The sequence below is a fragment of the Stenotrophomonas sp. STEN046 genome (assembly GCF_056759755.1).
The window spans coordinates 1-97,115 of the sequence record NZ_JBRRDR010000013.1 but is presented as its reverse complement, the minus strand read 5'-3'; the positions used below and the strand labels follow the sequence as shown (position 1 = coordinate 97,115).

The following is a 97,115-nucleotide window of genomic DNA, read 5'->3' as shown; positions in this document are numbered from 1 at the left end:
GTCCGGTTGAGGGGGTGTGAGCGGCATGGATGCCGCGACCAAGCCCCCATGGATGGGTTTACGGCGTCCCCCTCAACCGGACCCACCCCGCCTACCCTCAGGAAACCAGCTTCTGCTGCTGCTTCGGCCGTTGCTGTTGCTGTTGCTTCGGCTTCGGCTTCGGCTTCGGCTTCGGCGGGTGCAGGGCGCAGCCCTGCCGACCAACCCTATACTTGCGCCGGTGACTGTGTTCCCTGCCCTCGTTCCGCTCGATGCTCCACTGCTGGTCGGTTACAGCGGCGGCCTCGACTCGACTGTGCTGCTGCATTGGCTGTGGCGCTGCGCCCAGGCATCGGGCACCGCGCTGCGGGCCGTGCACGTGCACCACGGCCTTCAGCCGGCTGCCGATGCCTGGGCGCTGCACTGTCAGCAGCAATGCGCCGCGCTCGGTGTCGATCTGGCCGTGCACCGCGTGCAGGTCGACTCCGGCAACGGCCTTGGCCTGGAAGGTGCCGCCCGGCAGGCACGCCGCGCCGCATTTGCTGCCGAACTGCGCGACGGCGAAACGCTGGCCCTGGCCCAGCACCAGGATGACCAGGCCGAGACGTTCCTGCTGCGCGCGCTGCGCGGCTCGGGCGTCGACGGCCTGTCTGCGATGAGCGCCGACAGCGTGCTCGATGGCCATCACCTGTGGCGCCCGTTGCTGTCGCTGCCACGTACGGCCCTGCACAGCTACGCCGGTGCGCAAGGGCTGGACTGGATCGAAGACCCCAGCAACGCCGATGACCACGCCGACCGCAATTTCCTGCGCCTGCAGGTGCTGCCGCTGCTGCGCCAGCGCTGGCCGCATGCGTCGGCGGCCCTGGCCGCCAGCGCCGGGCACTGCGCGCGCACGCGGGCGCTGCTGGATGAGGAAGACGCCGAACTGATCGCGCACCTGGAGGTCGCTCCGCGGGTGCTGTCGCTGGAGCTGCTGCGGCAGGTATCACCCGAGCGTGGCGCACGCGTGCTGCGCGCCTGGGTGCAGCGCCATGGTGCACCACCGCTGGCCGCCACCGTCCTGCGCCAGCTGCAGCAGGAACTGCTGGAGGTGAGCGCAGATCGGCAGGCACAGGTGCGTTGGCAGGGCCACGCCATCCGCCAGTGGCGGCTGCATGCCTACCTGCTGCCGGCCGAACTGCCGGTGCTGCCGCAGCATTGGCAGGCGGACTGGGATGGCCGTGCCGCGCTGCCCCTGCCCGACGGGGGCCAGCTGCAGCTGCAGGGCATCGACGGCTTCGAGCGGCCCCTGCAGGTGCGGGCCCGTCGCGGAGGCGAACGCATCCTGTTGCCCGGGCGCACCCATTCACATGCACTCAAGGACTGCCTGCAGCGCGAACACCTGGCGCCGTGGCGGCGTGCGCAGCTGCCCTTGCTGTTCGATGGCGGGCAACTGCTGGCAGCAGCCGACGTGGTCGTTGCTGCGCCCCTGCACGCGTGGCTGCAGCAGCACGGCGCGCAGTTGCAGTGGCGTCCGGGTGGTTGGTGAATTGACCCCTGCGCGCGCGCCGTCCACACTTGTCGCATGGCCAAGAAGTCCCCCGAAAACGCCTCCCCTGTCGCCCAGTTCGAGCAGTCGCTCGAATCGCTGGAACACCTGGTGGAGCAGATGGAAACCGGCGAGCTGAGCCTGGAAGCCTCGCTCAGTGCTTACGAGCGCGGCGTCGGCCTGTATCGCCAGTGCCAGCAGGCGCTGGAGCAGGCCGAACTGCGCGTACGCCTGCTCAGTGATCCTGCCCAGCCGGAAACCGCAGAACCGTTCGATCCGCCCAGCCATGACGGCTGAGGCGTTGTTCGCGCGCTGGCGCGACCGTATCGAAAGCCAGCTCGATGCCGCCCTGCCCTCGCCGGCGGACGCACCGCAGCGCCTGCACCAGGCCATGCGCTATTCGGTGCTCGGTGGCGGCAAGCGCATGCGCCCGCTGCTGGTCTATGCCGCCGGCCACCTGCTCGGTGCACCGCTGGAAAAGCTGGATGCGGCCGCGATGGCGGTGGAACTGATCCACGCCTACTCACTGGTCCACGACGACCTGCCGGCGATGGACGATGACGCCCTGCGCCGGGGCAAGCCCACCACCCACATCGCCTTCGACGAGGCCACCGCGATTCTTGCCGGCGACGCCCTGCAGACCCGCGCATTCGGCCTGTTGGCCGACGCGCCGCTGCCGGCGACGCTGCGCGTGGCCTGCCTGCAGACCCTGGCCCATGCCTCCGGTGCGTCCGGCATGTGTGGCGGGCAGGCGCTGGACATCGACGCCACCGGGCAGCAGCAGTCACTGGCCGCGCTGACCCGCATGCATGCGCTGAAGACCGGTGCGCTGATCCGTGCCGCGGTGCGCATGGGCGCACTGTGTGGCGAGGCGCAGCAGGTCCAGCTGGCCCAGCTGGACAGCTTCGCCGATGCACTCGGCCTGGCCTTCCAGGTACGCGATGACATCCTTGATGTCGAAGCCAGTTCCGAACAGCTCGGCAAGACCGCCGGCAAGGACCAGGCGCAGGACAAGAGCACCTTCCCTGCGCTGCTCGGCATGGATGGCGCCAAGGCGCAGCTGCGCGAGCTGGCCGCCCGCATGCAGGCCACGCTGGCCGGCTACGGCGAAGAAGCCCAAGCGCTGCGTGCGCTGGCAACGCTGGCAGTGGAGCGCGATCACTGACCCTGCCCGCTGGGCAGAGTAAAAAAAAACGCCCGGCAATGCCGGGCGTTTTCGTGTGCACGCAGCGCCGGGATTACTTGATCAGGCGCAGGGTGAACGGGTAACGGTAGGCTTCACCGTTGTTGGCCTTCACCGCAGCGATGATGCTGAAGACCAGGCTCAACAGGCCAACGATCGGCGCCAGGATCATGCCGATGAGCACGAAGCTCAGGATGATGCAGACGAACATCGCGATGGCGATGGTGATCTGGAAGTTCAGCGCTTCCTTGGCCTGGTCGACGACAAACGCCTTGCCGGCATCATCCTTGTTGATCAGCCAGATGATGAGTGCACCGATGAAGCCGGTGAAGATGCCCAGCAGGTGTGCTGCCAGGGCCATGGTGCGCTGGTCGGCAGGCACGCTGGCCGCCGCCGGGACGTTTTCGAATTCGCTCACGACAAAACTCCTTTTTATTGGGTGGTCTTGACCGATCGGCGCCAAGCCGATCGCGTCAGGCGGGCATAGCTTACGCCATCAATGGCATCAATCATTACCGGCGATCGTCATCTGCCCCACCAGGATCGAGCCGGTGCGGATATGCGAGCGCGGATCGACGTCGCTGCCCACCGCCTCGATGGCCATGAACATGTCCCGCAGGTTGCCGGCAATGGTGATGCCATCCACCGGGTACTGGATCTGGCCGTTCTCTACGCGGAAGCCACCGGCCCCCCGCGAGTAGTCGCCGGTCACCCCGTTCACGCCCTGCCCCATCAGCTCGGTCACCAGCAGGCCAGTGCCCATCTGCGCGGCGATGTCCTGCAGCGAACCGGCATTGGCCGCCAGCTGCAGGTTGTGCACACCGCCGGCGTTGGCGGTGGTCTGCAGCCCCAGCTTGCGCGCCGAATAGCTGCCCAGCACATAGCGCTGCAGCACGCCATCGCGCACCAGCGCCGATGCCCGGGTGGCCACGCCGTCGCCGTCGAAGGCGGCAGAGCGCAGGCCGCGGCGCAGGTGCGGGAGCTCATCGATCTGCATCCATGCCGGGAACAGCTGCTGGCCGGCGCTGTCCAGCAGGAAGCTGGCCTGGCGGTACAGGGCTCCGCCGGACACCGCCGACAACAGGTGGCCGACCAGGCTGCGGGCCACTTCCGGGGCGAACAGCACCGGCATGCTGCCGGTCGGCAACGAGCGCGGCTGCAGGCGGGCCACGGTGCGCTCGGCGGCCCGGCGGCCGACACTGGCCGGGTCTTCCAGGTCGCCCCGGGCCAGTGCGCCGGTGTACCAGCCGTCACGCTGCATGCCATCACCGGTACCGGCGATCAGCGCGCAGCCGATCGAATGGTGGGTGCCACGCTCGCGGCCGATGAAGCCATGCGAGTTGGCATAGACCGACACGCTCTGCATGCTGGACACCGAAGCGCCATCGGAATTACGGATCTGCGCGTCGGCCTCGCGACCTGCCGACTCGCAGGCCAGGGCCAGGTCGACGGCCTCGTCGGCCTGCAGTTCCCAGGGGTGCCAGCCGTCCAGCTCGGGGAAATCGCGGGCCATCAGCCCGGCCTCGGCCAGCCCGGCAGCCGGGTCGTCCTCGGTGTGACGGGCGATCGCGCAGGCCTGTTCGACCGTGGCGACCAGGCTGGCCTCGTGCAGGTCGGCGGTGCTGGCACTGCCCTTGCGCTGGCCGAAGTAGACGGTCACCGCGATGCCGCGGTCGCGGGTGGACTGCACGGTCTCGACCTCGCCGAGACGGACGTTGACCTCCAGCCCGCGGTCCTCGCTGCAGCTGACCTCGGCCTGGCTGGCGCCCAGCGCGCGGGCGCGCTGCAGCAGCTGCTGGGAAATATCGGCCAGCCGTTCCAGCCGGGCCGGGCTGTCGTCGCCAACGGCAACTTCAGGGGCGATCACGTTCAATGCTTTATCCTGTACGGGTTGGGCCCGGCATCACGCCGGGCGACTTTTTTTGAAATCAGGTATGGACGATGCGCGGACGCGACGAAGAAACCGGTGAATTCCACGACAAGAGCCGCAGCCAGAACCGGCGCGATGCGCTGGATGTCCTGGCCCTGGGCGAGAAACTGGTGTCGTTGACCGCGGCCCAGCTGGCCCGCCTGCCGGTGCCGGAGGACCTGCTGCCGCACATCGCCGAGTGCAAGCGGATCACCGCGCATATCGCGCACAAGCGCCAGCTGGCGTTCCTGGCCAAGCACATGCGGCGCGAAGACGACGCCACCCTCGACGCGATCCGCGATGCCCTGGACGCCAACAGCGAAACCGGGCGCCGCGAAGTGGCGATGATGCACCGTGCCGAAGACTGGCGCGAACGCCTGATGGATGAGGGTGACAAGGCGCTGGCCGCGCTGCTGGACGACTACCCGCAGGCCGACCGCCAGCAGCTGCGCACGCTGGTACGCAACGCCCAGGCCGAAAAGGCCAAGAACAAGCCGCCGCGCGCCTACCGCGAGATCTTCCAGGTGCTGCGCACGCTGATGCTGCCGGCAGCCCTTGGCCTGAAGACCGGCGACGAGGATGTCGACGCCGACGACACGGCCGGGGAAACCGACGAGGACTGAGTCCCCGTCATCGGGCAGGGCGGTGGCGGTGGCCATCGCCGTGCTCAGGCCTGGGTACCGCCCACGGTGATGCCCTCGATCAGCAGCGACGGCTGGCCCACGCCGACAGGCACGCTCTGCCCGTCCTTGCCGCAGATGCCGACACCTTCGTCCAGCGCCAGGTCGTTGCCGACCATGCGTACCTTCTGCATGGTTTCCGGGCCGTTGCCGATCAGGGTCGCGCCCTTCACCGGCGCGGTGATGCGGCCATCCTCGATCAGATACGCCTCGGTGGCCGAGAACACATACTTGCCGCTGGTGATGTCGACCTGGCCGCCGCCGAAGTTGACCGCGTACAGGCCCTTCTTCACCGAACGGATCATTTCCTGCGGATCGTGCTGGCCGGCGCGCATGTAGGTATTGGTCATGCGCGGCATGGTCATGTGCGCGAATGATTCGCGACGGCCATTGCCGGTCGGTGCCACGCCCATCAGGCGCGCGTTGAGCGAATCCTGCATGTAGCCGACCAGGATGCCGTCCTCGATCAACGTGGTGCACTGGGTCGGATGCCCTTCATCATCGATGTTGAGCGAGCCGCGGCGACCGTCCAGGGTGCCGTCATCGACAATGGTCACGCCCGGGGCTGCAACGCGCTCGCCGATGCGGCCGGCGTAGACACTGGTGCCCTTGCGGTTGAAGTCGCCCTCCAGGCCGTGGCCAACGGCTTCGTGCAGCAGCACGCCCGGCCAGCCTGGTCCCAGCACCACCGGCATCACGCCTGCCGGCGCCGGCACCGCGTCCAGGTTCACCAGTGCCTGCCGCAGTGCCTCGCGGGCAAATGCTTCCGGGCGGCCATCAGCGAACAGCTGCTGGTAGCCATAGCGGCCACCGCCACCGGAATAGCCGGACTCGCGGCGCCCGTTCTGCTCGACGATCACCTGCACGTTCAACCGGACCAGCGGGCGTACGTCGGCGCCCAGCACACCGTCGGTGCGCGCGACCAGCACGGTATCCACGCCACCGGACAGGCTGACCATCACCTGCTTCACTCGCGGGTCGGCGGCACGCAGGTAACCGTCCAGGCGCTTGAGCACCTCGACCTTGGCCTCGTTGCCGATGCCGTCGATCGGGTCCAGCGCCGGGTACAGCACGCGCGCATCACCGCGCAGCAGCGAACGCCCGGACTGCGCACCGCCTTCGCGCGAGATCGCGCGCGCCGACTGCGCGGCGGTCAGCAGCGCGTCGGCATGGATGTCATCGGAATAGGCAAAGCCGGTCTTCTCACCGGCAATCGCACGCACGCCGACGCCCTGCTCGATGGAATGGGCGCCGTCCTTGACGATGCCGTCCTCCACGCTCCAGCTTTCGCGCCGGGCATGCTGGAAGTACAGGTCGCCGAAATCCACACCGGGGCCGAGCAGTTGGCCGAAGGTGCGCTCCAGGCCGGCGGTATCCAGGCCACCGGGGCGCAACAGGCGGTCTTGGGCAAGCGTCAGGGCGTTGTCAGTCATGGTCTCGATCTGGGGGTGTGAAGGCGGTCAGGCAAGCCCGCCGTGGTGAACAGGGAACGCCGCACGCTCAGCGCGGGCGCGGCTGATCGGTGACGGTCGGTGGCGCTGCCGGCGCCGGTGGCGTGCGCGGTGCAGGCGGGGTGCGCTCGCGGCTGCGCTCGATCACCTCCACCTTGGGTTCTTTCCAAGGGCCGGTCACCCGGTAGGTCCGGGCGCCGATCTCACCCAATGGCTTGGACAATACCGCATTGGTGGCAGCGCCCAGTGCCGCGCCGACCGGCCCGCCAGCCACCGCACCGACCACCGTCAGCAGGTTGCCGGCACGCGGGTTGACGTCGATGGTCTGGTCGAACTGCTGCCTGCGCAGGTCGGCCTCGCCACGGATGGTGATGTTGGCAGCCGGCCCTTCGATCAGCACCTTGTCGGTGCGCGCCATGCCATCGGCGAACTGCACGCCGCCCTGGACCTGGTTGAAGGCGAATCCCTTGGAGAAGAAATCGCGGAAGTCGAACATCAGCCGCCGCGGCAACTGGGCCACGCTCAGCAGACCCAGCACCCGCCCGGCCCCCGGCTCCAGTTCCAGCAACTGGCCGTTGCGGGCATTCACATCCAGCTGGCCCTGCAGGTTGCCCAGCTGGAAGTCCGAAGGACCGCCAGGCCAGGACGCCTGCAGCTGGGCCTGCCCGGAACCACCACGCAGCTGGCCACCGTAGTCGAGGTTCTGCAGCAGGCCGCCAAGATCTTCACTGCGCACCTGCGCGTTGAGCGCGGTCCGCGACCCGGCGCCCTTGCCCAGCCAGCGACCACTGATGTCGATCTCCTGGTTGGGTGCACGGAACCGGAGTTCTTCCACACTCAGTCCGGAGGCGATCGGCCGTGTACGCAGGACGGCCTGGCCCAGCACCACCTTGCCGAAGGTGAGGTCAGCGATATCCAGTGCGAACGGCGGCAGCTTGGCCGGGTCCATGTCATCGGCACCGGCCTGCACCCGCGCCGGTGCGGCGGTGGCCCCGGGCACGGTCGGCAGCGATTGCCAGTGCACGCGCTCCAGCTGGCCGCTTATCGTGCCGCCGTCAGCGTTGGGAACGGTCAAACGGCCCGACAGCGACGGGCCATCCAGGCGTACGTCCAGCGCCTGCGCGCCGGGACGCAGCTGCAGCCGGGTCTGTTCAAACACCCCCCCCACCAGCATCAGCTGTCCAACCTGCACATCCACCGCGCGCAGCGGCATCGGGTCGCCGTCGCCGCCGGCGCCGCGGGCCAGGCCGATCCATTCCAGCGCATCCAGGGTCGGGCTGCGGCCGTTGATGGTCAGCCCGCTGGCCGGTGGCTCGCGATCGACATGGTCGCTGCCCAGCGTGACCTGCACGCCGGTCTGGTTGTTGTGGCTGCGCGCGGCCAGCGCCAGCCGTTGCCCGAAGGCCACGTCGATGCGCCCGTTGCCCATCGGCAGCTGCGCGGCCACGGTGGTCGGCAGCACGTCTCCGGCCGGCTTTTCCAGCGGCGCAGGAAGCTCCAGGCGAGTGCCCACCAAATCCGAACGCAGGCGCAGCTCGCTCGGCGGCGTCGGTGTGCCCGGCGCGGCCTTGGGCATGTTCACCGCGATGGTCCACGGCGAGGTACCACTGATATAGGGCTTCAGCCAGGCCATTTCCGGGGCCCGGTCCAGCAGCGTGCCGGCGTCGAGGGTGGCGGCCAGCTCCGATTCAAAGGCCAGCCTGGGATCGCGCACGAAACCGCCGGCACGCAGGCTCAAGCGGCCATCCTGGCCGAGATGACGCACGGCCAGCTCCTCGGCAGCGAAACCGCCATTGCTGTAACGCGCCTGCCCGCGCATGTTGTCGAATTCCAGCTGGAAGCGCTTGTCGACCAGCTTCAGGCCAGCCAGGTCCACCGTGCCCTGCAGGTGCCCGCCGCCCTCGTCATGGTGCAGCGGCTGCAGCAGATCGAAGTGCACCCTGGCCGGCCCGCTGGCGGTGAGGTTGTCCAGGGTGTCGCCGTATTCCTTGTGCAGCGGGCTTTGCCGCAGCATTGCCAGCAGCTTGCCGGCATCGCCCTGGCTGTCGGCACGCACGTACAGCGGTTGCTGGCCGAAATCCTTGATGCCCGCCTCGAACTGCTGCACCGCCACGCCCGCCAGGTCGCCACGGCCCTGCATGTGGAAACCCGGGCCGATGAAGGCGACATCGGCATCCACCTGGCCCATCAACGGCCAATCATGCTGGAAACGGATGTCGCCGTTGGTGATGTGGCCGGTCGCCTCGAAGCGACCATCGTTGTTGTCGAACGGCCAATCATCCAGATCACCGCTGACCAGGCCGATGCCATCACGCACCTGGCCGGCAGCCAGGGCCATGTCCAGCCAGTCGGTGGCGCCCTTGCTCATTTTGGAATGGATCCAGAAGCGCTTGGCCGCCGTCATCGGTACATCGTCCAGCTTGGCCGCCAGCTGCATCCACGGGCGGGTGCCATCGCCTTGGAACCACAGCCCGCCGCGCACGTCAGCGGCATAGTCGGTACCTTCCACGCGCATGGCCGGGGTGCCGACGCGCCAGCCGCCGGCTTCATCACGCCAGCCAACGATCTGACCGGCCAGATGCAGGTCATGGCGTACGCCGAATCCGCTGGGCCAATCGAACTGCAGCTGCCGTTGCGGCTGCAGCTGCAGGCTGAAGCCATCCGCATCGCCCTCGAAGCGCCCTGCCAGGCCACGCAGGCCCGGGGAGCCGCCGACGCTGGCAAACCCCAGCGACTGCAGTTCGCCCTGCGCCCACAGCGGGCCGTCACGCTGGCCGCGCACCTGCAGCTGTGCCACGTCCAGCTGCGGCTTTGCCAGGTACAGCCAACGGCGCAGGCCCGCATCCATCCGATCGCTGAGCGCCAGGGTGCGCACGGCAATGCCCGCCTGTGCGGCGGCAGCCTGCACCTGCAGCTGCCTGCCCATCTGCAATCGCAGCCCATCCAGCTGCTGCTGGCTGCCGTCGGCCTGCAACCGCAGGCGCGGCACCTGCAACACCCAGCCATCGGCAACCCGCTGCCAGCGCAGGCGCGCCTGCAGGCGCTGCAACTGCACTTCAGGGCGGGCAACGCCGGGCATCGGCGCACCTTCGATGCGCAGCTCGCGCAGATCCGAATCGGTGGTCACCGCCACCGGGGCGAAATCACGCAGGCTCAACCACAGGTTGAGCTCGCCCTTGCCTTCGCGCAGGCGTACGCCTCCAGCCGCCAACAACGGCGCCCAGGCATGGAAATCGACCGGATCGGCGCCGAGCCAGGCCTGGCCATCGCCACGCTGGCGGTCCAGGTCCAGCACGGCGGTCAGCGGCAGTGCATCGACCTGTGCCCAGGCCCGCACGCCCACCCGCAGGCGCTGCCCATCCACGCGCAGCCGCAGGTCGATACGCGGCAAGGTCGCATCGATTCCCAGCGCCGGTGCATGCACGCCCAGGCGGCCACCGATCACCTGCAGCTCGCCCAGCCGGCGCAGTGCATCCAGCGGATCGCCGCCGCTGCCGGACTGCGGCAGCCCACGCACCGACCAGCGGCCATCGGCGGCCTGCTGCAGGTCCAGGGCCAGTCCGCGCAGGCGCAGTTCGGTCAGCGAGCGGCCCGGCAACAAGCCGCTGTACATGGACACCAGCACTTCGGCTTCGCCGATGGCCAGGCCCTGGCCTGCGCCGATGCGCAGGCCCTTCAGTTGCAGCAGTGGGCCGCGCCGGGTCCAGGTGGTGTCCAGGCGTTCGAAGCGCACCGGTTGTCCGGCGCGCTCGCTCAACCACGCTGCGATGCGGTCCGGGTGGCGCTCAGCCAGCGGCAGCAGCTGGCTGAAGGTACCCACCAGCAGGGCAAGGCCGACCAGGCCAACCGCGCAGGCGGCGATGAAATGACGGCGGATCCTTCGCAGTCGCAGGCGCGGCGGCGCGCTCATCGGCCACCGGAAGAAGACAGTCGGCCTGGATCAGAGCAGCACAACATCGAACTGCTCCTGCAGGTACTGCTCGTCCGCCTGGAAGCGGATGCTCTTGCCGAGGAATTCCTCCAGTTCGGCCACCGCCGAGGACTCCTCGTCGGTGATCCGCGCCACCACCTTGCTGGAGGCAATCACCAGCAGGCGCGCCGCATCGAACTGGCGCACCGCACGGGTGATCTCGCGGAAGATCTCGTAGGTCACCGTTTCGGTGGTCTTGATGGTGCCGCGGCCACTGCATTGCGGGCAGGTTTCCGACAGCTGCCGCTCCAGGCTTTCGACCGTGCGCTTGCGGGTCATTTCCACCAGGCCCAGCGGCGAGAAGTCGTACACCGTGGTCTTGGCATGGTCGCGCGCCAGCGCCTTTTCCAGCGTGCGCAGCACCTGGCGGCGATGCTCGGCATCGTCCATGTCGATGAAGTCGATGATGATGATGCCGCCCAGGTTGCGCAGCCGCAGCTGCCTGGCCACCGCCTGCGCGGCCTCCAGGTTGGTGCGGAACACCGTTTCTTCCAGGTTGCGCTGGCCGAGGAACGAGCCGGTGTTGACGTCGATGGTGGTCATCGCCTCGGTCTGGTCGATCACCAGGTAGCCACCGGACTTCAGCGGCACCTGCTTGTCCAGCGCGCGGCCGATCTCGTCCTCCACGCCGAACATGTCGAATATCGGGCGATCGCCGCTGTAGAGCTCGATCTTCTCGGCCAGCACCGGCATGTACTTGGCCACGAAGGCCTGCAGCTGGGCGAAGGTCTCCTTGGAGTCCACCTTCACCTTGTCCACGTCCTTGCGGATCAGGTCGCGCACCGAACGCAGCGGCAGGCTCAGGTCTTCATAGATGTTGCTGCACGAGGCCGCTTCACGGCCGCGGCGCTCGACCACGTTCCATACCCGCGACAGGTAGGCGATGTCCTCGGCGATGGCCTCGGCCGGCTGGCCCTCCGCATTGGTACGCACGATGTAGCCGTACCCCCCATGCTGGGCCGACAGCTCGGTCACCAGCGCCTTCAGCCGCGCGCGCTCGCCTTCGTCCTCGATGCGCGCCGACACCCCCACCACCTTCGACTGCGGCAGCAGCACCATGTAGCGCGAAGGAATGCTGATCTGGGTGGTCAGGCGTGCGCCCTTGGTTCCGATCGGATCCTTGACCACCTGCACGACGATGTCCTGGCCGTCGCGCAGCAGCTCAACGATCGGCACGCTGGACGGCGGTGGCAGCGTGGTGTTCTCGGTATCGGCACTGGCCACCGGCGCCGGCCGCACCACGTCGTTGGCGTGCAGGAACGCGGCGCGCTCCAGCCCGACCTCGACGAAGGCCGCCTGCATGCCCGGCATCACCCGCTGCACCTTGCCCTTGTAGATGTTGCCGACCACACCCCGGCGCCAACCGCGCTCGATATGCAGTTCCTGCAGCATGCCGTTCTCGATCACCGCGACCCGGGTCTCGCGCGGGGTCACATTGACCAGGATTTCCTCAGACATCGGCAGCCTCCCTGGCGGCATCAGCAGTTGGGGCCGGCACGCCGCAGCGCGCCAGCAGACGATCGGTATGCAGCAGCGGCAACCCCATGACACCGGAGTAGCTGCCGGAAAGATGTTCGATCCAGCGCTCGGCACCGCCCTGGATGGCATAGGCACCGGCCTTGTCCAGCGGTTCGCCGGTGGCCACGTAGGCGGCGATGTCGGCGCTGTCGATCGGGGCGAAGGTCACCTCGGAAACGACCAGCTCGCTGTCCAGCGCATCGGCGCCGACCACAACCACCGCCGTCATCACCTGGTGGGTGCGACCGGCCAACCGCGCCAGCATCGCCCGTGCGTCGGCCGCATCGGCCGGCTTGCCGAAGACCTCGCCATCAAGCACCACTTCGGTATCCGAACCCAGCACCCGCGCCTGCGGGTCATCGACCAGCACCCGGGCCAGGCCGGCCCGTGCCTTGTCGGCGGCGACCCGGCAGACATACTGTTGTGCGCTTTCAGCGGCCGCGCGCTGCTCGACCACCTCCAGGTCCAGGGCCTGGAAAGGGCGTCCGAGTCGGGCCAGCAGCTGGTTGCGTCGGGGGGAGCGGGAAGCAAGATAGAGCATCGGCACAGCATACCCTGAGGCTGGCACCTGAATCGTCGGCAACCTCGCCCGGCACGCGTGCAACCCCGATTGGACTCACAGCGCGTTCATCGCTACGACACCACCCTCACCGCCACAACAAGGAGATCCCATGCGCCGCACCGCCACCCCGCTGCTGCTTGCCCTGTCCCTCGCTCTTGGAGCTTCGATGACCGCCCATGCCGACCCGTCGTCGCCGTCGATCGCCGCCCCGGCCGAAGGCACCCTGCTGAACATTTCGGCCAATGCCGAAGCCACCCGCGTGCCGGACGTGGCCACCCTGTCGGCCGGCGTGGTCACCCAGGCCGCCGACGGCAACAGCGCCATGCGCCAGAACGCCCAGCAGATGGACAAGGTGCTGGCCGCGATCAAGGCCGCCGGCATTGCCGAGCGCGACGTGCAGACCAGCGGCGTCAGCCTCAACCCGCAGTACCGCTATGCGGACAATGAAGCGCCGAAGATCACCGGCTACCAGGCCAGCAACACCGTCAGCCTGAAGGTGCGCGACATCGCCAAGCTCGGCAAGGTGCTCGACGCGCTGGCCGCCCAGGGTGCCAACCAGATCAACGGCCCGCAGTTCGAGATCGACCAGCCCGAGCCGGTCTATGACGAAGCCCGCCTGGCCGCACTGAAGAAGGCCCAGGCCCGCGCCCAGACCTATGCGAAGTCGCTGGGCCTGCAGGTGCGCCGGATCGTCAGCATTTCCGAGAATGCCGGTGGCGGGTTCCGCCCGATGCCGATGATGCGCGCCATGTCGGCCGGCGCCGCAATGGACAAGGCCACCCCGGTCGCTCCGGGTGAATCCACGATCTCGGTCACCCTTGACGTGGTGTTCGAACTGGGCCGCTGACGGCAGCGTCAGCCGGTAGATGCCAGCCTTGGTTGGCAGCCGTTGCCTGAAGCGCCAACCAAGGTTGGCCACCACCGGAGAGCACAGCAGGGGCCAGCCAACGCTGGCCCCTGCTTCGTATATGAAGGCCAGCTCAACGCCCAGGCCCCTGCCTCTAGGCAGTGGTGGAGGCCGCGCGCTAATGATTGGCTGCCAGCCGCGTGCGGCAACCCCGATGGCGGCCCTGGTGCGTTGAGGACTTCGACACTGGCATGGAGGTGGACCATGGTTCGTACATACCCCGTAGTACCCCTGCACTTCGATCCCGCCCGCGTTGCCGCCTGGAGTGCGGCCATCGCCCTGCATCTGCTCGCGCTGCTGTTGTTGCTGATTCCCGCGACCTATCAAGCCATCACAGCGCTGCCGCGCGATCAGACCACCATCCGGTTCATCCCCAGGGAAGAGCCCAAACCGCTCGATCCGGAGCTGGTGAAACCGAAGCCTGAAAAGGTGGAAGTGGTGAAGAAGCAGCAGGCCGTACCGGCCCCGCAGCCCCTGCCGGCGCCGACCGCGACCGTCGAAGAAGCCCAGGGCATCATCCTGCCTGCGGCAGAGCCGACCGCGGTGGAGGCGGCACCGACCCTCGCACCGTCCACGCCGCTGGCGGGCGCCCAGCTGCAGTACCGCAGCAACCCGCCGCCGGGCTACCCGATCCAGGCCCTGCGCAACCATGAGCAGGGCACGGTGCTGCTGCGGGTGGAAGTGGACACCAGCGGCCAGCCGGTGAACGTCAGCATTGAACGCAGCAGTGGTTCGCGCAGCCTGGACCAGGCCGCCCGCCAGCAGGTGCTGCGTCACTGGCGCTTCGTCCCGGCCGAACGTGACGGCATGGCGGTTCCGGCCATCGGGATGGTGCCGGTGCAGTTCTCCCTGCCCGACTGAGTGGGAAAAACCGGCCCGGCAGCCGCCGGGCCGGCCCTGCCGGGAGCGTGCAACGGGGAACGGGGCGCAACAGGGCCAATCTGCCCGATCATTTGACAGTCGTTCGAAAATCGTTACGAATTTAGTAAAACTTCACACCTCCGTCACCTGCTGGAAACCTAGATTGACGCGTCCCGGGACACACCGGAGACAGCCCTCAATGCTCGAGTTTTCCAGTCAGGAGAGAAGCTGTGAAACACCCGATCCAACGGCCCGCCAGCCGCCGCCATAACCACCTGGCATCGTCCATCACCCATATCCTTACCGGCGGCGCCCTGCTGCTGGCCGGCGCCGTGGCTTCATCCTCTGCGTTTGCACAGGAACAAGCCACCAACCTTGACCGGATCACCGTTACCGGTTCGAACATCCCGCGCACCAACACCGAGACACCGTCGCCGGTGCAGGTGGTGACCCGGCAGGAGATCGATCGCACCGGCAAGACCACACTTGCCGAGTATCTGCAGACCATCACCGCCGATGGCGCTGGCTCCATCCCCAAGACCTTCGGCAACGGCTTTGCCGGTGGCGGCGCGGGCATTTCGCTGCGCGGCCTTGGCGCCGGTTCGACGCTGGTGCTGTTGAATGGCCGCCGCATGGCGACCTACGGCCTGGCCGATGACGGCCAGAAGGTGTTCACCGACCTCAGCACCATTCCCCTCGACGCCGTCGAGCGCGTGGAAGTGCTGAAGGACGGTGCCTCGGCGATCTATGGCTCCGATGCCATCGCCGGCGTGGTCAACATCATCCTGCGCAGCGACTTCCAGGGCGGCATCCTGCGTGCCTCCTACGGCACCTCCGGTGATGGCGACGGCAATGCCAAGAAGGCCACCCTGACCGCCGGTACCGGCGATCTGGCCACCGACGGCTGGAATGCATTCTTCAGCCTGGATGTCGGCAAGACCGACGCGATCAAGATCAGCGACCGCAAGAACCGCAAGTGGATCGGCACCGGCGATACACGCCCATGGGGCTACGATGCAGCAGATTCGCAGTTCCTGGGCGGCGCCTATCTGTCCGGAGGTACATCCGGCGGTGTCGGTCCGAATGGTTCAGTGTTCGACGACCGCAATGTAACCGACGACAATCCCGCGTTCCTGGTCGCACTCCCTGGTTGTGCAAACCTCACCACCATCCCGGGCCAGACGGACGCAACCGCACAGGCGCAAGGCTGCCTGTGGGATCCAGCGCAGCAGTATCGCGACCTGACGCCGGAAGAGAAGTACATCAACGTGTTCGGTCGTGCCTCGTTCGCTTTCGGTGAAGGCGGCGAGATCTACACGGAGATCGGCTACTCGAAGAAGGAAACGATCTTCAGCAATACTCCGTCGGGTGCCGCCGGTACATGGGGCTTTCCAGGTGGTGTAGTCACTGCAAACAGCGGCGCCAAAGCCACTGTACTCGGCCCGAACCATCCTGATAATCCGATTCCCGGCCAAGCCTCCAGGCTGCGCTACTCGGCTTGGGATGTTGGCCCGCGCGTGACCAACAACACCAACGAGTTCAACCGTTTCCTGGTTGGCGTGAAGGGCAACTGGGGTGACTGGAGCTACGATACGGCCTATCTGCATTCGGCAACCGACCTGGTCAACAAGCGTACGGGTTTCCTGCGCTACAGCGCCGTGCAGTGCGCACTGGGCAATCCGAACTGCGCGGGCGGCGTGTGGCGCATCGGCGACAACGCCAATCTGAACTCCCAGGCCCTCTACGACTATATTTCACCGACCATCAGCGCCCGTGCCAAGTCCGGTCTGGACATGTTCGATTTCACCGTGTCGCGCAGCTTGATGGACCTCAAGGGTGGGCCCCTGGGCCTGGCGATCGGTACCGAATGGCGCAAGACCAGCAACAGCCTGACGCCGCAGACCTACACCGACACGGGCGATATCATCGGCTTGGGTTACTCGGCCTATGACGGCACGCAGAACGTGTACGCCGGCTATGTCGAGCTGTCCGCGCCGGTACTGGAGCAGTTGGAACTGTCCGGCGCGCTGCGCTACGACAAGTACGAAAGTGGTGAGGGCAAAGCCACTCCGAAGCTGGGCGTGAAGTGGACCCCGACCGACTGGATCGCTCTGCGAGCCAGCTATGCCGAAGGTTTCCGTGCACCGAACCCCGCCGAGAACGGTGACGGTGGTTTGGCTGCATTCTCGAACGCAACCGACCCGCTGCGCTGCGACATCGATCCCGCCGAATGCACTGCCCCTGCCCGCACGGTGGCGATCATCACCCGCCCGAACAAGGATCTGAAGCCCGAGGAGTCCAAGAGTTACTCGGTGGGCATCGTGCTGCAACCAACGTCTTCGACTTCGATGACCGTCGATGCGTGGCAGATCAAGCGCACCAATGAAATTGCTCAGGGCAGCACTACGGCAGCGATCCGGGCCGGCAACGTCGTACGTGACATCAACAACATCGGTGGCGTGCCCAACAGCGGCAACATCCTGGCGGTCAACACTGCGTATGTGAATGCCAACTCCTCGCGTGTCCGGGGCATCGATACCGATATCCGCCAGACATTCGACATCGGTCCCGGTCAGCTGGAAATGGACCTGCAGTGGAGCCACATCCTGAAATTCGAGCGCACTGAAGGCACTGAGACCGTCGACTATGCCGGCACCCACGGCAACTGCGACGTGACCAACTGCATCGGTACGCCGAAGGACAAGATCAACTTCGGTACCACCTGGCGGCAGGGTCCGTGGAGCGTCAGCGGTATTGCCAATTACATCGGCAAGATGGACAACACCGACAAGCGTGGGGGCACTTATCAGGCGTTCTATGCGGACGGCACGCCGGTAAAGAAGATTTCCTCCTTCACCACGTTCGATCTGTCGGGCCGCTGGAACATCACCGATGCCTTCGAACTCAACGCCTCGGTGGCCAATGTGTTTGATCGTATTGCTCCTCTCGATCCGACCACCTATGGCGGTGTGAATTACAACCCGATGCACTTCTCCGGTGCGCTGGGCCGTTACTTCACCGTCGGTGCCAAGTACACGTTCAAGTAATCCTGCTGCAGCGTCACCCGCAGAGGCCCGGGCCCAGTCCCGGGCCTCTGCTTTTTTCCGCAGACGACAGCGTCCATCATGGACACCTCGATACCTGCGGCGCGCGTGATGCCCTCTTCCAACCAACGCCTTGGCCTGGCTGCCCTGACCGCCCTGGTGGTCGGCTCGATGGTGGGCGCCGGCATCTTTTCACTGCCGCAGAACGTGGCCCGCAGCGCCGGCCCGGCCGCCGCGCTGATCGGCTGGGCCGTCAGCGGCGCCGGCATGCTGATGCTGGCGTTCGTGTTCCAGGCGCTGGCCAATCGCCGCCCCGACCTGGACACCGGCATCTATGCCTATGCCCGCGCCGGCTTCGGCAACTACATCGGGTTCTCAGCGGCGTGGGGCTACTGGGTTGCATCGGTGCTGGGCAACGCCAGCTTCTTCGTGCTGATCTTCAGCGGCCTCGGCCATTTCCTGCCGGTGTTCGGTGAAGGCAATACACCGGCCGCCATCGCCGCATCGTCGCTGCTGCTATGGACCGTGCACCTGCTGGTGCTGCGCGGCCTGCGCACCGCAGCCATCGTCAATGGCCTGGTCACGGTGGCCAAGCTGGTACCTATCGCGCTGTTCCTGGTGCTGGCGGCCGGCGCGTTCCGCATGGATGTGTTCCGCGCCGACTTCTTCGGCGTTCCGGCGCTCGGCGATCTTGGCCAGCAGTTGCGCGGCATGATGCTGGTCACCGTATGGGTGTTCATCGGCATCGAGGGCGCAAGCATCTACTCGCGCCGTGCCGCGCGCCGCACCGATGTCGGCCGCGCCACCGTGATCGGCTTCATCGGGGTGTGGCTGCTGCTGGTGCTGGTCAGCGTGCTGTCGATGGGCGTGCTGTCGCAGGCCGAACTGGCCGGCCTGCCCAATCCCTCGATGGCCTATGTGCTGCGCGCGATCGTTGGGGAATGGGGCGCGACGGTCATCATCATCGGCTCGATCATCTCGGTACTGGGCGCGCTGCTGGCCTGGGTACTGCTGTGCGCCGAGGTGCTGTTTGCTGCCGCTGGCGATGGCACCATGCCGGCATTTCTGGGTCGCGAGAATGCGCGCGGCGTGCCGGCCAATGCGTTGTGGCTGAGCAATGGCCTGATCCAGCTGTTCCTGCTGCTGGTGCTGTTCAACTCGGGCAGCTACACCAGCCTGGTGCTGCTGGCGGCATCGATGAGCCTGGTGCCGTACTTCCTGTCCAGCGCATTCGGCGTGAAGCTGGCCTGGCAGGGCCAGGCCTATGAAGACGCGGCCGGTGCCCGCTGGCGCGACTTCATCGTCGCGCTGCTGGCCAGTGCCTATGCGTTGTGGCTGGTGTATGCCGGTGGCCTGGACAACCTGCTGCTGTCGGTGCTGCTGTATGTGCCGGGCGTGGTGTTGTTCGCGCTGACACGGCACCAGCGTGGCGAGCGCATTTTCACGCGCTGGGAGTGGCTGTTGTTCGCCGCGATCGTGGTCGTGGCGATCGCCACGCTGGTGGCGTTCTCCCGTGGCGCGCTCGCCTTGTAGACCCGGGCCATGCCCCGCGCTAATGCTTGGTCAGCATGCCGATGTCGTACATCCAGCGTTCGGCCAAGCCCGGCCATGCCGACACCGGCGCGTCTTTCAGGCGCAGGCCGAACGCGTGGCCGCCGCGCGCGAACAGATGCATTTCAACCGGCACTCCCGCTTCGATCAGCGCGCGCTGATAGGTCAATGCATGGCGGACATCGTCCGTTGGGTCATCGACGGCCTGCACGATGAACGTCGGTGGCACCGTGGCATCGACCACGATGTCTTTTTCAAGCGAGTCATCCTTGCGCACCCAGAGATGCCCCGGATACAGCAGCATCGCAAAGTCCGGCCGGCTGGAATGCGCATCCGCGGCATCCAGTGCTGCATAGCTGCGCTGCACATGCGTGCTCAGCCCGGCCACCACATGGCCGCCGGCCGAGAAGCCGATCACGCCCAACCGTTGTGGATCGAACTTCCAGCGTGCGGCCTGCGCACGCAGCAGGCCCATTGCACGCTGCGCATCCTGCAACGCCATCGGCACTGCCGGAATGTCACGGCAGTTGCATTCGCGGTTCCAGTTCGGTCCCGAGCCCGGCACGCGATACTTCAGCAGTGCGCAGGTGATGCCCTTTGCGCTGAGCCAATCACAGATCTCACTGCCTTCCAGGTCGATCGCCAGTACGTTGTAGCCACCGCCCGGTACCACCATCACGGCGGCGCCATTGGGTGAACCTTTCGCCGGAAATACCGTAAGCGTGGGCACAGCGACGTTCTGCAGCATCATCCAGCGCTCGCCACTGGCTTTGGAGACCGTTTCGCTGACCTGCTCGGGGCCTTTCAGCTTTGGCGGTGCCATCACTCTCCCATCCGGCCAGAGAGGGAATTCGGTGGTACCGGCCGGTGGTTGCCAGGCTGCAGGCGCGGCGGCTGATGCAGCGAACGGCTGCAGGGCAAGCAGCAGTGAAACAGCGAAGCCGATGGCGCGCATCGTCAACATCCACATGATGAAGCCGCATTGTAGAGCCGGGTTCGCTGCACAGCGTGCGTGCCATGCAGCCCCGCATGGCATGGATCGCTCAGCCCACGCGATCCCACCGCACGACGCAATGAAAAAGGCCTGCATCTTGCGATGCAGGCCTCTTGAATGTGGCGCCCGAAGTTGGACTCGAACCAACGACCCCCTGATTAACAGTCAAGTGCTCTAACCGGCTGAGCTATTCGGGCAGACGGCTAGTATAACGACTCTTCACGCGCGATGGTAGGGGTGATTTGCCAGCATCGCCGCAGCGCGATACAGCTGCTCGGCCACCACCAGGCGCACCAGCATGTGCGGCAATGTCAGTGGGCCGATCGACCATTTCTCGTCGGCCAGCGCGGACACTTCCTGCGAATGCCCTTCCGGGCCGCCGATCAGGAATGCCAGGTCCCTGCCCTGCCCGCGCCAATGCTCCAGCCGCTGTGCGAGCTGTTCCGAACTGAGCTGGCGGCCCGGCACGTCCAGTGCCACCACGTAGGCATTCTTGGGCAGCGCGGCAATGACCCGCTTGCCCTCATCGTCGGTGGCGCGGCGCGCATCGCGCCCCTTGCCGCGCAGGCCCGGCTCGATCTCGACCAGCTCGAACGGCAGCCAGTGCGACAGCCGCTTCTGGTATTCGGCAAACCCCTGCGCCACCCAGCTGGGCGCGCGCTCACCGGTAGCGATCAGGCGGGCTTTCATCAACGCTTCTCCAAAACGTCGACGGCGCCATCGGCGCCGTCGAACACTGCTTCAACGTGTGGCTCAGGCCACTTCGTCGTCATCATGGGACGGCGGCTGGTCGCCGACGGTCCACAGGCGCTCAAGCGCGTAGAACTCACGCACGCGGGGCAGCATCACGTGCACGATGACATCGCCCAGGTCGACCAGCACCCACTCGGCTTCACGCTCGCCTTCAACACCCAGCGGCATGACATCGATCTTCTTGGCGAAGCGCACCACTTCATCGGCGATGGACTTCACATGGCGGGTCGAGGTACCCGAGACGACCACCATGTAGTCGGCGACGCTGGACTTGCCGCGTACGTCGATCTCTACCGGGTCCTTGGCCTTCAGGTCTTCGGTGGCTTGGCGGACGCTGGCCAGCAGTTCCGGCACGGACGGCGGCGGGCTGGGCAGATCGACCTTGATGGTCTGGGGCTGGGTCTGGTTGCTCAAAGCGGATCGACTCGATAAACGTAGCGGCGATTATACGGGCACAATGCGGCCGCGGCATTCACGGCGTGGCCGGGCGGTACAGGCCATGGCCAGCCACGTAGTCGGCCACCGCGGGGGCGAGCATCGCCCGCCAGGGGCCGCCGGCAGCGATCTGGGTACGCACGGCGCTGGCCGATTCCTCGCGCAGCGGGTGGTGCAGCCGCAGGATGCGTCCGGCCGGGCTGGCGAACAAGGCCTGTTCATTGTCGGCCCATCGTCCTTCGGTGGCCTGTCCCAGCGCGCCATCGACGCTGGCGCGCAGTAGGCTGCCTGGGCGCTCGGCAACGATGAAGTGGGCCAGCCCGAACAGCGCCTGCCAGTCATGCCAGCTGGGCAGCGCCAGCAGGCTGTCAGCCCCGACCAGCCATGCCAACGGCCGGCTGGGGCCAAGTTCGGCACGCAGTTCGCGCAGGGTATCGACGGTGTAGGACGGCCGGCCCGGAAAGTGCCTGGCGCGATCCAGTTCACGCCGGTCCAGCAGCAGCCCCGGTTCGTCACCGATGGCCAGCCCCAGCATGGTGCAGCGCTGCTCGGCGTTGGCGCCAGGGGCCGGGCGGTGTGGCGGGTCGGCTGCGGGCAACATGCGCACCGCCACCTGCAGCTCATCGCGTGCGGCGCGCGCGATGGCCATGTGGCCCAGATGCACCGGGTCGAAGGTGCCACCGTAATAGATCCGCAGGCTCATGGCTCAGGCCCGGGCGAGCAGGCGCACCGCACGTGCCTCGGCCACCGCCACCAGCAGGCGCTCCAGGGCCAGCCAGGCATCGCCATCGGCGCGGCCCTTGGCGATGCGATCGACCAGACCCGCCTCGGCCACGAAACGCTCCCAGCGCTTGCCTTCGGGATGCCGCTGCAGCGCGCGCTTGTACGGGGCCTGCCGCGACTCCCAGATGCCGCGCGACTTCATTTCCGCAGCCAGGTTGCCGCCACGCGCCTGTACCCGCGCCAGGGCGGCACCGGCCAGCAGTTCACGGATGACGATCGGCATCAGCGCGGCCACCGCCTCGCCTTCGCCACGCAGGCCAGCCAGCATCCGCAGCACGGCCTGTGGCTGGCCGGAGAACGTGGCCTCCACCAGCCGGAACACGTCGTAGCGGGCCGCATCGGCAACCAGCGACTCCATCCGCTCGACGTCCAGGGTCTGACCGTCGGCCAGCAGGGCGAGCTTGTCGATTTCCTGTGCGGCAGCCAGCAGGTTGCCTTCCACGCGTTCGGCCAACCGCTGTACCGCCGCAGGCTCTGCACGCAGGCTTCTGCTGCGCAGGCGGCGTTCAATCCAGTCCGGCAGCTCATGCGGCTTGATCGCCCAGGCCACCGACAGCACGCCGACCCGGTTGACCGCCTCGGCCCACTTGCCTTGATGGGCCTTGCTCCACTCGTTGGCGGTGATCATCAGGATCACGTCCGGGGCTGGATCGGCGCAGAAGCGGCTGATCACCTCGCCACCGTCCTTGCCCGGCTTGCCACTGGGCAGGCGCACTTCCACCAGACGGCGGGCACTGAACAGGCTGGGGGCGTTGAAACTGGCGTCGAGCTGGTTCCAGTCGAAATCGCGACCATCGGCGTCGAACACTTCACGCTCGTCGATACCGGTGGCACGGGCGCGGGCGCGCACGGCATCTGCCGCTTCGAGCACGCGCAGGGTTTCCGGCCCGGCGATCAGGTAGACCGGCGCCAGCACCGTGTCAGCACTCTGGCCGGCCAGCTGTTCCGGGCGCAGTTCCATCGGGCGTCCGGCTCAGTGCTGGACGGCGGGCGCGGGCTCGATCGGATCGGCATCGACCGGCTTGGGCGCCGACAGGCTGCCGCCCTTCTCCAGCTCCGCACGCACCACGCTGTCGATGCGGCGGATGATCGATGCAGACATTTCCCGGCGCAGTTCATCGGCCAGGATCTCGCGTTCGGTGGTGGTACCGGTGGCGTCGGTCGGCGGTGACACGTAGTCGCGCGACAGTTCGATCACCTGCTGCGGCACCAGGTCGCTGCCGTCTTCGCGACGGAAGATGAAGATCACCGCATAGCGCAGGCTGTATTCCTGGGCGCGGCCCTGCGAATCGATGGCGATCGGCAGGTCACCCCAGCGCTCGGAAAGCACCTGCAGCTGGGCGTTGGGGCCCTTGCTGTCCTCATCGGCCAGACGGGCGCCGGACGCCAGCAGGCTGCGGTTCAACAGCTTGACCAGCTCGCTGTAGGGTGCGGTGGACACCACCTTCACCGGTGCCGTATCGGTCGGCAGCATCAGCTTGTTGCGCAGGTGGAAACCACAGCCGGCGAGGCCAAGGGCAAGAACGAGGGCAAGCAGGATTCGGGTCATGTAGACAGTCTGGCGGAGCCGGGCGATCACGGCAACCGACAGGGTGCCCGAGGCCGCGTGAACGCAGGGCCATCGGCCGGGCATGCCGGGCGTGGCGACAACGCACCGGCCGCCACTACGGCGACCGGTGCGGGGTACATCAGGCAGCGACGATGTTAACGATCTTGCCCGGGACGATGATGATCTTGCGCACCGCCAGGCCTTCCAGGAACTTGGCGGCGTTCGGCTCGGCCAGCGCCAGCGCTTCGACCTGCTCGCGCGCGGCGTCGGCAGCCACCTCGATCGTGCCTCGCAGCTTGCCGTTGACCTGCACGGCCAGCGTCAGCGCATCACGCACCAGTGCGCCGCTGTCGGCCTGCGGGAACGGCTGGTCTTCCAGCAGCGTCTCGCCATGGCCCAGCACCTGCCACAGGGCGTGGCTGGCATGCGGGGTGATCGGGTTCAGCAGCAGCACGATGGCCTGCAGTGCTTCCTGCCGTACCGCACGGCCCTGGTCGCTGCCATCGTCGAACTTGGCCAGTGCGTTCATCAGCTCCATCACCGCAGCGATGGCGGTGTTGAAGCTGTGACGGCGGCCGTAGTCGTCGCCGACCTTGCCGATGGTCTCGTGGGTCTTGCGGCGCAGGGCCTTCTGGCTGGCATCCAGTACGGCCGCGTCCAGCGCCGGTGCGGCGCCGTCGGCAGCGTGCTTCTGCACCTGTGCCCACAAGCGGCGCAGGAAGCGGGCCATGCCGTCCACACCCGCTTCGTTCCACTCCAGCGACTGTTCCGGCGGCGCGGCGAACATCGAGAACAGGCGCACGGTGTCGGCGCCGTACTTGCCGACCATCGCCTGCGGGTCCACGCCGTTGTTCTTCGACTTGGACATCTTCTCGGTGCCACCGACCACCACCGGCTGGCCGTCGGCGATCAGGGTGGCGCCGGTGATGCGGCCGCGCTCGTCACGCTGCACGTCCACATCGGCCGGGTTGATCCAGTCCTTGGAACCGTCGGGGTTCGGGCGGTAATAGGTTTCGGCGATCACCATGCCCTGGCAGAGCAGGTTGCGCGCCGGTTCGTTGCTGTCCACCATCCGCGCGTCGCGCAGCAGCTTGTGGTAGAAACGGAAGTACATCAGGTGCAGGATCGCGTGCTCGATGCCGCCGATGTACTGGTCCACCGGCAGCCAGTAATTGCCGCGCTTGTCCACCGCATCACGGGCACCGGGCGAGGTGTAGCGCGCGTAGTACCAGCTCGACTCCATGAAGGTGTCGAAGGTGTCGGTCTCGCGTTCGGCCGCGCCGCCGCACTCCGGGCAGGTGGTCTTGCGCCATTCCGGATCGGTCTTGATCGGCGAACCGGTCCCGGCGAAGGCCACGTCTTCCGGCAGCACCACCGGCAGCTGTTCTTCCGGCACCGGCACCGCGCCACACTTGCCGCAGTAGATCACCGGAATCGGGCAGCCCCAGTAACGCTGGCGGCTCACGCCCCAGTCGCGCAGGCGGTAATTGACACGACGCTGGCCCTGCGCCTTGCGTTCGAAACGCTCGGCCAGTGCCTCGAAAGCGCCCTGGAAGTCCAGGCCGTCAAATTCTTCGGAATTGATCAGCTCGGTTTCGCGGGTCTTGTCGCCGTACCAGTCCTGCCAGCGGCTGCTGTCATAGCCGGCGTCGTCCTTGCGCGGGGCCTTCAACGCGATGACCTGGCGGATCGGCAGGCTGTACTTGTTGGCGAACTCGAAATCGCGCTGGTCATGCCCGGGCACGGCCATCACCGCACCGGTGCCATAGCCCATCAGCACGAAGTTGGCGACCCAGACCGGTACCTTTTCGCCGGTGACCGGATGGATGGCGCGCAGGCCGGTATCCATGCCGCGCTTTTCCTGGGTTTCCAGCTCGGCCTCGGATACGCCGCCCTGCTTCAGGTCGGCCAACATCGTGGCCAGTGCCGGGTTGCTCTTCGCCGCGTGCAGGGCCAGCGGATGTTCGCCGGCGATCGACACGAAGGTCACGCCCATCACGGTGTCCGGACGGGTGGTGAACACCCGCAGCGGGTCCAGCGCGGCGCCGTCGACATCGCGCACGTCGAACTGGATTTCCAGGCCTTCCGAACGCCCGATCCAGTTGCGCTGCATGGTCTTGACCGAATCCGGCCAGCCGTCCAGCTCATCCAGGCCGTCCAGCAGTTCCTGTGCGTAATCGGTGATACGCAGGAACCACTGCGGAATCTCGCGCTTTTCCACCAGTGCGCCGGAGCGCCAGCCACGGCCATCGATGACCTGCTCGTTGGCCAGCACGGTCTGGTCGACCGGGTCCCAGTTCACCACCGCGTTGCGGCGGTAGGCCAGGCCCTTGCGCATCAGGCGGGTGAACATGCGCTGCTCGTGGACGTAATAGTCCGGGCGGCAGGTGGCGAACTCGCGCGACCAGTCGATGGCATAGCCCAGCGACTGCAGCTGGGTGCGCATGTGGTCGATGTTCTTGTAGGTCCAGGCCGCCGGGGCGGTCTTGTTCTTGATCGCCGCGTTTTCCGCTGGCAGGCCGAATGCGTCCCAGCCCATCGGCTGCAGTACGTTGTGGCCGGTCATGCGCTTGTAGCGGCTGATCACGTCGCCGATCGTGTAATTGCGTACGTGGCCCATGTGCAGCGCACCGGACGGATACGGAAGCATCGACAGGCAGTAGTACTTCGGCTTGTCCGAGGCTTCATCGACCTCGAAGGCACGGGTGGCATCCCAGTACTGCTGGGCGGCGGATTCAACCTGCTGCGGATCGTAAACGTTGGGTTCGACGCTGGTCATGTAACACGCGGTTGCGGCGGCAAAGCGGTACAGCGTACCGCAGTGCGGCAAATGGCTCCAATCCTGCCCATCGGGCACGGTCGCCGCCGTGCCCCCGGCGCCGTCTCAGCGCAGCCGCGACAGCGGCAGCATCGTGGCCAGCCACAGCGCCCAGCAGGCGAATGCCAGGCGCTGCGCCAGCGGAGCGGGCAGTACACCCTGCAAGGCAAATGCGGCCAGCGCGGCCAGCACGCCACAGGCAACGGCCAGCCCGCCCAGGGCGCGGCCGTGGGGCTGGCGCAGCTGGGCGATGCCCAGCAGCAGGGTGCCGGCCACCAAGCCCAGCACCCAGACCATCCAGGCGCTGGCGTGCAGCTGGCTGGCACGGCCATGCAGGTCCTCGATGTCCAGCGGCAGCAGGCCCATCGCAGCGAACGCGAGCCCGGCCAGCAGCAGCATCTGGCTGCCGACCCGCGGCGCCCAGCCAGCCTGGGGCGGTAGACCGCGGCGCAGACGCTCGGCTGCCACCGCCGCCAGCAGGCCCGGCAGCACGAAGCCGAGCAGGTTGAAGGCCAACGCATGCGGGACCCCGTGCGCGCCCAGCAGTGCCACCGGGTGCAACAGCTGCGAATACCCCGGCAAGGCCACGCCAAACCCGGCCACCGACAGCACGAACAGCGCTGCGGCAAGCAATCCCACCCAACGATCCAGCCAAACCAAGGACATCACAGCAACCCGTTGCAGGAACACCCGACATTGTCGCGTCAGCCGGCACGCCCGCCAAGCCATCGGTGATTTCGTAGTTTTTGCATGTTCGTGATCGCTGCCATTGCCGATGCTGGGCCCGTGGCACTACCGCCACCCCGGGAGCCCTTCGTAATGATCAAGCGCATCATCGCCGTTACCACCCTGACCCTCGGCCTGGCCGCCGGCGCGCAGGCCGCCGATTTCAGCTGTCACGCCAAGATCGGGCCGGCCAGCGCCGCGCAGAACAGCAGCAGCATCATGGGCAGTGTCAGCGCTGCCAACCAGCAGGCCGCTGAATTGGAGTACTTCAAGCGTACGTCCGCGATCAAGACGATCAGCTCCGGCCGCTGGATGATCCACGAGCTGTATTGCCTGCCGCGTTCCTGAGCCCGCTGCGGCGGGCCTCCCGGTCCGCCGTCGGCCCCCGCGCGGGCTGGTCAATGAAGGCCCGGGTTGAGACCGGCAGTGATCGTCACCATAGAATCGGTCTCCCGTTGCCAGACGATGCATCCCCCATGACCGAGACCACCTACGTATTCGACGCCACCACTGCGACCTTCGAGGCCGAAGTGCTGCAGAAGTCGCTGCAGACCCCGGTCCTGGTGGACTTCTGGGCGACCTGGTGCGGCCCGTGCAAGACACTCGGGCCGATGCTGGAAAAGCTGGCGGCTGAATACAACGGTGCGTTTGAGCTGGCCAAGGTCGATGTCGACAAGGAGCAGCAGATCGCCGCCGCGTTCCAGATCCGTTCGGTGCCGACCGTCTTCCTGGTCAAGGGTGGACAGCTGGTTGACGGCTTCCCCGGCGCCATCCCGGAAGGCCAGCTGCGGGAATTCCTGGCCCAGCACGGGGTCGTGCCGGCCGACATCGGTGAGACCGTCAGCGAAGAAGAGGCTCCGCTGGACCCGCAGGCCCAGGTCGACGTGCTGCGTGCGCAGATCGCTGCCGAGCCGGACAAGGACGAGCTGAAGCTTGATCTGGCCCTGGCCCTGCTGCAGGTCGGCGGCGTGGACGAGGCCGGCACCCTGATCGATGCCCTGCCCGCCAACCTCGCCACCGACGACCGCGCCGTGCGTGGCCGTGCCCGCCTGAGTTTCGCCGCCGCACTGAAGGATGCGCCGGCCGCCGAGGTGCTTGATGCCCGCATCGCCGCCGACGGCAAGGACCTGCAGGCGCGCCACCTGCGTGGCGTGCAATTGCTGCTGGCAGGTGAGGACGAAGCCGCGCTGGAACAGTTCCTGGAGATGCTGCGGATCGACCGCAGCTACCAGGAAGGACTGCCGCGCAAGGCCCTGATCGATGCCTTCAACGTGATCACCGATGAAGACCTGGTGGGCCGCGCGCGCCGCCGGATGGCCTCGCTGCTGTTCTGAACGGCAGCGGTATCGTTCAGATTTCCTGCACTGAACGCGGGCAATAATGCCCGCGATGGTGGCCGCGCGACGGCCGCCACGATCCGTTCGGGGGGATGAGGTCGGGGCCATGGGGTCTTGCTGCTGCGCCCCCGCTTTGCCGGGACTGCAATCTGTGACCGTTGGCCGCTCGTCGTCTTTCATCCTGCATCTGCTGCGCACCCTGCTGTGCGCCCTGTGCCTGTTGCCGGCAGTTGCCGGCGCGCAGGACTGGAACTACCGGGTCCGTCCCGGCGATACCCTGTGGGACCTGGGCGGGGCCTATCTGAAGCCCAGCGTGCGCTGGCAACAGCTGCAGCAGCACAACCGCATCGATAACCCCTACCGGCTGCCGCCGGGCGAGCTGCTGCGCTTCCCGATCAGCTGGCTGCGCACCGAACCGGCCCCCGCACGCATCCTGGCCGTGCGCGGCCAGGTCGAACTGACCGCGGCCGATGGCAGCGCGTCCCGTGCCGTCCGCGCCGGTGAACAGCTGCACATCGGCGATGCGGTCCAGACCCAGGCCGATTCCAGCATCACCCTCGAATTCGCCGACGCCTCGCGCCTGCAGCTGCGGGAGCACTCGCGCCTGCGCCTTGACCAGCTCAGCCGCTACGGCCGCACCGGCATGGTCGACACGCGCCTGCGGCTGCAGCAGGGTCGCGCAAGCAATCGGGTCACCCCCGCGCGCGGCCCCGCCTCGCGCTACATCATCGATGCCCCCACAGCCACCAGCAGTGTGCGCGGCACGGTGTTCCGGGTCAGCGCCGGTGATGAAGCGCATGCCGGCGCCACCGAAGTGCTGGAAGGCAAGGTGCAGGTCGGCAACCCGCATGGCCAGCGCCTGGTGCAGCCGGGCCAGGCCAGCCGCAGTGGCGGGGCCGACGCCGCACCCGAGGCCGTTTCCGGCTTGCTGCCCGCCCCCCACCTGCAGGCGGACGCGCTGCGCCTGGACGCGCTGCCCGCGCGACTGGCCTGGGAGCCGGTCTCCGGCGCCGATCATTACCGGGTTGAAGTCGTACAGGCGGCCACGCCGGAAATCCTGTTGTTTGCCGCCACCACCACCGATACCCGGCTGGCGATTGCCGAACTGCCGCCGGGATCGCTGCGCGTGCTGCTGCGCGCGGTGGATGCGCAAGGCGTGGAAGGCGTGGATGCCAACGAGGATTTCGTCCTCAACGATCAGCCGCCGCCACCGCTGACGGTGTCGCCGCTGCACGGGCAGACCGTCAACAGCGACCGCCCGCGCTTCCAGTGGAGCCAGGCACCCGGCGCCAGCAGCAGCATGCTGCAGGTCGCCGAGGAACCGCAGTTCCTGCAGCCCCTGCGCGAACAGAGCACGGGCGGCACCGATCTGCGCGTGGGCAAGCCGTTGGCGCCAGGCCAGTATTACTGGCGGGTGGCCTCGCGTGATGCGCAGGGCCACCAGGGCCGTTATGGCCAGCCGGTCTCGCTGCAGCTGACCGATGCACCGGTGGACCCGGCACTGCAGCCGCCCGAAGCCGCCAACGGCGAATTGACCCTGCGCTGGCAGGCCGGCAGCGACGGGCAGCGTTACCGCGTGCAGGTCGATCGTCGCGGCGATTTCAGCACACCCGTGGTGGATGCCACCGTCGACCAGCCGCAGATCAGTTTCAAGCGGCCCTGGCGCGGCAGGCTGCACATCCGCGTGCAGTACATCGATGACGACGGCCACGCCGGCCCGTTCTCGCCCGCCCAGCAGGTCAAGCTTCCCTGTCGCCTGTGCTATGGCGCCGGCGGCGGTGCCGTGCTGCTGTGGCTGTTGCTGTGAGGCGTTCGCCACTGCCGTGGTCGCGAAGGATCCTGCTTGCAGTGCTGGCGGGGATCGCAACGGCCGTGGTCAGTCACGGTGCATGGCTGTGGCGGCAGGACGAGAGCGCGTACGACCTGATGGTCGGCAGCTGGGACTACCGTCCCGACCCGAGCGTGCTGATCGTGGCCATCGATGAAGGCAGCCTGCAGCGGCTCGGCCAGTGGCCTTGGCCGCGTTCGGTGCATGCGCGCCTGCTGGACCGGTTGACCGATGCCGGTGCCGAGCGCATCGCGCTGGATCTGATGCTGTCCGAGCCTGACCGCCGCGACGCGCGCCAGGATGCCGAACTGGCCGCTGCGATCCGTCGCAACGGCCGCGTCGTGCTGCCGGTGCTGGCCGCTCCCGCAGCCGGTGATCGCATGGCAGAGGAGATGCTGCCGATCCCGCTGATCGCCGCAAGCGCTGCCGCGCTGGGGCACAGCGATGTCGAAGTGGATGGCGACGGCGTTGCCCGTGGGGTCTACCTGCGGGCCGGTATCGGCCAGGCGCACTGGCCAGCGCTGGGACTGGCGTTGACCGGCCTGCCTGCGCAACGCGTGCAGGGCTTGCCCGACCCCGACCCGGAACTCGATTCACCCTACCAATGGCGCCGCGATGACTACGTGCGGGTGCGCTATGCAGGCCCGCCCGAGCGCCTGCCGCAGGTGTCCTACGCCGATGTGCTGGAAGGACGGGTTGACGCGTCCATGCTGCGCGGTCGCCGCATCGTGGTGGGCATGACCGCCAGTGGCATCGCCCCCCGCCTGCTGACCCCCACGACCCGCGAATACTGGATGAGCGGCAGCGAGTACCAGGCCAACATCGCCTCGATGCTGCTGCAGGAAAAGCAGATCCAGGTGTTGCCGCGGGCCTGGCAGGATGCACTTGCCGGCCTGCTGGTGGCGGCGTGCGTGATGCTGCTCGGGCTGCGCCTGCCGTGGGTGGTGGCGCTGTGCTCGCTGCCGGCCGCGCCACTGCTGAGCTGGCTGCTGCTGCGCATCGGCAGCCTGTGGTGGGCACCGGCCAGTGCGATGCTCGGCATCCTGCTGGTATTGACCGCCTGGGCGACCTGGCGGATCGCCTCCTGGCACCGCCAGGCCAATCGCGATGCGCTCACCGGCCTCGGCAATCGCCTGCGATTCGAACAGTCACTGCAGCAGGAATGCGACGCCGCACGCCGCAACGGAAAGCCGCTGAGCCTGGCCCTGATCGATGTCGATCACTTCAAGCGCCACAACGATCGCCATGGCCATCAGGTCGGCGATCGGGTGCTGTGCGAGGTGGCGCGCCTGATCCAGGCCCATGCCCGTCGCCCCCGCGACATGGCGGCACGCTACGGCGGCGACGAGTTTGCACTGGTGCTGCCGGACACGCCGGCCGAGGGCGCGCGACAGGTGATTGAAGATCTGATCAGCTGCGTGCGCGCCCTTCCAGCGCCGGGCGACGGTACCGACAGCGACACCGCTGTGACCCTCACCGTCGGCATCTACACCCGCGTGCCCGACGGCGATCTGCAGCCCCATCATTTCGTGGAAGGCGCCGACAACGCGCTCTATCGCGCCAAGGACAATGGCCGCGATGGCTATGTGATCGACAGCGGCCTGTAACGCCTCACGCCCTGGCGAAGGTCGCACCGGGGTGCAACATACGCATGCGAATGGTTAGACTGACAGCCTCGCCCCCTGCCCGGTCTTCGCATGAAAGCCAGCACCTTCCGCTTCGGCCTCAACCTGTGGCCACCGTTCCTGTTCACCGGCATCCATGTCACCCGCATCACCCCGGACTACCGGCAGATCGATGTGGAACTGCGCCTGCGTCCCTGGAACCGCAACTACGTGGGATCAATCATGGCAACTAAGATGTGATGCCACTTGCTCCATCCGTCCCGGTGACCTAGGATCGGTCGACATCCCGCGGGACCGCCGGCATGCGTGTAATAGCTCGTGATCCACATCAGCTAGAAGCTGCCGGCTATCCGTCGCTGGTCCACGTCCCATTTCTAATTCACGAAGACGGGACCTACCCTGATGAAGCGAACAGGTACATTCGCGTCCGTTCGTTATGTGAATGGCAGTTGCAAATGGGGAACGAGTCTGCGCCATCTCGATCCGGCAGGCGATTCCTGACAGCCCAAACGTCCCATGCCGTCGCCTGGCGTATCGGAGCGTTTCTAGATTGGTGTGAAGAGACCAAACGTGATTGGCGAGAAGCCAGCTATTTTGATGACCTAATACTGGCATGGCAGCCTAAACTTCTTTCTGGTGAGGCAAGCAAATCGGGCAAACCACTTAGTCACGACGCTGCAAACGTTTTGATTAGCGAGGCATGCTATTTCCTAACTTGGGCCGGCGATCCACTTCGTGGCCTGAGAGAACCATTCAACGTGGTGACCAATAGTGTTTCGGTCTCGACGTCAAGAGGAACAAGCGCCAGCGGTGACAGAAGGCGCAGCGTGGAATCGCGCGTAGGGGCCCTAGCCTCTACTAGAGGCCAGTTCCTTCTTCCGACTCCGGAGGAGGTGGGGATCTGGATGCTGGGCATGCGATCACGCTACCCTGTCAAGGCATTGATGGCTGAGCTCATCCTTGCCACTGGCATAAGGCTCAGCGAATGTTGCGAGTGGCGCATCGACACACTTCCACACAAGGAACTATGGACGATTCGCGACGGCAAGGTCACCGTAGTCCTTCGCCATGGAATCAAAGGACCCAAGGTCACCCCAGGAAGCACGCTTTCGGCTAGACCTCGAGACATTGAGATTCCCATTGAACTCGCGCTCCGAATCAATCACTACGCCACCGTCACTCGCCCAACTCAGCTGTTACGCTGGACAAAGGCAGATAAAACCCCTGACGGTCGCACAAGGCGCATCCGCGCACAAAAGCCCATCCATCTTTGGCTATCCGAATTTTCCAACCAGCCATTTGACAAGAATCAGTTATACAACGCCTGGACCACCGCTCCAGGCCGCCCCAGAGGATGGCACCCTCACCGCGGCCGACACTTCTTCGCTGTGGAAACTGTCGTCGAATGGTTGCGCAATGATCTAGCCTCCCGGCGAACATCAGACGTTCCGGAGATGTCCTGGCTCTTGGCAGTTGCAAGAGATCAGATCAGCCTGATACTCGCCCCAAAGATGGGACACGTTAGCGCAGAGACGACTCTCCTGTATCTGAAAGCAGCACATTCACGCCTGGCGCAAGAGTACGGGCACCCCGCGATTCGTTGGCAAAACTTCTGTGACCAAGCGAGCGATTAGCCAATGCACATCACTGGCCAACCGCTATTCCCAGCAAAATTCATTCAGTGCACACATCCGGATCACCTGAGCCATTCCATGGACTTTTCCGAGTTCTGGAATGGCACATCAAAGATGGGGCCTGAACGTAGATTCAACTGGAAGGGTGACATCTTGGGTCGCCCAGAGCTTGCGAATGCCCTATGGCACCCTCTACGCCACCATTTGGCAGGCAGAAAGCCAAGTGCATTTCTCAGCGCCATCTCAGCACTGAGAGACTTTTTCCGATTCTTAGACACCTATGAGGCTGCAGGGCATCAACCAATCGTCAGGCTTGACGATATCCGAATGGAGCACTCCATTCTATGGCTTACCCCCCTACCCGGAACCTGGGAGCCACCAAACCAAAAGCGCATCCACAACATAGTCGGAAGCCTCATACGTGCGGCCCGCAAAGACGTCTTTGGTCCGCAGGATACATTTGACTGGCACCCCTTTCATAAACGCAACCCAATAAATACGAAAGAGATTCCATCCGAGTCTGAGACAAGAGAGGCACTCGCCTTACTGAAAGGCAGAGCTCGAGTTATATTCGCCCGCTGGAAGCGTGCAGATGAACTGGCAAGCCAGGGACGAAACTTACTCGATATAAGGCAAGGAAAGGGAAGAAGCGGGGCTTTCGACTTTGAGGTGTCAGAGGCCGATCTGCATACGACATATCGCGAAATAATAAAGAGAAGTGGCGACGCGATTCCTAGTGTCTATCGCGTTACGGCCGCGCTAGGACATGCCGAAGGACAGCGCAACATCCCCGGATGGTGGCCCGTCCATCCTCTCGGCCATGTCAAGCGCGGAGAGCGAATCCAGATCGACGAATTGATTGCTGGACTCTATCCGTCGATCGAAGACATCCAGACGCTCCTCCTCCTATTCATTGCTAGAACCGGCTGGAACGCGAGCACGGCAGTTGCCCTGGACATTTCAGATGGAAGCTGGGCACAGCTGCACGGGGATACCAGTTCAGGCTTGTGGCGCATTGAATCAATGAAGGCGCGCGCGAACTCTTGGCAGTGGACGCTTTCCCAAGAGCGTACCACGACAGGCGCTTATCAGATCATAAGAACACTTCTTGACCGAACGCACGAGCTTAGGAACTTAGTACTCACCTCTCCCGAACGTTCGAGTCACCCATCCATTGCCGCGAGGTCGCCTTGGCTGGCGGCAGGGTCTAGCTCGAGATCCTCGCAGGTGTTCGTCCAAACAAGCGAACACGGGAATCGACCGGCCGCTCACTGGAAGAATCTAGTAAAAGAGCACAATGCATCTGCTCCGCCGCATCGACCAAAAATTCCCGAATCGATGACACCATCAGACTGGAGAGACATATACGCGGACTTCGTTTTCCGCGACTCCAGATATTCGTGGATCATGGTCCAGTGGGCTCTCGGCCACAAACACTTGCGCACAACGCGACACTACCTTCGATCACGCCTGTGGCGTCAATCCAGCGAGAAGAAGCTATCCCACCTCGTGACCACTATGATCAACGGCATTGAGGTAAACGCAAGAATCGACTTTGCGGTGATACGCGCAGAGGTCGAATTGGGACAGAAGGTCGACAAGGCCGCACTGGATAGGCTCGATCTTTACCGCTTAGCACTGACAGAACGCGACTTAAGCTACACCGGTCATTTCTGCACTTCTCCATTCACTCCTCCTCGACAAATTGACCCGACCAACTCACTCAGCGGCTTGGAGCGATGCAAACGAGGCGAACGCTGCACCAGCTGCCCTCAGGGGCTCGCGGTAGACAGCTTCTTGATGTGCAAGAGAGTTGCTGAGCTCAAATGGCTCAAAGAAAACGTTAATGACGTTATCTGGCACGAGTCTCACTATGCATGCGACTTGGACTCCCTTCTAGCCGAATTGACACAGTGGCCAGCGGACGATGTTGCTTCGCAAGTCAGGCATTGGGAGGAGAAGATCGCCAAAGGGCATCACCGAGTACTTCGGTTCGGTGGAAATTAATGATCACGCCTAAATCAAATCGAAATACGATAGCCGAGACGCAGGCTAAAATCCTAAGCGAGCTTGATCCTCGCGCCATAAAGTCCATGAGTCGCGAGCAGCTATCAGAACTGCAGAAGCGCCTAGGCTATGGTGATCAGTGGCGAATCTGGGAAGTACCCAAGGAATGGGCACCTCCATCGCATGCGTCCATGGGACATCGAATTGTTCGCCTGATTGATGACCGCCCAGAGGCTGACGTTGCTTGGACAGAGATACTGCGATTCGCACTCGTGCGATCATTGGTTCCCGGACAACGCTATGGAGTTCCAAAGCCTTTAACTGTGAGGAATGAGGTAAGGACGGCGACTCAAGTGGCCAGCACAATGATCGACCTCAAACCGGAGCCAGCCAGATGGTGGAGTCTTACGTCTGAAGACGAGCTCGTGCGACGGAAGGGCGTACGCGGGAAGACTCTTTTCCTCAGCCTGGGCTATCTGCATCGTCAAGGTTATATATGGGACTGCCCAGCATCACGGCCCCTAGATGGCAAGTACGAACGCAACCGAAAGAACGAGCCTCCACCAAAAAACCATGCAAAGGGCGGCAAACAATGGCTTCCGCTGCCAGATGAGTTCACAGGCCAATGTGGGCAAAGAGCACTTTGGATTCTCACAACACTTGGCCCTACTCTGCTGGCCCTCTTTGATGCGGTCCTTCAAACAGATCGCGAACTTGTGTCATCTGATAGCGCGGGCAAGTCGCTTTCAAGTAGGAACGCAAAGATCGTTAAGTTGATTCGTGAATGGACGTGGTCGGATCCGAACGGAGCAGCAATATCCTCAGCGCCCTTCTCTCTACACATGAAGAGAAAGGTCCGGCACTCCACCGCGGCGAAGGATGCTCAACTCCCAGCGTATGAAAACTTCACGTGGCCGCCAAACACCCTGGGAGAGGTTACTCAGTTGGTGTCCACGTTGCAGTCTTGCCATCTATGGTTACTGCTGCTCGCCTCTGGCCCGAGAGCTTCGACAGTACTCGGCTACGATACAAATTGCCTCGTGCGATCTTCGGATGGCCTTCGATTGGAGGCTAGGCTCTACAAGACAGCGGAACAAAGAACCGGACGCAATCGTGACTGGCCTGCGCCTCCGATTGTGATAAAGGCCATCGAACAGCAGATGCGTCTTGCGGAACTGATAAAATCGAGCAACAGGGCTTCGCCAGAGGCGGTTGGAAATCATCTGTGGGTGCAGACGCACCGTACTCACCAGAAGAAAGGGGGAGTCGGAGCCCCTATGAAGCATATCAACGATCCCCTAGAGGCATTGGTACGCGTATTCGGCCTAAGACATCTTCTGGATTCAGCCAACCCCAGAGTTCACTCTCACCGCTTCCGAAAGACCCTCGCACGGATCGTCGCACTCACTCTTACCAACGCGCAGATGATCCTCATGGACTGCTTCGGACATGATGATCCAGAGATGACGCTACGGCGCTACATCCTCAGCGACCCAGCGATTGTGGCCGACGTTGAACGAGTACAGCGGGAACTTGTGATCCTTATGGCGAAGGAGGCAATTGAGTCTGCGGAAGACTTGGGGGGCACTATGGGGCAAGTCGTTCGCGATGCAAGGGAAAAGTACTTGCGCGTGCATCGCAAGAGCTCACTAGATCCACAGGACGTGTACGAACTCGCCGAGGCCCTTACCATGCAGGGGAGAGACTGGGTTGCAGTTATGCCCGGCGTGATATGCACTCTTCCAGTTGGCTTCACGGGCCCCTGCGCAGCTCACCAGGGGGGCCGAAACCCCGCGAACTGTCAACCTGGTTGCAGCAACCAGCTCCTTTTGGCGTACAACAGATCAGAGTGCGACGACATGGTTCGTTACATTGTTGAGCAACTGCAGAAGGCGATTGATGAGGAGGCAGTACAGATGGTTGCGCTTTGGGCTGGCCAGCTTAATAACTGGCTCTATCGATGGAACAGCGTCTTCGAAGCTTGGGTAGACCACCCATTGATCGCTGCCTACGGGAAGGCTCAACTAGGAAGGTCCTCGGATGAGTAAGAACAGTCTTCCGGAACAGCTTAGGAACCAGGCACGCTCTCGGACTCAGAATGTAGTGAAGAAGCTGGAAGCAGCAATGTCAGCGATGGAGCGTGACATCGACGCTAACGAAGGCATCTACCCATTCAATGGGGGACGGGCGTCAAAGGCTGAGGTGTGTCGTCGCGCCGGCGTAAGCAAAGTGACACTTCAAGGTTTAGCTCATAGAGCGACTACCAGCAAACGCATCGATGCATGGCTCAAGGGTCTGCGAGACAAGATGCACGTTGGTAGGAAGTCGGTGCGCAAAGCGGTCACCTTGCGCGCAGACAACTGGAAGGAGCTCTACCTTCAAGCAGTCCGCCAGACCGACCTGTATAGAATCGAAGCGATTGCCCAACAAGACTTGCTTTCGAAAGCACAGCAGCAAATCGCGGAGCTTGAGCTACAAGTCAAAGGACTCCTGCAGGCAGCCTCCGCAGGGAAAGTGGTAAGCATCTCTCAGAGTCGACTAGATTAGCGCCGGCGAAAACATAGGCACCAGAAACACAGCTCTGCCCTCTGGGCATATGCGAGTGAAGTTGTTGTAATTGTCGGCGAATCGAAGCCACAAGCGGCACTGGACCGTTGATCGCGCCGAATTCGCACTTCGGGGCTATATCCAATATTTGCATTGCGCAGAGAGGTTGACTTGCTGTGTATCGAACGGCTCATGACGCAGAGTTAGAGCTCCCCTATCTCAACCACCGTCCATACCTAAGCCCTGCGCTGAGTTAGAAAGATACTAGCGCACACGAGAACCATTCATCCAATTGTGCTCTCCGAGATACCAGAGCACCATCATCGCGCCACAAGATACCTTGTGGCGCCCTCCCTCCAAGCCACCAGCACATTAATCACTTTAGGGGCAACGCCGACAAGCTGCCCCCCGCCCCCATGCGACGCCGAAGCTCACTTGTAGCAGTGGCGGCGCAATTGCCTTACATGCCAAGCTAAACATCAGCGGCACTCAGGTACATCCGCGAGAATCCTGGCCCCAGAATTCGCCATTGAAAAAGCAACAATTCAACCCAGCCATGATAAAAATTATTCTTTTGGCAGAAACCAAGATTTTAGCTTATCCCGACAATTGATCAGTCGTAACTCATAGTGAACGTGGCAGCCGCCTGCACGGAGCCTCCGGCTACGGACGCCCCGGTCTGCACCATTTGTCCGCGAATTGGAATGTCGAGTGTGCCATTACCCATGTCTTGAATGAAGAAACGGTTCTGTGCGCTAGCATCCGCTGAATCAGGCCCATACGAAATGACCTCCCCACCTTGGCGTCGCAAACGAACGGAAACGCCTTTAGCGGATGAGCCCGCCGACAGTGGCAGCAAGTCACTTCGATTTGTTGGATCTACAGCATCCGTCATCACCATATTCACGCCCACACTCCCCCCTTGGCCGCCAGCGCAGGTTAGCGTGATGTTTGATGCAGGACCCAGTGCAGCCTCCGCACCGACGCCAGTGAAAACATCAGATGCCACGGTACCTAGACTTAGAGGGACATTTGGCGTTTGAACAGAACATGTCGGAATAGTGGGAGTGACGATGATAGATCCATTGACGCTGATTCTCCATGCAGTAAAGCCATGGGATACGACCTGCGCAAGGCCGATGACTCCAGTGATCGCGCCTCCTGAAGAAATGTTACCAGTCTTTATGAGCTCAAATGTGATTGTATTATTGATCGCCACTGGCAGGCTACTGCCAGTATACCTAAATGACCAAGGCATCCACTCTGGGTTAGAGCTATACCGCAGTCGATATCCGACACCAGGTATTGAAGAAGCATAGACCTTACCATTAGGCGTGCCCGGCGCCCCCACAAAATTCATCACACCGATATCTGCGGTACAGATGATGTTGTATGGACCGGAATTGCTCATGGTAGTTGTGGCAGAGTGAAGCACAGCCCCCACCGGGGCACTGGGATCAATTTGAATGTCGGGCGAATTGAACAAATAATCTGCCGGCCCGCCCCCTGGGAGTGAGGTCTGGCAAGATGCATAGGCGATCGATGAGCCCGCTAGATAGAACGCCATCATGATCGAAAGAGGACCTCCACAGGCCAGCATGCGACGCCGCGACCGGACAGATTTAGACTCGACTGATCCGTTTAGAGGAAAAACGTTATGACTGCTCATTGGGCGCCTCCAGTGTGGTTCTCGAGCGTCTCGCTCAACTGCATGCTTTCAGTGACGGGCTGGGCTTGCTCCCCCACCCCAGGTCGGCAGAGTTTCTTCATTTGAATCGGAAGCCCATCGGCAGGTGATGCCGGCAGCGAATAAGAAACCCGACACTGTTGGTCTGGAGACTCACCCCACTTCACGAAGAGATCGCCTCGGTCTGCTACGCCGCGCATCCAAAGTCGGCTCGCTTGTCCGACCACCCCTACCGCATTGCCTTCGGAATCCAGAACATCCGCGCCGAATGGAATTGAGCTGCCGTCAGCCTGCGTCGCATGAATGAGAACGGAGCGTCCACCACTGCGTGCCACAAATGGAAGTGACACAACAGCACCTGCGCGTGGTGCACTACGAGCTAGAGTTGTCTCGAGTTCCACATCAAGCGGCAATCCCTTCGGGTCAAGATTTACGTCGTTCATCCGATAAGGAGTGAGGTACGGAACTACCGCATAGCCTCGTTTATCGACACGAACGCCACCGGCACTGCTGACCGATGCGCCAGCCGCACCTGGGGCGTGCACAATGCCAATGGTCTCCCCGACATCCTGCGCAAGGGTGACGCCTCCGGGATGGATAACGACGCCGCCGCGCAGGCCTGCGCCAAGCTGGCGGTAGCCGTCTCCGTCGGTGTAGTTAGCACTTACCGAAGCATTCGACCCGCGATAGCTTGCGTTGGTATTGAACGTCGTGCCGTCACCACGCTCATTGTGATCCAAGCTCGCACCGTAGTTTATGTCGTGGCTGGAAGTCCCAGTAACGCCAATCCCGCCTCCTGCACTACCGCCCGGTGCTTGGCGATAGCGAGCGGTCAGCAGCGGCTGCCTGGGCGCACGTCCCAGCGGTACCGTGAAGCTGATGTTGTATTGGGTGTCCGTGCGCTCAATACCACTATTGAACTCACTGATTCTGTTGCGCTGAGCAAAAATGCTGTAGCTCACGGTGCGCCAAGTGTTGCTGTAGCCTGCGCTGTAGGTGCGCTGACTCTCATTTCGGTTCCAGTAGCTGGTTGCGCTCCCGGTCAACCACAAACGCCCGTTGCCCTCGCCTAGGTCTTGACTCACGTTAACATCGAAGCGATGGCGTTGGCGCGCGATCTTCTGAAAGTCTTGCCCTTCGCTAAGCTGTTGGCGCATGCGCAACGCGTCCACTAGATCGAGGTAGCCGTCGGTAGAGTAACGATAGGCTGCAAGCGAGAAGTTGGTGCCGGTGTCAGCAAGAATCTTGCTGTAGCTGAAGCGCAGCGATTGGCCAATCATCTGACGACCCGACTCCGACGTCTGCAGTGGAAGCTCCGTTCGAGAGTTGGTGATATCGCCGGCAAATGCGCCCCACGGCGTGTTGAACGCAGCGCCCACCTGCACAGCTCCGTAGCCCTGCGAAGACAAGATGCCTCCGTAGGTGGTCAAGGTGTTGGTGACGCCCTGCTGCCAAGTACCCTCAACAAGGTGAGGATCTCTGCGAAGCTGCAGGTCGCGCACTCGTCCCGCCGAGACGCTGAAGCGGTGCGTGCCCGGTCGAAGAAGCTGCGGGACTGCGGCAAACGGAACGCTGAAGCGCTGCTCGCGTCCATCGGCCTCAGTGACCACGACATCCAAGTCACCGCCAAAGCCCGTAGGGTACAAATCATCAATGACGAAGAGACCTGGAGCCACAGTGATCTCATGCAGCAAGTAGCCGCGCTGGTACACGGACACCTTTGCATTGGTGGCTGCATTGCCCCGAATAGTAGGCGCGTAGCCGCGCTGGGAATCAGGGAGCATGCGATCGTCGCTGTACAGGCGTGCGCCCGTAAAGCCAATGCTATTGAAGAGAGTTCCAGCAGTGCTAGTTTGGCCAAGAATCAACTGCGAACGTAGAGAAGGCAGGTCGCGCTGAGCATAGCTCTGCGAAGCCCGATACGTGCCCTGCCGTCCAGTTCCGAACAGATAGGATCCATCGTGGCGCAGTTGCCAGCCCCCGGCGTTCAGCTTAGATCGAACCCCCAGGTAGCCGCTGGTGTTGCTTCGCCCTTGAGTAAAGTTGCGGTGGATGCTGGAGTCGTAGGCAATGCTTGCTGCGGACACGCCCGCGTCCCAGCGCGAAGGATCGACCCAACCGCGCGCCGTGCGCCGAGTGAATGCCTGCGGCACGCTGACGTTGACCTGCATCGCGCTGCTGTCGAAGTAGAGGGAGGAGTTAGGGATGAAGCTTGCGAGATCTGCACAGAAGTCGCCTTCGGGGAGAGGGAGGAGCTCCTCGGGCTTATCAGCGGAGGCCTCAAGAGCGCCCAAGTCCACTCCCCAATCCTCCAGCATCTGACGGCTCAAGCAGGCCCGCACGCTGCCATCTTCCACTTCTCGGAAGCGCAGTTGCTGACGCCCCTGCCAGGAACCGTTGAGAGCGATATCCACGCTGTACTCGCCAGGCAATACGCCGGCGCCACGCTCGAAGCGTGAGACATCTACCTCAATGCCACGGCTGCTGAAGAACGCTGTGTTGAATTCAACATCCGCGACAGCCAGCATCGCACCTGCATTGGTTGAGTTCGGCTCGGCCACAGCCACAGCACTGAACCCTCCCAACACCAGTGCAACGGCGTGGCTCAGGACGGTTCGAGATTGCCTTAAACTTTGCCGTGCGGCGTTTGGCGATGACTTGAGCATTGCGGCCTACCATAAGTGAGAAGTCGTGACGCAGCAGAAACCGGCGCGCGCAGAGTGCAGCGCGCCTGGTTGGCTAGCGTCAGAGTGAATCTGTCGAAGCGGCGGGCGCGAACACCGGCCTGCCCAGCTCAGACAGCAGGATATTTAGGGGGACAGAGTCCGTGCGAGCACGACGTTGCCACCGAAATCATTGATAGTTTTGCCCACCACCTCGACCTTGCCAGAGATGGAGCCCACGCCATCGAGCGCGAACACAGTTGAAGCAAAGGGTGCCACCATGCCACCGCGCCGGGTCTTCGGCTGCCCGTATGTTTTCTCACCGACCCGCAATCCCAGCTCGAAGAAATTAACGTGGTAAGGAGAGGGATTTTCCACCTGCAGGGCCTTACCACCACCATCGGGGTCGTCAACCAGGGACCACTTCAGCGATTCAATTGCCTGCGTCGTATCGCCTGCAAGTTTGGCTGGGCGATAGAACACTTTGATACGGGTGCGCAGCGCAATCTGAAGCATATTTTGTTCATCGCCGACCTTGCGAGACGGAATCTCGTATACATTCAGCCAGTACAGAGTCTCGCGATCCGATGGCATCGCCTCGCCCGTGTGCATCAATCGAAGGACCTGAGCGGCCTTAGGGTCCATTCGCGCCATCGGCGGGGTAAGGTTGAAGGGGACCCGGATACTCTCCGGCGACGCCGAAGCGTCCCCATTGTCAAGCCACGTCTGGACCAGCACTGGCCTCTCGCCACGATTGTTCAACTTGATCGTGACTTCGCGCTCTTGGGCCGGATACACCACACGAGTGGCTTCGATAACCACCCCTGCGTGTGCCGAGGGAGCGAGAACAAAAGTGGACGCCAAGCCCAGTGCCAACGCGGCGGTAAATATCGAACGCATGCGGTTCTCCTGCAGGAAGCAACAAATCAACTGCATCAGCCTGGCAGCGCGTCCAGTGAAGGCACGCGCGTCCAGAGGGCCGACGCGACCGGTTCTATCCGGTCGCGCCATCCAGCTACCGTTTAAGCAGTGGCTCAGTTGTAGCTCATCGTGTAGTCGACGTGGGTCTCCACCGGGCCGGCGGTGGCGGCACCGGTAGCCTCGTAGCGAGCGAAGTAGTCAAGGCGCGTTTTACCCGGCGCGGCAACGATCGGCACGGCCTGGGAGTTGCTGCTGGTGGCCAGGTCAATCTTGCTACCGTCGGCGTTGAGAATTGCAACTTCAACGTTGGTAGCGGGATTGGTGGCGGCTTCATTGGTCAGACGGCCGGTGACGAGATTGACCGGCGAGCTTGCCGACTCGAAGTGCATCTTGGCAGTACCGGCACAGCTCGGGCCGCTCAGGTTGAAGAAGAAGTTAACTTCACCGGCGGTATCACCACTTGCCGCCAGGGATGCATTCGAAACGGTCGGAAGCTTGACCGTGGCGTCCGGGGTGCCGGAGGAACCGGACTCGATGACGCAAGTGGTGGTGGTAATCGCACCATCGATGGTGATGGTGCCATCAGCGGCCATCGCCGAAGAGGTACCCAGAGCCAGCAGAGCGACTGACGCAGCAATTGCGGAGAGTTTCATTTGTATTTCCTATGGTTTCAGGGAAGAGCAACTTGAGACTCACTTTGTTGCCGTTTTGCCGCCGTTGAGGAGGTCGGTGGGCGTCGCAATTGGCTCAAGCGAGGTGGCAAACGATACTGTTGGCAAAGTTCCCGAAACATAGATATTGTTTGAAAGCCCCCACGGCACATCCGACCAAGAAAGCTGAATGAATCGTTCATCCCGCCCTAGAACCGGATCCCGCACCGCCTTAACGGCTACTCTTGTCCCGCCCACCGCCAATGAGGTACGCCAGTGACGCTTTCTACTGCTCACGCCATCAGTGTCGCGCTGGTCGACGATCACGACATCGTGCGGTTTGGTCTAGGCACACTGCTGTCTCGCGAATGCGATCTCGAGCTGGTCGGAAGCTTCGCTACGTCAACTGAGCTTCTGAATGCGCTAGAGATCCGAGTACCGGACGTACTGCTTGTTGACCTGCGCCTTGGCGAAGGCGACATCGACGGCATGGCCTTGATTTCACAAGTCGTCCAACGCCATCCGGGCTGCCGGATCTTGGTACTGTCGGTTGACGATGTTCCTGCCAATGTCGCTAGAGCACTGCAACTCGGGGGCACAGCGTTCGTAAATAAGAATGCAGCAGCTTCCGAGCTGGTGCTGGCTGTCCGTCAAGCGGCCAAGGGGCGGCGCACCCTCCCTCCCAGCCTGGGCGCGGAGTCACCACTGCTGAGGACTTCGAGTGCCGAGAAGAACTCAACCTCGGCAAAACCTGGCGAGCTCGGCGCAAGGCTTTCCTCGCGTGAGCGAGAGATTCTCGATGACTTGATTCGCGGCTTGACGATCAACGAGATTGCGCTGAAGCACGGTCGAGGTCAGTCCACCATCAGCTCTCAGAAGCGAACTGCCTTCACCAAACTCGAGATCAGGAGCATTGGCGAGTTGTTCAGGATCAAGGACCTTATAGGTCTGGGGCGCTGAACTACTCGGGGTGTGGGCCACGGTCTATGAAGAAGAACGCGGCGCTACTTGTGTACTTGTCGGCAGCCGCCCAACCCTTCGCACGGCGAACGACTCCTTAGTCACGAGTGACTTTGGCTGCAGAAAGCCATTTAGAGCAGGCGCGATGCACCTGCTGCGGGAGCTCACACTCAGAGCATTTGGCGTCACCATTCTTTGTAGATGAGACATCCGCACTGAAAATCACAAGGCTTTCTTGCTAAGTCTCGGGAGCGGAGGGCCATCCTGCGCCCTCCACGTATGGCCCCCTTGCAGAGCTTTAGCGCAAAGGTAGGCACCCTACTTTAATGGGCCGAGTCCAACTTCAACGAGCAGCCCATGCCCTGTCGAAGGCTGGCGTGCAGATGCCGTAGAGAGCCAAATCCCCGCACCATATATCTAAGAAAGAACTACGTGACGAGCGGCTACGGTCGAGTCATGCGCAATCCGGCTGACCCTCAAGCTTACGGGCCAGCGGCCGCCGCTACCGTCCGATGTAGCGCAAAGTTCTTCAGCGTATTCTCCCGCGCTTCACATCGCGCTCAGAAATCTCTCAGGCCGGCTCTAGCAACATGCAATGTCGGGTCCGAGACCGTTCGGTCAATAGCTTGCGAATGTGAAAACACTTTCACACACATTCGTCGATGCGCGGTTCACACGTAAGCACCGGCGGGCCGGTAGCGCATCAACCTTTTACGTGCAGCCACTGCAACAGGCCACCAGCACCGCTGCGCCCCCGCAGCACCGCATTGTAGCCATCGAAACGACTGCTCACTTCATTAACCTGGTTGCTGTAGTAATCGCTTTCCGCACTCAGCACATCGAGCAGAGTGCGCCGCCCCAAGTGGTACCACTGCTCGAAGAATGCCTTGCGGATCAGTTCTGATTCGGCCACCAGCTCACGATATGCATCAGCCCGCTGGTATAGCGTCTGGGCATCCTGGGTGGCGCTGCGCAACTCATATTCCAGATCCAGGCGGATCTGCTCCTCGCGCAGCTTGCTGGCTGCAGTGCGTTGCGCGGACGCCGCGCGGGCAGCACGTTGTGCGCCCCCTTGGAACACCTTCCAGCTCAGCGCGAGACGCGTTTCCCAGGGCTGCTGCGTGCCGGTCTCGCCGCGGCCCATGGTCTTGTTGATGACCCAATCCAGCTGTGGCCACGCCGAAGAACGGATCGCTTCTGTTTGCCACTGCGCCGCCTGGCTTTCGGCCTTGGCCTGAAGCAGCAGCGGATGCGCCGGCATCTGGTCCAGCAATTGCTCCAGCCCGACCGGTTGCAGCGCCCAGCTGCGTTTCAATGGTAGTACCGGCAGTTCGTCGCCCAGCAGCTTTTGCAATGCCAGTTCGGCATCGCGGCAGCGCGAAAGCGTCATATCCAGACTGGTCTGGGCCTGAAGTAACCGCGCCTTGGCTTGGGTCAACTCGCTGGCGCGGCCCGGGTCGACCTTGACGATCTCGGCAAGCATCGCCACCAGCGAACGCAGGCGGTGGATGTAACTCTGCCCCACTTCTGCCAGCAGTCGCTGTTTGGACAACTCGACGATGTACACGGTGACCTGCGCGGCATTGTTCTGCTGCTGCGCGGCGTACTGCTCGGCGGCGGCCAGGGCGGACTGCTCGCGGCTCTTGAGGGTGCCGCGGGTGCGCCCAAAATCGTAGAGCGGGGTCACCACCTTGAGGCTCAGCGCCACATCCATGCTGTTGCTGTTGCTGGTGCCACGCCCACTGTCCACGGTCAAGGCTTGGGATTGCGAGCCTATCTCCACCTGCGGCCAGCGCCACCCTTTGACCTGGTCGACGTCGGACAACGCCGCGCCCCACAAAGCTTCCGATTCACCCACTGCGGGGCTGCGCAGCATCGCGTTCCGTACCGCAGCGGACAGCAGCGTGCGCAGCTCGTCTTCGCTCAACGGAACTGGGTCAACGGCGTTTCCGGTTTGATCGGAACGGTCATCCAGCCACTGCGCAAACACTGTCGCAGCGGCGTCCGGCGGCACCTCATCGGCGGCAGCCGCACCGCCCAGAGCGGCGCCCGCCAGCCCCAGCCACGACAGCATGATCGGCGCTATCCATGCCGACAGTCTGTGACGTGCCGTGGGCATCTTCTTCATCAACGCTCCCTGAAGGCTTCTTTCGCCTTGAATACCGGCTTCAACAGATAGTCCAGCACGGTCTTTTCGCCGGTGCGGATCTCAACCGTGGCTGTCATGCCTGGAATGATCGGCAGCCTCCTTCCAGCAACCTGCAGCGCGTTGCTGTCAGTCAGTACCAGCACCCGGTAGTAGCTGTCATCCGGGCGCCCGCTGGCCGCGTTGGCCTCGTCCTTCAGGGTGTCGGCACTGACCAGCTGCAGGCGCCCCAGCAGGCCACCATAGACACCGTAGTCGTAGGCAGAGAGTTTCACCGTGGCCGGCAACCCGGGTCGCAAGAACGCGACGTCTGCGGGCTTGATCTTCGCCTCCACCAGCAGTTGGTCCTGCAGCGGGACAATTTCTAGAATGTGCTCGCCCGGCTGGATCACTCCACCGATGGTATGCACCCGAATGTTCTTCACCGTTCCGTACAACGGTGCGTTGAGCGTAGTGCGATCAACGATGTCGGCGCGTCCGACCAGGTTTGCGATGGTCTGCGACAGTTCCAGTTCCGAGCGCGCAAGCTCGGCGCTGGCTTCGGCACGGAACTTGTTGCGATGCTCGACTACCTGGATCTGCAAGTCATTGGCTTGGCGCTGCATCCGCAGTAGTTCGACCTCCGACATCAGGCCGCGCGCAACCAGCGGCCTAGCCAGATCTATCTCCTTCATGGCCAACGTATGGCTGCGATGCGATGCGGCGACCGATTGCTCTAGCGCGCGCTTGCGAGCCTGGTACGCCTGCGCTTCCTTGCCCGTGATGGCGACATCTTCCAGTACGTCCTCGGGGAATTCCAACGGCGCCTGGTAGGCTTCAGCACGCAGGCGGGCAATCGAGGCCTTCAGGCCCAGCGCCTTGGAGTACGCCTCACTGTAACTGGCCTTGGCCCGGGTCGGATCGATCTTCAGCAGCACCTGGCCTTTGTCGACAATATCGCCCTCGCGGACGTTCATCTCGACCAGGATGCCACCCTCCAGACTCTGGATGACCTGTTCACGACTCTGCGGAATGATGGTCGCCTCGCCACGGGTGATCTCCTCGACGCGGGCAAACCAAGCCCAGCATATCGCCGCCAGCAGCACCGCAAGGATCAGATACAGCATGCGCCTAGAACTAGGGGGCGACTGGCTCAGTAGCGACTGCCGGACATCGTCCATGAAGGCAGCATCAGCGGCGGACAGGGTCGGCTGCGTACGGAGGCGGACCTTTTTTTTCAGCCAAGTCATGCCGTATCCTCCAGCGAGCCGTGCTTGCCGCGAAACCGGGCCAGGATCGTTTCCTTTCGACCGTCGGCGGCAACGCTGCCGTCTTCGACGATGACCACGCGGTCGACCAGCTTCAACAGCGAGGGCCGGTGGGTCACCACCACCAGCGTCTGCCCCTGTACCGCACGGTGCAGGTGCTGCAGAAACCGCGCCTCGGTCTGCGCATCCATTGCGCTGGTGGGTTCATCCAGGAGCAGAAGGCGCGGTCGCGACAACAAGGTCCTGGCCAGCGCCACCAGTTGCCTTTGGCCGCCGGACAGGCCCTGCCCGCCCTCGCCGATCGGCAGGTTGATGCCCATGGGATGACGGCTGGCCACCACGTCAAGGCCGCACAGGCGGAGCACCCGCAGCAGCTGCTCCGGGCTCGCGTCCGGCCGCCCGATCATCACGTTCTCGCGCAGCGAACCATAGAATAGGCGTGCATCCTGGCCGACATAACCCACAGCACGGCGCCAGTCGGCAGGATCGATCTGGGTTACATCGATGCCGTCGCTGAGCAGCTGTCCCTGCACCGGCTGGAAGAGCCGTGCCATGATCCGCAGCAGGGTCGATTTGCCACTGCCGATGCGACCGAGGATGGCCAGCTTCTCGCCGGCCCCGATGTTGATGTCGATGCCCTGCAGCACCAAAGGACTGGATTGCATGCCCTGCTGCGGATAGCTGAAGCCGATGCCACGTAAAGTCAGCTGGCCGCTTAGCTGCGGGCACGCGATGTAATCTTGAGCACTGCCGCGATCGGTCGGCATCTCCATCAGCTTGTTCAACGAAACCAGCGCGGCCTTGGTCTGCTGGAAACGCACAGCCAGCCCGGTTACCTGGCCCAGCGGCGCGGTGACCCGGCCGGCCAGCATTACCGCAGCGATCAGGCTGCCCTGGGTAATCAGCCCCTCGCCGATGAGATAGACCCCGTACACCACTAGGGCTACGGTCTGCAGCTGCTGCAGCGAGGTGACCAGGTTGATCGCCAGCGTGGACAGCTGCCGCGACTTCATCGATGTATCTGCGGCCATGCCACTGAAGCGCTCCCAACGGCGCTGCATGAAGCCTTCACCGGCGACGGCCTTGAGGGTTTCCAGACCTTCCACGGATTCAATCAACACCCCCTGCTTGAGCGACGCTTCACGCAGGTTTTCCTGCATGGTCCTGGCTAGGGGCCATTGCGCCACGATGCTGACCAGCAGAATCAGCGGAATTACCAGCAACGGGATCCAGCCCAGTGGGCCGCCGATGGCGAAGATGAGAGCGGCGAATAGGATGACGAACGGCAAGTCTGAAATCACACTCAGCGTCGCCGAGGTTACGAAGTCCCTGACCGACTCGAACTCGCGCAGCTGGTTGGCGAACGATCCTGCCGATGCAGGCTTATGTTCCATGCGGATCGACATCGCCTGGCGGAACAGGATGCTGCCCATGACCAGATCGGCTTTCTTGCCGGCCATGTCGAGCAGGTGCGCGCGTGCATACCGTGCGATCGCTTCAAACACGAGCGCAACCGATACGCCGATGGCCAGCGACCACAAGGTGACATACGCCAGATTGGGCACCACGCGGTCGTAGACGTTCATGGTGAAGAAGATGGTCGCCAGCGCAAGCACGTTGATCAGCAACGCACCGAGCGCGGCGCTGAGGTAGTAACGCCGGTAGTGCCACAACGTAGAACGCAGCCAATGCCCGCTTGCCTGCGGCGCTTCCGCTCCGGCGCGTGCATCAACCCTGGCCCGGGGCTTGACCAAGATTGCATAGCCCGAATAGAGGCTGGCCATCTCCGCGGCGTCCAGCTCCACGGCCTGGCAACCGCTGTCCGGCAGCACCACGCGATAGCGCAGCTGTTCATCCTGGCCCTGGCGGCCGAGATAGACCATGCCTCCATGATCCTTGCGCAGCAGGATGAACGGTGCCAGCGAATCAAACAGCCTGGCCAGTGGACGTTGTATGATGCCGCCGATCAGACCGGCCTGCTCAAGCGCTGCGAGTGCCAACGAGGGCGTTAGCCGCCCTGCCTTGGGTAGGCCCGCCAGCAAGGCTTCGGCGGAGCGATGCTGGCCATGATGGCTGCAGATCCAAGACACGCTGTCGAGCAGCGTATCGTCGATGCGATCAGCGCCTTGGATGGCCTCCACGTATTCGCTGGACGCAGGGGCCGAGTTGGAGACATTCATTGGATCTACCTCGGATGTACCCGTAACGCACTGCCATTGCACACCCGCAGGGGTGAATCGACGCAGTAGTGAGAGCGCCTGCGTGCGGATGCGGGGAGCCTGCGGCCGGTCTGGCCTCGGCCCGCTACGGACCCTGCGTGCAGCGGCCGACGATCCCCAATCGGAGACCGCCGGCCTGAGTTGAAAAGCAGGCCGTCAACCCATCACGCCAACTCAGCTGGCCTGCACTTCCCAAGGCTGCATCGGGGTCGGCTGCACTGCCACATACGCACCGTCGCAGGTTTCGGCCGTCGGCGAGGTATCCAGCAGCAGCTCGACATCCTGCACTGCGTCGATGCCCGCCGCCTCGGCAAATAGCTCAACACCGGGCTGCAGCAGATCCTCCAGGGCCAGCCCGGCAAGACCGTCATCGGTCTGCGAGGGCATCGCAACGGGTTGATCGCTGTTGGGAAGCTGGATGTCGATCACGTAGACATCGGACGTACCGCCTTCGCCGCTGGCCATGAAGTGCTCCAAACCACCCAGCGCCCACTCCTCGGACACTTGATACTCCCAGTTCCCATCGCCGTCGACGGTGGCATAGCCCAGGTGTAGGCCACCGATGCCATCGGCATCGGTCAAAAGGATCTCCATAGCGCTGTTTGGCACACCGGTGCCACGCAGGATCGGATGGGTATCGTCGGTGCCGCCACCATTCTCGATGTTGCCGGTATCGGGCCCCACCCGATCCTCGATGCCGACAATCACCGGCTTCTCGGCAACCGGCACACCGCGGATGTCCAGCACGTACGGATCGGAAGAAACGCCACCGCTGCTGGCCACCAGCTGGTGCGCACCGGCTTCAAGCGCCGGCGTCACCGTCCACGCCCAGTGGCCACTCCCATCCACCGGCACGCTGCCGATCTTCTCTCCGTTGTCATGGATGTCGACTATGCTGCCCGGCTTGCCGGTACCACTCAGACGCGGAGTGGTGTCGTCGATACTGCCACCGTCGGCAACTACGCCTTGCTGGTAGCCGACATCATCGTAGGCGGACACAATATCCGGCTTGACTGGGACGGGCGGGGTGATCTCCAGCACGAACGGATCGGACGAAACGCCGCCGCCCTTGGCCATCAGCTGGTGCGAGCCGGCGTCCAGTGCCGGAGCAACCGTCCATGCCCAGGTGCCGTAAGGGCCGACCTGCACGCTACCGATCTTCTCTCCGTTGTCGAAGATATCCACGACGCTGCCCGGCTTACCGGTGCCGTTCAGGCGCGGCGTGGTGTCATCGCTGTTGCCACCACTGCGCACCTCTCCCCACTGCTGGCCGGCGTCATCGAAGGCGGACAGGATGCTCGGTTTGGACGCTGCCGGCGGTGTGATCTCAAGCACGAACGGACCCGAAAGAGCTCCGCCGCCGCTGACTACAAACTGGTGCGCGCCTGGCCCCAGTGCCGGCATCACGGTCCATGCCCAGCTGCCATCTGGACTTACCGGAACAGTCGCAATCCTTTGACCGTTATCGTAGATGCTGACCAACGTACCCGGCTGGGCGGTACCGTTCAGACGCGGGGTGGTGTCGTCGGTGCTGCCACCGCTGCGCACCTCGCCGCCCTGCGGGCCGGCGTCATCGAAGGCGAAAAGGATGTCCGGCTTCACTGGTGCAGGCGCTTGCGACGTGATGTCTAGCACGAACGGCCCGGAGCTGCCAGCATCACTGATGGCCACCAGTTGATGCATGCCCACCGTCAGCGCCGGGGTCACCGTCCACGACCAGGTGCCATTCTGGTCGACCGGCACACTGCCGATCTTCTGGCCGTTGTCGTAGATATCCACAGTGCCACCCGGCTGGCCGCTGCCACCCAGCCGCGGGGTGGCATCATCGATGCGGGCACCGCTGCCAACCGGCCCTTGCTGCTGCCCGACATCGTCGAAGGCAGACACGATGCTCGGCGCTATCGGACCCGGCCCGGTGACGTTCAGCACGAACGGATTGGAGTCAGCGCCCCCGCTGTTGACCACCAGTTGGTGCTCGCCCGCGCCCAACGGCTGCGCAACCGTCCAGCTCCAGCTGCCATCTAGATTGACCAGCACGGTGCCGATCGGCTGACCGTTATCGAAGATGGTCACCGTGCTGCCCGGCTCGCCAGTACCGCTCAGCTGAGGGGTGGCGTCATCGGTGCTATCACCGCTGCCGATGCGTCCCCATTGCTGGCCGGCATTGTCGAAAGCCGACTCGATGCTCGGCGGGGCAGCAGCGGTACCGGTGATCTCCAGTACAAACGGATCGGAACTCTGGCCCAGACCGGTCACCAGGAATGCGTGCTCACCTTCGCCCAGCGGCTGACGGACCGGGAAGGTCCAAGCACCGGAAGCGTCGACCCTCGCGCTTCCGATCCTGACCCCGTTGTCGAAGATGCTGACGATGCTGCCCGGCTGGCCGGTACCGCTCAACAGCGGGGTGCGGTCATCGGTGCTGCCACCGTTGCCGACCGGGCCCTGCAGTGCACCAACATCGTCGAAGGCCATGTCGATGTGCGGCGCGGCCAGGTTGACCTCAGTCTGCCCGGGCTGCTCTTCCTGCTCCAGCGGCGGCGGGTCAGTACCCGGCGCAGGGTTCGCCGTGGGAGCATCGGGCGCACTGATATTGAGTACGAAGGGATTGGACGATACGCCACCGCCGTTGGTCGTGAAGCGGTGCTCACCTAGGCTCAGCGCCGGGGTGACCATCCAGCTCCAGGTACCGTTGGCAGTGACCGCGGCGCTGCCGATCTTCACGCCATTATCGTAGATGTCGACCATGCTGCCAGGCTGGCCAACGCCGCTCAGCTCAGGAGTCGCATCATCAGTGCTACCGCCATCATTGACCCGGCCCCAGTGACCCCCCGCATTGTCAAACGCCGACAGGATGTTCGGCGGAGCCACGCTGGAACCGGTGATGTCGAGCACGAACGGATCGGAGGACTGGCCCAGCCCGCTCACCAGCAGCTCATGTTCGCCTAGGCTCAGCGGCTGCTTGACCTGGAAGATCCAACCACCGGAAGCGTCGACCCGAGCACTGCCAATCTTCACCCCGTTGTCGTAGATGCTCACGATACTACCGGGCTGTCCGCTGCCACTAAGGCGCGGGGCTCGGTCGTCGCTGCTGCCACCGTTGCCGATCGAACCCTGCTGAGCGCCGACATCGTCGATGGCCATGTCGATGTGCGGCGTGGCCAAACCAGAAATTTCGGTGGAAGGATTGTCGTTCTGGCCAATGGTGGCCTGCATCGCAGCATTGCTGAGTTCGAATCCGGACACGCCGGGTTCTTTCTTGCTGGTGGTCATACAACTCCTGAGCTCAATGGGTACGTGGGATCACAACGAAGGACGAAGGTGATGCCCCACTGTTGGGGTTCCGGGCAAACGGCTTCCCGCTTGCATGGAGTACCCAAGCAATCAGATGGGTTCGGTCGCCGGAAAAATAGTTCGCGCCCCGAACTGATTCTGTACAGGACAGCCGAATACCACCGTTGCTTCGGCGGGCGGAATGTAGCCTCTCGTCCCGCCCCATGGCTTTAGATATCGTACGAAAACGCTGCGATAGACCCATTTGCGACAAAACGGCGAGGCAACGTCTGTGCTGCCCTTCAGTGCAGCCGGAGACCGCTCTGGCGTGGATTGCGTCACGCCCTTCCCTTGCGACGGCGGCGCGCATGATCGCTGCGGCGTCAAAGCACAAGCGATGGGTGGACCGCCCTGCCGATGCGGCTCCTCCGCAGAGGGCACAAGTTGCAACAGTTTGCATGGCGATCACAGGCCCCCTTCGCTACCTTAATCGCCTCGATGAAGCTTCAACCGAAAGGCGATTGATCTGATCGATGCCAGAAAGGCCAGCCCCCACTTCAACTTGGCTCCCCCTCCCTCTTTCCCCAGGTCTACCTCTCTCATGGACACATTGCGCTACACCCAAGTTGACGTATTCGGAGAAGCGCCCATGCGCGGCAACCCCGTGGCGATAGTCCATTGCAACACCCCACCTACGGACCAACGCATGCTTGAAGTTGCTCAATGGCTTGGACTCAGTGAGACAGTGTTCCTGCTGCCACCCACCAATCCCGCAGCGGATTACCGGGTACGCATTTGGTCAACTCTGGGAGAACTCCCGTTCGCTGGCCATCCCACCCTGGGAGCGTGCCGTGCATGGATTCAATCTGGCGGCCTGCCACGTGGAGCCTCCGTTCTGCAGCAGTGCGGCGCTGGCCTCGTCGAGATTCGCCGCGGCTCCCGTCCATTCGCCGAACAGGCGGGATGCTCATCCGAGCCGGCAAGACAAGCAGCCTCAATGTCACTGGCCTTCAAGGCCCCCCCGCTTCTGAAGAACGGACCGCTGGAGCCCGAATTGCTGACCCGTGTCTGCGATGGACTGGGACTGAAGCCAAGTGACGTCTTAGACGCAGCTTGGGTAGACAATGGTGCAGGTTGGCTGGCCCTCCGGCTTCCCAGCCATAAGCACGTACTGGCTGTTGTTCCGGAATACTCCAAACTGCATGGCTTGGCGATAGGAATTATTGGTCCCGTGCACAATCAGGAAATCGCGAACGAAACATTGTTTGAATCACGCGCCTTCATTGCCGGCGATGCCGTTCCAGAGGATCCCGCAACCGGAAGCCTACAGGCGGGTATAGGAAGTTGGTTTGCACGGCTGGGCGTGGGCGCTGATACATACACGGTCCAACAAGGAACATGTCTGGGTCGCGCAGGGAGGATCACCGTCCAGCGCGAGCATGATGAAGTGTGGGTTGGAGGCAGTGCCACAACTTGCATTGATGGGACTATCTCCTTTGACACGAGCAGCGATGAACGCCACCCTTAATTCTTGCTGATTTTCAAAATTGCCCGCAGCAAATTGACTAGTCCGCGACCGGAGTGAAACACTGCGAGTTAGGCGCAAACGAGAGGATCTTCGATAGCAGAACTTTCGATAAAGAGATCCTCAAAAGATTAAAACGTATCTCCGCCCTTGCCCATTTCGCGCTGGGCCGGGCGGATAGGAAAAGTCAGCGCTGTCGGCACAAACCATGGCTGACAGCGCAACTTTAAGCAATCGCACCCCGGCCGCAATTCGGGGCACCCCCTACTCCTGAGCATAATGCGAGGGGAAAATCCGAAGATGCGCTAGCGCCCCATTCATTCAATACAGCTTTCAATCTAGCACAGGAATGAAGGGCTTTGCGACGTCGGCGCCCTCGATAACATGATGAGGAAATACTTTACATAAACTATTACGCCCTGGAGGAGCCTTCTAGATGGTGACGCATGGCTAGGATTGATTCACAAGCATCGACCATAGGGATCCAGGAGCAGATCCAGAAAGAGGCGATGAAAAGGGCAGGACGTATGCCAGCCGTCGGCTGGCGTCATCTGCTCGGGACGATCTGATCACGACTGGCCTCACTCCGTAACGAAGTCTGATCACACCGCTGGCTGACCGAACTGCCACCAACTCCGCAATGGCACGACCCACTCACCTCTGCTTCTAAGGACTCAAATAGTGGGGACGCTTCAATAGCTTTCCGGTGTGCGAAGATGCAACCTTTTGATCAGGGTATGATCTTGAAATCTCCGGGAGAGATTGCATAGAAAACGTTGCCGTCGCATCGTGCGCGAACCCGTGCGCGCGCAGTGGCCGCCACCAGGGCCGGCACCACTACAACAGCCTCGCCGATGTTTGGCACAGCCACGGCTAATGGCGCAGGGAGATAGTGATAGCCACCATCCACGGATAAATCAAGACTGACCGTACTGCAGTTTATCGGTGCGGCCGCCGTCCCAGCTACTTGCCAACGTACCCATTGCAACTCGCCCTGCGTCCAGCCTACATCGGCCAGCGGTTGTAGCACGGAGAATGGCTGACCGGTATCGACCACCCGAACAGTTGCATCAGCGCTGTCGGTGCGGCCCTGCTGGTCACGAACAGTTAGGCGGAAATGCAAGTCACGACTGGTCTGTGGATATGCCTCACCTGGTCCCAGTGACTGCTCGCCGAGGATCGCGGCCAATCGTGGAAAGCTGCGATGACTGCTCGACTGCGGTGGATAGCTGCGGAAGATCGGCCGCAGTCCGTCATCCTGCAGCTCCCCAAACTGCACGCTACCGGCGTCCATCTGCTCCCAGGCGTAGCGCAGCTTTGTACTTGGTGCGGCATGCGGAACCTTTGCATCTAGCTGGAATGGCGTACGCGCAGGAATCGTAGGCACTGACGGAACTGAGGTGGGATCGATCCACGGAGCCGGGCCTGGATCGATGCGCCTGACCGCACAATGCCCCCCGCGGGATCCCAGCCAGCTGTTGATCTGCGCCAGGTTACCCGCATGGAAATAGGCGTCGCTGAGGCTCTGCAATTGATGGCTTGGATCACGGCACAGCGTCGTGGCATAGCCCATCACCGTCGAGCCACTGCCCGGCTCAAAGGCAAACTCCTCACGAGCAGCAGGATTGTCTTCCCGCCCACATCCGTTGGCGGTATGCCAAGCACCAAACTGGTGACCAAGCTCATGCGCAACGATCAATATGGCCACAGGGTCGTTTACTGGATCCGGATGAATCGACCACGCCGCTCCCTTGTCCGTGCCTATGGACTCACCCGCAGCGGCGACCACACAGCTATTGCCAGTCACCCCGCTACCTCCGATGCCTCCCTCAGCCCAATCGGCGGCAAGCAGTAGATGCCCCACATCGTAGCCTTCCTCACCAAGCTCGCGGCGCAGAAGTTCGACATTGGCACGGAAGAAAGCCTGGTCGAAGTCGGGCGGAAACTGATCGAGAATCTTCTCGAAAGGATCGCTGCTCGGGTCAGTCAAGACCAACCGGTCACTGGCCTCAACCAGCGTGAAATGGACACCGAGATCGGTCTCATAAATCTGATTGATCTGGTTGACAGTGCGCATCACCCCGAATAGACCATCCTCGGCATTGCCTCCGAACAAGGCGGTGTAGGCGCTGCCAGCAACCACCGCAATGCGGAAATCATGACGCAGGCGGGCGGCAGAAGAAGGAGCGGGCTTCTCGCCGAGGTGACTGCCGCCTCCAGTGCCCAGCAGTTCCAGCAGTGGGCGCTGCTGCGTCAGCATTGATGATGCCGCCATCGGCCGGCGTGACACGCTGTACAGCGAGGATGACGATGTCCGAGGATCAGCTTGGATCGACCAGGAATAACCGTCGTCCCAAACCTTGGCAGTAAACTGGTCACTGGACAGATCCAGCCGGACCTGGCGCCCGGAGGCATCTTCACCGCGCAAACTGCGCAGATGCGGATACCGGCGCGCCAGCCCAGGCGGCAACGTGCCCGCGTCCTGTAACCGGAACTGGCTCCAGCCGCCCTCGGGCAGCGGCAAGGGCAGCGACACATCTGCCGAAATCATCCCATCAGGCCCTGGGACAACCTCAAGAAGTGCATGCAACCGCCCAATATCTAAGCGGTAGACCAGCGGCTCGCCGTACACCCGCCGCATACTGGGCTGTGGCCGCCAAATCTCCTTCATCTCAGCCGCCATCGGCGTCGTGCCGGCGACACGGCCAGATGCAGCCAACAGTAGCAGTATGCTGGGAATCGCGAACGCCCGCGACCTAGCCCTTCCCGCCCCATCTATTATCTTCAATGCCTTCATCAGGACATCCAGCACGTGTCGGAACGATGTACGTCCCAGTAACAATGATGCTAGCCTGCCCATGGCATCACGCGACGACTACCGACAGTCATTCACGCGCTTTCTGCGCAAAAGTTGGCAGAGGCGCTTGGAAATGACACGGAATGTCGCATTTGAACCTTGCACGCGACACAGACCTCGATGAACAAGTTCGATTTACGTGCCGAAAACGACGCGCCATCCCGATTACCTCGTTCCCATATCCAAGCGACTCAACCTTTCAACGGAAGCTCGACCGAAGCTGGAAAAGTCGATGTACTGATGCCGTCTCCAGTCGCTGACCGTAGATCCATCGAGATACAGATGTGGCACTTTTTGACGATCAAAGCGCCGCTCGCACGGTGCATTTTGATCTGCACCGAAGGGCTTTATCGCTCGTACTGACGCCGCCGCTACTGCTGCAACTGCCACCAATACCAGTACTGCAACCATCCTTACCCCTCTGTATGGTCACATGCCCCAAGCCCGACCAGCTACAGCACACGTGCAACTGGGCACCGATTCAGGCTGACAATGGTTGCAGGTTACGGCTCCACTCGTTGCTCTGCCATCGAACGAAACCAAGGCAGTGCAGAAGTTGCGATTCCAATTCGCTGTAAGGAAGGGCTGAATCGAGTCTCGCGCGGAGTTGTCGGTATGCCCGCAATGCGCGCTCCCGCAACGCGCGGCAATCCTCGATAGCATTGCACAGCGCCTGCAAGAACGGCGTCACGCGCCTCCTACAGCAACAAAGGCCACGAATTCTATCCTGAGCGTGCCTTTCGCGTTAATGTGTCGCTCGGCAGCGCGACTGCCATGAACGCTGTTTGCCCGCCACAAATGGACAATAACGATGACGCTCCCCGACCCTAGTTCCGTGGCATGGCCCTTCCTGGGTCGCACTACAGCGGCGACGCTACGTCATCTAAGCTCGTTGAGGGTGGCGGCACTGCTGTTGGGATGCGCACCTATGTTCGGAGTTGCTTCGCCAGTGCAGCTGACCCAGGCGGAACGGGACTGGATAGAGGCACACCCAGTGATCCGAGTAACCTCCGATGCACAACTGGCACCACTGGAGTACGTGCGGGACAACCAGCTTGGAGGACTTTCTTCTGATTATCTAAACCTAATCGGTGAACGCACCGGGCTGCACTTCCAGTTCACGCACGCCAGCGACTGGAACTCGGCACAAAGCGCGGTTACTTCAGGCCAGGCCGACATGCTGGTGAATGCAATGGAGGAGCGCCTCTCCCCAGCCACCGTAGAAGCCGTTCAGCTGTCGCGCCCTTATCTGACTGCATACAGCGTGGTCTTCACCAAACAGGACCATCCCAGTGTCTGGACCATGGACGACTTGGCCGGCAAGCGGGTGGCAGCCCGAGACCAAGGTCAGTACTCGGACGTGCTGCAGAGAAACTATCCTTCTATCAAGGTTGTGCCGGTACGCACGCCGCTGGATGCATTCCGGATGGTTATGGATGGAAAGGTGGATGCGGCCATGGGAACGGCAATGACTTTCGCACCGTTCATCGCCCGTCGAGATGACAGTGATTTGTACATATCACACCCACGCATCACGATGGCGATGACCGCGCACTTCGCCACCCGCAAGGACTGGCCACAGCTGCACTCAATTATTGAGAAGGCAATGTCCTCCATCTCCACAAAGGAGGAGTCAGAGTTGCGCGAGCATTGGCTTCGGAGCGAGGATTTCGGCGCCCCGACATTGAAGACGGTCCTCCAGTACAACTGGCCATGGGTTGTCGCCGTTGTCCTGTTGATCATCATGTTGGCGATCGCTACTCGGTGGGCGATGCAGGCGAGACGCACGGCAATTGAGGGCGAGCGCGTCAAGGCCCGCTTCTTGGCAACTATGAGCCATGAGATCCGCACTCCAATTAATGCCGTGTTAGGGGCCATCGAGGTGCTTGCAGATCAAGCCACGCAAGGGCGTCAGCAAGAACTCGCAGCGACCGCAGAGCAAGCGGCCGAAGCGTTGATCGGCCTACTGGATAATGTCCTAGACCTCTCCAAACTGGACGAGGGCAAAATGCAGCTGGAGAAAGTTCCAGTTGAGATCTGCGGGTTGGGCCGAAACGTGGCTTCGATCTTTGACGGGGAGCTACGGAAGCGCGGTATCGAACTGGATGTCGATCTGCCCGAACACGCTACCTGGCTGATGCTGGATCCTACCCGGCTACGCCAGGTGCTGCTGAATCTACTCGGCAACGCTCGCAAGTTTACAGAGCGCGGCAGCATCACATTGGCGATCAGCGTAGCGCTTGAAGGGACTAAGACCTGGCTGCATTGCGTGGTTAGCGACACCGGGTGCGGCATTCCCGCAGCGCTGCAGTCCCACATCTTTGATCCGTACACCCAGGCAGATGGCAGCGTTTCACGGCGGTACGGGGGAACCGGACTTGGGCTGGCAATCAGCAAGGAATTGGTAGTGCTGATGGGAGGCCGCATCGAGCTATTTAGCGAAGAAGGTGAAGGCACCACAGTCTGCTTCCAGATTCCGGCAGAGCCGGCGGAGGAAGCGCCGACGAACGCCGCGACCAATGCCATTTCCGGCATTCCCCGCCTGAGCGTGCTGATCGTAGATGACCACGCTCCCAATCGCTTGGTGCTTAGCGAGCAGCTAGCGCGACTGGGGATTGACGCTGAGGTGTCAGATAGCGCACAGGCCGCGCTCGCACGACTGCACGAAGACAGGGCGCTTCCCGACATAGTTCTGATGGACTGCTTCATGCCTGAAATCGATGGCTACGAGGCTTGCCGGCTGATCCGTCGCTCCGGAATCGCCGGTACCGATAGGCTGCCAGTAATTGCCATATCAGCTGCCACCGACGCCACTCACTTGAAGCACTGCCAAGATAGCGGCATGAACGGCGTGCTGAAGAAGCCGATTCGTTTGGTTGAGTTGCGAGGCATGCTGGCACTCTGGAGTGCAGGTGCAGTGGAACCAGGGAACGACGCCGCGAGTGACGCACTGCAGCGCCAGGTGCAAGAGGAAATGGGCGTTGATCTGTACCAGCTGCTGGCCCGCGATGTAGCCGAGCTACTCACCCACCTACAAGAAGCTGATCGGCGGCAAATAGAGCTTTATGCCCACCGCCTGCATGGCGCGGCTGGATTGATCGGCAAGCACGCCCTGGCGGCGGTGGCCGCAGAAATTGAGCGAGACCCCATGAGCAATCGCAGTGGCGCTATCGAGAAACTTTCTGCATTGCTTAAGGACCTTGAATGACCATCATCCACACGTACTTGAGCGGAAGCGGATTGACGACGCGACCTCAGTCACCAACCTCTATCCTTACCCACCGAATGCTTGCACAATGGACCTGACTACAGCGTAAGCTCGCCATTGCTGAGAAACACATGCAACTCTGCGTCCGTCTTGAGACCTAGCTTACGCATTCCACTAATTTTCTGATGGCTTATGGTGGCCACGCTTCGCATCTGCTGTACGGCGATCTCGCCAACCGTACGATGCGCCGCAATCTGCCGAAGCACATCAATCTCACGGGGGGAAAGTTGACTAACCCCTTTGACACGCTTGCCCGCCGGGCTAGCTGCAAGCACTGACTTGAGCGATTGGCCTATATAGGACTTGCCGCGAGCTGCCGCATTGATAGCGTGAGACAACTCATCCATCCCTGCATTCTTGTTCACAATGCACCTGGCACCAGAAGCAACGACCAGCTGCAGCAATCTCGAGTTGGCACTTACAGTCAATAGAACGATGCCAACTGACGGATACTTTCGGTGAACCGCATCCAGCATTGCTAGGCCATCAGGTTGTTCACCTGGCATGGTCAGATCGGTGACCAGGACATCGCACTGTTCGCGCCCCAGCATCCCGATCATCTCCTCTGGCGTTGCAGCTTCACCAACAACGATGGCCGTTACGTCGCGATTGATGATCTCTCGCGCTCCTGCGCGGACAACAGGGTGGTCATCGGCGATGATCACGCGCGTACTCACTGGTTCCACCATGGTCCTCACTACAAGAATTGTTATATATCACAGGCACCCGGCTGTGTACGGAACAGATGAGGGCTGAGCGGGCCTGAAAAAGTTCGACTCGCTTAGCATGCTTAGCCATGACCCCCAATCAGCTGGGCAATTCCGGTGACGGACTGTAACTGCAGTTGACGGAATGCACTGCAGCGCTTGAAACCAAGCACTGCTGCGGTTCCTATGCGGTATGGGAACGAGTTACTGAGCGCCCCCTAGTACTCACAAACGGCAAAATTAAGACCCTGGGTAACACGCGTTGGATAGCAATGCCACCGCGAACAATCCACCCGTGCATATGCCATTCGCCGCTCAGAATGAGCAAAGCCATCAGGCGCACTTACAGCAGCTGCCCCTACCGTTCACGGCACGACCAATGACTTGGATCGCAGTACTAGCACACTGGGCATCCAATGCACGAAAGCACCCAATCCATCACGGCGAACGTCCAATCCCAGAGGCTGACGCCTCGTGCGCCGCTGGGCAGCGCGACCCTGCTGAAGGCCGATAGAAGGGCAATCTTCGCATACTGCGGGCGACCATCATCACCCGCATGCAACGGGACCGCCCAAATGCCCTTGTTCTGAAAGCTGCGTCCAGCCTTGCCCCCTCTACTGCGGATCGTGATCGAGCTGCTACCGATGATCTCCGATCAAGGATGCGCTTGGCTACGCAACTAATTGCAAAGTCTATCCGCTCGGAGGATGTGGAATCGGATCAACGCTCGTTCTTCGACCAATCACATCGGCTGCCAGCCTTCCGGGCCACGTCCAGGGAACTTTGCAACTTTATTCATTGCCCCGCCACTTTGAACCCCTAAAAATCTCAACCAGTCCTGCAGAACAATAACGCTCTGCCCTCCCCCTACCGTTCTGCACCCCAACGAAACCACATGCTCACCATGAAACGCGCACTGGCCATCGGCGCTCACCCAGACGATATTGAACTAGGCTGCGGCGGAAGCATCGCCAAGCTCGCTAGTTCTGGAGTTGACGTTCACGCGTTGATTCTCTCCATGGGCCGCGAAGGCGCCACAGGATCGTTCGACCGTGCACAAGAATCGCATCGCGCCCTAGTTGCGCTTGGCGTCAAGCAAGTCCGGCAGTGCGACTTCCGCGATACGTCGCTACATCAGGACCTTGCAAGCATCATCAAGGAAATCGAGGAAGCCGTCCGCGCGATTCAGCCGGATCGGGTCTATACGATGTTCCAGGGTGATCGGCACCAGGATCATCGGACGACCTTCGAAGCAAGCATTGTCGCATCTCGAAATGTCCGGCAGGTGCTGTGCTACGAAACGCCCAGCTCGTGGCCAAACTTCAGTCCGACGATCTATGAGGATATTGGCCCCCAACTTGAGCCTAAGATCGACGCGCTGCGCCTGCACCGGAGTCAGTGCGACAAAAGTTATATGCAGAAGGATCAGATCCGCTGCGCCGCAGCGTTTAGGGGGCAGCAAGTTGGCTGCGGCCCCAGCGAGGGTTTCATTCCATACCGGATGGTATTCGAATGAAGACCGTCTTCTTCTTCGCCATGTGCGTGCTGATCGGGATCGTCCTGATCAAGCGCCGACGCCAGAGGCCCAGCCCGCATCTTCACAGCGTGGACGCCATTGTTGCGGCCTACAACGAAGGGCCGTGCCTGTCCGACTCGTTGAGGAATTTGCTCAGTAATCGCTACGTACGCTCGGTCATCTGCGTCAACGACGGCTCCAGCGATGACACAGGAGAGGTCTTGGATCGGCTTGCGGCCGAGTTCCCCGACCGACTCATAGCCGTCCATCAGAGCAATACCGGCAAAGGCGGCGCACTCATGCATGGCCTTAAGTATGCACGCGTAGAGCAGGTATTCCTGACAGATGCCGACACGTTGGTTCTCCCCGACGGGGACGACCTAGGCTACCTGCTGGCCGAAATTGAAGCCGGCGCGGACGCGGTCGGTGGCATTCCCTCCTCCAATCTGCGGCGCGCAGGTGTACTTCCTCACATCCGGGCGAGCCTAAAGCTGCCCATGATCGTGCTAAAGCGCTCACTCCAACAACTGCTAGGCGGTGCGCCCTTTATCATTTCCGGGGCTTGCGGCATGTTTCGGACCGAGGTGCTGCGCTCAGTGGGCTTCAGTGACCGCACAAACGTTGAGGATCTCGATCTGTCGTGGTCCCTCGTTGCGAAGGGATACCGCGTTCGGCAGTCCAACCGATGCGTAGTCTATCCACAAGAGTGTAACTCCATCGGGGAAGAATGGCGGCGATGGCGGCGATGGATCGTGGGCTACGCAGTCTGCATGCGCCTGCACCGGAGGCTGTTGCTCACCCGATTCGGCCTCTTCAGCATCCTCCCAATGGCGCTCGTGGTTGTTGCAGGGGTCGTGGCCATGGCCTTTACGTGGAGTGGTGCCCTCCAGGCCCATGGCCCCTTAGGCGTGCTCACCGCACTTCTTCCGCCGCTCTGGGTTGGGATCGCGATGGGGCTTGGAGTGCTGAGCGCCATCCACCACCGACGGCCGATGCTAGTGCTGACGTCCTCAATCGCCGTGCTCTACGTGCTATTGGCCTACACGATCTGGCTCACCCACGGGCTCAGAGGCCTGTTCTCAGGTCGCGAGCCGCTTCGCGATAAGCCGACGAGGTATCGCAATGTGGTGGAATGATGTTCAGAACATTGGCAACACACTGCTTGGACTTAGAAGCGACATAGCGCCAAGCGCAAGCGTAGCTCCCACCGCCACGATCGTTGGCGAAGTCGAGATTGCAGACGGCGCGAGGATCTGTCACGGCGCTTACATTCTCGGTCCGGTGAAGATTGGGAAAGACACCGTCATCGGCAATAACTCCCTCATTCGCGGCCCTGCAGTTCTGGGTAACGACTGCCAAATCGGCTTCTCCAGCGAAGTGAAGAACGCAATCATCGAGTCGGACTGCAAGATCGGCCCGCAGTGTTTCATCGCAGACTCAGTCGTCTGCCGCGGCTCATATCTTGGCGCTATGGTCCGCACGAGCAACCACCGATTGGATGGCAAACGAGTGTCGGTGATGGTCGGCGACGAGCTCGTTGACACGGGCATGGAGAAACTTGGCGCCAAGATTGGGAATCATGCATCCCTCGGCGTCCAAGTCGTGACTCTGCCCGGCCGGGAGGTAGCACCTCGAACCATCCTTGGGCCACGGATTACTGTCCAGCGCAACCTGCCGCCTGGACGCTACCAGCTCACCCAGCGCATCGAATCATACTAACCAAAGCTGAGCCCTTCATGCCCTATTTCAAACTGCACGGCGCAGCCGTCCTGATCGCCGCATCATTCAGCGCCCAAGCCGGCACCGAGTTGGTTTCTGCCAATACCCACATCGAGCACACCGATTACTCGGACGGCCGTGGAAAACGAGACGTGGTAACTCAGGCTGTGGTCGGTGACGTTGCCGGACACCGAGTTGTCGTGGATCTTTCGCACGGGCGCCGGGAATATGCCGACTCGACCTACAATGGCACCAAGTTCGATGCGTACCTGTATCAGCAGTGGTCCACTAGGTGGAGCGGTCGCTCCCAGATTTCCATCTCCACCGATGATCCCGTGTTTGCCAACCGCATCTTTGGTCAATCGCTCAACCTGAAGGTCGGCAGCAAGGTCCTCCTTCATGCCAGCGGCCGCTATACGGAGTACTTCGGAAACGTCCGCTCCCGTGCTTGGTCTGGTGGAGCGTCATACTATGCCGGGCAGTGGGTTGGCAGCTACCGCTACACGTATCATGATCTATCGAACCGCGACAGCGGGGGAAGCCATTTGGCTTCCTTGCGCCGACGTGACAGCGATGGCCATGGAAGCACACAGCTCTGGCTTGGCCACGGGAGGTCGGCGGCACTCTATGAAGCCATGCCGGGGATGGATGGGAGCAGTTCAACCAGCATCAGCATTCGGCGTTCGCAGCCGATCACTTCGCGCTTGAGCGCTGACCTGACGATCGGACGTGCATGGTTCGACGATGCCAACGGCGGATACCGCAGCGGCACCGCAAGGATCGGCTTCAACTACCGCTGGTAAGTGTAGGTTGCGGATCAATCCACCGGTGATCTAGCTACGGACAATGAGTTCTCAGCCGCATGATGCTGCATCATTCCGTCTCGGGAGCGATGCATTCATGAGTCTTCCTTCTTCGCCAGCAAGGAACTTCCGACCCAGGCTGGCGCCCTAGCGCCAGCCGCTGAAGATGTCTTAGCTTAACCGTGAACTCACTCAGGACCGTACTCTGATGCCACGTCTTTGCATCTCGACGGCTTGCCAACATCTTCTGAGCGGCGGCTTGATCTCCTCTGCTGCTTTGTATAGCGGCTCACTCCGGTGTCAACGGCGGAGCAAATTTGATCTACCGCCAACCCGTTCCTGGAGAGCTCGTCGACCGTAGCATGACTAGTGGGCGCTTACTTCCCGCCCCCCCCCTCTGAACACGAGGATGCTGCAATGCGAACCACAGCTCTACTCCTCTCCACGCTACTCGCTCCAGCTTCTCTGACACCGATCGAACCAATTGAAGCCGATCAGTTGTTCGAGATCGCCCCATATGTCGATTCTGTGGCTGCGGCGTTCATGGACCGGTATGCAGTACCCGGAATGGCAATTGCCGTGGTCAAACGCGGGCAACGGAGAATATTCAGCTATGGCGTCGCGTCGAAGGAGTCCGGAGCTCCCGTGACGCCCGATACGCTCTTCGAACTGGGATCCATCAGCAAGACCTTCACCGTCACTCTAGCGACGTACTCCGAGGCGCGCGGGAAGCTCTCGATGGACGGCACCGTCGGCAAACACCTGCCGGCGCTGAGCGGTCGCCCGATTGGGCAGATCCCACTGTGGCAGCTGGCCACTCATAGTGGCGGCGGCTTCCCATTGCAGTTTCCTAATGGGGTCCGGAGCGAGCGCGATGCCATGCGCTACTACCTGGATTGGAATCCCTCCTATCCGGGTGGTGTACGTCGAAGCTACGCGAATCCGTCGATTGCCCTGCTTGGAGTGATAACAGCGGAGTCCTTGGGGCTGAGCTTCGAGCACGCCATGGAGGGCGTCCTCTTTCCGAAGCTGGGCCTGACGGACACTTGGCTTCGCGTGCCCATGGAACGCCGCAAGTTCTATGCCCAGGGTTACAACCCTGCCGGCATCCCGGTCAGACTGAGCAAAGGGCCCTTAGGTGATCAAGCCTACGGCATTCGATCTACCGCACGCGACCTTCTGCGATTCGTTGAACTGAACATCAGCCCAGGTACCGATGATCCTCTGCTTGACCGTGCTTTGCTCAAAGCCCAAGTCGCACGATTCAAGGTGGGTCCCATGTTCCAGGATCTAATCTGGGAGCAGTACCCCTACCCCATCGCTGTTGAGGCTCTGGTGAAGGGCAACTCCGATGACATGGTCTACAACGTCAATCCCACTATCCCCATCACAACCGACGTTTCGCAGGGGGAGTGGCTACTGAATAAAACAGGCGGCACATCAGGATTCTCAAACTACGTTCTATTCGTTCCATCACGGCAGCTAGGGATCGTCATATTGACGAACAAATCCCATCCGAATGAGGGGCGCGTTCGTTTGGCCTACGCGCTACTCCAGCTTTTGGACCCATTACCTCCTCCCTGACCTCATCCAACTCGGATGCAACTATGCAACCTGTTGTATTCCGCAAACGCGCAATTGATGCGCACCATTGGAGCGCCAAACTCTCACATTCAGGCACCGCAATTTACCGTACTTGGAGGAATTACAATGGATAGCAAGACCGCCAGAAGCAAGCAACGTGTCGACACGCCGGCAGGCATACAGTCGGTCGACAGCGATATCCTCCTGCATGCGATGCGCGGCCACATCACCGCCCTGGATCACGCTGTCCGTCTCTTGATCGCAGCCTCCCCTGAGCGAGAAGTCCTCCAAGACGCTTGGCGCTGCGTGGTTGAAGATCTGACCAATGGCCACTCGGCAGACCCCAATCACTTTCCGAACGCTTTCAAGCTGGGCTTTGATCAATGCACGAATCGGATCAGCTGTCAGCTCCACGCCCGAGAGGAATGATTCACACAAGTCCAGCGCGAGTGCATGAGCCACTCAACATTCAGCGAACTTAGGGTGTCATTAAAGCTCACCAGACCAGGTGCCACAGAAGATTCCATTCCTGCTTTTGGTGCACCACTAGAGCTATCGGCTCGGACGGTAGCGTGCTGGCCCCAGACGAATCAGGTCGTCGATAGATGACGGCGACTCGCTATCCACGCTGACAACGTCGCCTTCGACATTGTTCATCAGCTGCAGCATGCCCTCAATCAGCAGGTCGTCGCCAAACATCGCGATGGCGCCAATAGTCGGGAGAAGCACGCCCCCGTCGAACTGGATTGCCGCCAAGTGATCTGCGCCAATGACTCACTGGTACCCCCCTACTCTCGCAGAGGGGTTACACCGACGGCTGGCCGAGCTGCCTACTCAACGATTGCCAATCGACAATCGACCTCAGTTGAGTCAATCGACCTTGATTGGGCTACTCCGCGCTGCCCTTCTTGCTCCCACTACAAGTTCGGACATCTCTTCATTTGAGAAGCCAAGAGCGGAAGTAATGAGGCAGAACTCCAATACATCCATGCGCCTGGAGCCGTTCTCGATGGACGAGATCTTCTGCTGAGGCCATCCCAGGTGAGCTGCCAGCCTCAACTGGCTAAACCCCAACGACATGCGGCGCTCACGAAGCTTACCAACCAAGCGGAGGTACGCGTTCTGGTAGATCGTCTTGGTAGCCATCCGTTCCGCCTCTGGGAGCGGAAGGCAATCTATGGCCGACAGCACTCATACAAGAAAATCATGTAGACGCCACGACTCTGTCTTGCTAGCATCCAGGCTGGCCAATTCGCCGAGGATCGAGTGATCTATGGGCATAGCCAACAGACCCTCCCTACCCCGTGGCCCGAGCTCGACGCCTTAGTCGTATCGCTGGGCCCCTTCTATACATGCGCATGGTGTGCGCTTGAGCGTTCAACGAGGGTTAGCGCTCAGATCTCGCCAGACCCGTCAGTCGTTCGGGATCTACTGACCTTCCTTGGTAGCGCTGGTGTACTTGCACAGTCCATTCCTCGAAGTGATCGGGTCAGGCGCTCGCTCTATGATTCGTTCAGTTGGTCCTATGCTGACGATTGGCACGCTCGAGGTAACCTGGAGGCCGCACTGTGCCAAACACTGGTTTCGGGCCGCTCTACACTTGAGGCGCACGCGCGCCTCTGGCTGTGGCGGCAGCTGTCTGATCGAGAGCTCTGCGCCTACCTAACCTCATTGCTCCGCAGACATCGGATCAGTGTTCGATGGGTCGACCAGATCATTGCCCAGCAGAAGGAGCATTGGCCTCATCTCAGCCTTGGGCGAAAGCGATATGTCGCCTGGTCATCCGTCCGAGGCGCGGCAAGCCATTACTTAGCCTCGGGCGGAGACGAAGAAGCCGCGATCCGAGTCATGTCCGCAGAAATGCGTAAAAGAACGCACTGGCTCGCCCTAAAGGAAACTGCAGGGGCGCTACAGAAGACAGACTTCTGCTTCATGCCTGACAGCAATTGGCGTCGTCCACTAATGCTCGAAATCGCCCTGGAGAGCATCCTACCAATAGGCCCTGACTACTGGCTTGCTCAACTTCCGCAGCTTTGCGAGTGAACTTTAAGGCTCCAGTTGATCAGTACAGCAGATGGATCTTTAGGAGAAACGAACTCATGCCCCAACTCTCTCAACGGCTTCAGCCTTCCATACTTGCACTTGATCTCGAGGGGACACTGATATCCAACGCCGTAAGTCAGATACCTAGGCCTGGCCTTCTTCGGTTCCTTGGTGAGATCAAGGAGATTTTTAGCCAGTTGGTATTGTTCACAACCGTGCCGGAGCCACAAGTCAGGAATATTCTCTCGTTCCTTGCAGAAGAAGGGGAAATACCGGACTGGTTCAAGTACTCCAATTACATCCAGTGCTTGGGGAGCACGAAGGATCTCCTCTTGGTTTCCCCCTCCCCGGCATAGCACTTCTTTTGGATGACCACCAATCCTATATTCATCCCGGGCAGGAGAAGTTCTGGATCAAGGCGCCTCTGTTCGCGTCCCCCTACTCTCCCCACGACGATGGGCTTGAAGTTGCCCTGACACGAATTCGAAGGAAAGTATCGATGCTATCTGAAGGCCGCGTCCTCGAGCGCTAGCTGTGCGAGCTCGCCGTTGCCGGACAGGGGCCGACGTATCACTTTATTGTCTCAACCCATCTTCCGCTGGACGCAGGCATGATCAAGACCAGTCAATCGCACCCCCTGCAGATCGCCGAACTTCCGATAGGGAACAATGGTGGCGCCGTGGGCATCACATTCGCGCCCGGAAAACAACAAGCGAACGCCATGACCGGTTCTTGGAACCGAGACATTGATACCGATCTAGCGACAATTTGCTCTTGGGGAGCGAGCCATCTTGTGTCACTGATTGAGCCTTGGGAGTTCGAGGAGTTGCAGATCTCAGAGCTACCAAATCGCGCCACTCTCTTCGGCCTTCAATGGCATGGTCTCCCAATTGCGGACGGCGCGGCGCCCGATGCGGGCTTTCTTCTCGCATGGTCGACCCTAGGCCCCTCGCTGTCAAAGGCCCTACTAGGTGGGAAAAAGGTGGTCATTCATTGCAAAGGCGGACTAGGTAGAGCCGGCACGGTCGCCTGCATGCTGCTCATTGACAGCGGAGCCATTACCACTCAAAACGATGTCATACGCGAAGTACGCCGCGTCCGCCCCGGAGCACTAGAGACCCTAGAGCAGGAGAACTTCGTTCTCAACTGGGGAACCAAATTTTGATGCCCGCCCCAAGTAGAAATCTTGCACATGAGGACACTGATCCACATGCAAATGCAGCCCCGCCCTCTACAGACCTAGGAGCCCACGGCTGCACGTTTTCGCACAAGCATAAAATGTCCGCCAAAGGCTTATGCAAGCCGGCGCACCTTCCATAGCTTGTCGTCCAGCAAGATGAAGGGCATTACGACGCTTCTAGTCAAACGCGCATGTGTGGCCACTACCCGCAGAGATTGGGCGGGATGGAACCCAGTCAATAGCTCAGCGCGGCCACATCCAGCCCAGCTGCCTGTTCCCTCTTCGCCTGAAGGGGAGAGTCATAAGAGATAGGGCCACGTTGCCAAAGCCTTTTTGATGCAGTCGCGTGTACCACTGACTGGAGTACCGTGCCGGTTTAGTCACACTGTCATCGAGATGCGTTGCGGCTTCTGCCGCAGCGGCCCTCCCTTCAAACTCATACTCAAACTCATCTATTGACTCTCCGAAAGCTGCTCCTTCGGGTCGATGTACCACCAATCGTTCGGATCTCTCTCCATGATCCCCGGCCAGTGAAATAGTCGCACAGACGAACTCTGGGGGCGGCGATTACCTCCGGGTTCGAACAGATGGGATCCAGCCATTGGACCTGCCGATGCGTCCACTCGAGCCAAGTCAGCGCCTCCGGGCTGCGATCTCCCGTCTGATAGAACGCCGCTCCGAATCGCCTTGGCCGCCCGCCACGCTCCAAAGCCGACAAACGATTGACCAGCTTCGCCCGCTGTAGCCTGAGCGTCTCCTCCGCACGTGCCGGCGCCATCCGAGGCCTATCGATTTCTTGAGCTTGAGCCGCTTTTTCCACCATCTCGAGACGAACTGCCAACAGCCCAGCTTCCCATAGCGGCATGGCAGCTATAACAACCCCGATGGCCGCCCATTACCGCCGATGCCACTGCCTGTCTCTACGAGCGCACGCCCTACCTGTTCATCAACCCACAGTTTAGGAAAGTGTGGCGACGCTTCAGGTAGGCGTGCCGGCCTCGTCGCCGCGGATCTCCGTCGAAGCCTACCTGGGCCGCGACGCGCCTACGGCCTCTTCCTGCGTAGTGCTGTTCATTGCAGTTGCAGCCCTCAATGAAGGGACGCCTCAGAAGATAGGAAAAATTTGCGCTGGAGCGTGTTATGAAATTTGATCTAGTTCGCGCCGACGTGATCTCTCCCCTGCCGATGCAGCACGTGATTTCCGCTTCTGGCGCCATCTTTCTGCGCTTCTAAATCAGCTGGCTGCAGCCATGCGAACTACCGGCCTGCTGGATCGAGTCGGCCGCTCAATATGACCAACTTTCGTACTATCACTATGTAACGCCACCCAACACCACGGCATCATACGGCCGCAGCTACCCGCCCCGCGTCACTGACACGGCACCCCACTGCCGACCAGCACGAGCCAGCCGACACTGGGCGTCAAGCAACATGCAGACGCCGCCATTACCTTGATCAGCCCTATGATGCCCTCCTCCCGCAAGAACATACGCCCTACTCTGTCCACTGTGCCGACTAGGCTGGGCGCGCTCGTGCTCGGCCTGTATACCCTGGCCTGCCCTGCCGTCCACGCCAATGGACTGCGCCTGGAAACCTCGGTGATCGTGGTGGAAGCGCAGGACGGTGAAGGCGTCATCGCGGTGAAAAATACCGATAGCAAGGCCGTGCTGCTACATTCAGAGGTGGTCAATGTACCCGAAGACACCGCGCCGCTGCTGCTGGTGACACCGCCGATCACCCGTGTGGATGCCGGTAATACGCAGATGGTGCGGTTCTTGCTGAAGCCCAACCAGACACTGACCACCGAGCGACTCAAGCGTGCCACCTTCGAAGGCATTCCGCAGACCGCCCCGAACAAGGTGCAGGTCAACATCCGCCAGAACATTCCTGTGATCATCCGCCCGGCCGGGCTGGCCAGAAACGGCCAGCCGTGGAAGCTGCTGCAATGGACCCACACCACGGACGGGATCGCGGTGCGCAATACCGGGCCCTACGTAGTGAGGATGTCGCAAGAGTTGAGCCTCCAACCCGGTGAAATACCCGCCAAACTGCCTCGCACCTATATCCTCCCGGGGGAATCGGTAGCCCTGTCCAGCAGCAGCAACCTGCGTGCGGCGCGCGGCGTGCGCTACACACCAGCAACGCTCAACGGCTACTTCGCCGACCCGGTCGACGCCGACGTGCAAGCCGGACCACTGCGCGTGGACCTCGCGCCGGCAGCACAATAACGCCGGTAGTCCCGGCCCCACCCAACCGCTGCTCATTATCAGACCGTGTCCGCCAACCGCCACGGCGCTGCAGGCGCTCGGCCCACGTTCGACTCTGCTCGGGCGTAAATGGATTTGAGTCCACCGCCCAAGGATCGCGCCCACCACCACGGTTTCGTGGCGGGCGTGATGCCACGGCGTTGCATTCAATGCTGTCAGCACCGCTGACAGCGCTATACGTCAGCTTTGACGTTCTTTACTAGTACCTGGAGATCAATAATGAACCGTCCCATCCGGATCCTCGCTGCATTGGCATTGAGCTGTGCATTGAGCCCCGCATTTGCAGCCGACAGCGTCACCATGAAAGTTGGCGGCACGCTGGTTGCCCCAAGCTGCAACATCGCCCTGTCCGACGCAACCGTGGATTTTGGCGACATCGCACGCGGCTCTCTCGGCAACACCAGTGCTACCGCGCTGCCGGCCAGCAAAGCAAAAACGCTGAATGCCAGTGTCGCCTGCGTTGGCAACACCGCTATCGCAATCAGCACGGTCGACAACAGTGAAGCGAGCAAGCCGACCGACATCCGTTCGTTCGACTTCGGTAACGGCCCGGTCACCCTGCCCACCGCACAGTACGCCGGCCTGGGCAGGGCCAGCAACAACGCGGCCATTGGTGCCTATGCGGTCAGGGTAGGCACAGTCACGGTCGGCACGGTAGCCGGGGGTTCCAGTGACGCAGTGAAGATGTTGAGTGGAGTCGATACCACCAGCTTGACCGAGGTGAGTGGCACGGTATACCTGGACGCCACCAAGCCGGTGATCAGTGCGGCCGACGCCACCGGAAACTCGATGTCAGGAAACAGCTTCAACTTCCCGTTGACCGTGGCCGGCAACATCTCGGCCACCGACAACCTGCCAGCCGAAGAGATTGACTTGAATGGCAGCACCACGATTGAAGTGAAATATCTTTAACCACGGATCGACTGCATCCATCTGCTCGATCCCAAGGAGAAAACAATGAACCTGCATGCCAAACTCGCCCTGGCAACTGCCCTATTGTTGGCTATCACGCCTGCATTTGCTGATACCAGCGCGACCATGAGCGTCACCGGCAAGATCCTCACCGCACCGTGCGATATCAGCGCAGTGAGCGGTTTTGATATGACCATCGATGACATCAACCTTGGTGAGGTCAGCCAAGACAACTACAACGAAGCCAGCTTTGGCGGCACCAGCATCCTGTCCAGCCTGACCGTGACCTGCGGCGCGCCGACCCAGGTAGTGGTCAAGATGAGCGACTCCTTCAGTGGCAAGAAGGGCGCCGACACCATGCCCTTCCGCGGCACCAACTTGGGACCGGCGAACTACTACGCACTGATCGACGCCAGCACCGGCAATGCCATCGGCGGCTACACCATGAAGTTCAGCAGCACTCAAGCGGGCATCAGCGCACAGGACGCCATCCTCAGCGCCGATGGCGAGAACGGCTGGGCCGTCGGCACCAATGGCTACCTAGACAACGGCAAGCCGTACCTGGCCTCGGCGGTCCAAGGCACCACTACTGTGGCGACCACGAACAGCGCCGGTACCCTTTATGGCTTCCGCGTCTACCCGACCCTGTTCAAAGGCAGCGATCTGCCCACGACCGGCAATGTCGACATCAGCGGTAGTGCGACCTTCGAGATCGTATCGCTTTAACCACTGAGCTCCACGGCTGGCACGTTGTGCCCGGGGCGCCGCTGCGATCACGCAGCGGCGCTTATCGCCAGCACACCCCTGTACTGCGTTCTGCTCCCTCCGTTTGGCCCTCCCTTCCAATGAAGCTGAAAATACTCGCAAGCCTGGTCTCGGCCGCCTGCAGCGCCAGCGTTTACGCCGATGATGCCGCGCCGACCGAAGCCGGACGCACAGCCTTATCAGGAACGGATCTGGCTTCCGGCAACGCCACCTTTAATACCAACATTCTCAAATCACGCGGTCTGCCTGCCGATGTGGCCAAGTACTTCGCATCGGCAAAGCGCTTTACCGCGGGCACCAATTACGTCACGTTGCAGGTAAATGGCGTGTCCATCGGCACGACCAGCGCGCTGTTTGACCGCGACGGGCAGCTGTGCGCCACGCCCACACTGCTGCGCTTGGCGCAGATCGGGCCGCCCGGGAAAAGCGCGGACCAATGGCCGCAAGCAGCCGCTGCCGACAGCGGCACCACGCCGCGGTGCATCAACCTTGCCGATTACTACCCGCAGGCGGTGGTTAAGCTGCGGCCCGACAATGATCAGCTGGAATTGATCGTGCCCACCGACGCGCTGCGTGCGCCCATGGCGGCCGACCGCTCGCTGGGTGACAGCTCGGAAGGAACCGCAGCGATCTTCAACTACAACCTGGTCAATTCGCGCAGCGATTATGCAGGCGGCCAGTCACGTAGCATGCAAGTACTCACCGAAACTGGACTGAACACACACGGCTGGATCCTGCGTAGCCGGCAGAGTTACAGCGATTACAATGGGCAACGGCGTTTCCGCAACCTTGACGCCTACGCGCAGAAAACCTTCGCTGCGCAGCACGTGCTGCTGCAGGCGGGCCAGATCAACCCAGCAAGCCAGCTGTTCTCGCTGCCTGCCCTGTTAGGCGCGCAGTTGCTGCCGGAAGCCGCCCTGCAACAGCCGTTGAGTGGCGGCGCCAGCGCCAGCGGGATCGCCCAAACAGAGGCTCGCGTGGAGGTCCGACAGAAAGGTAGGCTGATTCTTTCCACGCTGGTACCGCCTGGCCCGTTCGCCCTGACTCAGCTGCCAATCATCGACAGCAACGCCGACCTGCTGGTAACGGTAATCGAGGCGGACAGCTCCCAACGCAGCTTCGGAGTACCTTCGGGAAGCTTCAATGTTGGCTTCAGCCAACCCGAACCCTCCCTGTCTTTCGCCATTGGCCGGCCCGACCGCCAGGACCTGCGCGCCCCCGATGGCAGCCGTCCGCAGGATGCCTGGCTGGCCGCCGTTCACGGCAACGTGCCGCTGCGCGAATGGGTAGGGCTATCCGCTGGCGCCGTCATCACAAACAACTACCACGCGGTGGCCGCCGGTCTCAACGCAGCGCCCACACGCAACACCAATGTCTACCTGCGCCAAGTTGTCTCGCGCCGCCCCAAAGGTGGCCAGCTTGGTACCCAGCTGCAGCTCAGCGGCAGCCTGCAGCTGCTCGACCGGCTTTCACTGGCGGCCTCGGTGCAGCAGCAGACGCAACACTTCCGCCAGGCCAGCGACGTGCCGTGGGCAGAGCCGTGGCGCGTCAGCAGCGGCGAGAACTCCGGCAACGGTCCACGCTTGCAGCAGTCGTTGAACCTGTCTTATCAGGCCCGGGCGTTGGGGGCGTTCGGGCTGGGGTACTCGCGCTATCTCGGTTTCGACGATCGCAGCTCCGGCAATGTGCTCGCCAGCTGGTCGCGCAACATCGGCAGAGCCAGCATCATGCTCAGCTCTGAACGACGCATTGGAAGTAACAAGGACCGCACGATCTACCTTTCGATGAACCTGCCACTGGGGCGCCGCAGCGTCAATACCACCGTGGCCCGACAGGGCGATCGCCTGCGCACCCGCGCCAACATCAGCGAGCGGGTCAACGAGCTCGTCGCCTACAACCTGACAGCCACGGCCGACAGCGGGCGCGGCGGCAGCGCATCAGCTGGACTTAATCTATTGCCATGGTTCACCCGGATCAACCTCAATGGCAGCCGACAGAAGGGTGCCTCCTCGTTCAGCAGCAGCCTCGCCGGCGGTGTAGTGCTACATGGCCAGGGGATCACATTTACTCCCTACCCATTGCAGGACACCTTCGCCGTAATCTCGGTGCCGGGTGTCCGCAATGCCCGCATCGATACTCCCTATGGCCCTGCCTGGACCGACGCGGCCGGCCGTGCAATCGCGCCAAGTCTGCCGGCCTATGCTAAGGGTCGACTGTCGCTGAGCACGCGCAGTCTGCCGCGTACGGTGGACATCGGCAATGGCATCAAGTCGTTGCGCCTCGGCCGCGGCGCGGTCGCCACGGTCACCTTCGATGTCGTGCATAAACGGCGGGCGCTGCTGCGCCTGCTCGATGGCAACGGACAGGCGCTGGAGAAAGGCACTGCCATCTTCGACTCGCGCGGCGAATGGATCAGCTCGGTCGGCACCGACGGCGGGGTCTTTCTCAACGAGGTGCAACTACAGGTACCCCTGCTGGCTAGCGATGTCAACGGCCGTCAGTGCCACTTCCAATATCAGTTTCCGGAAGAAATCGATCCGGAGGCCTTCTACGACACCGCCGACATCACCTGCCAGTGATGCCAACTCCCCCCCTGACCCGGACACCGCAAGCATGCCCACGCAAGCTCCCAACTTTTCATATCGGCTGCGTAAGTGGGGGGTAGCACTGGCCGGGGCGGCCGGTTTGACCGCCTTTGAATCCTCCGCTATGACCGACTCCGACCCGCCACCCGCGCCGCCATGCCAGATCAGCCTGGACAATCCGGACATCGCCTTTGGACGGATCAACCCCTACGACCTCCCCAACACCGTCGCCTATACGTCGCAAAGGCCGCCATCGGTTGGCCGACAACTACGTACGTTGCAGGTGCAATGCATGCTGCCCACACGTTTCGCGCTGCGCTTCCGTGCCCCTGCCCACAGCAGTGGACAGGGCTATCCCTTGGGCGATGCGGGCGTGGTACTGGTATCAATAGCACGGGCACAAGCCGATGGCATCCCTGCCCTACTCACCTCTAACCCGTCTCCGGTAACGATACCGGTGCAACCAATAGATGCGATGGAATGGAAGCCCAACCACGTACTTCAGGTGGTCACCCAAGGTCAGGTCGGCCCGGTCACCCAGCTGACCCTGCAAGTGGAGATTGAGGCCAGAGTGCTGATCCGTACAGACCGCCTACGGCAGGACCAGCCGTTCGACAGCGAGGGCAGTTTCGAGGTGCAGCCGTTGTCGTTGTGATTCTGCCGCGGCTTGCGCAACGCGGTTCAACGCGCAATCACTGCTAGCAGCGGCATGCGATGGTTTCGTCCGAAAAGTTCTATCAGCGGAAAAGGCAATGACGTCGAGGCTAAGCCAACTTGCGGCAATGACGATGCCTCGTCCACGTCCCGATTCTTCTCACTTGACTGAGATCCTGCAGGTACTGCGGGATCACGGGCCTTTCGAGCGCGAGGTGGATGGTCTGCGTCGCACCACTGGTTGGGGCGAAGCTGAGTGGTTCCTCTCATCGAACGTGCTGCTCGACGATGCCGCCCCGGCCGATGTGCTGGCCACAGATCCAGTCCGTGTGCTGCAGGCGGCCCGTACTGAGTTCGCGAGCCAGGCCTGATGGTGCCGCCCGCGATCCGGTCAGCTGACAGCTGCTGACCCAAGTGCTTCGATTATCCAGACACAGGATGGTACCAACGGCGGGCCGATTGGAACCCCCTGCCAGGACTCCACCGGGGGAATTCTATCCATTACGCTGGCCCGGTTTTTCGGGGGTAGGTCAGGCTCAGATACGGACAATCGCGACTTGGCCGAAGTCAGGCAGTTGCATCAGTCTTCAGAGCAAAGGGGCTGGTGCGTGAGCCTCTCAGCTGCTCTTTAGAAGTAGCCTCGATCCTGAAGCAAGGATCCACGCAAGCCCCAGCGCTCTTTCATATCGCACTCGTGGATCTGAGCAACCTGACCGTCGACGATGTCGGCCAGGAAGGTGAAGCTGTAGGGCCCAAGGTCAAGCTCAGTTTCGCCTTCGACTGAGTGCAAGGGGATGAGCACCTTGTCCTCGCTGTCATAGACCGCCGAATCCCAGTCGGGATGGTTGAATTCCACTTGAGCGCGCACTTCGCACTTGCCGAACCCAATGTACTTGCCTTCTCCTCCGCCCGCTCGATAGACCGAGGTGACGTTGATGCTTATCACGTCCAAAACCTCTAGCAGCTCGACATTTGCATCTGGGACGTCATCGGCATCAATGGAGTAGCCCATTAGTTCTTCATGCAATGCAGTCAGGAACAGTTCTGGCTGGCTATCAAATAGCTCTTGGATGGCGTCATCCTCACGCTTGATACCTAGGGCATCCAATAGCTGCGGCATGGAGGCAACGCGTGTGATGTGCCCGGACTCCTCACAGGCGATGGCAAAGTCTCCATCCTGAGACCATACGATCAGAGGCTTTTCAGCGCTCACATCGCCGGAGACTGCAGCAAAGATGAACGCATCTGGGAACTGGTCTTTCTTGCCAGATGGGCCGAAGAGACCTGTCCCATGGGTGTATTGCTCAAGAACGTGAGACGGCTTCACGTTGTCGATGCTTCGCACCTCAGCTTGGAACTGAGAGAACATTGCCAACTTCACTTTTTGCAGATGGTGATTAAAGATCTGAACCCTCAGCTTGTCGCGATCAAAGCCAGGGATTTCTAGCTGGAGGTACTGACGGGCGGCATGCTTGAGGTCGGCTTTGATCAGTGGGTCCAAAGCGGCGATATCGTTGTTTCTGAAGCGCTTGGCGATCTCCATCAGGGTCAGGTCGGTGGACACCAGCTTGACCAAGCCGTGATTGATCAGCTCAGTCAGCGTCGTCGCTTCCGCCTTCGCGAAACCTTGGCCCCAAGCGATCCAGATATTGGCATCTACGAATAGACGACGAGCATTTGCGACTGCCATCTGATGAAGTCCCAGTATGTGCCCTGATCGCCCGCTTCCATGAGACGGCACCACTGTCCTGCCGCCAGAAGCCGCATCGAGGGCTAAGTCAACAAATCAACGAGGTGATCGGCAAGGGTTGGGGGACACAGTATGCATCCCGCCAGCCGCTGGGTAGCGCGTCAAGAAGGCGCGAGGCTGTGGCCGATGATGTATCTCGACAGAATGCTAAGCCGCTTCCTCAGCTCCTGCCGGCTCAGGGTTAGAGTCACGCTCCCGTGCTGCTTCGGTCCAGAAGTAATCCAGATTTACGGTCTTGGCATCGCGCATCTGAAGAACAACCTTTTCCCCCGGGATCTCGATCCAACCATAGCCGAGGGAACGGCCGCCGTCTTCCGCACCGTCCTTGCTAACAGTGGCCTCGCTTTTCTCTTGAACCGGTTGCGGCAGGCTAGCCAGAGCGAAGGACTTACGCGCCGCAATACCAAGTACCACGCGCTCAAGATCGCCTGCTTTGGATATCCGGAACTCAAATACTACGCCTTTGAAGAGGACAGTCTCTCCACCGAATGTGAAGTCCGCGGTGAGCACAACGAAGTCGACTTCATCTGGCTTCAGAAGCTGGTACCAATCCGCAGGCTCCTTTCGATCCAGCCGCTTATTGACCCGCTTTCCGATGGTCCACATCACCAGGGTGACAACCACGATGTAGATGCCGACGCAGAAGGGATGCTCACTAAGGGCTCGGGGTGCACTCGCAGCGCTCGGATTCGAATGGCCACCCAGTAGCTGGATTACGGCCATCAGATTCGGCCGATGCAATGAGGGGCAGATCCATGTTCCTATCTGAAGCATGGCCAGCATCAGCAAGTGGCCACAGATCGCTGCAATTAATGCCACAGCCAGACTCAAACTGAGCTGCTGCTCCAAGCCAGTCGATGGAGCAGTTGGGCTGTGCAGCCGTGTTACTGCAAAAACGAACGCTGCCCCGGGAAGGAGCAAGATTAAGGCAACGAGGACCGAAAGACTCAGTCCCACTCAGTTACACCTTGGGCGCTGTCTTAGCGGTCTTCGAGCTAGGCCGCTCGGTGACGAAGATGAACTTGCCGTTCTTGCTACGCAGCGGAGCACCGGCACGCTCAATCGAGACCGATCGAACCTGCGCTTCAATAACTGACCGCATCAGGTCACGCGCCCCCTCCCTCGTCTCCAAGAGAGATTTGGCGTTCTTGGAGAGCGTGGCCTTTGCGCTAACTGTCTTCATCGATGTTGCTCCTATGAACCACGGGCCTCGGCAGAGTACGACGCTCGATTGCGTATGCCTTTGCAGCCTAAACGCTCATGCGTTATTCGATGGTTTTTTGCAACATCTACAATTGCACAAGCCCATACGCTATGCAACACTCCACGGACTAGTCCAGCAACGGACTTATAAAATATGTTCTGGATCAATGCCTTATGAAATATCGAAGCCCGGCCGAAAGTTTCCGGAGCGAATTGGTCCACTTCGCGCGTCTCGGCGCTGCGGGCGACTCTGAACGAGTTAAGATTCAGGCCCTCAGGTTGATTCGCCAGCTGAGAGCACAAGGTGACGAGCTGGCAGACTTGCTGCAGCAATCCGTATTCCCCCCGTCAAGCGGGGCTGGCGAGGTGGCTGCCCGGGCCACGCGTCGGCTGGATATCACCGAACACGAACACCTTCTGCCCCCGACCGATCCAGAGTCCAATCTGGACTTGGTCCGCATTGAAGACGAGCCCAAGGCCGCTCATGCACTCATCTGGGACGCAGTGGTCGATCGCCAACTGCGCCAACTGGTGGCTGAGCGCAAGGGTTACCGTCGCCTCCGAGAGAATGGGCTTAGTGCTCCTAAGGCTGTGCTGTTTTGCGGCCCGCCCGGTGTTGGCAAGACCGAGAGTGCCCGTGAAGTGGCCGCGTCCTTGGGCCTCCCGCTGGTGATCCTGGACCTAGCCACCATCCTCAGCTCCCTGCTAGGCAAGTCAGGCACGAACCTAAGACAGGTATTTCAGTTTGCCAAGCGTACGCCCTGCGTGCTGCTACTTGATGAGATCGATGCGATTGCGAAGCGACGTGACGATGCCGGTGATATAGGTGAACTGAAGCGACTGGTCACAGTGCTGCTGCAGGAGATCGACCTATGGCCATCCACTCATCTACTCATTGCTGCCACCAACCATGTGCAACTGCTGGATACGGCTGTCATCAGACGCTTTGAGCAGACCATCACCTTCCCGCGCCCAGATGCGTCCCAGCTTGCCGCATTGGGCAAGAGTCTGGGAGCCAGCACCCCGACCAAGGTACCGCCGACTTGGACGGAATTGCTTGCCGAACTCTTGGCCGAGACTTCCTACAGCGACTTTGTCCGGGATCTGAACAGGATTCGTCGATCAACAATTCTGGGTGGTCAGAAGGAAGGCGCAAGTGCCGTCAAAGAAGTAGTGCAGGAAAAGATCGACGCCATGTCCAAGGAAGGCAGGAAGCGAGTCGCTGTTAGCTTGGTCCAAGACTTGAAGGTACCCCAGCGCGAAGCGAGTCGGATTACAAAGATCGCTCGCGACACACTCAAGAGTGCACTGCAAGGAGTGAGCAAAGATGACGGAACAGCCGAAGTTCCTATTGGGACTGGGTGAAACGCTTACCACCCAAGGTCACTATCCAAACAACAGTATGCCAGGCGAGCCGACGTACACTCTCGACTTGCAACGAAATCATCTTGCTCCTTTGCTCAAGGAGCAGTTGAAGACCTTTAATTGGCTGCCTGACGCAGCTTGCCCACAGGGAAATGTAGTGTCTATGGTGACGCTGCATCCTAGTTACTACTCACGCTCCGCGTTTCCTGATGAGCTCATCCGCTCTGCCGGACTTCGATTCGTTGGCAGCATGCCCAAATTCGTTAAGCCGCGACTAGGGCGAGGACACAATCTGCCAGGCGGTGCAGCCTCTACGATCCTGTTTCTTGCGGGCGAAAAAGCCTCCTTCCAGAAACTAGCGGAGAGGATCGTCAAGCTGGAGCCCGATGATCCCTTAGCCGAGGACATTCTGAAGATTGAGTACATCGAGGCTCAGACCAGAGAGGAGCGAATTCAGACAAAGCTTCCGAAGAGCCGGTCGACTTTGGAAGTGGTGATGCACTATGACCCGCTTAGGGACTATCGCTGGGAAACACAATTCAATGCATTCGCCGTAGAGTGCGGCCTGGATATTTCCGAGCAAAGCTATCAGGCAAGAGGCCTCTGGTTCTTGGAAGCACGCGGTACCGCCGAGGCGGCCAAGAAGCTGGCAGACTTCTCCTTCGTTCGCGCCATCAGGCCCATGCCCAAGGTTCGAGCCGTTGACGCGCCACAGGTGATGCGCTCCGCTCGAATCACCCCTGCGGTAATTCTGCCGGCCGATGGCCCTGTTGATCCAGACTGCAGAGTAGCTGTGTTCGACGGAGGTCTTCCCCTTGATCACCCATTCAAGAAATGGGCGAGCCGCATTGAGCCTACAGCGGCCGATGGCATCGGAGCTGCGACCGCTGAGGGGCTGGCCCATGGCACGGCGGTTACCTCGGCGCTTCTGTTTGGCCACATGAAGCCAGGCCTTCAGGCCAGGCCTTATTGCCATGTTGATCACTACCGCTGTATCGGCGAAAGCACCGCCGACCGAGGGCTCTACAGCGTCATGCTGTATATCGAAAAGATCTTGAACTCCCGTGCCTACGAGTTCGTCTCACTGAGTATCGGGCCAGAGGAAATTACAGGCCCGGACAAGATCAGCGCGTGGACTACTCTGCTTGACGATCACTTCCACCAGTCGTCGACTCTGGGGACCATCGCCGTCGGCAACCATGGTGATCTCCCTCCACCTGACAACCGCATTCAAATCCCCAGTGACTGCGTCAATGCGCTGGCCATTGGCGCAAGCAATAGCAACGAAGTTGGCTGGAAGCGTGCGCCCTACAGCTCCATCGGACCAGGGCGCTCGCCGGGGCTGGTCAAGCCGGACCTGGTTCACTTCGGCGGCGTAGATGAGGATCGGTTTAGCTTTCTCTTCCCAGGTGGCGTTCTTGCCCAAAGCACCGGCACTAGCTTCTCAGCACCGGCGGTGATGCGGATGGCCACGGCCGTTCGTGCCCATTTTGGTAGCTCTTTCACGCCACTGGCCGTTCGCGCCCTGATCATTCATGCCTCAGAGCGAAGCGAGCACCCTAGGGAGGAGGTTGGCTGGGGCCTTGCTCCGACCGATGTGGCCAACATTACGGTCTGCCCCGACAACAGCGTGCGAATCCTCTATCTGGGTAAGCTGGATGCCTCTAAGGTCAGGCGTATCCCAATTCCTGTCCCAGAGTCAGGGCTTCTGGGAAAGATCACGATCCGAGCCACGTTCTGCTATCTCTGCGAGACTGACCCGCATGCACCCGGCGACTACACCAGGGCAGGCTTGGGCGTTACTTTCCGACCACATGCGGAAAAATTCAATCGCCCCAGGAATGCTGCGCCGAACTGGACACCTGATCCCCGGTTCCCTGCAACAGACACCTTTTTCGAAGGTGTAGGGAGAGGCACCGAGCAAGCCCTCCGGACTGACTCGCTGAAGTGGGACACTGTGCGTGATGCGACGTTGACTAAGTACGCCAAGTCGCTCAAGCGGCCGGTCTTCGACGTGCATTACATGGCCCGCACACCAGGCCGCAGCGCAGCGCCATCGCGACTTCCCCAGCTGAGCTATGCACTGGTGGTGACGATCACCTCCGCCAAGCATCCCGACATCTATGACCGGGTACGCGAAGCCTACACGCAGCTTGAACCCCTGCTGCCTGTGGCAACGCTGCCGGCCAAGGTGACCACCTAGTCAGGAAGCGTAGAAGCCGGCACTCAGGCCGGCTTCTATGAGCGAGACGTCAGCGCTGATGCTCCAGACTTCATAAGAAGCACATGGCTGGTCAGCACGGATGAGCTACTCGCCGCAGAGGTGACGAACATCCTTAGGCGATCAACCCGCAAGACAACTCGAACAGCGAGTGGTGACGGGTGCTGGCAGGACATGAATATTTGTCGTCTATCTGGCGCAGGAGGCGCCGCCCTTGCGAATCAAAGACTTACAAGGATACCACGACAAGAATGGCGATCCCACGATGAGCTTTCGTGGTCGGCGACAAGAATTCTAGGCGTGCATACGAACCTCCAGCTGGATTTTCCGAGCTGGACGTAAGTTCATTCAAGATGCGCGAAAAAAAGGGCATTCATCGCATTTCTTGACCCTGAAATTCTCCTGGGTCTATCCAATCAGGCCTTGTCTCTTCTCCAAGGAGACCGGGCCCGGCTGGTCTTGACGGGAACGACCGAAACCTATGTAGGAACTCATTTACACGGGTTGTGACATGTATTCCCTTGTAAAAAGTATGTGGAAGCTCATTAGCCATGTTTTTTTCAAGGCACCCATTTCGGCGGCAGCCTGTTTGCGATGACCGACCCGTTCTGGATGCTGGGCCTGATGCACACCCTGGGGCGGGACTACTACGTGTGGGACCGCGCCGGTGCGATCGACTTCCTCAAGCCCGGCCGCGGCACGGTGCGGACCTCGTTCCATATCGATGACGCCCTGCTAGACGCGCTGCGCGCCGAAGCGGCCGACGGCAACAAGGTGCTGCGCTGGTTCAGCAACGACGTGGTCGATGAGGCCGGCGAGGTGGTGGCGCAGGTGCGCAAGCAGGTCTATCTGCGACTGAAACCGCACGCACGGTAAAGCATGCCGTGGGGCGCTCGGCTATCCTGCGCAGCCCTGCCACGGAGGCCCCCCATGCGCCTGCTCGTTCTTGCTGCGGCCATCAGCGCCCTGCCCTCTGCCGCCTTCGCCGTGGAGCTGCCGCCGGTGCACTATCCGGACCTGCCGGCACAGGCCACCAGCGCCGAAGGCTTCGTACCTGCAGGGTGGACGCTGGAGTACCGCGCAGAAGGCGATCTCGACCAGGATGGCCGCGCCGATCTGGCGCTGGTGCTGCGCCAGCAGGACCGGCGCAACGTGGTCGAGCACGATGGATTCGGGCCGTCCCCCTTTGACAGCAACCCGCGTATCCTCGCCATCGCCTGGTCACGCCCGTCCGGCTACGTGCTGGCCGCGCAGAACCACGTCCTCATTCCGCGACCGGACGATGCCGCCGCGAGCGATGTGCTCGACGAAGATGGCGGGGTGTTCATCCAGCACGGCACACTGATGGTCGCGCTGTATTCGTGGACCAGCGCCGGCAGCTGGTACAGCGGTGCCACCAGCTACACCTTCCGCTGGCAGGACGGCGACTTCGCGCTGATCGGCTACGACCGTGACTCGGTGATGCGCAACTCCGGGCAGACCGAGCAGATGAGCATCAACTTTTCCACCCGCAAGGTGAAGTTCGTCGAAGGCAGCACCTTCGAGGACAAGGAACAGGTGCGCTGGCAGCCGCTGCGCGATGGCCGGCGATGGACACTGGACAGCGTGGGCGATGGCTGGGCGTTCGACCCGCTGCGCGGCGCTGGCTGAGCCCCGGTCAGTCGGCGCGCAGCCGTATCGATAGATACGGACCCTGCTCGCCATCGCGCGCCGGCGCACGTTGCGCTACCTGCAGGTAACGACCATCGGCAGACACGGTGGGAGTGCGGGCGGGCGAATGCCATTGCGGCGGCAGCCGCGTCAGTGCCTGCGCAGGCGGATCGGTCTGTTGCCGCAACCACCGCTGCGCGCCGAGCAGGCGCACCATCGCCGCCGCGTCCTGGCTGCGCGCGGCATATTCCACGTAGGCAGGCCCGGCGATGTCGCTCAACGTGCACCCCAGCGCATTGGCCAGGCAGCCGACGTCCCATCGGGACGGGGGAGGCACGGCTGGCGGGACATCGGCTGCCAGCGCCTCGGCGGCCGCCGGCCGACATGCCCAGCCGAACTTCCCGGCGACCCGGGCCAGCGTGTGGTCGCGGTCCAGCAGAAGGCCCGCACCCGCAGACTGGATGGACGCATCGACGGCGGCCGTGTTCATCGCAAACTCGCCCTGCATGGCCCGGCACAGGCTCTGCTCATCGGCCTGCAACGGCTGCAACGCGGCCGCGCACGCGGCAGGCAGCGCGTGGTCCGGCGGCAGTTCCACCAGCATGTCACCCAGCAACTGTGCGCTGCTGCGTACCAGGGCCGCGCCCATCATGCTGTCCAGCAGGGTGCTGCCGGTGTGCATCAGTCGCCGCCCGAACCGCAGCGTCCGGCAACTGCTGTCGAGTGCAGCGGCGGTGTCCCCCTGGGCGAATGCCTGCGCGGAGACGGCACTGCCGTCGAACAGCAGCACGTACTCCGGAAATGGCATCAGTGCTGCCGTTCCCGATGCCTGGAACGGCGAGTCGAAGCGATCGAAGTCGGCCAGCTGGCCCAACCGCGCATGCAGGCCGGCGTGCCCGGCGTGGGCGTCGGCAAAGCGCTGGGGATCGCGGCGCACCTGCGCAAGGCAATCGGCAGTATGGGCATTGCAGCGGGCCACCGCGCTGGATGCCACGCGGGGATGGTCGACCGCCAGGATCGACTGCAGCGCCTGCTGCTCCGGGGTAGCCTGCCAGCGTTGCAGGTCCTGTGCCAACGCGACCTCCCGCTGCGTCATGTCCAATCCATCGAACTGCAGCGTCCACAGCAGCGCAAAGCCATTGCGCCCCTGCGGCGGCTGCACGGCCTGCAGGCGCTGGATGTCCTGTCGTTGCTCGCCCGTCAGTGGCCAGAACCTGGACAGCAGCCACACCGCAATGACCGCCAGCACCAGGCCCAGCAGCACCCGTCCCACCCCTCGCAGAATCCTCAACACAGCATCCCTTCCCTGTATGGCCAACGCCGCCATCCGGCAGCGTAATCGAGTGGCCGCGACCGCTACAATGCGCGCATGTCGCTCGATGCCCCCGCCCTGGTTCCCCGCCCCTCCCTGCAGCGCCTGTTCCTGACCGGCCTACTGACCCTGCTGCCGATCTGGCTGACCTGGGTGGTGGTCAAATTCGTGTTCGTGCTGCTGTCGGGCATTTCCAGCCCGCTGGTGGTGCCGCTGTCGGAACAGATCGCAACCAGCTTCCCCCATTACCTGGGCTGGGTGCGTGCCGAGTGGATCCAGAACACCATTGCCCTGCTCGCCACCCTGCTGGTGATCCTGGCCGTCGGCGTGGCCAGTCGCCGTGTGGTCGGCCAGCGGCTGTTGCGCTGGGTCGGCGCGATCATCAAGCGCATTCCGCTGGCCAGCATCATCTATGACAGCGCCAAGAAGCTGCTGGACATGCTGCAGACCGAGCCGGGCAGCACCCAGCGCGTGGTGCTGATCGACTTCCCGCACCGCGACATGAAATCGGTTGGTCTGGTCACCCGGGTCATCAAGGAACAGGGCACCGACCGCGAGCTGGCTGCGGTCTACGTACCCACCACGCCCAACCCGACGTCGGGCTACCTGGAAATCGTGCCGGTCGAGCTGCTCACCCCGACCGACTGGACCGTGGACCAGGCGATGAGCTTCATCATTTCCGGTGGTGCCGTGGCCCCCGCCAGCGTGCCGTTCACCCGCGCCGGCGACCGTTCCGAATGAGCGAAGCGCCGCACGCGCGCCCGCTGCAGGACCGCGCAGTCCTGCTGTTCATCGTGCTTGCCGCGTTCTTCTGCGGCAACGCCGTACTCGCCGAACTGATCGGGGTGAAGATCTTCGCACTGGAAGACACACTCGGCATCGACCCGTTGAACTGGAACCTGTTCGGCCAGACCGGATCGTTGAGCTTCACCGCCGGTACGTTGTTGTGGCCGGTGGTGTTCATCATGACCGACACCATCAACGAGTTCTTCGGCAAGCGCGGCGTGCGTTTCATCTCGTGGCTGGCCGTGGTGCTGATCTCCTATGGCTTCCTGTTCGCATTCGCCGCGATCTCGCTGGCCCCGGCCAGCTGGTGGGTGACCTCGATGGCAGGCCACGGCGTGCCCGACTACCAGGCCGCGTTCGCCGCCGTGTTCGGCCAGGGCATGTGGACCATTGGCGGCTCGCTGGTGGCGTTCCTGTTCGGGCAGCTGATCGACGTGGCGGTGTTCCACCGCATCCGCCAGGCGACCGGCGAGCGCCACGTATGGCTGCGCGCCACCGGCTCGACCGCGGTGTCGCAGCTGGTGGACAGCTTCGTGGTGATCTGGATCGCCTTCGTGCTGGGCCCGCAGCACTGGCCAACCTCGTTGTTCCTGGCCGTCAGCAGCGTCAACTATGTGTACAAGATGGGCTTTGCGATCGCGCTGATTCCGTTGCTGTACCTGATGCGGCGCGCGATCACCGGCTATCTGGGCCAACAGCGCGCCGCCGACCTGCGCGCAGCCGCTGCGGCTGACTGAAGCCCCAGCGCCGCGCAAGCTGACTGCGGCTTCACGCTGGCCGTACGCGCCCGGATCGTGCAAGCTCCACGGTCTGTGTTCCACGGAAGCTTCTTGATGCCGTATTCCCCCCGCGTCCTGGCCGCCGCCATCGCCGCGTTGTTCCTGTTCAGCGCCGTTGCGCCGGCCGAAGCAGCGAAGAAAAAGGGCACCCGCCCCGCCGCCGCGCAGAGCCGCCAGGCTGCCAAGCCCAAGGCGCGGCCCGGTGCACGCGCCACCACACCGGCGCGTGGCAGCTCGGCGCGCCGCGCCGCGCCGCGACCGGTTGCTCCCGCCCGCGCCGTCCCCAAGCAGGTGCAGCTGGAGCGGCTGTATGACGAATACTGGGATGCCTCGATGCGGTTGAACCCGCTGCAGGCCACCTTCCAGGGCGAACCGCGTTACAACGACCAGTTGCCCAACATCCTCTCCGCCGCCTGGCGCCAGCAATCGCACGACTTCACCACCGAGTGGCTGGGCAAGGTCGAGAAGGTCGGCAGTGACGGCCTGCAGGGCCAGGACCTGCTCAGCTACGAGATCTTCGTGCGCGACGCCCGCGCATCGCTGGCCGCCGAGCGTTACCCGAGCTGGATGATGCCGATCAGCCAGTACTACAACGTCGGCAGCATCATGGCCATCCTCGGCGCCGGTGCTGGCGCACAGCCATTCAACACCGCCAAGGATTACGACACCTGGTCGCGGCGCTCGCTGGGCATCCCGGAGCTGTTCGACCAGGCCATCGACAACATGCGCCAGGGCATGAAGGCCGGCGTGGTGCAACCGCGCGACCTGATGGAAAAGGTGCTGCCGCAGCTGGATGCGGTGATCAAGCCCACCGCCGAAGAAAGCATCTTCTGGTCGCCGATCCGCACCATGCCCGAATCGATTTCCGCCGAAGACAAGGCGCGCATCAGCGCCGAGTACAAGCGCATGATCGAACTGCGCATCATGCCGGCCTACCGCGCGCTGCGCGGCTTCATCGCCACCGAATACCTGCCGGCGACCCGCAGCAGCAGTGGCCTGGGCGCGCTGCCCAACGGACAGGCGTGGTACGCCAACCTGATCGTGCAGACCACGGCAAGCGAGCAGACCGCCGCGCAGCTGCACGCGCTGGGCGAACAGCGCGTGCAGGAGCTGCAGGCGCAGATCGCCACGGTGATGCGCGATGGCAAGTTGCGCAGCTCACAGGCCAAGCTGCTGCGCAGCATGCGCAACGACCGCCAGTTCCAGTACAGCGATGCCAATGCGCTGCTCAACCGCTACCGCCAGGTGCAGCAGCAGGTCGATGCCCAACTGCCGCAGGTGCTCGATACCCTGCCCAAGGCATCGCTGGTGATCCACGCGGTCGAACCGGAACGTGCTGCGACTGCCGCGGCCGCTTCCTACCAGCCCTCGCCGCCGGGACAACCCGGTGTACTGCTGGTCAACACCCGCGACCTGCCCAGCCGCAAGCGCTGGAATGTGCCGGTGCAGTACCTGCACGAAGCCATCCCGGGCCACCACGTGCAGCTGGGCCTGCAGCAGGAACTGTCCAAGCTGCCGCGCTTCCGTCGCCTTGGCGGCGATCTGGCGTTCGTCGAAGGCTGGGGCCTGTATGCGGAAACGCTGGGCGACGAGCTTGGCGTCTACAAGGACCCATACGACCGCATCGGCTACCTGTACTCGCGGCTGCTGCGTGCAGCGCGCGTGGTCGCCGATACCGGCGTGCATGCGCAGGGCTGGAGCAAGCAGCAGGCAGTGACGTACCTGCAGAAAACCGCGGACATGAGCAGCGACGACGCCAACGCCGAAGTGGAACGGATCATGGCCCAGCCCGGCCAGGCGTTGTCGAACGTGGCCGGCCTGACCACCCTCGTTGCCCTGCGCGACAAGGCCAAGGCACGCCAGGGTGCGGCGTTCGACCTGCGTCGCTTCCATGCCGAAGTGCTGAAGGACGGCTCGATGCCGCTGGACGTGCTGGGGCACAAGATCGATCGCTGGCTGGAGCAACCGGCCACGGCGGCGCCCGCGCCCTGACACGTCCGGAACCGCCATGCGCCCTGCCGTCCTGCTATGTGCCGCTGCCCTCGCCCTGCTGCCGTCGATTCCCTCGATGGCAGCGCCGGTGGGACCTGCAGATGCCGGCATCGACGGCCTGATGCAGGCCTACGATGGCCAGGTGCCAGGCGCGGCCGTGCTTGTGCTGCACGACGGCCAACCGGTGTTCCGCCGCGGCTATGGCCTGGCCGTGGTTGAAGACGCTACCGCCGTGACGCCCGCCAGCAACTTCCGGCTGGCCTCGGTCAGCAAGCAGTTCACCGCTGCGGCAGTGCTGCTGCTGGTGGAAGATGGCAGGCTGGCACTGGACCAGCCGGCGCGGCGCTGGCTGCCGGAACTGCCACCCGCTGCGGCAACGATCACCCTGCGCCAACTGCTGTCGCACACCAGTGGCCTGCCCGACTACGAAGACCTGATGGATCCGGCCGACACCAGGCAGGTACACGATGCCGACGTGCTGGCCCTGCTGGCCCGCCAGGACCGCCTCAACTTCGCGGCCGGCACGCAGTACCGTTACAGCAACAGCGGCTATGCGCTGCTGGCGTTGATCGTGCAGCGCAGCGCCGGCGTGGATTACGCCCGTTTCCTGCAGCAGCGCATCTTCACTCCGCTGGGCATGGCACACACCGTGGCCCATCAGGACGGCATCGACACCGTTGCCGCACGCGCCTATGGCTACAGCCGCATCGACGGGCACTGGCAGCGCACGGACCAGAGCACCACCAGCGCCGTACTCGGCGATGGCGGCATCTATTCGTCGCTGGACGACCTGGCACGCTGGGATGCTGCGTTGTATGACGACCGCCTGTTGTCGGCCGTCTCGCGCAGGGCGATGTTCAGCCCGGCCACAGCCACCGGCGAACCCGACGTGCCGCACTACGGTTTCGGTTGGCGCCTGAACGGCCGCGCGCAATGGCACAGCGGCGAGAGCATCGGCTTCCGCAATGTCATCGTGCGCTACCCGGACAAGCGCCTGACGGTGATCGTGCTGAGCAACCGCGACGGTCCCGAACCCTATCCGCTGGCGTTGAAGATCGCCCAGCGCTGGCTGGACACCCTGCAATGACAACCGATACCACGGGGCTGCTGGGCATTCACCATGCCGCACTGATCTGCAGCGACTACGAGCGTTCCCGGGATTTCTACGTGCGCATCCTCGGCCTGCGCGTACTGGCAGAGAACCATCGCAGCGCCCGCGATTCCTGGAAGCTGGACCTGGCCCTGCCCGATGGTGGCCAGCTGGAACTGTTCTCCTTCCCCGCACCGCCGCCGCGCCCCAGCCGGCCCGAAGCCCAGGGCCTGCGCCACCTCGCATTCCGGGTGGCCGCACTGGACCCGTTCATCGCAAGGCTGGCCGCGCACGGCGTGGACTGCGAGCCGATCCGCGTGGACGAATACACCGGCCGCCGCTTCACCTTCTTCGCCGACCCGGACGGCCTGCCGCTGGAGCTGTACGAGACCGGTTGATCGTTTTCAATCGACAGGCATTCATCCACGCATGGCGTGGATCTACTGCAGATTGCAGCGATCTGTCGAAGGCGGGGTTGGGGCCAGTTTTAGGTCGGTGTCCCCCAAGGTCTGAACGCCCCCACCATAAATTATAAAAATCCAACGAACACCCCCCCCCCCCCCCCCCCCCCCGCGCCCCCCACCCCCCACATCCCACGAAGGCCCGTTTTTGGAGTGGCCCCGGCCGGTGGCGTCGGGGGGGGCCGGGCGCCGCCCGGCCGAAGCCCCCCCCCTTCCCCATACCCTGCCGAATGGGTATACAGTCGAACCGTACCGGCATCGTGCCGGAATGAACCCTGGGAGGGGACCATGCGCAAGACCTTCAAGACCCTGCTGCTGGCGCTGCCGCTGTGCCTGGCCGCGCTCTCCGCGCAGGCCGCCGACAGTGCCGCCGGCCGTTGGAAGACCATCGACGACAAGACCGGCAAGGTGAAGTCCATCGTTGAGATCAGCCAGGCCGCCAACGGCACGCTGACCGGCCGGGTGGTCGAGATCCTGCATTCGGACAAGGGCCCGAACCCGGTCTGCGACGGTTGCGAAGGCGCCAACAAGAACAAGCCGGTGCGCGGCATGACCATCCTCTGGAACCTGGCCCAGGACAAGGGCAGCACCAGCAAGTGGTCCGGCGGCACCATCCTGGACCCGGGCAACGGCAAGACCTACAAGTCCAAGCTGGAACTGCAGTCCGGCGGCACCAAGCTGGATGTGGCCGGCTGCATCGCCTTCATCTGCCGCACCCAGACCTGGGTGCGCGAGTAAGCGCAGCAGCCCCTGCAGCGCCCCGGTGACCCGGCTCCGGCCGGGTCACCGCGTTGCGGGCATGCGATAATCCACGGTTCCCCTCGGCTGCACCCCGTGACCATGACCCGTACCGCGCTCGTCACCACCGCCCTGCCCTACGCCAACGGCCCGCTGCACCTGGGCCATCTGGTCGGCTACATCCAGGCTGACATCTGGGTGCGCGCGCGGCGAATGAGCGGCGGCAAGGCCTGGTTCGTCTGCGCCGACGATACCCACGGCACGCCGATCATGCTGGTTGCCGAGAAGGCCGGGGTGTCCCCGGAAACCTTCATCGCCAACATCCAGGCCAGCCACGAGCGCGATTTCGCCGCGTTCGGCGTTGCCTTCGACCACTACGACTCAACCAATTCGGCAGCCAACAAGGCGCTGACCGAGCAGTTCTACCTGAAGCTGGAAGCGGCCGGCCACATCAGCCGCCGTTCGGTGGCCCAGTTCTACGACCCGGCCAAGGGCATGTTCCTGCCCGACCGCTATGTCAAGGGCATCTGCCCCAACTGCGGCAGCGCCGACCAGTACGGCGACAACTGCGAAGTCTGCGGCGCCACCTATGCGCCGACCGACCTGAAGGAGCCGCGTTCGGTCATCTCCGGGGCCACCCCGGAAATGCGCGATTCGGAACACTTCTTCTTCGAGGTCGGCCACTTCGATGGCTTCCTGCGCGACTGGCTGGCCGGCGATGTCGCCCTGCCAGGCGTGAAGGCCAAGCTGGGCGAATGGCTCAATGCCGAAGGTGGCCTGCGCGCGTGGGACATCTCGCGCGATGCGCCGTATTTCGGCTTCGAGATTCCTGGCCAGCCGGGCAAGTACTTCTACGTCTGGCTGGACGCGCCGATCGGCTACCTGTCCAGCTTCCAGACCCTGTGCAGCAGGATCGGCGAAGACTTCGAGGCGCACCTGCGCGCCGGCACCAGCACCGAGCTGCACCACTTCCTCGGCAAGGACATCGTCAACTTCCACGGCCTGTTCTGGCCGGCGGTGCTGCATGGCACCGGCCACCGCGCGCCGACCCGCCTGCACGTCAACGGTTACCTGACCGTGGACGGTGCCAAGATGAGCAAGTCGCGCGGCACCTTCGTGATGGCGCGTACGTTCCTCGATGCCGGCCTGGAACCGGAAGCGCTGCGTTACTACTTCGCGGCCAAGTCCGGTGGTGGCGTCGACGATCTCGACCTGAACCTGGGTGACTTCATCGCGCGCGTCAATGCGGATCTGGTCGGCAAGTTCGTCAACCTCGCCAGCCGCTGCGCCGGTTTCATCAGCAAGCGCTTCGACGGCGTGCTGGCCGCGCAGCTGCCCGACGCAGCGCAGTACCAGCGCTTCGTCGATGGCCTGGCGCCGATCCGCGAAGCCTACGAGCGCAACGACCCGGCCGCCGCCATCCGTCTGACCATGACCCTGGCCGATGAAGCCAACCGCTACATCGATGATGTGAAGCCGTGGGTGATCGCCAAGCAGGACGGTGCCGATGCACAGCTGCAGGCCGTCTGCAGCCAGGGCCTGAACCTCTTCCGCGTGCTGGTCACTGCCCTGAAGCCGGTGCTGCCGGCCACCGCCGCGCAGGCCGAGGCCTTCCTGGCCGCACCGGTGAACGACTGGACCGAACTGGCGCAGCCGCTGCTGGGCCATCGCATCACCGACTACACCCCGCTGTTCACCCGTATCGACCCGAAGAAGATTGACGCCATGATCGACGCCTCCAAGGACACCCTGCAGACCACCGCCGCTGCAGCCCCCGCCGCCAAGAGCGAAGCTGCCAAGCCGGCCGCGCCGGTCGCCGCCAAAGCCGAAGCGAACAACGCCGATGCGCCGGCCACGATCGGCATCGACGACTTCGCCAAGCTCGATCTGCGCATCGGCAAGGTGCTGGTGTGCGAGTTCGTGGAAGGCTCGGACAAGCTGCTGCGTTTTGAACTGGATGCCGGCGAACTGGGCAAGCGCCAGATCTTCTCCGGCATCCGCGGCAGCTACGGCGAGCCGGAAGCGCTGGTCGGCCGCAGCGTGGTGTTCATCGCCAACCTGGCACCGCGCAAGATGCGCTTCGGCCTGAGCGAGGGCATGATCCTGTCGGCCGGTTTCGACGGCGGCGCACTGGCACTGCTGGACGCCGACAGCGGCGCACAGCCGGGCATGCCGGTCCGCTGATGCCCGCTGCGGGCGCGGCCCTGCAGCCGCGCCCGCCGGCACCGGTCAGCGGCAGCAACGCGATGGGAGGCAACGCAATGGAACTGGCGCTGTTCGACTTCGACCACACCGTAACCACCTGCGATACCTATGGCCGCTTCCTGCGCCGCGTCGCCACGGCCGAGCAGCTGGCACAGGCGTGGTGGAAGATCGGTCCATGGCTGGCCGCGTACAAGCTGAAGCTGATTTCGGCAGAACGCATCCGCGCACGCGTCACCCGCCTTGCCTTCAGCGAACGTCACAGCGACGACATCACCACGCTTGCCGCAGGGTTCTCGCGTGACGTGCTGCCCGAGGTGGTACGGCCGGAGATGCTGGAGCAGATCCGCTGGCACAAGGAACAGCAGCACACCGTGGTGATCGTGTCCGGTTCGCTGGACCTGTACCTGCGGCCGTGGTGCGAACAGTTGGGCCTGCAGTTGATCTGCAACCGGCTGGAAACCCAGGACGGCCGCCTGACCGGTCGCTATGCTGGCGGCGACTGCGGCCCACGCAAGGTCGAGCACATCCGCAGCCGGTTCGATCTGTCGCACTACGTGCGCATCCATGCCTACGGTGACAGTTCCGAAGACCGGCCGATGCTGGCGCTGGCCCACGAACGCTGGTTCCGTGGCAAACCCTTGAAGTAACCCCTACGCGCAGCCTTCGCCACGCATGAGCCTGATCCCGCCCCTGACCGAACGCCTGGACCGCGTGCTGCCGCAGACCCAATGCGGGCAGTGCGGTTACGACGGCTGCCGCCCCTATGCGCAGGCCATGGCGCGCGGCGAAGCGGGCGTGGACCGCTGCCCACCGGGTGGCGACGCAGGCGCACGGGCGTTGGCGCAGGTGCTGGGCGTGCCTGCGGTTGCGTTCGACCGCTCGCGCGGCGAGCACAAGGCGCCGCAGGTGGCATTGATCGTGGAAGCCGATTGCATCGGCTGCACCAAATGCATCCAGGCCTGCCCGGTGGATGCCATTGTCGGTGGCGCCAAGTACATGCACACCGTGATTGCCGATCTGTGCACCGGTTGCGAGCTGTGCATTCCTCCCTGCCCGGTGGACTGCATCGAGCTGGTGTTGGTGTAGGTTTTTTGCGACGCGGCGGCGTCGCGTTGCGCTGGGAGCAACGGCAACAGCCATCGGCTGGCTGGGCTTCATGGTCTGGGCTTCATGGTCTGGGCTGGTGGGCGGGGGCAAGCGGGACACGCCGTGAACCCATCCATGGGGGCTCGATGG

73 protein-coding genes, 1 tRNA gene and 2 pseudogenes are annotated in these 97,115 nt (G+C 62.5%); 45 read left to right on the top strand and 31 right to left on the bottom strand.

The genetic code is table 11. The features are described from left to right. Positions 1–220: 220 nt before the first annotated feature. From tilS to ACVOLJ_RS08845, 3 genes are read left to right on the top strand one after another with little or no spacing between them, the layout of a single operon-like run. Complete coding sequence (gene tilS, locus ACVOLJ_RS08855) at positions 221–1,507, top strand: tRNA lysidine(34) synthetase TilS (protein WP_481563955.1); 1,287 nt, start codon at positions 221–223, stop codon at positions 1,505–1,507. Positions 1,508–1,543: 36 nt separating this feature from the next. Continuing rightward, a complete protein-coding gene (locus tag ACVOLJ_RS08850; protein ID WP_079222675.1) occupies positions 1,544–1,804 on the top strand; it encodes an exodeoxyribonuclease VII small subunit in 261 nt (86 codons plus the stop codon). Next, the gene (locus tag ACVOLJ_RS08845) at positions 1,794–2,672 is read left to right on the top strand and encodes a polyprenyl synthetase family protein (protein ID WP_475280415.1); all 879 of its coding nucleotides are present in this window, start codon (positions 1,794–1,796) and stop codon (positions 2,670–2,672) included. Before ACVOLJ_RS08850 ends, ACVOLJ_RS08845 begins: the two co-directional genes overlap by 11 nt. Positions 2,673–2,745: 73 nt before the next feature. Here the strand turns inward: ACVOLJ_RS08845 and ACVOLJ_RS08840 are convergent, their stop codons facing one another. Both ACVOLJ_RS08840 and pmbA read right to left on the bottom strand, forming a co-directional pair. After that, positions 2,746–3,108: a DUF4870 domain-containing protein gene (locus tag ACVOLJ_RS08840; protein ID WP_475280416.1), complete on the bottom strand. Its 363-nt coding sequence runs from the start codon at positions 3,106–3,108 to the stop codon at positions 2,746–2,748. 87 nt (positions 3,109–3,195) lie between these two features. Then, the gene (pmbA, locus tag ACVOLJ_RS08835) at positions 3,196–4,563 is read right to left on the bottom strand and encodes a metalloprotease PmbA (protein WP_481563954.1); all 1,368 of its coding nucleotides are present in this window, start codon (positions 4,561–4,563) and stop codon (positions 3,196–3,198) included. A gap of 68 nt (positions 4,564–4,631) precedes the next feature. Here pmbA and yjgA point away from each other — a divergent pair, with 68 nt between their 5' ends. Beyond that, positions 4,632–5,222: a ribosome biogenesis factor YjgA gene (gene yjgA, locus ACVOLJ_RS08830; RefSeq protein ID WP_475280418.1), complete on the top strand. Its 591-nt coding sequence runs from the start codon at positions 4,632–4,634 to the stop codon at positions 5,220–5,222. Between the two features lie 44 nt (positions 5,223–5,266). On the opposite strand, the gene tldD is transcribed toward yjgA, so the two are convergent. The 4 genes from tldD to ACVOLJ_RS08810 form a co-directional block, all read right to left on the bottom strand. Continuing rightward, positions 5,267–6,712 carry a metalloprotease TldD gene (gene tldD / locus ACVOLJ_RS08825; RefSeq protein ID WP_481563953.1) on the bottom strand — a complete coding sequence of 482 codons (1,446 nt, stop codon included), beginning with the start codon at positions 6,710–6,712 and terminating at the stop codon, positions 5,267–5,269. A 67-nt stretch (positions 6,713–6,779) separates the two neighbouring features. Further along, positions 6,780–10,640, bottom strand: a complete 3,861-nt coding sequence (locus tag ACVOLJ_RS08820) for a YhdP family protein (RefSeq protein WP_475280420.1) — start codon at positions 10,638–10,640, stop codon at positions 6,780–6,782. A 30-nt stretch (positions 10,641–10,670) separates the two neighbouring features. Next, positions 10,671–12,158, bottom strand: a complete 1,488-nt coding sequence (rng, locus tag ACVOLJ_RS08815) for a ribonuclease G (RefSeq protein ID WP_475280421.1) — start codon at positions 12,156–12,158, stop codon at positions 10,671–10,673. After that, positions 12,151–12,759 (bottom strand): Maf family nucleotide pyrophosphatase, encoded by a 609-nt coding sequence (locus ACVOLJ_RS08810; protein ID WP_481563952.1) that lies wholly within the window; start codon positions 12,757–12,759, stop codon positions 12,151–12,153. Before ACVOLJ_RS08810 ends, rng begins: the two co-directional genes overlap by 8 nt. 130 nt (positions 12,760–12,889) lie before the next feature. Here ACVOLJ_RS08810 and ACVOLJ_RS08805 point away from each other — a divergent pair, with 130 nt between their 5' ends. From ACVOLJ_RS08805 to arcD, 4 genes are all read left to right on the top strand, one after another. Further along, positions 12,890–13,627 (top strand): SIMPL domain-containing protein, encoded by a 738-nt coding sequence (locus ACVOLJ_RS08805; protein WP_475280423.1) that lies wholly within the window; start codon positions 12,890–12,892, stop codon positions 13,625–13,627. Positions 13,628–13,891: 264 nt separating this feature from the next. Then, on the top strand, positions 13,892–14,548 hold the full coding sequence (locus ACVOLJ_RS08800) for an energy transducer TonB (RefSeq protein ID WP_481563951.1): 657 nt from the start codon (positions 13,892–13,894) through the stop codon (positions 14,546–14,548). Positions 14,549–14,778: 230 nt separating this feature from the next. Next, positions 14,779–17,595, top strand: a complete 2,817-nt coding sequence (locus ACVOLJ_RS08795; RefSeq protein ID WP_475280425.1) for a TonB-dependent receptor — start codon at positions 14,779–14,781, stop codon at positions 17,593–17,595. 108 nt (positions 17,596–17,703) lie between these two features. Continuing rightward, positions 17,704–19,125 (top strand): arginine-ornithine antiporter, encoded by a 1,422-nt coding sequence (gene arcD, locus ACVOLJ_RS08790; RefSeq protein WP_481563957.1) that lies wholly within the window; start codon positions 17,704–17,706, stop codon positions 19,123–19,125. Positions 19,126–19,144: 19 nt separating this feature from the next. On the opposite strand, the gene ACVOLJ_RS08785 is transcribed toward arcD, so the two are convergent. From ACVOLJ_RS08785 to ACVOLJ_RS08745, 9 genes are all read right to left on the bottom strand, one after another. Further along, positions 19,145–20,098 carry an alpha/beta hydrolase gene (locus ACVOLJ_RS08785; RefSeq protein WP_481563950.1) on the bottom strand — a complete coding sequence of 318 codons (954 nt, stop codon included), beginning with the start codon at positions 20,096–20,098 and terminating at the stop codon, positions 19,145–19,147. Positions 20,099–20,257: 159 nt separating this feature from the next. Next, a tRNA-Asn gene (locus ACVOLJ_RS08780) sits at positions 20,258–20,334 on the bottom strand. A gap of 22 nt (positions 20,335–20,356) precedes the next feature. Further along, the gene (gene rlmH / locus ACVOLJ_RS08775; RefSeq protein WP_475280427.1) at positions 20,357–20,827 is read right to left on the bottom strand and encodes a 23S rRNA (pseudouridine(1915)-N(3))-methyltransferase RlmH; all 471 of its coding nucleotides are present in this window, start codon (positions 20,825–20,827) and stop codon (positions 20,357–20,359) included. Between the two features lie 63 nt (positions 20,828–20,890). After that, positions 20,891–21,304, bottom strand: coding sequence for a ribosome silencing factor (gene rsfS / locus ACVOLJ_RS08770; RefSeq protein WP_475280428.1), 414 nt, complete (start codon positions 21,302–21,304; stop codon positions 20,891–20,893). A gap of 58 nt (positions 21,305–21,362) precedes the next feature. Then, positions 21,363–22,028 (bottom strand): nicotinate-nucleotide adenylyltransferase, encoded by a 666-nt coding sequence (gene nadD / locus ACVOLJ_RS08765; protein WP_481563949.1) that lies wholly within the window; start codon positions 22,026–22,028, stop codon positions 21,363–21,365. A 3-nt stretch (positions 22,029–22,031) separates the two neighbouring features. Next, on the bottom strand, positions 22,032–23,069 hold the full coding sequence (holA, locus tag ACVOLJ_RS08760) for a DNA polymerase III subunit delta (RefSeq protein ID WP_481563948.1): 1,038 nt from the start codon (positions 23,067–23,069) through the stop codon (positions 22,032–22,034). A 12-nt stretch (positions 23,070–23,081) separates the two neighbouring features. Beyond that, positions 23,082–23,657: an LPS-assembly lipoprotein LptE gene (locus tag ACVOLJ_RS08755; protein ID WP_475280431.1), complete on the bottom strand. Its 576-nt coding sequence runs from the start codon at positions 23,655–23,657 to the stop codon at positions 23,082–23,084. 139 nt (positions 23,658–23,796) lie between these two features. Continuing rightward, entirely contained in the window at positions 23,797–26,436 is a 2,640-nt protein-coding gene (leuS, locus tag ACVOLJ_RS08750) for a leucine--tRNA ligase (RefSeq protein WP_481563947.1), read from the bottom strand. A gap of 105 nt (positions 26,437–26,541) precedes the next feature. Next, positions 26,542–27,141 (bottom strand): DUF998 domain-containing protein, encoded by a 600-nt coding sequence (locus ACVOLJ_RS08745; protein WP_481563946.1) that lies wholly within the window; start codon positions 27,139–27,141, stop codon positions 26,542–26,544. A gap of 153 nt (positions 27,142–27,294) precedes the next feature. Here ACVOLJ_RS08745 and ACVOLJ_RS08740 point away from each other — a divergent pair, with 153 nt between their 5' ends. The 8 genes and pseudogenes from ACVOLJ_RS08740 to ACVOLJ_RS08705 all read left to right on the top strand — a co-directional run bounded on the left by ACVOLJ_RS08740 (position 27,295) and on the right by ACVOLJ_RS08705 (position 38,179). Continuing rightward, positions 27,295–27,549 (top strand): hypothetical protein, encoded by a 255-nt coding sequence (locus ACVOLJ_RS08740; protein WP_481563945.1) that lies wholly within the window; start codon positions 27,295–27,297, stop codon positions 27,547–27,549. Positions 27,550–27,677: 128 nt separating this feature from the next. Then, entirely contained in the window at positions 27,678–28,535 is an 858-nt protein-coding gene (gene trxA, locus ACVOLJ_RS08735; RefSeq protein WP_475280435.1) for a thioredoxin, read from the top strand. Between the two features lie 109 nt (positions 28,536–28,644). Then, positions 28,645–30,345: a FecR family protein gene (locus tag ACVOLJ_RS08730; protein ID WP_481563944.1), complete on the top strand. Its 1,701-nt coding sequence runs from the start codon at positions 28,645–28,647 to the stop codon at positions 30,343–30,345. Next, complete coding sequence (locus ACVOLJ_RS08725) at positions 30,342–31,973, top strand: CHASE2 domain-containing protein (RefSeq protein ID WP_475280437.1); 1,632 nt, start codon at positions 30,342–30,344, stop codon at positions 31,971–31,973. The genes ACVOLJ_RS08730 and ACVOLJ_RS08725 overlap by 4 nt, the downstream gene beginning before the upstream one ends. A gap of 90 nt (positions 31,974–32,063) precedes the next feature. Continuing rightward, positions 32,064–32,210: pseudogene (locus ACVOLJ_RS08720) on the top strand (tetrameric acyl-CoA thioesterase); the annotation flags it as partial. Between the two features lie 1,493 nt (positions 32,211–33,703). Next, on the top strand, positions 33,704–35,632 hold the full coding sequence (locus ACVOLJ_RS08715) for a hypothetical protein (RefSeq protein ID WP_481563943.1): 1,929 nt from the start codon (positions 33,704–33,706) through the stop codon (positions 35,630–35,632). Between the two features lie 1,277 nt (positions 35,633–36,909). Continuing rightward, positions 36,910–37,680 carry a site-specific integrase gene (locus ACVOLJ_RS08710; protein WP_481563942.1) on the top strand — a complete coding sequence of 257 codons (771 nt, stop codon included), beginning with the start codon at positions 36,910–36,912 and terminating at the stop codon, positions 37,678–37,680. A gap of 55 nt (positions 37,681–37,735) precedes the next feature. After that, on the top strand, positions 37,736–38,179 hold the full coding sequence (locus tag ACVOLJ_RS08705) for a hypothetical protein (protein WP_481563941.1): 444 nt from the start codon (positions 37,736–37,738) through the stop codon (positions 38,177–38,179). Positions 38,180–38,792: 613 nt separating this feature from the next. Here ACVOLJ_RS08705 and ACVOLJ_RS08700 read toward each other — a convergent pair. The 4 genes from ACVOLJ_RS08700 to ACVOLJ_RS08685 all read right to left on the bottom strand — a co-directional run bounded on the left by ACVOLJ_RS08700 (position 38,793) and on the right by ACVOLJ_RS08685 (position 44,103). After that, complete coding sequence (locus tag ACVOLJ_RS08700; RefSeq protein WP_481563940.1) at positions 38,793–39,848, bottom strand: fimbrial protein; 1,056 nt, start codon at positions 39,846–39,848, stop codon at positions 38,793–38,795. Beyond that, positions 39,845–42,532, bottom strand: coding sequence for a fimbria/pilus outer membrane usher protein (locus ACVOLJ_RS08695; protein ID WP_108771995.1), 2,688 nt, complete (start codon positions 42,530–42,532; stop codon positions 39,845–39,847). Before ACVOLJ_RS08695 ends, ACVOLJ_RS08700 begins: the two co-directional genes overlap by 4 nt. Before the next feature lie 144 nt (positions 42,533–42,676). Continuing rightward, positions 42,677–43,429 (bottom strand): fimbrial biogenesis chaperone, encoded by a 753-nt coding sequence (locus ACVOLJ_RS08690; RefSeq protein WP_199912362.1) that lies wholly within the window; start codon positions 43,427–43,429, stop codon positions 42,677–42,679. A 134-nt stretch (positions 43,430–43,563) separates the two neighbouring features. Further along, positions 43,564–44,103 (bottom strand): fimbrial protein, encoded by a 540-nt coding sequence (locus tag ACVOLJ_RS08685; protein WP_108771997.1) that lies wholly within the window; start codon positions 44,101–44,103, stop codon positions 43,564–43,566. A 273-nt stretch (positions 44,104–44,376) separates the two neighbouring features. Between ACVOLJ_RS08685 and ACVOLJ_RS08680 the strand changes: the two genes are divergently transcribed. Next, entirely contained in the window at positions 44,377–45,060 is a 684-nt protein-coding gene (locus tag ACVOLJ_RS08680) for a response regulator transcription factor (protein WP_108771998.1), read from the top strand. A gap of 703 nt (positions 45,061–45,763) precedes the next feature. On the opposite strand, the gene ACVOLJ_RS08675 is transcribed toward ACVOLJ_RS08680, so the two are convergent. From ACVOLJ_RS08675 to ACVOLJ_RS08660, 4 genes are all read right to left on the bottom strand, one after another. Further along, positions 45,764–47,188, bottom strand: coding sequence for a TolC family protein (locus tag ACVOLJ_RS08675; protein WP_481563939.1), 1,425 nt, complete (start codon positions 47,186–47,188; stop codon positions 45,764–45,766). Further along, a complete protein-coding gene (locus ACVOLJ_RS08670) occupies positions 47,188–48,435 on the bottom strand; it encodes an HlyD family type I secretion periplasmic adaptor subunit (RefSeq protein ID WP_108772000.1) in 1,248 nt (415 codons plus the stop codon). Before ACVOLJ_RS08670 ends, ACVOLJ_RS08675 begins: the two co-directional genes overlap by 1 nt. After that, the gene (locus tag ACVOLJ_RS08665; RefSeq protein ID WP_481563938.1) at positions 48,432–50,594 is read right to left on the bottom strand and encodes a type I secretion system permease/ATPase; all 2,163 of its coding nucleotides are present in this window, start codon (positions 50,592–50,594) and stop codon (positions 48,432–48,434) included. Before ACVOLJ_RS08665 ends, ACVOLJ_RS08670 begins: the two co-directional genes overlap by 4 nt. Before the next feature lie 252 nt (positions 50,595–50,846). Further along, a complete protein-coding gene (locus ACVOLJ_RS08660) occupies positions 50,847–53,942 on the bottom strand; it encodes an Ig-like domain-containing protein (RefSeq protein WP_108772002.1) in 3,096 nt (1,031 codons plus the stop codon). 601 nt (positions 53,943–54,543) lie between these two features. On the opposite strand from ACVOLJ_RS08660, the gene ACVOLJ_RS08655 reads away from it, so the two are divergent. Continuing rightward, entirely contained in the window at positions 54,544–55,470 is a 927-nt protein-coding gene (locus ACVOLJ_RS08655) for a PhzF family phenazine biosynthesis protein (RefSeq protein ID WP_108772003.1), read from the top strand. A 727-nt stretch (positions 55,471–56,197) separates the two neighbouring features. On the opposite strand, the gene ACVOLJ_RS08650 is transcribed toward ACVOLJ_RS08655, so the two are convergent. Beyond that, positions 56,198–58,264 (bottom strand): reprolysin-like metallopeptidase, encoded by a 2,067-nt coding sequence (locus ACVOLJ_RS08650; RefSeq protein ID WP_159093612.1) that lies wholly within the window; start codon positions 58,262–58,264, stop codon positions 56,198–56,200. Between the two features lie 988 nt (positions 58,265–59,252). Here ACVOLJ_RS08650 and ACVOLJ_RS08645 point away from each other — a divergent pair. Then, complete coding sequence (locus tag ACVOLJ_RS08645; RefSeq protein ID WP_481563937.1) at positions 59,253–61,532, top strand: ATP-binding protein; 2,280 nt, start codon at positions 59,253–59,255, stop codon at positions 61,530–61,532. Positions 61,533–61,630: 98 nt separating this feature from the next. Here the strand turns inward: ACVOLJ_RS08645 and ACVOLJ_RS08640 are convergent, their stop codons facing one another. Next, positions 61,631–62,257, bottom strand: coding sequence for a response regulator (locus ACVOLJ_RS08640; protein WP_481563936.1), 627 nt, complete (start codon positions 62,255–62,257; stop codon positions 61,631–61,633). Positions 62,258–63,194: 937 nt separating this feature from the next. Here ACVOLJ_RS08640 and ACVOLJ_RS08635 point away from each other — a divergent pair. The 6 genes from ACVOLJ_RS08635 to ACVOLJ_RS08610 all read left to right on the top strand — a co-directional run bounded on the left by ACVOLJ_RS08635 (position 63,195) and on the right by ACVOLJ_RS08610 (position 68,350). Next, complete coding sequence (locus ACVOLJ_RS08635; RefSeq protein ID WP_108772007.1) at positions 63,195–63,815, top strand: PIG-L deacetylase family protein; 621 nt, start codon at positions 63,195–63,197, stop codon at positions 63,813–63,815. Next, the gene (locus tag ACVOLJ_RS08630) at positions 63,812–64,951 is read left to right on the top strand and encodes a glycosyltransferase family 2 protein (protein WP_108772008.1); all 1,140 of its coding nucleotides are present in this window, start codon (positions 63,812–63,814) and stop codon (positions 64,949–64,951) included. Before ACVOLJ_RS08635 ends, ACVOLJ_RS08630 begins: the two co-directional genes overlap by 4 nt. Beyond that, positions 64,938–65,534 carry an LbetaH domain-containing protein gene (locus ACVOLJ_RS08625; RefSeq protein WP_108772009.1) on the top strand — a complete coding sequence of 199 codons (597 nt, stop codon included), beginning with the start codon at positions 64,938–64,940 and terminating at the stop codon, positions 65,532–65,534. The genes ACVOLJ_RS08630 and ACVOLJ_RS08625 overlap by 14 nt, the downstream gene beginning before the upstream one ends. Before the next feature lie 17 nt (positions 65,535–65,551). Next, complete coding sequence (locus ACVOLJ_RS08620; RefSeq protein ID WP_108772010.1) at positions 65,552–66,337, top strand: YaiO family outer membrane beta-barrel protein; 786 nt, start codon at positions 65,552–65,554, stop codon at positions 66,335–66,337. Positions 66,338–66,754: 417 nt separating this feature from the next. Beyond that, complete coding sequence (gene ampC / locus ACVOLJ_RS08615) at positions 66,755–67,921, top strand: class C beta-lactamase (RefSeq protein WP_481563935.1); 1,167 nt, start codon at positions 66,755–66,757, stop codon at positions 67,919–67,921. A 126-nt stretch (positions 67,922–68,047) separates the two neighbouring features. Continuing rightward, positions 68,048–68,350, top strand: coding sequence for a hypothetical protein (locus ACVOLJ_RS08610; RefSeq protein ID WP_108772012.1), 303 nt, complete (start codon positions 68,048–68,050; stop codon positions 68,348–68,350). A 123-nt stretch (positions 68,351–68,473) separates the two neighbouring features. Here ACVOLJ_RS08610 and ACVOLJ_RS08605 read toward each other — a convergent pair whose 3' ends face one another. Together ACVOLJ_RS08605 and ACVOLJ_RS08600 are read right to left on the bottom strand one after the other, a co-directional pair. Beyond that, the gene (locus ACVOLJ_RS08605; protein WP_108772013.1) at positions 68,474–68,677 is read right to left on the bottom strand and encodes a hypothetical protein; all 204 of its coding nucleotides are present in this window, start codon (positions 68,675–68,677) and stop codon (positions 68,474–68,476) included. A 114-nt stretch (positions 68,678–68,791) separates the two neighbouring features. After that, positions 68,792–69,067, bottom strand: a complete 276-nt coding sequence (locus ACVOLJ_RS08600; RefSeq protein WP_481563934.1) for a helix-turn-helix domain-containing protein — start codon at positions 69,065–69,067, stop codon at positions 68,792–68,794. 1,507 nt (positions 69,068–70,574) lie between these two features. Here ACVOLJ_RS08600 and ACVOLJ_RS08595 point away from each other — a divergent pair. The 7 genes from ACVOLJ_RS08595 (at position 70,575) to ACVOLJ_RS08565 (ending at position 78,698) form a co-directional block, all read left to right on the top strand. Next, positions 70,575–71,129 carry a cyclin-dependent kinase inhibitor 3 family protein gene (locus ACVOLJ_RS08595; RefSeq protein ID WP_481563933.1) on the top strand — a complete coding sequence of 185 codons (555 nt, stop codon included), beginning with the start codon at positions 70,575–70,577 and terminating at the stop codon, positions 71,127–71,129. A 1,478-nt stretch (positions 71,130–72,607) separates the two neighbouring features. Then, positions 72,608–73,372: a fimbria/pilus chaperone family protein gene (locus ACVOLJ_RS08590; RefSeq protein ID WP_481563932.1), complete on the top strand. Its 765-nt coding sequence runs from the start codon at positions 72,608–72,610 to the stop codon at positions 73,370–73,372. Between the two features lie 258 nt (positions 73,373–73,630). After that, positions 73,631–74,323 carry a DUF1120 domain-containing protein gene (locus tag ACVOLJ_RS08585; RefSeq protein WP_481563931.1) on the top strand — a complete coding sequence of 231 codons (693 nt, stop codon included), beginning with the start codon at positions 73,631–73,633 and terminating at the stop codon, positions 74,321–74,323. Positions 74,324–74,368: 45 nt separating this feature from the next. Continuing rightward, positions 74,369–75,049: a hypothetical protein gene (locus tag ACVOLJ_RS08580; RefSeq protein WP_481563930.1), complete on the top strand. Its 681-nt coding sequence runs from the start codon at positions 74,369–74,371 to the stop codon at positions 75,047–75,049. 119 nt (positions 75,050–75,168) lie between these two features. Beyond that, positions 75,169–77,667 carry a fimbria/pilus outer membrane usher protein gene (locus ACVOLJ_RS08575; protein WP_481563929.1) on the top strand — a complete coding sequence of 833 codons (2,499 nt, stop codon included), beginning with the start codon at positions 75,169–75,171 and terminating at the stop codon, positions 77,665–77,667. A gap of 130 nt (positions 77,668–77,797) precedes the next feature. Then, positions 77,798–78,328 (top strand): hypothetical protein, encoded by a 531-nt coding sequence (locus ACVOLJ_RS08570; RefSeq protein WP_481563928.1) that lies wholly within the window; start codon positions 77,798–77,800, stop codon positions 78,326–78,328. Between the two features lie 163 nt (positions 78,329–78,491). Continuing rightward, positions 78,492–78,698 (top strand): hypothetical protein, encoded by a 207-nt coding sequence (locus ACVOLJ_RS08565; RefSeq protein ID WP_234412670.1) that lies wholly within the window; start codon positions 78,492–78,494, stop codon positions 78,696–78,698. Between the two features lie 257 nt (positions 78,699–78,955). Here the strand turns inward: ACVOLJ_RS08565 and ACVOLJ_RS08560 are convergent, their stop codons facing one another. The 3 genes from ACVOLJ_RS08560 to ACVOLJ_RS08550 all read right to left on the bottom strand — a co-directional run bounded on the left by ACVOLJ_RS08560 (position 78,956) and on the right by ACVOLJ_RS08550 (position 81,260). Further along, positions 78,956–80,017 carry a PIN domain-containing protein gene (locus ACVOLJ_RS08560; RefSeq protein WP_481563927.1) on the bottom strand — a complete coding sequence of 354 codons (1,062 nt, stop codon included), beginning with the start codon at positions 80,015–80,017 and terminating at the stop codon, positions 78,956–78,958. Positions 80,018–80,224: 207 nt separating this feature from the next. Then, positions 80,225–80,908: a hypothetical protein gene (locus ACVOLJ_RS08555; RefSeq protein WP_481563926.1), complete on the bottom strand. Its 684-nt coding sequence runs from the start codon at positions 80,906–80,908 to the stop codon at positions 80,225–80,227. 130 nt (positions 80,909–81,038) lie between these two features. After that, on the bottom strand, positions 81,039–81,260 hold the full coding sequence (locus tag ACVOLJ_RS08550; RefSeq protein ID WP_481563925.1) for a hypothetical protein: 222 nt from the start codon (positions 81,258–81,260) through the stop codon (positions 81,039–81,041). A gap of 194 nt (positions 81,261–81,454) precedes the next feature. Here ACVOLJ_RS08550 and ACVOLJ_RS08545 point away from each other — a divergent pair, with 194 nt between their 5' ends. The 4 genes and pseudogenes from ACVOLJ_RS08545 to ACVOLJ_RS08530 all read left to right on the top strand — a co-directional run bounded on the left by ACVOLJ_RS08545 (position 81,455) and on the right by ACVOLJ_RS08530 (position 86,516). Further along, positions 81,455–82,645, top strand: a complete 1,191-nt coding sequence (locus tag ACVOLJ_RS08545; RefSeq protein WP_481563924.1) for an AAA family ATPase — start codon at positions 81,455–81,457, stop codon at positions 82,643–82,645. After that, positions 82,608–84,848 (top strand): S8 family peptidase, encoded by a 2,241-nt coding sequence (locus ACVOLJ_RS08540; protein WP_481563923.1) that lies wholly within the window; start codon positions 82,608–82,610, stop codon positions 84,846–84,848. Before ACVOLJ_RS08545 ends, ACVOLJ_RS08540 begins: the two co-directional genes overlap by 38 nt. 582 nt (positions 84,849–85,430) lie before the next feature. Beyond that, positions 85,431–85,742, top strand: a pseudogene (locus ACVOLJ_RS08535) (DUF4442 domain-containing protein); the annotation flags it as partial. A 54-nt stretch (positions 85,743–85,796) separates the two neighbouring features. Next, positions 85,797–86,516, top strand: coding sequence for a hypothetical protein (locus ACVOLJ_RS08530; protein WP_481563922.1), 720 nt, complete (start codon positions 85,797–85,799; stop codon positions 86,514–86,516). Between the two features lie 7 nt (positions 86,517–86,523). On the opposite strand, the gene ACVOLJ_RS08525 is transcribed toward ACVOLJ_RS08530, so the two are convergent. Then, positions 86,524–87,810, bottom strand: coding sequence for a hypothetical protein (locus ACVOLJ_RS08525; protein WP_481563921.1), 1,287 nt, complete (start codon positions 87,808–87,810; stop codon positions 86,524–86,526). Positions 87,811–87,885: 75 nt separating this feature from the next. Here ACVOLJ_RS08525 and ACVOLJ_RS08520 point away from each other — a divergent pair, with 75 nt between their 5' ends. From ACVOLJ_RS08520 to rnfB, 9 genes are all read left to right on the top strand, one after another. Beyond that, entirely contained in the window at positions 87,886–88,569 is a 684-nt protein-coding gene (locus ACVOLJ_RS08520) for a DUF502 domain-containing protein (RefSeq protein ID WP_475280441.1), read from the top strand. Further along, the gene (locus ACVOLJ_RS08515) at positions 88,566–89,351 is read left to right on the top strand and encodes a queuosine precursor transporter (RefSeq protein ID WP_475280442.1); all 786 of its coding nucleotides are present in this window, start codon (positions 88,566–88,568) and stop codon (positions 89,349–89,351) included. Before ACVOLJ_RS08520 ends, ACVOLJ_RS08515 begins: the two co-directional genes overlap by 4 nt. Positions 89,352–89,447: 96 nt before the next feature. Next, positions 89,448–91,385: a DUF885 domain-containing protein gene (locus ACVOLJ_RS08510; protein ID WP_481563920.1), complete on the top strand. Its 1,938-nt coding sequence runs from the start codon at positions 89,448–89,450 to the stop codon at positions 91,383–91,385. A gap of 16 nt (positions 91,386–91,401) precedes the next feature. Beyond that, complete coding sequence (locus tag ACVOLJ_RS08505) at positions 91,402–92,472, top strand: serine hydrolase domain-containing protein (RefSeq protein ID WP_481563919.1); 1,071 nt, start codon at positions 91,402–91,404, stop codon at positions 92,470–92,472. After that, positions 92,469–92,873 carry an SMU1112c/YaeR family gloxylase I-like metalloprotein gene (gene gloA2 / locus ACVOLJ_RS08500; protein ID WP_481563918.1) on the top strand — a complete coding sequence of 135 codons (405 nt, stop codon included), beginning with the start codon at positions 92,469–92,471 and terminating at the stop codon, positions 92,871–92,873. The genes ACVOLJ_RS08505 and gloA2 overlap by 4 nt, the downstream gene beginning before the upstream one ends. A 351-nt stretch (positions 92,874–93,224) precedes the next feature. After that, positions 93,225–93,674, top strand: a complete 450-nt coding sequence (locus ACVOLJ_RS08495) for a DUF2147 domain-containing protein (RefSeq protein ID WP_100553177.1) — start codon at positions 93,225–93,227, stop codon at positions 93,672–93,674. 102 nt (positions 93,675–93,776) lie between these two features. Further along, complete coding sequence (gene metG / locus ACVOLJ_RS08490) at positions 93,777–95,858, top strand: methionine--tRNA ligase (protein WP_481563917.1); 2,082 nt, start codon at positions 93,777–93,779, stop codon at positions 95,856–95,858. 77 nt (positions 95,859–95,935) lie between these two features. Continuing rightward, entirely contained in the window at positions 95,936–96,526 is a 591-nt protein-coding gene (locus ACVOLJ_RS08485) for an HAD family hydrolase (RefSeq protein WP_481563956.1), read from the top strand. Between the two features lie 25 nt (positions 96,527–96,551). Further along, the gene (gene rnfB / locus ACVOLJ_RS08480) at positions 96,552–96,965 is read left to right on the top strand and encodes an Rnf electron transport complex subunit RnfB (protein ID WP_475280448.1); all 414 of its coding nucleotides are present in this window, start codon (positions 96,552–96,554) and stop codon (positions 96,963–96,965) included. Positions 96,966–97,115: the final 150 nt, after the last annotated feature.

What these genes read in the sequence shown, in the direction of transcription:
- ACVOLJ_RS08850 (WP_079222675.1), top strand. Translation starts at nt 1,544, where the DNA reads ATGGCCAAGAAGTCCCCCGAAAACGCCTCCCCTGTCGCCCAGTTCGAG.
- ACVOLJ_RS08845 (WP_475280415.1), top strand. Translation starts at nt 1,794, where the DNA reads ATGACGGCTGAGGCGTTGTTCGCGCGCTGGCGCGACCGTATCGAAAGC.
- yjgA (WP_475280418.1), top strand. Translation starts at nt 4,632, where the DNA reads ATGCGCGGACGCGACGAAGAAACCGGTGAATTCCACGACAAGAGCCGC.
- tldD (WP_481563953.1), bottom strand. Translation starts at nt 6,712, where the DNA reads ATGACTGACAACGCCCTGACGCTTGCCCAAGACCGCCTGTTGCGCCCC.
- ACVOLJ_RS08820 (WP_475280420.1), bottom strand. Translation starts at nt 10,640, where the DNA reads ATGAGCGCGCCGCCGCGCCTGCGACTGCGAAGGATCCGCCGTCATTTC.
- rng (WP_475280421.1), bottom strand. Translation starts at nt 12,158, where the DNA reads ATGTCTGAGGAAATCCTGGTCAATGTGACCCCGCGCGAGACCCGGGTC.
- ACVOLJ_RS08810 (WP_481563952.1), bottom strand. Translation starts at nt 12,759, where the DNA reads ATGCTCTATCTTGCTTCCCGCTCCCCCCGACGCAACCAGCTGCTGGCC.
- ACVOLJ_RS08805 (WP_475280423.1), top strand. Translation starts at nt 12,890, where the DNA reads ATGCGCCGCACCGCCACCCCGCTGCTGCTTGCCCTGTCCCTCGCTCTT.
- ACVOLJ_RS08800 (WP_481563951.1), top strand. Translation starts at nt 13,892, where the DNA reads ATGGTTCGTACATACCCCGTAGTACCCCTGCACTTCGATCCCGCCCGC.
- arcD (WP_481563957.1), top strand. Translation starts at nt 17,704, where the DNA reads ATGCCCTCTTCCAACCAACGCCTTGGCCTGGCTGCCCTGACCGCCCTG.
- ACVOLJ_RS08785 (WP_481563950.1), bottom strand. Translation starts at nt 20,098, where the DNA reads ATGCGCGCCATCGGCTTCGCTGTTTCACTGCTGCTTGCCCTGCAGCCG.
- rlmH (WP_475280427.1), bottom strand. Translation starts at nt 20,827, where the DNA reads ATGAAAGCCCGCCTGATCGCTACCGGTGAGCGCGCGCCCAGCTGGGTG.
- nadD (WP_481563949.1), bottom strand. Translation starts at nt 22,028, where the DNA reads ATGAGCCTGCGGATCTATTACGGTGGCACCTTCGACCCGGTGCATCTG.
- holA (WP_481563948.1), bottom strand. Translation starts at nt 23,069, where the DNA reads ATGGAACTGCGCCCGGAACAGCTGGCCGGCCAGAGTGCTGACACGGTG.
- ACVOLJ_RS08755 (WP_475280431.1), bottom strand. Translation starts at nt 23,657, where the DNA reads ATGACCCGAATCCTGCTTGCCCTCGTTCTTGCCCTTGGCCTCGCCGGC.
- leuS (WP_481563947.1), bottom strand. Translation starts at nt 26,436, where the DNA reads ATGACCAGCGTCGAACCCAACGTTTACGATCCGCAGCAGGTTGAATCC.
- ACVOLJ_RS08745 (WP_481563946.1), bottom strand. Translation starts at nt 27,141, where the DNA reads ATGTCCTTGGTTTGGCTGGATCGTTGGGTGGGATTGCTTGCCGCAGCG.
- ACVOLJ_RS08740 (WP_481563945.1), top strand. Translation starts at nt 27,295, where the DNA reads ATGATCAAGCGCATCATCGCCGTTACCACCCTGACCCTCGGCCTGGCC.
- trxA (WP_475280435.1), top strand. Translation starts at nt 27,678, where the DNA reads ATGACCGAGACCACCTACGTATTCGACGCCACCACTGCGACCTTCGAG.
- ACVOLJ_RS08730 (WP_481563944.1), top strand. Translation starts at nt 28,645, where the DNA reads ATGGGGTCTTGCTGCTGCGCCCCCGCTTTGCCGGGACTGCAATCTGTG.
- ACVOLJ_RS08715 (WP_481563943.1), top strand. Translation starts at nt 33,704, where the DNA reads ATGGACTTTTCCGAGTTCTGGAATGGCACATCAAAGATGGGGCCTGAA.
- ACVOLJ_RS08710 (WP_481563942.1), top strand. Translation starts at nt 36,910, where the DNA reads ATGAAGCATATCAACGATCCCCTAGAGGCATTGGTACGCGTATTCGGC.
- ACVOLJ_RS08700 (WP_481563940.1), bottom strand. Translation starts at nt 39,848, where the DNA reads ATGAGCAGTCATAACGTTTTTCCTCTAAACGGATCAGTCGAGTCTAAA.
- ACVOLJ_RS08695 (WP_108771995.1), bottom strand. Translation starts at nt 42,532, where the DNA reads ATGCTCAAGTCATCGCCAAACGCCGCACGGCAAAGTTTAAGGCAATCT.
- ACVOLJ_RS08690 (WP_199912362.1), bottom strand. Translation starts at nt 43,429, where the DNA reads ATGCGTTCGATATTTACCGCCGCGTTGGCACTGGGCTTGGCGTCCACT.
- ACVOLJ_RS08685 (WP_108771997.1), bottom strand. Translation starts at nt 44,103, where the DNA reads ATGAAACTCTCCGCAATTGCTGCGTCAGTCGCTCTGCTGGCTCTGGGT.
- ACVOLJ_RS08675 (WP_481563939.1), bottom strand. Translation starts at nt 47,188, where the DNA reads ATGAAGAAGATGCCCACGGCACGTCACAGACTGTCGGCATGGATAGCG.
- ACVOLJ_RS08670 (WP_108772000.1), bottom strand. Translation starts at nt 48,435, where the DNA reads ATGACTTGGCTGAAAAAAAAGGTCCGCCTCCGTACGCAGCCGACCCTG.
- ACVOLJ_RS08660 (WP_108772002.1), bottom strand. Translation starts at nt 53,942, where the DNA reads ATGACCACCAGCAAGAAAGAACCCGGCGTGTCCGGATTCGAACTCAGC.
- ACVOLJ_RS08655 (WP_108772003.1), top strand. Translation starts at nt 54,544, where the DNA reads ATGGACACATTGCGCTACACCCAAGTTGACGTATTCGGAGAAGCGCCC.
- ACVOLJ_RS08650 (WP_159093612.1), bottom strand. Translation starts at nt 58,264, where the DNA reads ATGAAGGCATTGAAGATAATAGATGGGGCGGGAAGGGCTAGGTCGCGG.
- ACVOLJ_RS08645 (WP_481563937.1), top strand. Translation starts at nt 59,253, where the DNA reads ATGTTCGGAGTTGCTTCGCCAGTGCAGCTGACCCAGGCGGAACGGGAC.
- ACVOLJ_RS08635 (WP_108772007.1), top strand. Translation starts at nt 63,195, where the DNA reads ATGCTCACCATGAAACGCGCACTGGCCATCGGCGCTCACCCAGACGAT.
- ACVOLJ_RS08630 (WP_108772008.1), top strand. Translation starts at nt 63,812, where the DNA reads ATGAAGACCGTCTTCTTCTTCGCCATGTGCGTGCTGATCGGGATCGTC.
- ACVOLJ_RS08625 (WP_108772009.1), top strand. Translation starts at nt 64,938, where the DNA reads ATGTGGTGGAATGATGTTCAGAACATTGGCAACACACTGCTTGGACTT.
- ACVOLJ_RS08620 (WP_108772010.1), top strand. Translation starts at nt 65,552, where the DNA reads ATGCCCTATTTCAAACTGCACGGCGCAGCCGTCCTGATCGCCGCATCA.
- ampC (WP_481563935.1), top strand. Translation starts at nt 66,755, where the DNA reads ATGCGAACCACAGCTCTACTCCTCTCCACGCTACTCGCTCCAGCTTCT.
- ACVOLJ_RS08610 (WP_108772012.1), top strand. Translation starts at nt 68,048, where the DNA reads ATGGATAGCAAGACCGCCAGAAGCAAGCAACGTGTCGACACGCCGGCA.
- ACVOLJ_RS08600 (WP_481563934.1), bottom strand. Translation starts at nt 69,067, where the DNA reads ATGGCTACCAAGACGATCTACCAGAACGCGTACCTCCGCTTGGTTGGT.
- ACVOLJ_RS08595 (WP_481563933.1), top strand. Translation starts at nt 70,575, where the DNA reads ATGATCAAGACCAGTCAATCGCACCCCCTGCAGATCGCCGAACTTCCG.
- ACVOLJ_RS08590 (WP_481563932.1), top strand. Translation starts at nt 72,608, where the DNA reads ATGATGCCCTCCTCCCGCAAGAACATACGCCCTACTCTGTCCACTGTG.
- ACVOLJ_RS08585 (WP_481563931.1), top strand. Translation starts at nt 73,631, where the DNA reads ATGAACCGTCCCATCCGGATCCTCGCTGCATTGGCATTGAGCTGTGCA.
- ACVOLJ_RS08580 (WP_481563930.1), top strand. Translation starts at nt 74,369, where the DNA reads ATGAACCTGCATGCCAAACTCGCCCTGGCAACTGCCCTATTGTTGGCT.
- ACVOLJ_RS08575 (WP_481563929.1), top strand. Translation starts at nt 75,169, where the DNA reads ATGAAGCTGAAAATACTCGCAAGCCTGGTCTCGGCCGCCTGCAGCGCC.
- ACVOLJ_RS08570 (WP_481563928.1), top strand. Translation starts at nt 77,798, where the DNA reads ATGACCGACTCCGACCCGCCACCCGCGCCGCCATGCCAGATCAGCCTG.
- ACVOLJ_RS08560 (WP_481563927.1), bottom strand. Translation starts at nt 80,017, where the DNA reads ATGGCAGTCGCAAATGCTCGTCGTCTATTCGTAGATGCCAATATCTGG.
- ACVOLJ_RS08550 (WP_481563925.1), bottom strand. Translation starts at nt 81,260, where the DNA reads ATGAAGACAGTTAGCGCAAAGGCCACGCTCTCCAAGAACGCCAAATCT.
- ACVOLJ_RS08545 (WP_481563924.1), top strand. Translation starts at nt 81,455, where the DNA reads ATGAAATATCGAAGCCCGGCCGAAAGTTTCCGGAGCGAATTGGTCCAC.
- ACVOLJ_RS08540 (WP_481563923.1), top strand. Translation starts at nt 82,608, where the DNA reads ATGACGGAACAGCCGAAGTTCCTATTGGGACTGGGTGAAACGCTTACC.
- ACVOLJ_RS08530 (WP_481563922.1), top strand. Translation starts at nt 85,797, where the DNA reads ATGCGCCTGCTCGTTCTTGCTGCGGCCATCAGCGCCCTGCCCTCTGCC.
- ACVOLJ_RS08520 (WP_475280441.1), top strand. Translation starts at nt 87,886, where the DNA reads ATGTCGCTCGATGCCCCCGCCCTGGTTCCCCGCCCCTCCCTGCAGCGC.
- ACVOLJ_RS08515 (WP_475280442.1), top strand. Translation starts at nt 88,566, where the DNA reads ATGAGCGAAGCGCCGCACGCGCGCCCGCTGCAGGACCGCGCAGTCCTG.
- ACVOLJ_RS08510 (WP_481563920.1), top strand. Translation starts at nt 89,448, where the DNA reads ATGCCGTATTCCCCCCGCGTCCTGGCCGCCGCCATCGCCGCGTTGTTC.
- ACVOLJ_RS08505 (WP_481563919.1), top strand. Translation starts at nt 91,402, where the DNA reads ATGCGCCCTGCCGTCCTGCTATGTGCCGCTGCCCTCGCCCTGCTGCCG.
- gloA2 (WP_481563918.1), top strand. Translation starts at nt 92,469, where the DNA reads ATGACAACCGATACCACGGGGCTGCTGGGCATTCACCATGCCGCACTG.
- ACVOLJ_RS08495 (WP_100553177.1), top strand. Translation starts at nt 93,225, where the DNA reads ATGCGCAAGACCTTCAAGACCCTGCTGCTGGCGCTGCCGCTGTGCCTG.
- metG (WP_481563917.1), top strand. Translation starts at nt 93,777, where the DNA reads ATGACCCGTACCGCGCTCGTCACCACCGCCCTGCCCTACGCCAACGGC.
- ACVOLJ_RS08485 (WP_481563956.1), top strand. Translation starts at nt 95,936, where the DNA reads ATGGAACTGGCGCTGTTCGACTTCGACCACACCGTAACCACCTGCGAT.
- rnfB (WP_475280448.1), top strand. Translation starts at nt 96,552, where the DNA reads ATGAGCCTGATCCCGCCCCTGACCGAACGCCTGGACCGCGTGCTGCCG.